This window comes from Kutzneria viridogrisea DSM 43870, from assembly GCF_000525635.1.
In the GTDB taxonomy this organism is placed as follows: Bacteria; Actinomycetota; Actinomycetes; order Mycobacteriales; family Pseudonocardiaceae; genus Kutzneria; species Kutzneria viridogrisea.
This window is the reverse complement of record NZ_CP007155.1, coordinates 9,613,016-9,695,000: the sequence shown is the minus strand read 5'-3', so window position 1 is coordinate 9,695,000 and position 81,985 is coordinate 9,613,016. Positions and strand designations below refer to the sequence as shown.

The window sequence follows — 81,985 nt, the reverse complement described above, 5'->3', positions numbered from 1 at the left end:
GATAGTCCCGTACGCGAAAACATGCTGTCTTCCTTGTAGTGATCCCAAGTAGCAGCGAGCTCGTGGAATTTGCTGTGAATCTGGCGGGACCACCCGCTAAGCCTAAATACTCCCTGGTGACCGATAGCGGACTAGTACCGTGAGGGAAAGATGAAAAGTACCCCGGGAGGGGAGTGAAATAGTACCTGAAACCGTGTGCTTACAATCCGTCAGAGCCTCCGTTGCAGGGGTGATGGCGTGCCTTTTGAAGAATGAGCCTGCGAGTTAGCGGTACGTGGCGAGGTTAACCTGTGTGGGGTAGCCGTAGCGAAAGCGAGTCCGAATAGGGCGATATAGTCGCGTGCTCTAGACCCGAAGCGGGGTGATCTAGCCATGGCCAGGGTGAAGCGCGGGTAAGACCGCGTGGAGGCCCGAACCCACCAGGGTTGAAAACCTGGGGGATGAGCTGTGGTTAGGGGTGAAAGGCCAATCAAACTCCGTGATAGCTGGTTCTCCCCGAAATGCATTTAGGTGCAGCGTCGCATGTTTCTTGGTGGGGGTAGAGCACTGGATGGCCTAGGGGGCCTACAAGCTTACTGAAGTCAACCAAACTCCGAATACCATCAAGTGAGAGTGCGGCAGTGAGACTGCGGGCGATAAGGTTCGTAGTCGAGAGGGAAACAGCCCAGAACACCAGCTAAGGCCCCAAAGTGTGTGCTAAGTGGGAAAGGATGTGGGGTCGCCCAGACAACCAGGAGGTTGGCTTAGAAGCAGCCACCCTTTAAAGAGTGCGTAATAGCTCACTGGTCAAGTGGTCCTGCGCCGACAATGTAGCGGGGCTCAAGCACACCGCCGAAGCTGTGTCATTCACACATCGATCGGCTTCACCTTCGGGTGGGGTCCAGTCGTGTGGATGGGTAGGGGAGCGTCGTGTGGGCGATGAAGCGGCAGGGGAACCTAGCCGTGGAGGCCACGCGAGTGAGAATGCAGGCATGAGTAGCGAAAGACGAGTGAGAAACTCGTCCGCCGGATGACCAAGGGTTCCTGGGCCAGGCTAATCCGCCCAGGGTAAGTCGGGACCTAAGGCGAGGCCGACAGGCGTAGTCGATGGACAACGGGTTGATATTCCCGTACCCGTGTAAACGCGTCCATGGTGAGGCCGGTGATGCTAACCGCCCGAGAGCTACCAAGTCTTCGGATGAGGTAGTGATTGCGCGGGATCCGATCCGGTAGTAGTCAAGCGATGGGGTGACGCAGGAGGGTAGCTCCGCCAGTCAGTGGTAATACTGGTGTAAGCGTGTAGGCTATCGGGATAGGCAAATCCGTCCTGATGTTAGGCTGAGACGTGATGCGTAGCCGATTGAGGCGAAGTAGAGTGATCCCATGCTGCCGAGAAAAGCCTCTAGCGAGTGTTTATGCGGCCCGTACCCCAAACCGACACAGGTGGTCAGGTAGAGAATACCGAGGCGTTCGGGTGAACTGTGGTTAAGGAACTCGGCAAAATGCCCCCGTAACTTCGGGAGAAGGGGGGCCGTGTGGCTTGAAGCCCCGTGCGGGCTAGGGCTGTGCGGCCGCAGAGAGCAGCGAGAAGCGACTGTTTACTAAAAACACAGGTCCATGCGAAGTCGCAAGACGATGTATATGGACTGACGCCTGCCCGGTGCTGGAACGTTAAGGGGACCGGTTAGCCTTTCGGGGCGAAGCTGAGAACTTAAGCGCCAGTAAACGGCGGTGGTAACTATAACCATCCTAAGGTAGCGAAATTCCTTGTCGGGTAAGTTCCGACCTGCACGAATGGCGTAACGACTTCTCGACTGTCTCAACCACAGGCCCGGTGAAATTGCATTACGAGTAAAGATGCTCGTTACGCGCGGCAGGACGGAAAGACCCCGGGACCTTTACTATAGCTTGGTATTGGTGCTCGGTTCGGCTTGTGTAGGATAGGTGGGAGACTGTGAAGCGGTCACGCCAGTGGCTGTGGAGTCATCGTTGAAATACCACTCTGGTCGTTCTGGGTGTCTAACCTCGGACCATGATCTGGTTCAGGGACAGTGCCTGGTGGGTAGTTTAACTGGGGCGGTTGCCTCCCAAAGGGTAACGGAGGCGCTCAAAGGTTCCCTCAGCCTGGTTGGCAATCAGGTGTTGAGTGCAAGTGCACAAGGGGGCTTGACTGTGAGACTGACAGGTCGAGCAGGGACGAAAGTCGGAACTAGTGATCCGGCGCTGGCTGGTGGAAGCGGCGTCGCTCAACGGATAAAAGGTACCCCGGGGATAACAGGCTGATCTTGCCCAAGAGTCCATATCGACGGCATGGTTTGGCACCTCGATGTCGGCTCGTCGCATCCTGGGGCTGGAGTAGGTCCCAAGGGTTGGGCTGTTCGCCCATTAAAGCGGTACGCGAGCTGGGTTTAGAACGTCGTGAGACAGTTCGGTCCCTATCCGCCGTGCGCGTAGGAGATTTGAGGAAGGCTGTCCCTAGTACGAGAGGACCGGGATGGACGGACCTCTGGTGTGCCAGTTGTTCCGCCAGGAGCATGGCTGGTTGGCTACGTTCGGAAGAGATAACCGCTGAAAGCATCTAAGCGGGAAGCTTGTTCCAAGATGAGATCTCCCTCTCCTTGTGAGTTAAGGCCCCCAAGAGACGATTGGGTTGATAGGCCAGAGATGGAAGCACCGTGAGGTGTGGAGTTGACTGGTACTAATAGGCCGAGGACTTGACTACGAAGGTGCTACGCATCCACTGTGTGGTTCTGAAAGAACCAACCGGCATCACCCTGATCGGCCTTTGGCTGTGGTGGGTGGGTGTGGTGGTAATTTCATAGTGTTTCGGTGGTGTTGGCGGAGGGGAAACGCCCGGTCCCATTCCGAACCCGGAAGCTAAGCCCTCCTGCGCCGATGGTACTGCACTCGTGAGGGTGTGGGAGAGTAGGACGCTGCCGAACATTTTTTGCTGGTGGGTGGTTGAGTTGAGCCTGAGGGTTCCTTGACCACCCACCAGCCTTTTTTTGTTCTAGAGGAACTGACCCCAGAACGGGACCTCGGCCGCCTCGTAGCGCTCCGGGCCGTTGGCGAACTCCCGCTGGATGTAGTCAGCCAAGGTCTCGCCGTACACGATGATGTCGCTCTGCACGACCGACAACACCGGCAAGCCCCAGGAACCGGCGATGCCCGGCAGGTAGCGGTGGCCGAACACGGGGATCAGCGTGGGAACGCCCGCCAGGTGCTGCTGAGCAACAGCCACCGCGTCCGACAGCTCCCGTGGGCGCTCGCCCCACTCCCCCAACCACAAGCCGTTCTTCTCCACGTCGAACAGCAGGCCCTCGACCGGCCAGGCCAGCTGGTCCAGCAAGGTCTGCTCAGCGCCGTCCCGCCAATCAGGCCACCGTCGGCCCACCGGCAGTCCCGCGGACAGGAACACCCGGTGGTCATCGGCGAAGGTCAACCCGAAGTGCTCCTCGACCCGGTTGAACTCGGCCTCGGTGAGCCCGGGCTCAACCCGGTCGCGGAGCAGGGTCTGCAACTTCTCGGCTTCCGGCAAGGTCAGTGGTGCACGCACCCCACCGAGCCTAGGCCCCGAAGTTGTGGTTGCAACGGAAGAGGTTGGCGGAGTCGTACTCGGCTTTCAGCGAGGTGAGTCGCGCGAAGTCCGCCGACTCGTACGCCGAACGCACCACCTCAGCGCTCTTGGCACCGAACAGGAAGTTCAGCGACCGGCCGATGCTCCACGGTGCGAGCGAGCTCACATCTGCTGTTCCTCCCACCGCGACGAGCCGCACGAGGTACTCCGCCGAGCGGTGACCAACCGCGTTGCCGACCGCAGGCTGCTTGGCCAGGGCGCCGCCCAGGTGGTTCAGCTGGATCACGGAGCTGGCGGGCAGGTTGAGCACCGCCGCCAGGGCCTCGTCCGAGAGGTCGCCCATCAGCGCGTTGTCCCCGGCGTACGAGTGCGGGTGCGCGGGGTCGTTGCAGATCGTGTGCGACTCGGTGTACGGCATCTCGCGCAGGTTGTCGATCAGCCGGGGACCGATCTCGCGCAGCGGCGCCACAACCCACTCCCCCGACGCCGCGTCACCGGTGTACGCCACGCGGATGTGGGCGACCCGGCGACCGCGCAACGGCTCGGGCACCATCGGCAGGTCCGGGAACGGGATCACCGCGACCGAACTGCTCCACTCCTCCGGCAAGCCCCGCGACCAGTCGCGCCAACTGCGCAGCACGTCGGGGATCAGCTCGGTGCCGAAGTACAGGCCGCCACCGTAGAGCCGACTCACCGGGAACAGATCCACGGTCATGGCAGTCACGACACCGAAGTTGTGGCCGCCGCCGCGCAGTGCCCAGAACAGATCCGGCTCGCTGCCCGGGGACACGTGGCGCAACTGCCCGTCAGCAGTGACGATCTCGATGCCGCGCACGTGGTCCGCGGCGTAGCCGAAGCTCCTGGCGAGGATGCCCAAGCCACCGGCCAGCGTGTACGACACGGCGCCGACGTCAGGTGAGCTGCCGTTCAGCGGGGCGAGGCCGTGCCGCGCCGACTCCTCGATGACCCGTCCCCAGCGCACGCCCGCGGTGAACCGGACCGTGCGGGCCACCGGGTCGACCTCGACCTCGGACATGCGCCTGGTGTTGATCAGCACCCCACCCTCGGTCACGGTCGAGAGTCCGTGGCCGGTGGCCTGCACGGCGATCGGCAGGTCCTGGGCCCGCGCGAACCGCACGGCGGCCTGCACCTCGGCGGCCCCGGTCACGCTGAAGATCGCTGAGGGGCGGTGCTGGTCGGCGGTCTGGAAGCCCGCGCGCTCCACGTCGTAGTCGGTGTCGCCGGGCCGGTGCACGAGGTCAGTTCGGAACATGGTGGGCACACTAGGAGCCATTTAGGACACATCTTGTCCTCAAGCACTGGCATCCTGGGACCTGTGACGACGACCATGCCCGAGCGGATGCTGCGGCTGCTCTCCCTGCTACAGGGACGACGCGAGTGGTCGGGCACCGAGCTCGCCGAGCGGCTGGGGGTCACCGGCCGCACGATCCGCCGCGACGTCGAACGGCTGCGCGCGCTCGGCTACCCCGTCGACGGCACCACCGGGACAGCCGGTGGCTACCGGCTCGCCTCCGGCCGCGACCTGCCCCCGCTGCTGCTCGACGACGACGAGGCCGTCGCGGTCGCCGTCGGACTGCTCAGTGCCGCGGGCACCAGTCTCACCGGAATCGAGGAAAGCTCGGTTCGTGCTTTGGCCAAGCTGCAACAGGTTCTGCCCACTCGGCTGCGCAGCCAGGTCGCCGCGGTGACCGACACCGTGATGCCCATCGTGCACCGCGACGGGCCGCAGATCGACCCGACGATGCTCGCCGTGCTCGCGGCTTCCAGCCGTGACAAGGAAGTCCTGGCGTTTGAGTACGAGAACCGAGACGGCACAACAACTTCGCGCCGCGTTGAGCCGCACGGCCTCGTCACCATCCACCGCCGCTGGTACCTCGTCGCCTACGACCCCGCCCGCACCGGGTGGCGGACCTTCCGCGTTGACCGCATGGTCGACCCCCGCCCGACCCGGCACCGGTTCGCACCCCGCGAGCTGCCCGCTGCCGACGCAGCCGCGTACGTGGCGAGCACGATCGCGCAGGCGCCCTACCGGTACACCGCGACACTGCTGGTGCGGTGCAGCGCGCAGGACTTCGCCCGGCGGATGACCGCCCCCATGACCGGCACCACCGAGGCCGCCGGCGAGGACGCGTGCCGTGTCCACCTGCGTGCCGACTCCCTCGACCTCGTCGCCCAGCAGGTGGCCGCCATCGCCGCGCTCGGCCTCGACCTCACCCTGGACGCCCACGAGGAGGTCCGCGCCCGCCTGCGCGCGGTGGGTCGGCGGCTCGCCGTGTCATGAAAGTGGCGTTCAAGACGTCCAGCGTCTCGAACGGCACTTTCATGACACCCAGCGCCGTGAGTCCACATGGTGGGCGTCGGAACACCGTCCCACCTGCTGGTGTTGACTTCGGACGTGAGCACTGCGAAGCGTCGTGTCCGGGTGCGGGCCCCTGAACTGGCCGGTCGAGGCTGGCTGAACACCGGCGGCAGGTCCATCTCGCTGGCGGACCTGCGCGGGCGGATCACACTGCTGGACTTCTGGACCTTCTGCTGCATCAACTGCCTGCACGTGCTGGACGAACTGCGCCCGCTGGAGGAGGAGTTCGCGGACGTCCTGGTGACGATCGGGGTGCACTCGCCGAAGTTCGTGCACGAGGCGGACCCGGACGCGCTGGCGGCGGCTGTGGAGCGCTACGAGGTGCACCACCCGGTGCTGGACGACCCGGAGCTGAGGACCTGGCAGCAGTACGCGGTGAAGGCCTGGCCGACGCTGGTGCTGGTGGACCCGGAGGGCTACGTGGTGCACACGGCGGCGGGCGAGGGCCACGCCGAGGCGCTGCGCAGGGTGATCACGGAGCTGGTGGCCGAGCACGAGGCGAAGGGCACGCTGCACCGCGGGGACGGGCCGTACGTGCCGCCCCAGCCGAGGGCCACGGAGTTGAGGTTCCCGGCGAAGGTGGCGGTGACCAGGGCGAACACGCTGCTGGTGACCGACTCGGCGCACCACGGCGTGGTCGAACTGGCGGAGGACGGCGAGACGGTGCTGCGCCGCATCGGCAGCGGCGAGCGGGGCAGGGCGGACGGCGCGGCGGGGGCGGCCAGCTTCTCGGAGCCGGCGGGCATCGCGGTGCTGCCCGAGGAGGTGGCCGAGCAGGTGGGCTACGACGTGGTGGTCGCGGACACGGTCAACCACCTGCTGCGCGGCATCGACCTGCGCACGGGTGAGGTGCGCACGGTGGCGGGCACCGGCGAGCAGTGGCGCAACGGGGACACGGACGGCCCCGCCGACAAGATCGATCTGACCAGCCCCTGGGACGTGGCCTGGTGGCAGCCCGCGGGCGGGGTCGTGGTCGCGATGGCGGGCAACCACACGATCGGCCTGTTCGACCCGGTGACCAGCACGGTGACGCGCTTCGCGGGCACCACGGTGGAGGGGCTCAAGGACGGCCCGGCGCAGGAGGCGTTCTTCGCGCAGACCTCGGGGCTGGCCGCCGACGGGGATCGGCTGTGGCTGGCGGACTCGGAGACCTCGGCCCTGCGCTGGATCGAGCCCGCCGGTGACGGCTTCGAGGTGCACACGGCGGTCGGCAAGGGCCTGTTCGACTTCGGCCACCGCGACGGGGCCGCGGACCAGGCGCTGTTGCAGCACCCGCTGGGCGTAGCGGTCCTGCCGGACGGCAGCGTGGCGGTCTGCGACACGTACAACTCGGCGGTGCGCCGCTACCAGCCGGGAACCGGTGAGGTGTCCACGCTGGCGACCGGGGTCGCGGAGCCCTCGGGCGCGGCGGTGATCGACGGGGAACTGGTCGTGGTGGCCTCGGCGGCACACCGGCTGGAGCGCCCGGTACCGCCCGGCATCGCGGCGCAGCTCGTGGCGGGCGAGGCGCACCAGGTGCGCAGGCCGCCCTCGGAGCTGGCTGCTGGCGAGGTGGAGTTGGTGGTCGTGTTCCAGCCCCCGCCAGGCCAGAAGCTGGACGAGCGCTACGGCCCGTCCACCCGGCTGGAGATCACCTCCTCGCCGCCGGAACTGCTGGTGGCGGGCGCCGGTGTGGACACGGCGCTGTCCCGGCGGATCGTGCTCGCGGACGGCATCGCCGAGGGCGTGCTGCACGTGGTGGCGCAGGCCGCGAGCTGTGATGACGGGCCGGGGGTCGAGCACCCGGTGTGCCGCCTGACCAGGCAGGACTGGGGCGTACCGGTGCGCGTGCGGCCCGAGGGGCCGAGCAGGCTCGCGCTGGTGATGGGCGGGGTGGACGAGCACGGCGCGGGCGCGGACCAGGACGTACCAGGAGCGAAGTAAACTCACCAGTGTGGCCGAGGCAAAGCTCCAGATCCAGATGCTGCACGACCGGGTTTTGGTGCGGATTTCGCCGGAGGACGGTGAGCGCCGCAGCAGCGGTGGCATCGTGATCCCGGCTACCGCGCAGGTCGCCAAGCGGCTGGCCTGGGGTGACGTGCTCGGCGTCGGCGGGCACGTCCGCACCGTCAAGGTCGGGGACCGGGTGCTGTTCAACCCCGAGGACCAGCTCGAGGTCGAGGTCCAGGCCCAGACCTACATCGTGATGCGCGAGCGGGACATCCACGCCGTGGCGACCGAGGAGACCGAGCACGGCACCGGTCTGTACCTGTGAACGAGCGCTAGGGAGAGCGAGCAGTGCCCACCGACCACGATCCGCAGGAGACCGAGGTCGAGCGGACCACCCGCATACCCGTCTTCACCGAGCAGCAGACGGCCAGTTTCGCGCCGGTGTCCGGGGACCTGCTCGCGCCCGGTCCCGAACCGGAACCCGAGCCGTCCCAGGACAGGCGCAGGCTCACCCTGCGCAGGGGCCTGATCGTCGCGGGCGCCGCGGCTGGTGTGCTCGTCGTGCTGTACGGCATGGACATCCTGCTCTCCCAGGGCGCGGTCCCGCGCGGCACGACCGTGGCCGGGGTGGACATCGGCGGGCTCAGCCGGGCCGACGCCGAGCAGAAGCTGCGCCTTGCCGTGGAGCCGAGGACCACCCAGCCGATCAAGGTCAGGGCCGGTGAGGTCGAGGGCACCCTGGACGCCAGGCAGGCCGGGCTGGTGCCGGACTGGTCGGGCACCCTGGACCAGGCGGGCAGCCAGCCGCTGAACCCCTTCGCCCGGCTCACCTCGTTCTTCGCCCGCCGCGAGGTGCCGTTCGTGAGCACCTCGGACAGCGGCAAGCTGGCCGCGCAGCTGGACACCTTGCGGCCCAAGGTGGACCGCGACCCGGTGGAGGGCGGCATCCGCTTCGAGGGCACCAGCCCGGTGGCCGTTGACCCCAAGCCGGGGCAGAAGCTGGACGCCGAGGGCGCCGCGCGTTCCGTTGTGGACAACTGGGTCCTGGGCACCGCGGTGCCGCTGCCAGTGGCGACCACCCCGGTGAAGGTCAGCGCGGAGGCCGTGCGCGAGGCCATCGAGAAGATCGCGAAGCCCGCGGTCTCCGGCCCCGTCGCGGTCAAGGGCGAGGGCAAGGACGCCACGCTGTCGCCAGCGGCCATCGCGGGCGCGCTCGGCTTCACCGCCACCGACAGTGGTGCGCTGGCGCCGAAGCTGGACCAGGGCAAGGTGGTCGAGGCGCTCAAGCCGCAGCTTGCCTCCACCGAGAAGCCGGGCAACGACGCCGAGTTCGTGTTCGACTCGGGCAAGCCGGCGGTCAAGCCGTCCACCGAGGGGCGTGGGGTGGACTGGGACAAGAGCCTGGCCGGGCTCGCGGACTTGGTGCAGCGCAAGGACAACCGGGTGCTCACCGCGCAGTACGCCAAGCAGCCCGCCAAGATCACCACGGAGCAGGCCGAGCAGCTGGGCGTCAAGGAGGTCGTCGGCGAGTTCACCACCGGCGGCTTCGCCGCGGACTCGGGGACGAACATCCGCGTGGTCGCCGAGAAGGTCAACGGCGCGGTCGTGAAGCCCGGCGAGGTGTTCAGCCTCAACGGGTACACCGGCCCGCGCGGCGCACCGCAGGGTTACGTGCAGGCGGGCGTGATCGAGAACGGCGCCCCGGCGCGGGAGATCGGCGGCGGCATCTCGCAGTTCGCCACCACGCTCTACAACGCCTCGTACTTCGCCGGACTGGCCGACGCCGGGCACCAGGAGCACAGCTACTTCATCAGCCGCTACCCGGCGGCGCGTGAGGCCACGGTGTTCCAGAACCCCGACGGCAGCAGCGTCATCGACCTGAGGTTCAAGAACGACTCGCCGAACGGCATCGCCATCCAGACCATCTGGACCCCCTCCCAGATCACCGTGAAGCTGTGGGGCACCAAGCGGTACCAGGTGGAGTCGGTGCCCGGTGAGCGGACGAACCCCGTGGAGCCGCAGCCAAGGCAGGGCCCGGCGACCAACTGCGTGCCCTCGGCGGGCGGTCCCGGCTTCACCGTCACGGACACCCGCGTGATCAAGGACCTGAACGGCCGCGAGGTGGCCAGGCAGACCCGCAAGAAGGCGTACGACCCTGCTCCGAAGATCACCTGCGGCGGCCAGTAGCCGGGGGCCATGCTCCGCGCCTGACCCACCAACGAGTTCGGCCCCCTCACGTGCGGTGAGGGGGCCGAACTCGTTGGTGCGGTGGATCAGAACGAGGACTCGTCCACGTCCATCAGCGAGTTGTCGATGGTCTCCGCGATCTTGCGACGCGAGGACAGCTCGGGCAGCACGGTCTTGGCGAAGAACGAGGCCACCGCGACCTTGCCCTCGTAGAACGAGCGGTCCTTGGCCGACGGGGTGCCCGCCAGCGCGGCCAGCGCCACCTCGGCCTGGCGCAGCAGCAGCCAGCCGACCAGCACGTCACCGGCGGCCAGCAGCAGCCGCACGGTGTTCTGGCCGACCTTGTAGATGTTGCGCACGTCCTCCTGGGAGGAGGTCAGGTGGCCGATCATCGCGCCGAGGATGCCCTGCAGGTCCTGCAACGCCTGGCCCAGCGCGGCCCGCTCCTCCTTGAGCCTGCCGTTGCCGCCCTCGTTGTCCAGGAACTTCTGGATCTCACCGTTGATGAAGCCCAGGGCCTGGCCCTTGTCACGGATGATCTTGCGGAAGAAGAAGTCCAGCGACTGGATCGCCGTGGTGCCCTCGTACAGGCTGTCGATCTTGGAGTCGCGGATGTACTGCTCGATCGGGTAGTCCTGGAGGAAGCCGGAGCCGCCCAGGGTCTGCAGGGACTGCGCGAGCTGCTCGTAGGCCCGCTCCGAGCCGACGCCCTTGACGATCGGCAGCAGCAGGTCGTTGATCCGCTCGGCCAGCTTGACGTCCCCGTCGCCCGCCTTGATCTGGTCCTGGAAGGTCGCCGTGTACAGGTACACCGCGCGCAGGCCCTCGGCGTACGCCTTCTGCAGCATCAGGCTGCGGCGCACGTCCGGGTGGTGGGTGATGGTGACCCTCGGCGCCGTCTTGTCGGTCATCTGGGTCAGGTCGGCGCTCTGCACGCGCTCCTTGGCGTAGTCCAGCGCGTTGAGGTAGCCGGTGGACAGGGTGGCGATCGCCTTGGTGCCGACCATCATCCGGGCGTACTCGATGACCTGGAACATCTGTGCGATGCCGTCGTGCACCTCGCCGAGCAGCCAGCCCTTGGCGGGCACGCCGTGCTGGCCGAAGGTCAGCTCGCAGGTCGTGGAGACCTTCAGGCCCATCTTGTGCTCGACGTTGGTGACGAAGGCGCCGTTGCGCTCACCGCGGGCACCGGTCTCGCCGTCGAAGTGGAACTTCGGCACCAGGAACAGGCTCAGGCCCTTGGTGCCCGCCTTGGCCTCGATACCGGGGCCCTCGGGCCGCGCCAGCACCAGGTGCATGATGTTCTCGGTCATGTCCTGGTCGCCCGAGGTGATGAAGCGCTTCACCCCGTCCAGGTGCCAGCTGCCGTCCTCCTGGAGCACGGCCTTGGTGCGGCCCGCGCCCACGTCGGAACCCGCGTCGGGTTCGGTCAGCACCATGGTGGCGCCCCAGGCCTGATCGATCATGATCTGGGCCCAGCGCTTCTGCTCCTCGGTGCCGTTCTTGTCCACGATCATGGCGAAGCTCGGGCCGGCCATGTACATGAACAGCGCCGGGTTGGCGCCCAGGATCAGCTCGGAGGCGGCCCACTGCACCGAGGGCGGGATGCCGAAGCCGCCCAGCTCGTCGGGCAGCCCGAGCCGGTACCACTCGCCGTCCCACAGCGCCTTGTACGACTTCTTGAACGACTCGGGCAGCGTGGCCGAGTGCGTCTTCGGGTCGAACACGGGCGGGTTGCGGTCGGCGTCGGCGAAGGACTCCGCCAGCGGCCCGGTGGCCAGGGTGTTCAGCTCGCTGAGCACGCCACGAGCGGTGTCCTCGTCGGCCTGCTCGAACGGTGCCGTGCCGAGCCTGTTCTGGACGTTGAAGACCTCGAAGAGGTTGAACTCCAGGTCGCGGACGTTGCTCTTGTAGTGGCCCATGCTTCCTTGCTCCCCTACTAGCCGGTAACAACAGGATATTACCTGTCAGTAACCCCGGCAAGGGGTGTCGCCCTCTCGTGCAACCACATTGGTGCAGCTCACAGTCACGGTCAGCGATCAGGAGCGCACGCGAGCAGGCCCATCCGGAAGGCCACGGCCACCGCGTGCGCCCTGTCCCGTGCGCTGAGCTTGCGCAGGATGCCCTTGATGTGGGTGCGCACGGTCTCCACCGAGACGAACAGCTCCCTGGCGATGGCGCGGTTCTCCAGTCCCTCCGAGATCAGTTGCAGCACCTCGTACTCGCGGCGGGTCAGTTGCCCGTGGTGGCCGGTGGTGTGCGGGGCGAGCCCGCCGTCCACCGTCATCGACATCAGCGGGGCGATCGCCGGATCCAGGTAGCGCCGGGCGATCGGTGCCTGGTGGATGGCCTGCACGACCTGCGCGGGCTCCGCGTGCCGGGGCACCAGGCCGCGGGCGCCCCTGCGGAACATGCGGTTGGCGAACTCGGCGGTGCGGTGCGCGTCACGCAGCAGGACGACGACCACCAACTCGTGGTCGCTGTCGGTGAGCATGCGGGTGAAGTGTCCGAGCGGATCGAGTGCGGAGTCGATCAATAACACGTCGGGTCGATGCTGCTCCTGGAGCATGGCCGCAGCGCGGTGGTTGCGGGTCGAGCCTGCCCAGTGCAGGCCGGGGGTGCGTGCCACGAGTGCGGACAGACCCTCGCGGAACAGCGGAACCGGGTCCAGCAGAGCGACCCCGACGGTGGCCTGACGGGTTCTGAGTACACCCGGCGCCATGCGCTGGCGGGCGATGGGGCTGGCAGTCATCCGATCTCCGATCTTCCCCTGGCTGGGTATAGGTGACTCCTCCACACGGCCCTGCTGACGGCATCGGTCCCCCGAACAGGTCTTTTCTCCCCCAACTGGGGTAGTGACCCGCCGGGCGAGCCCGATTTGTTCACTCACCTGAATATCAGTCACGAATGTGACTCAATCCCCTCGCAAGGGTTCCTTCACCCGCAACACGCACGTAGGACCGACGTCACACACACCTCACGGGTGCCTGGTCCACCGCCGCCGGACCGGGTGCCCACTCGGACGTCGGAACAGAATCGAGGCGATTCGGCGTGCAGCAGACAACGGGCTTGCCGGCGCGGCGGAAGATCAACAGAGCGACCCTGTACTTCTTCGGTGCCCTGGGCGGCATCCTGTTCGGCTACGACCTGGGCGTCATCTCCGGCGTGCTGCTGCTGATCAAGCCCCTGTGGCACCTGGACTCCTTCGCCCAGGGCGTGGTCGGCGGCTGCCTCGCCGCGGGCGCGATCCTCGGTGCGGTCTTCGCCACCCGGCTCACCGACCGGCTGGGCCGCCGCAAGGCGATCATGGCGGCCGCCGTGGTGTTCGCACTCGGCACGCTGGGCTGCACCTTCGCCCCCGACGTGACCGTGCTGGTCGTCTCGCGGTTCGTGGTCGGCGTGGCGGTCGGCGCCTCCTCGGCCTCGGTGCCCACCTACCTCGCCGAGCTGTCCCCTGGCCGGGCGCGCGGCGCGCTGTCCTCGCTGAACCAGCTCATGATCGTCAGCGGCATCCTGATCGCCTACATCGTCGACTACGCCCTCAACGACTCCGGCAACTGGCGCGGCATGTTCGCCGCCGCGCTGATCCCGGCCGTGCTCCTGCTGGTCGGCATGGCGTTCATGCCCGAGACCCCGCGCTGGCTGCTCAAGGCGGGCCGCGAGGAGGAGGCCCGCGCGGTGCTGACGGCCACCCAGCCCGCCGAGGACGTGGAGCGCGAGCTGGCGGAGATCCGCGAGGTCATCTCGCTCAGCGGCACCGAACGGGGCAAGCTGCGCGACCTGGGCTCCAAGCTGGTCCGCCCGGCGCTGGTCGTGGCGATGATCCTGGCCATCGGCCAGCAGTTCTCCGGGGTCAACGCGATCAACCTGTACGCCCCGACCATGTTCACCAACCTCGGTTTCGGCACCTCGGCCGCGCTGCTGGCCGCCGTGGTGCTCGGCCTGGTCAAGGTGCTGTTCACCGCGGGTGAGGTGCTCGTGGTGGACCGTTGGGGCCGCCGGCCGCTGCTGCTGGTCGGCAGCCTGATGATGGCGGCCACGCTGTTCCTGCTCGGGCTGGCCGTGCTGACCATCCACGACACCAGCCTGGCCGGTATCACCGCCCTGGTGCTGCTGATCGTCTACCTGGCCGGGTACGAGCTGGGCTGGGGCGCCGTGGTGTGGGTGATGATCGCCGAGGTGTTCCCGCTGCGGGTGCGCGGCATCGGCACCGGGACCGCCAGCGTGGTGCTGTGGGCGGCCACCTTCGCCATCACCTTCATCTTCCCCGTGATGAACACCGGCATCGGGCTCGCCTACTCGGCCTGGATCTTCGCGGGCATCGGCATCCTGCTGTTCCTGCTGGTGCGCAAGTTCGTGCCGGAGACCAAGGGCCGCACCCTGGAGCAGATCGAACTGGAACTGCGCGAGCGCGTGCGGGCCTGAACTTGTCGTACCTCGTCGGTAGCGTCGGCGACGTGGCTACCCGACTGGACAGCGTGGTGATCGACGCGGCTGATCCGCCCGCACTGGCGCGGTGGTGGGCGGACGCGCTCGACGTGGAGATCACCCATCGGCACGAGCACGGGGTGGGGCTGGGACTGGACGGCCTCCACCTCGTGTTCGTGCCCGTAGCCGAGCCGAAGCGCGGTCACAACCGCCTGCACCTCGACTTGGCCAGCTCCTCCGTGGAGCACCAACGGGCGACCGTCCGGCGGCTGTGCTCGGCAGGGGCGGTGCCCTGCGACATCGGGCAGGGCGAGGTGCCCTGGGTGGTGCTCGCCGACCCCGAGGGCAACGAGTTCTGCGTGCTCGACCCGCGCCCCGAGTACGCGGACACCGGCCCGCTCGCCGCCGTGGTCGTCGAGGCCGTGAACCCGCTGTCGCTGGCCACGTTCTGGGGTGTGGCCAGTTCCTGGCCGCTGGTGCGCGGCGACGAGGACTTCGCCTCCCTGCGCCACAGCAGCGGCACCGGCCCCTGGCTGGAGTTCATCCGGGGCAGGGCCAAGACCGGCAGGAACCGCGTGCACCTCGAGCTGCGCACGACCGGTGACGAGGACAGCCTGTGGGGAGAAGTCCGCTACCTGCACCGATTCGGCGCCGAACGCATCGACATCGGGCAGGGGGAGGTGCGGTGCGCCGTGCTCGCGGACCCGGAGGGCAACGAGCTGTGCGTCTCCACTCCTGGGTGATCAGCCGTCCGAACGGGCGATTAGGGCCTTAGGACTCTGCGGACTGGCCCATTCGGTGCGTACCGTGCTGGACGCGCGATCATTCGCGTACTTGTGGAGCGCTCGTCCTGCGGAAGCCCCCCGACGCAGGGCGAGCCCCACACCAGTCTTGCGATATCGGACATGCACCGCCACCGCTCATGCATGATGAACACGAACCGTCCCCGTACGGGGGGATCGTCTGAATCGGCTGAGGAGACGGTGTGCGGATCAGACGTGCCACGGCGGCGACGCTGGTTGGGTTGCTGCTGTTGGCCTTGGTGTCCGCCTCGGCCGCCACCCTGACCTTGCAGAACCCCGCGGCGGTCGCGAGCCCGACCGAGGCCGGTCAGGTCAGCACGATCCCTGGCTGGCGGATCGCCTCCACCGCGAGCGCCGCGCAGGGCGGTGAGCTGATCTCCTCGCCCGGCTACGACGACCGCCGCTGGACCTCCGTGCCCGCCCGGTCCACCGTGCTCGGTGGGCTGATCTCCGCGGGCAAGTACCCGGATCTGGGCTACTCCACGAACCTCGCGGACAAGGTCGACAAGCAGGACTTCACCGTGCCGTGGTGGTACCGCGAGGAGTTCACCGCGGACAAGACCCCCGGCACGCGCACCACACTGCGGCTGACCAGCGGCGTGATCCCCAGCGCCGAGGTGTGGGTCAACGGCACGCGCGTCGCAGGTCAGGACACCGTCGCGGGCGCCTATCCCGCACACGACTTCGACGTGACCGACCTGCTGCGCGCGGGTACCAACGCCGTTGCCATCAAGGTGTTCCCGGCCGATCCCGACAAGCAGCTGGTGATCAGCTTCCTGGACTGGAGCAAGCCCGCGCCTGACAACGACATGGGCGTGTGGCGGGACGTGCGGCTCGTGCGGACCGGCTCCGTGGCGCTGAGCGGGGCGCGGGTCCTGACCGATCTCGCCGTGCCCGCACTGGATTCCGCCGACCTGACCGTGAAGGCCGAGGTCAGCAACCTCACCGGGGCCCCGGTCGACACCGAGGTCAGCGGCAGCGTCGGGCCGATGACCTTCAGCAAGCAGGTGCGGCTCAAGGCACACGAGACCGCCACGGTCGCCTTCGACCCACTGCACCTCGCGGATCCCAAGGTCTGGTGGCCGTACCAGATGGGCGACCAACCGCTGTACCACCTCGACCTGACCGCGAAGGTCGGCGGCGCCTCCTCCGACCGCGCGAGCACCGACTTCGGCATCCGCGAGGTGCAGTCCTCCCTGAACTCCGCGGGGTTCCGGCAGTTCACCGTCAACGGCAAGCCGTTCCTCGTGCGCGGCGCGGGCTGGGCCTCCGACCTGTTCCTGCGCTACGACCCGCAGCGGCTGACCGACCAGCTCTCCCACGCCAAGGACCTCGGGCTGAACACGATCCGGTTGGAGGGCAAGGGGGAGAACGACGAACTCTTCCAGTTCGCGGACCGCGCCGGGCTGATGGTGCTCAGCGGCTGGGAGTGCTGCACCCACTGGCAGAACAACGACGCGGACAAGTGGAGCCCGCAGGACCACACCGTGGCCAGGGCCTCCGCCGAGACCGAGGGCATGCGGCTGCGCAACCACCCCAGCATGCTCGGCTTCTACATCGGCAGCGACCAGTCGCCGCCACCGGTGATCGAGAAGGAGTACCTCGACGGGCTCGCCAAGTCCGACTGGCAACTGCCGGTGATGCCCTCCATCAGCAGCTATGGCGGCGAGCTGACCGGCCCCTCCGGGCACAAGGGCCTCGGGCCGTACTGGTGGGTGCCGCCGAACTACTGGTACGGCGACCAGAAGGGCGGTGCGTTCGGCTTCGAGGGCGAGAACGGTCCCGGGCCTGCGATCCCCGACCTGGAGAGCCTGAAGAAGATGCTCTCGCCCGCCGAACTCGACAGCCTGTGGCAGAACCCCGACGCCGTACAGTTCCACCTGTCCAGCTCAGAACACTTCGACCGGCTCGGCCCCTACCTCGACGCGCTCGGCGCCCGGTACGGCAAGCCCACCGGGCTCGAGGACTTCGTGCTCAAGTCGCAGTTGGCCAACTACGAGGCCAACCGCGCCCAGTTCGAGGCGTACGGGCGCAACCAGTCCAAGGCGGTCAACCCCTCCGGCGGTGTCATCTACTGGATGCTCAACAACGCCTGGCCCACCCTGTACTGGCACCTGTTCGACTACGAGATGGCGCCGTCCGGCTCGTACTTCGGGGCCAAGACCGCCCTGAAGCAGTTGCACGTGCAGTACTCCTACGACGACCGGTCCATCGCCCTGGTCAACAAGGGCCTCGACGAGGCCCCGAACCTGACCGTGCAGGCCACCGTGTTCGCCCTCGACGGCACCGTGCTGTCCGACCAGAACCTCACCGACCTGCGCGCCCGTGCCGACGGCACCACGAAGATCGGCGCCGTGCCCACCCCCGAGGGGCTGTCCACCACCTACTTCGTGCGGCTGCTGCTACACGACGCCGACGGCAACCCCGTTGACCGCAACGTGTACTGGCTGTCCACCAAGCCCGACACCTACGACACCGCCGACTCGAAACGGTGGTGGGACAGCCCGCAGACCGGCTACGCCGACCTCACCGGCCTCCAGCAACTCGGTCCCGCCCAGGTCGGTGCCACCGCCGCCAGCACCGTGCAGGACGGCACCGTGCACACCACCACGACCCTCACCAACTCCGGCGGCACCGTCGCGTTCTTCCTGCGCGCCACCGTCACCCGCGGCGAGGGTGGCCCCGAGATCGCCCCCAGCACCTGGTCCGACGACTACGTCACCCTCTGGCCCGGCGAGTCGATCACCCTTACCGCCGACTACCGCCAGGCCCAACTCGGCGCCACCACCCCCACCGTGCGGCTCACCGGCGTCAATCTGCCCGCCCAGTACGTCCCCGCCCCGATCAAGTGAGCCGCTCAGCCCGTGGAACCAATCCTCGACCTCGACTCCTGCGCCCGCGAGATCGAATCCCGGCGCGCCGAGTGGGTCCGCGCCGGACTCACCGTCGGCCCGTTGACCTGGCGCGATGCCGCCGAACCCTGGCCTTGGCCCCTCCACACCGACCGCGCCGCCGTTGGTGATCCCGACTCCGTTGGCGTCATGCTCGATTACGAGGATGGTCCTGCCGGATCCATCGTGCTGTTCCGCGGCGGGTGGGCCGACGTCGACCTCCTCGATCTGACCGCGAACGAGGTCATCACCTCAGCGCCGGAGGTCCCCACTCCGGCTGCCTTCGCCGCCGTCCTCAACGCAGCCACCCACCACCTGCTGCGCCCCCTCTCAGGGGCCTGGGGCCCAGGACAACGGCGAGGGACTGAGTGACCGCTGGTGCCCCTGTGACCTGCCGCAATGGCACGCTAATGGCATGTGATCTTGTGAGGTCGGTCCTTGCCAGCGGTTGTGCTGGGGGCGTCCGTGTGCATACGGCGGGTGCGTACCGACCCGGAGACCGGGGAACGCCGGAGCAGCTGTAGGACGACCAGCGCGCGCTTGCCGCGCTCACCTGAGGCCAGCACAGCGATCATGCCAGCGACAAGTGTGAGCAGGGCAGGCGGCCCAAATCGAAGCAGGAGCGTGATCATCGCGATTGACGCGGGCACACTGACAAGGACAGAGTCGGGCGCGAGCATGCGCGTTCTCCCTCAGGCAAGGAACACGCGCGCGTGGCGCGGCGCGCCCTCCCCACCGGTAGCAGGAACGCCTGCGCCTCCACGGCTAGCTGGCACCTCGGTCCCAGCCACCGAACAGAAACAGACGATCTCGGGCAGAGCCAGTGTTGCAGGACCGCTCACACCCGGACAGGTCCATTCGATGGCTAGGTGGCCGTTGGCGCGGAGCGTCGACGGGCTCCGATCGCCGTGCCCCGCTCCGGCAGCTCGGCCACCCCTGCGATCGTTGCGGCCTGCTGCTGCTGCCCAGTCGGCTCTTGGGCTCCGCGCTGCTCCTTGTAGTACGTGGCGCAGGGTGGGCGGCGCAGGCCGGGACGAGCACCAAGGACCTGATGGCGCGGATGGGCCATGACGACATGCGGGCGGCCCTGATCTACCAGCGGGCGACGAGCGAGGCCGACCGGCAGATCGCGGACCGGCTGAGCGGGCTGATCGACAGGCACCGGTCAGGGGGAGAGGACGAGGACGGGGCCGCTGGAGCCCTGGTCCCCGCTGGCCAATGGCACGACGCGTGCTACCCCACCCCACTACGGGGGTCTCGGGGGCGGAGCCCCCGGCCGGGGGTCTGGGGGTCGTCCCCCAGAACAACAGCGAGGGCGTCATGTCTGCGCTCTCCGCAGACATGACGCCCTCACGCTCGAGCGGGTGACGAGAATCGAACTCGCGCCTAAAGCTTGGGAAGCTTTCGTTCTACCATTGAACTACACCCGCAGAACCGAGATCAGCATACACAACGGCGCCGTGACCGCCAGTACCCGGGGGGACGTTAGGCTGTGTCCTGTGTTGCTGAGTGACCGTGACCTGCGCAAGGAGCTCGAGGGCGGACGCCTCGTGCTGGAGCCCTACGACTCCGCGATGGTCCAGCCGTCGAGTATCGACGTCCGACTGGACCGGTACTTCCGCGTCTTCAACAACATCAAGTACACGCACATCGATCCACAGCTGCAGCAGGACGACCTGACCTCGCTGGTGGAGCCGGACGGGGAGGAGCCGTTCGTGCTGCACCCCGGGGAGTTCGTGCTGGGGTCGACCTACGAGCGGGTGAGCCTGCCGGACGACCTGGCCGGGCGCCTGGAGGGCAAGTCCTCGCTGGGCAGGTTGGGCCTGCTCACGCACTCGACGGCGGGCTTCATCGACCCGGGCTTCACCGGGCACATCACGCTGGAGCTGTCGAACGTCTCGAACCTGCCGATCAAGCTCTGGCCGGGCATGAAGATCGGGCAGCTGTGCCTGTTCCGGCTGGAGAGCCCGGCGGAGTACCCGTACGGCTCGGCGCGGGCGGGGTCGCGCTACCAGGGGCAGCGCGGGCCGACCCCGTCCAGGGCGTACCTGAACTTCCACCGGGTGAACACCCAGCGCTGACTCACTGCTCGAACGCGGTCCCGTAGCGGGCGAGTACGCGGGCGCGGATCTCGGGGTCGGTGCGCGGCACGGGTTCGAGGAAGATCTCGTCCAGCTGGGGGAACTCGGCGCGTAGTTCGCTGGCGATCCGCACGCAGGCGAATTCGAGGTCGGCGGCGCCCAGCGCGTCGTCGAAGTCGAGCCGGGCGCACAGCAGCACCTTGCCGGTGCCGGTGAGCATGGTGAGCAGGTCGACCAGCACCTCGACCTCGGGCGCCTGGACGAGCCGCTGCCGGACGGCGCGGACCAGTGCGACGTCGGCCTGGCGACCGATGAGCAGCCCGCGGTTGGTGTGCCCGAGCACGTAGGCGCAGCAGGCGAGCAGCACGCCGATGGCCAGCGAGGCGGCGCCGTCCCACACGCGGGAGCCGGTGAGCTCGTGCAGTCCGAGCCCGGCGAAGGCGAGCAGCAGGCCGATCAGTGCGGCGCTGTCCTCCAGCAGCACGGTCTTGGCGGTCGGGTCGTCGACCTCGCGCAGGTAGTGCCGGATCGAGGTGTTGGCCTCGGCGGCTTCGGTGCGGATCTGCTTGATGGCCCGCAGCCAGGACACGAGTTCGAGCACGAAGCCCGCCGCGAGCACGATGTAGGCGACGGTGGTGTTGCCCTGGTCGGCGTCCTCGTCGACCAGGGCGTGGAAGCCCTCGACGAAGGCGAACAGCGCCCCCGAGGTGAAGATCGACACCGCGGCGAGCAGGGACCAGAAGAACCGCTCCTTGCCGTAGCCGAAGGGGTGTCGGCGGTCGGCGGGCCGCTCGGACCGGCGCAGGGCGGCGAGCAGCAGCCCCTCGGTGATCGTGTCGGCCACCGAGTGCCCCGCCTCGGCGAGCATCGCGGCCGACCCGCTCAGCACTCCGGCGACCGCCTTCATCAGTGCGATGCCCAGGTTGATGCCGAGCGCGACCAGAACGGTCAACCTGCTTTCGCCACCGGCCTGTTCCACTGAAGTCACTGGTCAACCGTAGTGGCGGGCGCCTTTCACGGCCGAGTGAAGATCTGCGGCTCAACGTGGGACAGCGACGGCCGTTCGAGTGAGCCGCCGCAGCGCGCTGAGGGCCACGCCGGCGCACACGGCGGCCAGCGGCAGCTCGCACAGTGCCGCCTCGACGAGCGCCAGCGAGAAGTCCGGCCCCGGTGCGGCGGTGCACAGGTCGAACCAGGCGTCGAAGACCATCAGGGTGGCGGTGGCCGTGGCGGGCAGCACCACGCGGATGTCTCGCTGGTGTGCGAGCCAGGCGGTGCCGGCCAGGCCGACCGCGATCAGCGCGTCCAGGCCGGTCCAGGCCAGGGACCAGTGCTCGGCCTGCGCGACCGGTGGCAGCGTCACGCCCAGCAGCACCGTCCACGGCACGAGCACCCCGGCCGCCGCCGCCAAAACGAAGACCTGCCAGCCGATGCCCCCGATTCGCATACGACGATCGTGGCCTCGACTGGCAGGTCCTCACATTGGGGAAGACCCCCCAACCCGCCTCAGGGTCACCCCTGGGACGCGGGCTCGGGTTCCGACTTGGGCTCACCGCGCTTGACCGCGGCCAGCAGCAGCTGCGCCACGTCGACCACCTCGACGTGCTCGCCGGCCGCCTGCTCGCTCTTGCGGGCGGTCAGGCCGTCGCTGAGCATCACCCGGCAGAACGGGCAGCCCGTGGCGATCTTGGTCGGTGCGGTGCCCAGCGCCTCGTCCACGCGCTCGACGTTGATCCGCTTGCCGATCCGCTCCTCCATCCACATGCGCGCGCCACCGGCACCGCAGCACATCGAGCGGTCGGCGTGCCTGGGCATCTCGCGCAGCGCGGCCCCGGTCGCGCCGACCAGTTCGCGCGGCGCGTCGTAGACCTTGTTGTGGCGGCCCAGGTAGCACGGGTCGTGGTAGGTGACGTCCTCGGCGATCGGCGCCACCGGCACCAGCCTGCGCTCGCGCACCAGCTTGTTCAGCAGCTGGGTGTGGTGCACGACCTCGTACTGGCCGCCGATCTGCGGGTACTCGTTGGCCAGCGTGTTGAAGCAGTGCGCGCAGGTGACGACGATCTTGCGCTTGCCGGGCTCGCGGCCCTCGAACACCGAGTTGATCACCTCGACGTTCTGCTGTGCGAGCATCTGGAACAGGAACTCGTTGCCAGCGCGGCGGGCCGGGTCACCGGTGCAGGTCTCCTCGGGGCCCAGCACGGTGAACTTCACGTCCGCGTTGTAGAGCAGCTCCGCGACGGCCTGCGTGGTCTTCTTCGCGCGGTCCTCGAAGGCGCCCGCGCAGCCGACCCAGAACAGGTACTCCACGTCCTCGGCCAGTTCGCCGTCGAACACCGGCACCTCGAAGGGCAGGCCCTCGGTCCAGGCCAACCGGTCCTTGGCGTTCTGGCCCCAGGGGTTGCCCTTGTTCTCCAGGTTCTTGAACATCCCGCCCAGCTCGGTCGGGAAGTTCGACTCGATCAGCACCTGGTAGCGGCGCATGTCCACGATGTGGTCCACGTGCTCGATGTCCACCGGGCACTGCTCCACGCAGGCCCCGCAGGTGGTGCAGGACCACAGCACGTCCGGGTCGATCACGCCGAGCTCGTCGGGGCCGCCGATCAGCGGGCGGCCGGACTCGGCCAGCGCCAGCACGTCGATCTTGGCGAGGCGGGCCTCGGCGTCGTCACCGGTGATGCCGACCTCGTCACCGGCCATGTCCTTGCTGCCACCGGCGAGCAGGTACGGGGCCTTGGCGTACGCGTGGTCGCGCAGCGAGGTGATCAGCAGCTTCGGGGACAGCGGCTTGCCGGTGTTCCACGCGGGGCACTGGGACTGGCAGCGGCCGCACTCGGTGCAGGTGCTGAAGTCCAGCCAGCCCTTCCAGCTGAAGTCCTCGACCTTGCCCGCGCCGAACACGTCCTTGTCCGGGTCGGCGTTCTCGAAGTCCAGCGGCTGGCCACCGCTCATCATCGGCTTGGCCGCGCCGAGTGCGACCCCGCCGTCGTCGCGGCGCTTGAAGTAGATGTTGAAGAAGGCGCTGAACCGGTGCCAGGCCACGCCCATGGTCAGGTTCCTGGAGACCACGGCCAGCCAGATCATTCCGGAGAGCAGCTTGATGACGGCCATCACCGACACCAGGTCGGGGTTGTCCGGCAGCAGGTGGCCGATCGGGTTGGTCACGAAGTTCGCCCACAGCGGCTGCTCCTCAAGGCCGCTGGCGACCTTGAAGGACTTCACCCCGAGGATGCCGATGCCCTCGATGATGACCACGGCCTCGACGAAGTACGCCTGCCAGAAGTTCGAACCGGCGAACCGGGACATCCGGTCGGCGCGCCGCGGGTGGTTGACCTGGCGGATGATCGCCAGCGCCACACCGCCGACCACGGTGCCGACGCCGAGGATCTCCACGAGCAGGTTCCAGACCGCCCAGTCCCCGATGATCGGCCAGTGGAAGGCGGGCACGAAGACCTCGCCGTAGGCCTCGAACAGCACGGCGGAGCCGATCAGGAACCCCCACATCACCAGCCAGTGCCACGGCGCGACGGTGCGCACCTTGGCCATGCGGGTGTGCGCGGCGAACTCCTTGATCAGGGTGCGCATGCGCGGCACGAAGGGCCCGTTGCGGGTCGCGTCGGGTTGTCCGATGCGGATCGTCCGCACCATGCGCAGCACGGCGGCGATGAACATCCCCCACGCGACTACGCTGACGCCAACACCGATCACGCCGAGCGTGATCTGCAGAGCACCCATGCTCCTCGCCCTCCTGGTCGGCTAGCCGTGCCGGGAGCCTAAACCAGGTTACCCGTCAGTAACCACTCGGCGTGGCTCGCGTCGCACCTTCCTGGGGAGCATGATCCGTGAGCCTCGGTGCCGCTCGGTGACAGAGGTCACCCTTACCCGGGAACACGCAGGCCCTCCTCCACGTTGGACGAGCAGGAAGCTTGAGCGGGTTGGACTCAACTCCGGTTTGACGACCGGATAGGCTACGACCGAGACTTGAGCCGCCGCTGCTCAACCGGCAGCGAAAAGGACAGTTCAGGGAGGAAAGTTCCATGGCGCGTGCGGTCGGCATCGACTTGGGGACGACCAACTCCGTCGTCGCCGTTCTTGAGGGCGGTGAGCCGACGGTCATCGCCAACTCCGAGGGTTCTCGCACCACCCCGTCCATCGTGGCGTTCGCGAAGAACGGTGAGGTCCTGGTGGGGCAGCCCGCCAAGAACCAGGCCGTGACCAACGTGGACCGCACGATCCGGTCGGTCAAGCGGCACATCGGTACCTCGTGGACCACCGAGCTCGACGGCAAGTCCTACACCGCGCAGGAGATCTCCGCGCGCGTGCTGATGAAGCTCAAGCGCGACGCCGAGGCCTACCTCGGCGAGGAGATCACCGACGCCGTGATCACCGTGCCCGCGTACTTCGAGGACGCCCAGCGGCAGGCCACCAAGGAGGCCGGCCAGATCGCGGGCCTCAACGTGCTGCGCATCGTCAACGAGCCCACCTCGGCGGCGCTGGCCTACGGCCTGGACAAGGGCGAGAAGGAGCAGACCATCCTGGTCTTCGACCTGGGTGGCGGCACCTTCGACGTGTCCCTGCTGGAGCTGGGCGACGGTGTGGTCGAGGTCCGCGCGACCTCCGGTGACAACCACCTCGGTGGTGACGACTGGGACCAGCGGATCGTCGACTGGCTGGTCGAGAAGTTCAAGTCCTCCAACGGGATCGACTTGACCAAGGACAAGATGGCGCTGCAGCGCATCCGCGAGGCGGCGGAGAAGGCCAAGATCGAGCTGTCCTCCTCCTCCACGGCGACCATCAACCTGCCCTACATCACCGTGGACGCGGACAAGAACCCGCTGTTCCTGGACGAGACCCTGTCCCGGGCCGAGTTCCAGCGCATCACCTCCGACCTGCTGGACCGCTGCCGCGCCCCGTTCACCAACGTGATCAAGGACGCCGGCATCCAGATCGCCAACATCGACCACGTGGTGCTGGTCGGCGGTTCCACCCGCATGCCCGCGGTGTCCGAGCTGGTCAAGGAGCTGACCGGCGGCCGCGAGCCGAACAAGGGCGTGAACCCCGACGAGGTCGTCGCGGTCGGCGCCGCCCTGCAGGCCGGTGTGCTCAAGGGTGAGGTCAAGGACGTCCTGCTGCTCGACGTCACCCCGCTGTCCCTGGGCATCGAGACCAAGGGCGGCATCATGACCAAGCTGATCGAGCGCAACACCACGATCCCGACCAAGCGCTCGGAGATCTTCACCACGGCCGACGACAACCAGCCGTCCGTGCAGATCCAGGTGTTCCAGGGTGAGCGCGAGATCGCCTCCCAGAACAAGAAGCTGGGCATGTTCGAGCTGACCGGTCTGCCGCCCGCCCCGCGGGGCGTGCCGCAGATCGAGGTCACCTTCGACATCGACGCCAACGGCATCGTGCACGTCCAGGCCAAGGACCTGGGCACCGGCAAGGAGCAGTCGATGACCATCACGGGCGGCTCGGCGCTGCCCAAGGACGACATCGACCGCATGATCAAGGACGCCGAGGAGCACGCCGAGGAGGACAAGCGCCGCCGCGAGGAGGCCGAGGTCCGCAACCAGGCCGAGACGCTCGTCTACAGCACCGAGAAGTTCATCAAGGACAACGACGAGAAGCTGCCCGCGGACACCAAGGAGAAGGTGACCGCCGCCATCGCGGAGGCCAAGGAGGCCCTGAAGGGCACCGACATCCCGGCCATCAAGTCCGCCGTGGAGAAGCTGGCCACCGAGTCGCAGGCGCTGGGCTCCGCGCTCTACGCCAACGCGCCGGGTGCCGAGGGCGAGGCCGCCGGTGCCGCCGCGGGTGCCGCCGGCGCTGCCGGTGCCGCTGGCGCCAAGGCCGACGACGTGGTTGACGCCGAGATCGTGGACGAGGACCCGAAGAAGTGACCGACCAGCCGGAGCAGAACGAGGAGCGGGTCGTGGTGCGCGACCGTCGCCGCATCGACCCGGACACCGGCCAGGTGCGTGAGCCCGAGCCCGAGGAGACCGCCTCGGGCGAGGGCGAGCCCGCGGGCAGGCACGCCGTTGACGAGCAGGTCGCGGACCCGGCCGCCGAGCTGAAGGCCCAGCTCGACGAGCGGACCGCCGACCTGCAGCGGTTGCAGGCCGAGTACGCCAACTACCGCAAGCGCGTGGAGCGCGACCGTGAACTGGTCGCGGCCACCGCGAAGGCCCAGGTCACCACCGAGCTGCTCGGTGTGCTGGACGACGTGGAGCGGGCCGCCGCGCACGGCGACCTGACCGGCGCGTTCAAGGCCGTCAGCGACAAGCTGGTGACCGTGCTGACCGCTGTCGGCCTGGCGCCGTTCGGCAGCGAGGGCGAGGAGTTCGACCCCTCGGTGCACGAGGCCGTGCAGCACAGCACCTCCCCGGAGGTGAGCGGCCCGACCGTGACGGCCGTGCTGCGCAGGGGCTACCGGCTCGGCGAGCGGGTGCTGCGACCTGCACTGGTCGCGGTGACCGATCACGAACCAGCGGGCGAGTCGTCCGCGGCTGCAGAGTAAGTCGAGCGAGGGGAGGGGCGCCCGGTGAGTGCGCGGGACTGGATCGACAAGGATTTCTACGCCGACCTGGGCGTCTCCTCCGAGGCCTCGGCCGAGGAGATCAAGAAGTCGTACCGGAAGCTGGCCAGGGAGTTGCACCCCGACGCCAACCCCGGTGACACCAAGGCCGAGGCCCGGTTCAAGTCGGTCTCGCAGGCCTACGGGGTGCTGTCGGACCCGGAGAAGCGCAAGCAGTACGACGAGGCGCGCAGCCTGTTCGCCTCGGGTGGTTTCCGGCCCGGGGGCGGCGGTGGCTTCCCCGGGGGTTTCGGCGGTGGCTCCGCGGGCGGCTTCGACTTCGGCGACCTGTTCGGCGGGGCACAGCAAGGCGGGGCAGGCGGCATCGGTGACATCCTCGGCGGCCTGTTCGGCCGCAGGGGCGGCGCGGCGTCGGCGGCCAGCCGGGCGCGGCGCGGTGACGACGTCGAGACCGATGTGCGCATCGACTTCGTGGAGGCCGTGCGCGGTGCCACCGTGCCGCTGCGGCTGTCCAGCCCCGCGGCCTGCGCCACCTGTGGCGGCAACGGGGCCAAGCCGGGCACCACGCCCAAGGTCTGCACCACCTGCAAGGGATCCGGGCTGGTCAGCCGCAGCCAGGGCGCCTTCGCGTTCAGCGAGCCCTGCGGGGACTGCCGGGGCACCGGCCGCATCGTCGAGGACCCGTGCCCGGACTGCGGCGGGCAGGGCGTGAGCACCAAGACGCGCACGCTCACCGTGCGCATCCCGGTCGGCGTGGACGACGGCCAGCGGATCAGGTTGGCCGGGCAGGGCGAGCCGGGCCGCAACGGTGGCCCCAGCGGCGACCTGTTCGTGCGGGTGCACGTCACCCCGCACCCGGTGTTCGGGCGCACGCGCAACGACCTGACCGTGACCGTTCCGGTGACCTTCCCGGAACTCGCGCTGGGCACCACACTGAGCGTGCCGACCCTGGACGGGTCGGTGAACGTCAAGGTGCAGCCGGGGACCGCCAGCGGACGGATCCTGCGGGTGCGCGGCAAGGGCATCGTGCGCAAGGAGGGCGCCTCGGGTGACCTGCTGGTGACCCTGCAGGTCGCGGTGCCCTCGCGGCTGGACGGCAAGGCGGAGGAGGCGTTGCGCGCCTACGCCGAGGCCACCCAGGACCACGACCCGAGGGCTGAGCTGAACGAACTGCTCGGAAAGGGTGAGACAGGATGAGCCTCCCGTTCCCCCCTGGTGCCGACGAGGACACACCGGTGTTCGTGATCTCCGTGGCGGCCCAGCTGTCCGGACTGCACGCGCAGACCCTGCGCAGCTACGACCGGCTCGGGCTGGTCTCGCCGGGCCGGGCCACCGGCGGTGGGCGCCGCTACTCAGCGCGGGACATCACGCTGCTGCGCGAGGTGCAGCGGCTGTCCCAGGAGGAGGGCGTCAACCTCGCGGGTATCAAGCGGATCATCGACCTGGAGAACCAGGTGGACGCGCTGAAGTCACGCCTGACCGAGCTGATGGAGGAGTTGGCCGCGGCCCACGCCGCCGCCGAGCACGCCGCCGCGGCGGTGCACGCCTCGTACCGTCGCGACCTGGTGCCGATCCGCCAGCAGACGGCCCTGGTCGTGTGGAAGCCGAAGGACAAGTAGCCCACCCCCGGCGAGTCCCGCTCTGGTGTACGTGAGTCCCGCGTTCCAACCGGCACACATCGCCCGGAACGCGGGATTCGGCGTTCTACGGGCGGGACTCGGTTGCGTGTGGGCGGGACTCGCGGGTCAGTCCAGGGTGAACGGGTCGTAGCGGATGTGGTCCAGCGGGGTGCCCGCGACCAGCATCCGGGACACCGTGGAACGGATCATCGAGGGTGAGCCGCACACCAGCACGTCCCGGTCCGACCAGGAGCCGTAGCGGGTGACCACGTCGGCCAGGGTGCCGTGCTCCACGCCCTGCAGACCGGGCTCGGACTCCACCACCGGCACGACCGTCAGCCAGGGGTTGCCCATGGCGATGCGCTGGAGGTTCTCCAGGTCGTACAGGTCCTCCCTGGTCCGCCCGCCGACGAACAGGTGCACGCGCGGGTTCTCGCCCCACTGCGCGAGGTGGTCCAGGATGGCGCGCATCGGGGCGACCCCGGTGCCGCCCGCGACCATGAGCACGTCCCTGCCGGACTCGCGGTCCACGCCGAGCCGCCCCATCGGGGCGCCGATCCGCCAGGTGTCGCCGACCTGCGTGTGGCTCACGATGGCCCGGCTGACCCAGCCGCTCTGCACGGCGCGGACGTGGAACTCCATCGAGCCGTCCTCACGCGGCGCGTTGGCGGGACTGAGGTAGCGCCACAGCCTGCCGCGCTGCGGGGTCTCCACGCTGACGTACTGGCCGGGCTGGTAGGGCACCGGGTAGTCGGGCTGCACGCGCACCATGGCGAGTTCCCAGCTCAGCCGCTTGTGCTCCAGCACGGTGGCCGACCAGTAGGCGGGGCCCTCGTCGGCGGCGGCGGCCTCCTGCATGGACCGGGCCATGATCGTGTACGCCTCGGCCCAGGCCCGCTCGACCTGCGTGGTCCACGCCTTGCCCGCGAACTTCTTGACGGAGGCGAGCAGGGCGGTGCCGACGGCCTCGTAGTGCCCGGCCACGACGCCGAACTTGCGGTGGTCACGGCCGAGTTGGCGCAGGAAGGGGATCAGGTCGTCTGGTCTGTCCACCATCTGGACCACGTGCACGAGTGCGCGCAGCAGCCTGCTGCGCTGCACCTCCATGTTCACCGGGAACATCTCGCGGGTGGTCGGTGCGAGGCTGAACAGCATCCCGTAGAAGAACTTGGCGACGTCGTCCGCGCAGGGCTCGACCACCGCGAAGCTTTCGCGAATCATCCGCACCATCGCGGTGACACCTGGTGGCGGTTCGCGGTGAGGTGTTGTCGAGGGCACAGGGTTCAGTACGGCGTTGGCTGTCATGGTCCGGGCGCAGTCTCCACGTAGTCAGGGGCGCCAGGCAAGGCACCCCGTGGTCAAGCATCCGTCCCCCGACAGGGTGGACCCTAACTCGACTTCTCCTGGTTGCGGGACTTGATGCCACGTTCGGGTGTACCACCATGACTAACTGTTGACAGCCCCTCACGCCATTGAGCGAACTCGTGATCAGGGGTGTGCAGAGCGCGCTCGACATGACACGGTTTGTGCCGTGACCCCCGAGCCCCTTCACCCGACTGGCACAGCCGGTCCTGACCTTCTGAGCATGGAACTGTCCGATCCGATTCCCCCGTCAGTGACCGGACTCACACCCGTTCCCGAGGACCCGCTCGGCGCGGACGAGTCCTACCGGGACCTGCCCGGCTCGCACGGCGAGCACCTGTTGCAACGCGCCTTCGGCACCCAGGACCGGGCCAAGCGCTTCTACGCCGACCAGGTGCTCGACCACCTCAACGAGGAGATGCGCGCCTTCATCGGGCGCATGGAAATGGCCTTCGTGGGCACCGCGGACGGCAAGGGCGACTGCGACGTCTCCCTGCGCGCGGGGTCGGCGGGCTTCGTGCAGGTGCTCGGCGAGCGCGAGCTGGCGTACCCGGAGTACCGGGGCAACGGCGTGATGGCCAGCCTGGGCAACATCAGCGAGAACCCGCACGTCGCGATGCTGCTGGTGGACTTCGTCTCGGACCTGATCGGGCTGCACGTCAACGGCAGCGCCCGCATCGTGGAGGACGCCGAACTGCGGGTCCAGCACCCCGGCCTGCCCGTCGCCGCCGAGCGCGGGCGCACCCCCGAGCGCTGGGTCGTGCTGCACGTGGACGAGGCCTACATCCACTGCCGCAAGCACATCCCGCGCATGGTGCCGGTGGACCGGACCCGCGACTGGGGCACCGACGAGGCGCGGCCCAAGGGCGGCGACTACTTCCGCGCCAAGGGGGTGAACGGGCAGCGCAGGCACGCCTGGGCCGCCCACTAGACAGCACCCACACCTCGGGCCACTACCGTTCTTCGTGCTCAAGGCACAGGAGGACCCCGTGGGTGACGAGGACGCAGCTGATCGCAGGGAAGCCGCCCAGGCGGTGGAACGCGAGCTGTCGGTGCTGTTCGGCCGTGCGCGCAGCATCTCGCTGCAACTCGCGGCGGAGGTGCACCCCGGGCTGGACTCCGCCTCGTACGCCCTGCTGCTGCACCTGTTCGACGCGGGCCCGGTCCGTGCCGCGGAGATCGTGGAGCGGACCGGGCTGGACAAGTCCACGGTGAGCAGGCAGATCGCCCGCCTTGAGGAGCTCGGGCTGCTGGAGCGCGCGGTGGACCTGGCCGACGGCCGGGCCCGGATCGTGCAGCTGACCGGCACCGGGCACGACCGGCTGGAGGCCATCCGCCAGGACCGCAGGCAGCGGCTGCGGGAGAAGTTCGCCGACTGGTCCACCGAGGACGTGCGGACCTTCTCCAGCCTGCTGAGCAGGTTGAACGAGGCACTCTGATGGAGCCGTCGGTGCAGAGCTCGCTGGAGCTGATCCGCAACCTGATGCGCCTGAGCCAGGTGCAGCACGCGATCAAGACCCGGTTCTGGGACGACGAGTTCGGCCTGCACCCCGCGGCGGGCGGGCTGCTGGCCGACATCGTGGCCCGCGAGGAGTGCCGGGTGTCCGACCTGGCCGAGCACCGGGTCGTGGACACCTCGGTGGTGAGCAGGCAGATCGCCCAGTTGCAGGCGGCGGGCCTGGTCAGCAGGCGGCCCTCGCCCAGTGACGGCCGGGTGGCGCTGATCAGCGCCACCGAGCGCGGGGTCGAGGTGCTGCGGGGCTGGCGCACCAGGCAGGCCGACCTGATCAAGCAGGCGCTGGTGGACTGGGACGAGGACAGCGTGGGCGAGGCGAACCGGGTGCTGGCGGCGCTGACCGCCGCGCTGCGGGCCCACCTGGGTGACTGAGCGGATCACTCGGACGGCGGCTGGCGCTCCGGCTTGTCGACAAACCTGTGGATTGTCACCTGGGGATTGTGGACAACTGGGGATGAGGTGTGGACAACCCTGGTTCGCATGTGGGTGACACGCCGGGTGACCTGTGGATGCCGCCCGTGGGAGCGTGTGCCACGGTGGAGGTGAGCGGGGTCACGGCCCCGGGTGGCACCTTGAGTGGAACAGACTCAACTTTTCTGACGTTGATCCTGGTGTCCACGAGTTTGGCGAGGTGAGGGATGGACGCTTTCAACCCGACTACCAAGACCCAGCAGGCCGTGACGGCGGCTGCCCAGGCGGCGGTGACCGCGGGCAACCCGGACGTGACCCCGGTGCACCTGCTCGGCGCGCTGCTGGCGCAGCAGGACGGGCTGACCGCGCCGCTGCTGGCGGCGGTCGGGGCCGATCCGGCGCAGGTCCGCGCGGAGCTGGACAAGCTCGCCGGCGCGCTGCCCAGCGCCACCGGTGCCAGCGTGTCCACGCCGCAGCTGTCCCGCGACGCCCTGATGGCGATCACCAGCGCGCAGCGGCTGGCCACCGAGATGGGCGACGAGTACGTCTCCACCGAGCACGTGCTGCACGGGCTGGCCGCCACCGAGAGCCGGGTGGCCGACCTGCTGCGCAGGCACGGTGCCACCGCGGACGCGCTGCGCGAGGCGTTCGTGAAGGTGCGCGGATCGGCGCGGATCACCAGCCCCGACCCGGAGGGCACCTTCCAGGCCCTGGAGAAGTACGGGGTCGACCTGACCGAGCGCGCCCGCGACGGCGAGCTGGACCCGGTGATCGGCCGCGACTCGGAGATCCGCCGGGTGATCCAGGTGCTGTCCCGGCGCACCAAGAACAACCCCGTGCTGATCGGTGAGCCCGGCGTGGGCAAGACCGCGATCGTGGAGGGCCTCGCCCAGCGCATCGTGGCCGGTGACGTGCCCGAGTCCCTGCGCGGCAAGCGCGTGGTGGCGCTGGACCTGGGCTCCATGGTGGCCGGGGCCAAGTACCGCGGCGAGTTCGAGGAGCGGCTCAAGGCCGTGCTGAAGGAGATCACCTCCTCGGCGGGCCAGGTCATCACCTTCATCGACGAGCTGCACACCATCGTGGGCGCCGGTGCCACCGGCGAGGGCGCGATGGACGCCGGCAACATGATCAAGCCGATGCTGGCCCGCGGCGAGCTGCGCATGGTCGGGGCCACCACGCTGGACGAGTACCGCCAGCACATCGAGAAGGACCCCGCACTGGAGCGGCGCTTCCAGCAGGTGCTGGTGGGCGAGCCCAGCGTGGAGGACACCATCGCGATCCTGCGCGGGCTCAAGGAGCGCTACGAGGTGCACCACGGTGTGCGGATCACCGACACCGCGCTGGTCGCCGCCGCGACCCTGTCCGACCGGTACATCACCGCGCGCTTCCTGCCGGACAAGGCCATCGACCTGGTGGACGAGGCCGCGTCCCGGCTGCGCATGGAGATCGACTCGCGGCCGGTGGAGATCGACGAGGTGGAGCGCGCCGTGCGCCGCCTGGAGATCGAGGAGATGGCGCTGGGCAAGGAGTCCGACGCCGCCTCGCTGGACCGGCTGGCCGCGCTGCGCGCCGAGCTGGCCGAACGGCGTGAGCAGCTGTCCGCGCTGACCGCCCGCTGGCAGAACGAGAAGGGCTCCATCGAGAAGGTCCGCGAGCTCAAGGAGCAGCTGGAGCAGCTGCGCGGCGAGTCGGAGCGGGCCGAGCGCGACGGTGACCTGGGCCGGGCCGCCGAGCTGCGGTACGGCCGGATCCCGACGCTGGAGAAGGACCTGGACGCGGCGACCAAGGCCACCGCGAACGCGGAGGCCGAGGTCATGCTCAAGGAGGAGGTCGGACCGGACGACGTGGCCGACGTGGTCAGCGCCTGGACCGGCATCCCGGCGGGCCGGCTGCTGGAGGGCGAGACCGCCAAGCTGCTGCGCATGGAGGACGAGCTGCGGCGCAGGGTGGTCGGCCAGGCCGAGGCGATCAAGGTCGTGTCCGACGCGGTGCGGCGGACCAGGGCCGGGGTGGCCGACCCGGACCGCCCGACCGGCTCCTTCCTGTTCCTCGGGCCGACCGGTGTGGGCAAGACCGAGCTGGCCAAGGCGTTGGCGGAGTTCCTGTTCGACGACGAGCGGGCGATGATCCGCATCGACATGAGCGAGTACGCCGAGAAGCACTCGGTGGCCCGGCTCGTGGGCGCCCCGCCCGGCTACGTGGGCTACGACCAGGGCGGGCAGCTCACCGAGGCGGTGCGGCGCAGGCCGTACGCCGTGGTGCTGCTCGACGAGGTGGAGAAGGCGCACCCGGACGTGTTCGACGTGCTGTTGCAGGTGCTGGACGACGGTCGGCTGACCGACGGGCAGGGCCGCACGGTGGACTTCCGCAGCACGATCCTGGTGCTGACCTCCAACCTCGGCTCGCAGGTGATCGCCGACCCGGCCCTGACCGAGGAGCAGCGCAACGACGCGGTCATGACCGTGGTGCAGCGACACTTCAAGCCGGAGTTCCTCAACCGGCTGGACGACGTGGTGGTCTTCCACGCGCTGGCCACCGAGGAGCTGACCACGATCGTGGACATCCAGCTGGCGCGGTTGCAGCAGCGGCTGGCCCAGCGCAGGCTGACCCTGACGGTCCGGGAGGCCGCCCGCGAGTGGCTCGCGCTCAACGGCTTCGACCCGGTGTACGGGGCGCGTCCGCTGCGCAGGCTGGTCCAGTCGGCCATCGGCGACCAGCTGGCCAAGGAGCTGCTGGCCGGGGAGATCCGTGACGGGGACACCGTTGTGGTGGATCTGCTCGCCGACCGGTCCGGTCTGGTGGTCGGGCGGGCCGTCTGAGGCCGGCGTTACCTCTACGCAGGGTGACAAATATCGCGGCGCCTACCCCCGGTCGGGGGTAGGCGACACCGCCGCACCGTGAACTGACCCACTGGTGATCTTCGTTCTGGCCGTGATGGCCGCTACCCTGCGAGGTGTGGGCATACCTACGTGGGTCTGGTTCACCGCGTTCGTCGTCGCAGCAGTCGCAGGGATGGCGCTGCTGGCGACAGATCGCGCCCAACGGACTGCCCGCAACCGGGAGCGCCGCCGCTGGGCGGGCCTGCGCGGCTGGCAGTTCGCCGAGACCGACCACGTGCTGCCAACACGCTGGCACCACGGGGCCATCGCCTACTACGGCACCGGCACCGCCCGTGACGTGGTGGCCGGGTCCACCTTCACCGCGGACGGCCGTCGCCAGGTGTACGTGCTGGACCTGGAGACCGGCGGCAAGGTCAACTCGGTGCTGGTGGGCATCCGCTGCCGCCGCAGCCACCCGGTGGTCGTGGAGCTGTGGCTGCCGAGCGTGCCGTTCCAGCGCGAGCAGATGCCCGACCTGCTGGGCCCGGTCGGCCAGCGCTACGCCTTCGTGTCCGACCTGACCGCCGCCCGCATGCTGATCACCCCCGACCTGGTCGAGGCCGCCGAGGAGATCGGCGGGGACGTGACCGTGGTGTGGCTGGAGGAGGACTGGGTCCTCGCGGCGGCCCCGCCCGGTGCGAGCCCGGCCCGGCTGGAACGGCTGCTGCGCGACGTCGGCGAGCTGGCCGACGTGGTGGACCCGTTCGAGGCCGAGGCCGAGACGGAGCAGCAGGAGGAGAGCGAGGGCGGCGAGGTGTACCGGCCGTCTTTCGGTGGCCGCAACCCGTCCTGACTCCGCTACGGTTCCCGGCATGGCTACCGCGCTCGTCACCGGATCGACCGCAGGGATCGGCGCCGCCTTCGTGCGCCGCTTCGCCGCCGACGGGGACCGCCTGGTGCTCGTGGCCCGCACCGCCTCCCGGCTCAAGGAGCAGGCCGCCGAACTCGGTGCCCGCTACGGCTGCGAGGTCGAGGTGCTGCCCGCCGACCTGTCCAGCGAGCAGGGGCGCGCGCTGGTCGAGGACCGGCTGCGGGACACCGCGCTGCCGATCGACGTGCTGGTCAACAACGCGGGTTTCGGCACCTCGGGTGAGTTCTGGACCTCCCCGGTCGAGGACCTCCAGGGCCAGCTGGACGTCAACGTCACCAGCGTGATGCGGCTGACGCACGCCGCCCTGTCCACCATGGTGCCCCGGCGCAGCGGCGTGATCATCAACGTGTCCAGCGTCGCCGGGTTCATGCCCGGCCGCGGCTCCACCTACTCGGCGAGCAAGGCCTACGTCACCTCCTTCTCCGAGGGGCTGTCCGTGGCGCTGGCCGACAGCGGGGTCCGCGTGCTCGCACTGTGCCCCGGCTTCGTGCGCACCGAGTTCCACGAGCGCGCTGGCATCGACATGTCCAGTTCGCCCGAGCGGCTCTGGCTGGACGCCGACCGGGTCGTCGCCGACTGCCTGGTCGACCTGGGCCGCGGCAAGACCCTGTCCATCCCCGGGGTGCAGTACAAGACGATCGTGGGCGCCAGCCGCCTGCTGCCACGCGGGCTGTTGCGCAAACTCGCCGGACGGCTCGGCGCGGGCCGCGGTCGCACCTGAGCCGGGCCCGATGTGATTAGCTCACGACCCGTGCGACTGGAATCCCCCGCGAAGTCCGAACTGGCCCGACTGATCTCCGAGTTGGCCGTTGTACACGGTCGCGTCGTGCTCTCCTCCGGAGCCGAGGCCGACTACTACATCGATCTGCGCAGGGCGACCCTGCACCACGCGGCGGCCCCGCTGATCGGCAGGCTGCTGCGGCAGCTGACCGCCGACTGGGACTACGTGGCCGCGGGTGGTCTCACCCTCGGCGCCGACCCGGTGGCCTGCGCGATGATGCACGCCGCCGCGGCCGAGAACGAGGTGCTCGACGCGTTCGTGGTGCGCAAGGCCACCAAGGCGCACGGCATGCAGCGCAGGATCGAGGGCATCGAGGTGGCCGGGCAGCGCGTGCTGGCCGTGGAGGACACCTCGACCACCGGCGGCAGCGTGCTGACCGCCGTCGAGGCGCTGCGCGAGGCCGGCGCCCAGGTCATCGGCGTGGCCACCGTGGTGGACCGGGACACCGGTGCGCGCGAGGCCATCGAGGCCGCCGGTCTGCCGTACCGCTCTCTGCTCGGTCTCGCCGACCTCGGTCTGTAGGAGCGCAGATCCCCTTGCTCGTCCTGGTCCTCGTCATCCTGCTGCTGGCACTGGTCAGCGCCGCCGTCGCCACCCACTACCGGTTCGCCGCCCAGCGCGGTGCGGCCGAGCTGTCCTGGCAGCAGTTGGATGCCGAGTTGCAGCACAGACACCAGCTGATCGGCGAGCTGATCGCGGCGGCCAGGGCGAGCGGGGCGGATGAGGACGCGCTGACCGGGATCGTGCAGGCGCGCTCGCAGGCGATGGCCTCCAGCGGGGCCGGGGTGCTGCCGCAGGCCGAGGCCGAGCGCTCGCTCAACCGCGTGCTGGCCGCGTTCGGCCCGCGCAATGCTGACATCGAGGCCAGCGACCGCCGGGTCGAGCACCTCGTGCTGACCTACAACGAGCAGGTGCAGTCCTACAACGAGCGGGTGCAGACCTTCCCGAGCAGCCTGGTCGCGAAGGTCGGCAAGTTCGAACCGGCGGCCGAGTACCCGGTGCGGGCGTGAGCACCTGGGCCCGCACGCCGGGATCCGTTGTGCTGGAAGGGTTTCACCCCGTCAAGCACGCGTTGCGCTTCGGGGCCGAGGTCGAGCAGGTCGTGACCACCGACCTGGCGGACCTGCTCGACCTGGCCACCTCGCACGCGCCGGACCTGTACGACCGGCTTGCCGTCGGAGCTACGCAGGTGGACCGCGCGCGGTTCACCGAGTTGGTCGGCCGCCCGCACCCCACCGGCACCGCGGGCCTGGCGCGGCGCCCGCACTGGGACCCGGCCACCGTGCTGGGCGCCGACCGGACCTCGCCCGCCGTGCTGCTCGACCACCCGCGAAACCTGGGCAACCTCGGCGCCGTCGTGCGCGTGGCCGCGGGCCTGGGTGCCGCCGCCGTGCTGTCCACCGGCGAGGTGGATCCCTGGCACCCCACGGTGTTGCGGGGCAGCGCGGGCCTGCACTTCGCGCTGCCGGTGGGCCGGTTGGCGGAGGCCGAGTCCCCGGCGGGAACGGTGATCGCCTTCGACGCGGACGGGGAGGACCTGCGCGGGGCACGGATCCCGGACAACGCGGTGCTGGCCTTCGGTTCCGAGCGGCACGGCCTGTCCGAGCGGGTGCGGGCCCGCGCCGACCGGGTGCTGTCCCTGCCGATGCGCGCCCAGGTCTCCAGCTACAACCTGACCACCTCGGTCGCCATGGCGCTCTACCACTGGACCCTCACGGCCTGAGCCGGGGCAACACGCCGGGTGCACCCATCCCGGTGACTTCGCCACGGCCTGACGTGTGCGGTTGTCACGATGGAGGGGTGAACGCACCCGCGTTGTGGGCAGCCAGGGCCGGGATGGCCGAGAGCGCCGTGCGGACCAGGCACCTGCGCAGACTCTGGGCGCTGCCCGGCACCCGGCTCGCGGTCACCGACTGGCCCGCATCGTTGGGCAGGCGGCTGCAACTGGTCTGGCACTACTGGTGGCAGGCCCACCTGCTGGACTGCCTGGTGGACGCGCAGCTGCGGTCCCCGGACTACGACCGGGTCCGTGAGATCAAGCGGCTGATCGGCACTATCCGGCTGCGCAACGGCCTGCGCTGGACCAACCGGTACTACGACGACTGCGCCTGGCTCGCGTTGGCGTTGTGGCGTGCCGGTGAGGAACTCGGCGTGCACCGCACCGAGGCCGTGGACGTGCTGGCCGCGCGGCTGCGCTCGGGCTGGACCGATCACGGCGGCGGCGGGATCTGGTGGCGCACCAAGGACGATCTCAAGGGCGTGCCGAGCAGCGGACCGGCCGCGATCCTGTTCACCAGGCTGGCCGCGGGCGGCGGGGACCGGGCGGACCTGCAACGCGCTCTGTCCACTGTGGACTGGATCGAGGAGTGGCTCGTCGACCCGGACACCGGGCTGGTGCTCGACGGCATGCGGGTCAACCCGGACGGTGAGGTGCGCGAGGTCGTCGACTGGGTCTTCACCTACAACCAGGGCACCTTCATCGGGGCCTGCGCCGAGTTGGCGGCCCTCACCGGCTCGCGGGTGTGGGCGCAGGTCGCGCGGCGCACCGTGCTGGCCGTGTGCGAGCACATGACCGGCAAGCGCGGGGTGCTGCCCGGCAGTGGCGGCGGGGACGGCGGGCTGTTCCCCGGCATCGGCGCGCGCTACCTGGCCAGGGCCGCGGTGCTGTTGGAGGACAAGGACGCCGCGCAGGTGGTGTACCTGTCCGCGGAGGCGGCGTGGCGCAACCGCGTGAGCGCCCCGGGCGGGCCGCTGTTCTGCTCGGAGTGGACCGAGCACGCCGTGGTGGGCCAGGAGCGGGACCTGTCGGTGCAGCTGTCGGCGTGGATGCTGTTCGAGGCCGCGGCCATGCTGGAGCGCGAGGGAGTGCACCCCCACTCGTCAAGCTAAATGAAAACCGTTATCATTACTGTATGATTCCGGTGACGGTGCTGTCCGGCTGGCTCGGCAGCGGCAAGACGACCCTGCTCAACCACGTGCTCGCCAACCGCGCCGGGCGGCGGGTCGCGGTGATCGTGAACGACATGAGCGAGATCAACGTGGACGCCGCGCTGGTGCTCGGCCGCACCCCGGAACGGCTGGTCGAGCTGACCAACGGCTGCATCTGCTGCACCCTGCGCGCCGACCTGCTCGACAGCATCGCCGAACTGGCCGAGGGTGGGCGGTTCGACAGCATCCTGGTCGAGTCCACCGGCATCTCCGAGCCGATGCCCGTGGCGGCCACGTTCTCCTGGGAGTTCGCCGACGGCCGCGGCCTGTCCGAGGTGGCCGCGCTGGACACGATGGTCACCGTGGTCGACGCCAGCACCTTTCTGTCCACTGTGGATGATCCGGAAACCTTGGCGGACAAGGGCATCGGCGTGGACGAGACCGATGAGCGCGGGATCTCCGACCTGCTGGTGGACCAGGTCGAGTTCGCCGACGTGCTGGTGCTGAACAAGACCGACCTGGTCGGCGCCGAGCAGGTGCACAAGGTGGAGTCCGTGCTGCGCCAGCTCAACCCGACGGCCCGCCTGGTCCGCAGCAGCTTCGGCCAAGTGCCGCTGGAGGAGGTGCTGGACACCGGCAGGTACGACCCCGAGGCCGCGGCACAGGCCCCTGGCTGGGCGCGTGAGCTGGCGGGCACGCACACGCCCGAGACCGAGGAGTACGGGATCCGCAGCGTCGTGTACCGCGCGCGGCGGCCGTTCCACCCGCGCAGGCTCGCCGAGGCACTGGCCCGTGACTGGCCAGGTCTGTTGCGCAGCAAGGGCTTCTGCTGGCTGGCGAGCCGCCCCGAACTGGCCGGGCTGTGGTCCCAGGCCGGGCCGAACCTGCGGCTGGAGCCCGTCGCCCGGTGGGCGGAGTTCGAGGGCCCGCGCGGCCAGGAGATCGCGTTCATCGGTGTCGGCCTGGACCCGATGGAGCCCTACCTGCGGCTGGACAACGCCCTGCTCAACGACGTGGAACTGGCCGCGGGCCCCGACTCGTGGCTAGACCTGCCCGACCCCCTGCCGACCTGGCCGCCCCTGCACACCCACTGAGCCTGCAACACACCGTACGGGAACGTCCGACACGCGCTACGCGAAGCGCCGACACGCGCTGCACCCCGCGTGTCGGCGCTTCTGGTACCGCGTGTTCGCGCTTCCGGTACGCCGTGTTGCGGGTTCAGGGACAGCCGCAGGACTGCCGGTGCATGAGCTTGGCGGGCAGCCGCATGGTCTGCGGCTCGCGGTCCGGGTCCTTGATCCGCTCCAGCAGGAGCCGCACCGCGGTCCGCCCGATGTCGGCGATCGGCTGCGCCATGGTGGTCAGCGGCGGGTCGACCAGATCGGCCCACTCGACCTCGTCGTAGGCGACCACGGCCAGGTCGCGGCCGATCTTCAGCCCGCGCCTGCGCGCCGCGTGCAGCACGCCGACCAGCATGTTGTTGTTCGCGGCGACCACGGCGGTCGGCGGTGAGGGCAGGTCGAGCAGGTGCTCGAGCGCGACGGCGCCGAGCTCGGTGGTCGACTCCCCGGAGGCCACCAGCTCGGCGTCCCAGGGCAGTCCGGCGCGCCCCAGGCCGAGCCGGTACCCCAGCGCGCGCTCGGACGAGGTGGTCAGGCCGCTGGCCCCGCTGACCAGGCCGATCCTGCGGTGCCCCAGTTCGCCCAGGTGCTGCACCAGCGCCGAGGTCGCCTGCACGTTCTCCGGGCCGACCTGGTCGATGGGCTGGTTGCCGGGCAGGCGGTCCACCAGCACGGTGGGGATGTTGAGCCGCCGCAGCTCGGGCAGCACGGTGGCCGCCGCACCGGGCGAGGGGGTCAGCAGCAGGCCGTCCACGCGGCGGGCGCGCAGCATGCGGACCGAGTACTCCTCGGTGTCCGCCTCGTCGTGGGTGTCCACCAGCAGCAGCGTGTAGCCAGCGGCGGAGGCCTCACTTTCGATGGCCTGCATCAGCTCGGCGAAATACGGGTTGGCCACCAGGGAGATCGCCACGCCCAGCGAGCGGGTGCCGCCGGTCACCAGCGAGCGGGCGATCGCGTCCCCGGTGTAGCCGGTCTTCGCGACGGCGTCGAGCACCCGCTCCTTGGTGCTCGCCGCGACGGCTCTGGTGCCGTTGACCACGTGAGACACCGTCGTGATCGACACGCCCGCGAGTTGCGCGACGTCCTTCATGGTGACCATGGCAGCATCCCCAGCGATACTTCTTGATCGAGTCAGTTGCAAGCGTTTGCGCAAACGCTTGCCGGGGACCTTACCCGGATTTACGGTCCCCGCAACCAGCAACGCCGCTGATCAGGAGGCAAACGATGGGACGACGAGGTCCTCTCGGTCGCCGGGTGGGGGTCTGCCTCGCCGTGGCGGTCGTCGGGGCGGTGGGCCTCACGGGCTGCACCGAGCAACGCTACTGGGGCGGCGCCTCGGTCGCGGGCAACGGGGCCAAGGCCAGGATCGGCCTGGTCACCAAGACCGACACCAACCCGTACTTCGTCGCGCTCCGCGAGTCCGCCAGAGCCGAGGCCGCCGCGCTCGGCGCCGAGTTCTCCGCGCTGGCCGGCCGGTTCGACGGGGACAACGACGGCCAGGTCACCGCGATCGAGAACCTGGTGCAGCGCGGGGTGAACACCATCCTGATCACGCCGAACAGCGCGACCGGTGTGCTCGGCGCGATCAAACAGGCCAGGGACAAGGGCATCATGGTGATCGCGCTGGACAGCGAGACCGACCCGGCCAGTGCGGTGGACGCCACCTTCGCCACCGACAACACCGCGGCGGGCCGTCAGGAGGGCGCCTACGTCAAGGCCGCGCTCGCGGGCAAGGCGCCGCAACTGATCATGCTGGACGGCACGGCAGGGTCCACTGTGGACACGCAGCGGCACACTGGTTTCCTCCAGGGAATCGGGCTGACCAACGACTCCCCGGCCGTGCTGGGCCACCAGTCGGTCAACGGGGACCAGAACCTCGCCCAGCAGGGCATGGAGAACCTGTTGCAGCGTGCGGGAAACGTGAACGCGGTCTACACGCTCAACGAGCCGACCGCGCGCGGGGCCTTCGCGGCGTTGCAGGCCAGGGGCCTGACCGCGCAGGCGGTGATCGGGTCCATCGACGGTGGCTGCCAGGGCGTGCAGGACGTCAAGGACGGCAAGTACGCCGCCACCGTCATGCAGTTCCCGGCGAAGATGGCCAAGCTCGCCGTGGACGCCGCCGCCGAGTACGCCAAGAGCGGCACCAAACCGAAGGGCTTCCAGGACACCGGCTCGATGGTGATCACCGACCGGCCGGTGCAGGGCGTGCGGTCCCAGGACACCGCGTGGGGCCTGCAGAACTGTTGGGGGAAGTGAGATGACTCTGAACCTGCGTGCCCCCGCCGTCGGGCCGACCATCGCGCTGGTGGTCGCCGTGGTGGTCTTCTCGGTGACCACCAGCACCTTCCTCGAACTGGACAACCTGTCCCTGGTGGTCGAGCAGTCCCTCGTGGTCGGCACGATGGCGCTGGGCCAGACGCTGATCATCCTCACCGCGGGCATCGACCTGGCCAACGCCGCGAACACCGTGCTGGCCACCCTGCTGATGGCCAAGCTGGTGGTCGGCGGCGCCCCGTCCTGGCTCGCGCTGCTGGCCGGGCTCGCGGTCGCCGCGTTCATCGGCGGGGTCACCGGCGGGCTGGTGACCCGGGTCAAGCTGCCCCCGTTCATCGTCACGCTCGGCCTGCTGACGATCCTCACCGCCGTCAGCCGGATCTACACCGGGCAGAGCGTGCCGGTGACAGACCCGCTGCTGTCCTGGCTGGGCACCCGCCGCTACCTGTTCGGCGGCATCGAGGTCACCTACGGCATGACCGTGGCCGTGATCATGTACGTGGTGCTCTGGTACGCGCTGACCCGCACCTCCTGGGGCAAGCACGTCTACGCCGTGGGCAACGAACCCGAGGCCGCCCGCCTGTCCGGCATCAACGTGCGGCGCACCGTGCTCAGCGTGTACCTGATCGCCGGGCTGATCTACGGGATCGCCGCCTGGCAGGCGCTGGGCCGGGTGCCCAACGCGGACCCGAACGCCTACCAGACCGGCAACCTGGACTCGATCACCGCCGTGGTGCTGGGCGGCACCAGCCTGTTCGGCGGCCGGGGCAGCGTGCTCGGCACACTGGTCGGCGCGCTGATCGTCACCGTGCTCCGCTCCGGGTTGACCCAGGCGGGCATCGACGACCTGTACCAGAACGTGGCGACCGGCGTGCTGGTGATCGCCGCCGTGGCGCTGGACCGGTTCTCCCGGGGGAGGCAGCGGTGAACGAGCCGATTCTGCAGGCACGTGGCCTGGTCAAGCGGTACGGCAAGGTCACCGCGATCGACGGTGCCGACTTCGACCTACTGCCCGGCGAGGTGCTCGCCGTGGTCGGTGACAACGGTGCGGGCAAGTCCAGCCTGATCAAGGCTTTGTCCGGCGCGGTGGTCCCGGACGAGGGCGAGATCCGGGTGGACGGCCAGCCCGTGCACTTCCGCGGGCCGCTGGACGCGCGGCGGGCCGGGATCGAGACCGTCTACCAGGACCTGGCGCTGGCTCCCGCGCAGGACATCGCCTCGAACCTGTTCCTGGGCAGGGAGAAGCGGCTGCCGGGGTGGCGCGGGTCCGTGCTGCGGGCGCTGGACGCGAAGGCGATGCGCGCGCAGGCCCAGCAGGTGCTGGACGAGCTGGGCATCAACATCAAGTCGATCCTGCAGCCGGTGGAGACCCTGTCCGGCGGTCAGCGCCAGGCCGTGGCCGTGGCCAGGGCCGCCGCGTTCGGCACCAAGGTCGTGATCATGGATGAGCCGACGGCCGCGCTCGGTGTCGCCGAGTCGGCCAAGGTGCTCGAACTGATCGCGAAGATCCGTGATCGAGGCCTGCCGGTGGTGCTGATCAGCCACAACATGCCGCACGTGTTCGAGATCGCCGACCGGGTGCACGTGCACCGGCTCGGCCGTCGCGCCGCCGTGGTGAAACCCGCTGACAGCACCATGAACGAGGTGGTCGGCCTGCTCACCGGAGCCCTGCGCATGGGCGAGGACGGGGTTGTCGAGGAGGTCCGGCACGCCGTGACCACCGGGCTCGGCGAGCACCGGAAGTCCGCCGAGTGAGCAGGATCCTGCTCGCCGGACTGTCCACTGTGGACGTCGTGCAGCGCGTTGTCGAGCTGCCCGTGCCCGGTCGCAAGGTGCAGTCCAACTCCGTCGCGTTGGTCGCCGGTGGTCCGGCGGCCAACGCGGCGGTGGCCGTGGCCGCACTCGGCGGGCAGGCGGCGCTGGCCACCGTGCTGGGCGCGCACCCGTTGGCACTGCTCGCTTTGCGAGACCTGGAGCAGCACGGGGTCAGCGTGATCGACCTGATGCCGGACCGCGTCGAGCCGCCGACCGTCAGTGCGGTCGTGGTCCGCGAGGACGACGGCGAGCGGACTGTTGTGTCGCGCAACGCCGTCGGCACAACAATTACCGTGCCGACCGACTTGCCTGCGGCCGACGCCGTACTCGTGGACGGCCACCACCCCGTGCTGGCCCTGCGTGCGGCCAACACGGCGGTACCGGTGGTATTGGACGCGGGCAGCTACAAGCCGGTGCACGACGAACTCCTGCCGCTGGTCGACGTGTGCGCGTGCTCGGCGACCTATCCCTTGTCCGCCAAGGACTTGCACGGCCGGGGTGTGCCGGTGGTGATCCGCACGCACGGCGCGGGCCCGGTCACGTGGTCGTGCGACGGGGTCTCGGGCGAGGTGTGGCCCGAGCCGGTGGCGGCGAAGGACACGTCGGGGGCCGGTGATGTGTGGCACGGCGCGCTGACCTGGGCGATCGGCCGACTGGGGCGGGTTCCCGGGGCAGCGGAACTGCCCGCGTTGATCGGACTTGCCAATCGGGTCGCGGCCGTCAAGGTGCGGCACGAGGGGCCCAGGGCCTGGGTGGACGAGGTACGAGGGGAACAGTGGTGAGCTTCGAGGAGTTGGTGGCCAGGGCGTCCGCGCTGGCGGTCGACGGGGAACGGCACCTGCTCGGGATCTGCGGTGCGCCGGGCGCTGGCAAGTCGACCCTGGCCGCGAATTTGGTGGAAGCCTTGGCAGGCAAGGCGGTTCTGGTCGGCATGGATGGCTTTCACTTGGCGCAGAAGCAGTTGGAGCGCCTGGGACGCGCCGAGCGCAAGGGGGCACCTGACACGTTCGACGTCGCCGGGTACGTGGACCTGTTGCGGCGCCTGCGGTCCCATGGGCCGGACACGGTGTACGCCCCGGAGTTCCGACGTGAGATCGAGGAACCGATCGCCTGCGCCGTGCCGGTCGACCCCGCCGTGCCGCTGGTCGTGACGGAGGGCAACTACCTGCTGCTGGCCGACCACCCGTGGTGCGAGGTGCGCCGGGTGCTGGACGAGGTGTGGTTCCTCAGGCCGGAGGAGGCGCTGCGGGTGGACCGGCTCATCGCCCGGCACCGCTCGTTCGGGCGGACCCCCGAGCAGGCCCGTGCCCGCGCGCTCGGCTCCGACCAGGCCAACGCCGAGCTGATCGCCGCCACCGCCCACCGCGCCGACCTGGTGATCCCCGCCTAGTAGTACCGAACAAATCCCCCGCCACTCCCTGGGGGGCGACCCCGAGTCCAGTCTACCGCCCACCCCCGACACCTGATCTTGCCGAAGATCCACATGTGGACAACTCGCCGCCTGTGTACAACTCGGATCAGCGCTGGTCGTAGTGGGTGCGGGCGGAGTCGATGGCGGCCATGTTGGCCTCCGCCCACTCCCGCACGACATTCAGCGGGGCGACCAGGGAGCGGCCCAGTTCGGTGAGCGAGTAGTGCACCGCCGGCGGCACGCTGGGCTCGACGCGGCGGGCGACCAGCCCGTCCCGCTCCAGGCCGTGCAGGGTCTGCGCGAGCATCTTCTGCGAGATGCCGCGGGCGGCCCGGCGGAGCTCGGCGAAGCGCAGCTCGCCCGCGGACTCGGCGAGCAGCTTGACGATCATCGACACCCACTTGGTGCCGATCCGGTCCAGCAGCCTGCGCGTCGGGCAGGCCGGGTCGAGCAGGTCACCCCTGGTCACCTGGAACTCACCTCCGCACGGCGAAGTGCCTCCTTGGCAGGCCCTTCGCTGGTTTCTACCGTGGACCGGGTTACCAATGGTGACCAGCAAAGGAGTGGGCGTGGAACACCGCCAGGTCCAGGTGAACGGCACAGAACTGCACGTGGTCCTCGCCGGGGACGGCCCACCCGTGGTGCTGCTGCACGGTTGGCCGCACACGTGGTTCCTGTGGCGCGAGGTCATCGCGGGGCTGGCCCCGGCGCACCGGGTGATCGCGCCGGACCTGCGCGGGGTCGGCGGCAGCGCGCGAGCGGCCGGTGGGTACGACCTGCACACCCTGTCCGGAGACGTGATCGGGCTGCTCGACGTGCTCGGCGAGGAGCAGGCCGCGGTCGTGGGCATCGACGCGGGCGCCCCGGTGGCGTGGATGTCCGCGATGCGGCACGGCGCGCGGGTGAGCAGACTGGTGGTCATGGAGGCGCTGATCGGCGAGCTGCCAGGGGCGGAGGAGTTCGGGCGCCCGTGGTGGTTCGGGTTCCACGGCGTGCCGGGCTTGGCCGAGACCGTGCTGGAGGGCCGCGAACAGCCCTACCTGGACTGGTTCCTGCGCGGGATCGGGGATCGCGCGCGGCACGAGTTCGTGGCCGCGTACACCGGGCGGGAGGCGCTGCGCTGCGGGTTCGAGTACTACCGCGCGATGCCGCGCAACGCGGAGCAGGTGGCCGCCGCGGCTCGGCGGCGGTTGACCACGCCGACCCTGGCCATCGCGGGCGGAGCGGTGGGCACCGCCCTGCACGGCCAACTGCTGCCGATCGCCGACGACCTCCGCTGCGTGGTCGTGCCCGACTGCGGCCACCTCATCCCGGAGGAGCAGCCCGAGGCCCTGCTCGGGCACCTGCTGCCGTTCCTCAGCACAGACGAGGAAGGATGCCAGACGTGATCACCGAACTGCTCCGCTCCGCGCGGACCATCGCCGTCGTCGGACTGTCCACCCAGCCCTGGAAGGCCGCGCACTCGGTGCCCGCGGCGATGCAGGCTGCCGGGTTCCGGATCATCCCGGTGCACCCCAGCGCCGAGCAGATCCTGGGCGAGAAGGCGTACCGCAGCCTGCTGGACGTGCCGGACAAGATCGACATCGTGGACGTGTTCCGGCCCGAACAGGAAGCGCCGGAGATCGCCGAGCAGGCGGTGCGGGTCGGGGCGGGCGCGGTGTGGCTGCAACTCGGGCTGCGCAGCGAGCGCGCGCGGGAGATCGCCGAGGCCGGTGGCCTGGCCTACGTGGAGGACCACTGCATCGCGGTGGAGCGCGCGAGCAGGCGCATCACTCTCACCTGACTCTCATCGCGGGCGGACACGGTGGTCCGCATGGTGTCGACAACGAAGTGCTGTGCGGTGGCGGCGGGCGTGCTGCTCGCGGGCACCCTGCTGCCGGGATCCGCGCTGGCAGAGACAGATCAGGTGGTGCTGCCCATCGCGGGCGGCACGGCGACGATCAAGCCGTCCTCGCTGGAGGTCACGGCCCGCACCGCTGACGGCGGGCAGCTCGTGCTGTCCGCGCCCGCGGTCGCTGAGCTGGGCCCTGTGCGGAAAACAGGGCGGGCCAGCTGGAGCTACCCTGAGCGCGGCTGGCAGGTCACGGCGTCCACAGTGGACGGACGCTTGCTGGTGAGCGTGCGGTCCGCGAAGGACGGGCGGATCACCTGGCCGGTGAGCGGGACCGACCCGGCGGCCACCTCGCTGCAGATCCCCAACGGCGAGGGCCTGTCCGTGCCCGTGGACGACCCGTGGTGGGCGAGGATGCTGGGCGGCGAGGACGCGCAGGTGCAGAACACGCGCATGCCGTTCTGGGGCTACACGGTCGGCGGGCGCGGGATCAGCTACATCGCGGCCAGCGGCAACGACACGGACCTGGTGGCCAAGTCCAGCAACGGCAGGCTGCACACCGAGACCCGGCACCAGTTCGGGCAGGGCAGCGCCGAGCACACGATCAGCTTCGCGCTGACCGACGCCTCGCCGGTGGCCTCCGCCAAGGACTACCGGCGTTGGCTGATCACCCACGGCGGGCTGCCCACCCTGCACGACAAGGCAGCGGCCAACCCGGACGTGCGCAGGCTCTACGGCGCCTTCCACGCCTACACCTGGGACAAGGCGAACACCCCGCAGTACGTGCGGAAACTGCGCGAGCTGGGCATCGGGCGCATGTGGCTGGGTGAGGACTCGACCAGGTACAGCGAACAAACCGTTGCCGCGGCGAAGAACGCCGGTTACCTGATAGGGCCGTACGTGTCCTTCGACAACGCGCAGGACCCGGCCACCGCGGACAACGAGGGCTCCAAGTGGCCGGACGAGCTGTACCCCAAGGGCTGTGTGATCGACGCGGACGGCAAGCCGCACACCGGGTTCGGCGGCCGGGGCTGCTACCTCAGCTCGGAGGCGCTGGCCAGGGCCGAGCCGAGCAGGCACTACCTCGCGAACAGGCTGCGCGAGGCCACCGCGAACGGCTCCAACAGCGTGTTCCTGGACGTGGACGCGACCAGCGAACTGTTCACCGACCACAGCCCCGACCACCCGATGACCAAGGAGAAGGACCAGGCCAACCGTCTCGCGCGCATGAAGCAGGCGGCGAACCAGGCCGTGGTGGGCTCCGAGGACGGTGCCGCGTGGGCGAACTCGGCGATCACCTTCGCGCACGGCTCGGCGACACCGATCCCGAGCACCTGGTGGAAGTTCGAGCGGGACAAGCGGAACTGGGGCGCCTGGGCCCCGCAGAACTCGCCCGCGTCCTTCTTCAAGCCGGTGGAACTGCCCGCGGACCTGGCCAAGTTCATGTTCGACCCGAAGTGCCGGGTGCCCCTGTACGACACGGTGCTGCACGGCTCGGTGATCAGCCTGGACCGCTGGGAGATCTCCTACCCGAAGCTGCCGGACCAGCAGAAGGTCCGCGCCGGGCTCGCGATGCTCTACAACACCCCGTTGAACTACGTGCTCAACGGCGCCGAGACCGAGCAACAGGACAAGGACATGGCCCGGTTGCAGGCCTTCTTCCAGCCGCTGCACGAGGCCGCCGCCGAACAGCCGATGACCGAGTTCCGCTGGCTCAGCGCCGACCACAGCGTGCAGCAGACCAGGTTCGGCGACGTGCTGACGGTGACGGTGGACTTCGCCCGCAACCACGTGCAGGCGAACCTGCGCGGCGAGGTCAGTGCCCTGGACCTGTGACCAGCGAGGTCTCCTCCACCGGCTTCTTCTTGTCCTGCCGGTAGCGGACCACACCGACCGCGGTGGTCACCACCACGATCGTCACGGCCACCACCAGCAGCCCGGTCTTCAGCCACGGAACCTGGTCGAACAGGGCGGTGCCGAAGTAACCGGCGAGCACGAACACGGCCACCCAGGTCGCTGTGCTCAGCACGGAGGCGAACAGGAACTTGGTCGGGCTCATCTTGGCGGCGCCGGCGATGGTCGGCACCACGGTCCGTACCCAGGGGATCATCCTGGCCACGGTCACCGCCCAGAAGCCCCAGCCGTCCAGCAGTTTCTGCGCCCGGTCGAGGTTGTGCTGGTTGAGCACCTTGCCGTCCCGGCGCGCGACGAACTTGCTGCCGGTCTTGCGCGCGAAGTAGTACCCGGCCTGCCCGCCCGCGATGCCGGAGAGCACGGCCAGCCCGCAGAACAGCCAGGCCTGGCCGACCTGGTGCTGCTGGGCGAACACCACGCCCGCGGTGAACAACAGGGAATCACCCGGGAACAGCAGGCCGATCAGGAACCCGCACTCCACGAAGATGCAGACGAGGACGAGCACCGTCAGCACCGCTGGGCCGACGGACTCCCATGACCCGATGGCCATCACCTGCGACTGCAACACCGCCACACCATAAACGCACCGAGCGGCGGTTGTCCCGCCCTTGGGGGCGGGACAACCGCCGCTCGGCCCGAACTCAGGACTCCGGGTGTGCCAACTCCACGTCGTGCACGGCCTCTTCGCCCGCCCGCACGCGCAGTGCCCCGGCCACCGGCGGGTAGCCGCTGGCGATCACCGTGTAGTCGCCCTCGGCAAGGTCGCCGAAGCTGTACTCCCCGGACTCGCCGGTGGTCGCCGCGGCCACCACCTGGCCCTCCGCGTCGAGCAGGGTCACCCGGGCATCGGCCACCGGCCGGTCACCCGCGGTGCGCGCCACCCCGTGCAGAGTGGCCCCGCCGACCAGCTCCACGTCCCGCGTGGTCAGGCCGGTGTCGCCGACGGTGAGCGGGATCGCGGTCGGCCGGTGGTTGGCCGCGCTGACCACCAGCGTGTACTCGCCCGCAACCAGGTCGCCGAACCGGTAGCCGCCCGCCGGGTCGGTGCCCCGTGAGCCGACCACCTCGCCGCGCACGTCGGCCAGGGTGACCGTGGCCCCGGCCACCGGGCCGCCGCCCAGCACGGTGACGACACCGGCCAGGCCGCTGGTGCCGGTCAGCACCACGTCGAAGTCCACCGGGGCCCCGTTGACCACCACCGTGGAGGCCTGCGGCTGGTGCGAGCCCGCCGAGGCGATCAGCACGTACGTGCCGTTGGCCGGTGCGGTGACCCCGTAGCCGCCGTCGTGCCCGGTGACCGCCCTGCCGACCTGCTTGCCGCCCAGGTCGATCACGGTCAGCGCGGCGGAGGGCACCGGGCTGCCGTCGGGCCGCCGCACGAACCCGCGCAGTGGCGTGCCGTCCTGGGCCGTGCTGTCCAGCGCGCCCTCCGCGTGCAACTCGGGCTCGTTCAGCGCGTGCCGACCGACCTCGGCGGTGGGCTCGGCGTCCACGATGGCCAGCGGTTCCGGAGCGGTGGCCGCCATGGCCTCCTCGGCGGCCTTGGCCTGCAGACCGGACTGCATGCGCAGCGGGACCTCGCGGGTGACCAGCGTCAGCACGAAGGCCACCGCGGCCACGATCGCCGCACCGATGAACACGATGTGCATCGCGTTGGTGAAGCCCTCCTGGAAGGGCTGCGCCAGGGTCGGGTTGAGCTTCTGGATGAAGGAGGAGTCCTGCAGGGCTCCGCCCGCGTCCCCGCTGGCCCCGCCCTTGAGCATGGCGAACACCGGGGCGTTGTTCGGGTCCTTGACCACACTCGGGTCGTGGATCGCGGCCTGGAACGCCTGGGTGGGCACGACGCTGGTGAACGCGTCCTTGATCTTCTCGCCCACGTTGCTGAACAGCATGGACAGGAAGACCGCCGTGCCCAGGGTGCCGCCCATGGAACGGAAGAACGTGGCCGAGGCGGTGGCCACCCCCATGTCGCGCGGGGGCACGGCGTTCTGCGTGGCCAGGGTCAGCGTCTGCATGCACAGGCCGAGCCCGATGCCGAACACCGCCATGTAGATGTCGGCCTCCCACAGCGGGCTGTCGTACTCCAGCTGAAGGAACAGCAGGGAACCCGCGGCGATCAGCATCGTGCCGACGATCGGGAACAGCTTGTACCGGCCGGTCCGCGAGGTGATCAGGCCGGAACCCATCGAGGAGAGCATCATGGCCAGCACGAAGGGCAGCATCAGCAGGCCGGACTGGGTGGGCGTGTTGCCCTTCACGATCTGCAGGTACTGGGGGATCATCGCGATCCCGCCGAACATCGCCATGCCGACCACCAGGCCGGTCAGTGAGGTCAGGCTGAACACCGAGCTGCGGAACAGCCGCAGCGGGATGAGCGCGTCGTCCTTGGCGAAGTGCTCGGCGACCACGAAGGCGATCAGGCCGATCGCGCCGACCACGTAGCACAGCCAGGCCTTGTCGGAGGTCCAGCCCCACTCGCGGCCCTGCTCGGCCACGATCAGCAGCGGCACGATGCCGATGGTGATCGTCATGGCGCCCAGCCAGTCGATGCGGGCCTTGCGCGCGGTGTGCGGGATGTTCAGCACGGCCGCGACGACCAGGAAGGCGAGCACGCCGATCGGCACGTTCACCAGGAAGACCCAGCGCCAGCCGTCGATGCCCAGGATGCTGGACTGGCCGGCCAGCGCGCCGCCGATGACCGGGCCGAGCACGCTGGAGGTGCCGAACACGGCCAGGAACATGCCCTGGTACTTGGCGCGCTCACGCGGCGGCACGATGTCACCGATGATCGCCAGCGCCAGGGACATCAGGCCGCCGGCGCCCAGGCCCTGGAAGGCACGGAACGCGGCCAGCTCGTACATGGAGCTGGCGAAGGTGCAGGCCAGCGAGCCGACAACGAAGATCGAGATCGCGGCCAGGTAGAACGGCTTGCGACCGTAGATGTCCGACAGCTTGCCGTACAGCGGGGTCGCGATGGTGGAGGTGATCAGGTAGGCGGTGGTCGCCCACGCCTGCTGGTCCAGGCCGTGCAGCTGGTCGGCGATGGTCCGGATCGCGGTGGAGACGATCGTCTGGTCCAGCGCGGCGAGGAACATGCCCAGCATCAGGCCGGAGAGAATGGTCAGGATCTGTCGGTGCGACAGGGTTCCGGGGACGTGCTCCGCCTTCGTGGTGGGCGCCGCCTCCCGGACGGCCGTGCGTGTCATCGTGTTGCCTCTCGCTGCTCGGCGATCGCAGTTGCCAACTGCGGTTGGTACTTCTCGATGTCGGAGTTGAACTCGTCGAGCAGTTCGACGAGCAGCTTCCGACGTGGGGTGGGCCAGTTCGCGAGCAGCACGTCGATGTGCCGGGTGCGTTCGGTCCGTGCGGCCTGGAAGGTCCGCACCCCCTCCTCGGTGGCGACCAGGAGCGTGGCCCGGCCGTCCAGGGGATCCGCCTGACGGGTGACCAGTCCTGCGCGGACCAGCCCGGCGATCTGCCTGCTGATGGTGGAGGGATCGGAGTGGACGGCCTCGGCGAGCGTGCCCGCCCGCTGCGGTCCGTCGATCACCAGCCGTGCCAGGAGCACGTAGCTGGCCTTCTCCACACCGTTGGTGTTGTGGGAGAAGTGGGCGTGGGCTCGTTCGAGCAGCCGGAGGAACCTCACGAGCTGTTGACCGAGCTGGTCGGCGTTGTCCAGCCGTTCGGCTTGCACGGTGTCCACCCGCCACCTCCTCGCTCGAATCGATGGTTGCGTCAACCAATCAGTTGGATAGTACAAGCATCTGCTTGGAGAGGGTAAGGGGCAAGTCGAACCGCTGTGAGTTGAACCACTCGACCGGGTGGTTACGGTGAGTCCATGACCGGCAACGAGGCACTGGTTCAGGTTCTCCGGAACGCCCTGGGCAAGGACGGTGTGCGCACCGATCCGGATGTCACGGCCAGTTACAGCCGCGACATGATGCCGCTGGCCCCGGTCGGCCGGCCGCTGGCCGTGGTGTTCCCCGCCGACACCGAGCAGGTGCGGGCCGTGGTGCGCGCCTGCGCCGCCGCCGGGGTGCCGATCGTGCCGCGCGGTGCGGGCAGCGGGCTGTCCGGTGCCGCCAACGCCATCGACGGCTGCGTCGTGCTGGTCACCACGCGGATGAACGAGATCCTGGAGATCGACCCGGACAACCGGCTCGCCGTGGTCGAGCCCGGGGTGGTCAACCTGGACCTGCGCGGGGCCGTGGAGAAGCACGGGCTGTTCTATCCGCCCGACCCGTCCAGCTACGACTGGTGCACCATCGGCGGCAACCTGTCCACCAACGCCGGTGGCCTGTGCTGCGTCAAGTACGGGGTCACCACCGACTCGGTGCTGGGGCTGGAGGTCGTGCTCGCCGACGGCTCACTGCTCAAGACCGGCCGCCGCACCGTGAAGGGCGTCGCGGGCTACGACCTGACCAAGCTGTTCGTCGGCAGCGAGGGCACCCTCGGCGTGATCACCAAGGCCGTGCTCGCGCTGCGCCCGCTGCCGCAGGCGCCCGCCACCCTGGTCGCCGCGTTCGGCAACACCGCCGACGCGGGCACGGCCGTCACCAGGATCGTGCGCGAGGGCGTCGTGCCCTCGCTGATGGAGATCATGGACTCGGTGTCGATCAAGGCCGTGGAGCAGCACCTGCGCACCGAGGTCGGCCCGCCCGGCTGCGAGGCCCTGCTGCTGTGCCAGTCCGACAGCGGTGGCGAGGCCGCGCGCCGCGAACTGGAGGCGATCGAGCAGGCGTGCAAGGCCTCCGGCGCCGACATGACCTACGTGACCGAGGACCTCGCCGAGGGGCAGATGCTGCTCACCGCGCGCCGCGCCGTGCTGACCGCGCTGGAGGTCTACGGCGCCTGGCTGACCGACGACGTGTGCGTGCCGCGCACCGCGATCACCGACCTGATCGCGGGCTGCGCCGAGATCGGGGCGCGCCGCCAGGTGAAGATCGCCGTCTGCGGGCACGCCGGGGACGGCAACATGCACCCGACCCTGGTGTACGACCCCAACTCCGCCGAGGAGTTCGAGCGCGCCAGGATCGCCTTCGACGAGATCCTGGAACTGGGCCTGTCACTGGGCGGCACCGTCACGGGGGAACACGGGGTCGGCAAGATCAAGCGCGAGTGGCTGGCCAGGGAGATCGGCCCGGTCGGCCTGGCCGTGCACCGCTCGATCAAGGCGGCGCTGGACCCCGGCAACCTGTTCAACCCGGGCTCGATGTTCGGCGTGGCGTGAATCTCCTACTGACATCCCCCACCGCTCCCTGGGGGGCGACCCCGTCTCAAGCCTACCCGCCCCAGCGCCCGGTTGATCTTGCTGGAGATCGGGATGTGCACAACTCGCCGCCTGTGCACAACTCGCCGCCGCCGCGCGCGAGCGGGCGTGTTGTGCCAGGTCAGCGGGTGTCAAGCCCCAGGTAGGACGAGCACCCGGCCGCGGGTCGCGCGCTCCACGGCCTGGTGGGCGGCGACGATCTCGCCCAGGGGGTGCGCGGCGGCCACCCGGAAGCCCAGCGCACCCTCGCGCAGCGCCTGGGCCAGGTCCCGCACGGCCTGCCGCTCGGCATCGACGGGGAAGTCGTCGCTGCCGAGCAGGCGGATCGTGGCATTGACGAACAGCAGCGGCCAGAACGGCACGGTCGGTTCGGGACTGGTCGAGGCGTACGCGGCGATGACCCCACCGTTGGCGAGCAACTCGGCGCTCAACGCGATGTTGGCGTCGAAGGCCACCTCGACGATCCGGTCCACCGGGCCGAGTGCGCGCAGCTCGCCCTCGTAACCATCCACAGTGGTCACAACGACCTCGTCGATTCCCTTGGTGCGCAGCATGTCGGCGTCGGAAGCTGATCGAACGGTGGCGATGACCCGCGCGCCGCCCCACAGCGCGAGCTGTGCGGCGGTGAGCCCGACGGTGCCCGCGGCGCCCGTCACGAGCACCGACCTGCCGCTCACCGGTCCGTCCGCGAACACGGCGCGATGCGCCGTCATGCCGGGGATACCGAGGCACGCCCCCTGCTCGAACGAGACCTCATCAGGCAGGGGGATCGCCAACTTCTCAGGCAGCACAACGTATTCCGCCGCCGTGCCGAACGCGCGGTAGCTCTGCGCGTGGTAGCACCACACCCGCTCGCCGACCCGCGAGGCGGCCACGCCCTCGCCAACGACGTCGATCACGCCCGCCCCGTCGCTGTGCGGGATCACCAGCGGGTGGGACATGCCGAAACCCAGCCAGTCGGCGCGCTTCTTGACGTCGCCCACGTTGATGCCCGACGCGGCCACCCGGATCCGCACCTCGCCGGGCCCCGGCTCGGGGGTGGGCAGTTCGCCGAGCACCAGCACCTCGTCCGCAGCACCGGCCTTCTCGTACCACGCAGCTCGCATGTGTCCACAGTAGGCAGTCGCGCCGCTCAGCCGGTGCGACGCGCTGCCGCCCTGATCGCACTATCTTCGGGTACGGCCAGTGCCGCCCTGCGCCGCTCGGTGATCCACACATTCACGGTGCGGCCGGTCAGCCCGTGCACCGGCTACACCGGCAGCCGGAAACCGGCTTGGCGCAACACCTTCAGCGCGTACTCAGCCATGTCGGGACGCTCCTCGCGCGGGGGGAACACCAGTTTGTAGACCACCGCGCCGACGATCATGTTCAGCACCACCTCCGGATCGGAGTCGGCGGGCAGCAGTCCCTCGCGCACGGCTCGCGCCACCATGCGCAGGCCACCGCGCCGCCGGGGTTCGCCCGAACTCGCCCAGAACGCCCGCATCAGCTCGGGGTGGGTGAACGAGGACCCGATCAGCTGGGCCAGCATCGGGGCCAACCCGTTGTCCGCGGCCTCGGCCATCGTGCCGCCCAGCCGCCCGACCAGCTCCGGCCATGGCAGCGTGTCGTACTCCTCCTCGCTCAGATCGGGAGCGTTGCGCGCGAACTCGATGGCGTGCGCGAGCAGTTCCTCCTTCGAGGACCAGCGCCGGTACACGGTCAGCCGCGCCACGCCTGCGCGCTTGGCGACCTGCTCGATGCTGGTCCCCTCGACACCGCGCTCGGCGAACAGTTCGAGCGCGGCGCGCAGGATCGCGGCGTCGGCATCGGGGTCCCTGGGCCGCCCCGCGCGGGGGGCCGAGGTCAACTCCGCATCAGCATGTTGTCCAGCCACGCGTCCAGCCTCGCTGCTGACCGGTGCTCCCGCCAAGCCAGGTGGGCGTCCGGCCGCACCAGCAGCGTGTCGGGCTGGTCCCCGTGCAGCACGACCAGGTCCGCGCCGAGCCGGTCCACCCGCGGGGTCGGGCGGCCCTTGCCGACCACCAGCGCCCAACGCCCGGCCAGCTCGGCGTGCAGCGAGGTCAGCGAGCCGTCCGCCCTGGCGCAGCACATGCTGGGCACCCGGTCGCCGAGCCGGGGCCCCGCGCCGAACCGGGTCCTCGGCGCCAGCGGGCCGCCCCGGTAGGTCAGGTCCAGCTGGGACGCCTGCCGAACGATCCGGTTCTGCACGGCGGGCAGATTCATCAGCGGCAGCACGGCGTGATCGCGCAGCAGCCTGCGCACCGGGTCGGTGGCGAGCAGCAGTTCGGTGGCCGCGGTCGTGGTGGACAGCACGCCCTCGGCCACCGGCCTGCGCTCCGCCTGGTAGGTGTCCAGCAGGGACTCGCCCGCCAGCCCGCGCTGCACCAGGGACAGCTTCCAGCCCAGGTTCTCCGCGTCGCCCATGCCCGTGTTCATGCCCTGGCCGCCGAACGGGCTGTGGATGTGCGCCGCGTCCCCGGCCAGCAGCACCCGGCCTCGCCGGTACGTGCTGGCGAGCCTGCGCTGGATGCGGAACGTGGAGGTCCACTCGGCCCGGTCCAGCCGCACCCCGGTCAGCCCGGTGCGCACCGGCAGCACCCGCTGCAACTCGGCGAGCACGTCGGTGACCTCCTCGCTGCCCGGCAGGTCGGCCATCAGCCGCCACAGGTGCTCGCCGGGCAGCGCGAAGGCCGCGAACACGCCGTCCCGGTGCAGCCAGGTGGTCGCGCCGTCGTGCGCATGGCCCAGGTCGACGCGCACATCGGCGAGCAGGAACCGCTCGATCACCGGTACACCGGGGAACTCGATCCCGGCCAGCTTGCGCACCCTGCTGTGCGCCCCGTCGCAGCCGACCAGCCAGTCGGCCTGAACGGCCTCCGCCCCGTTCACGGTCACCCGCACCTGTTCGGCGTCCTGTTCGGCGTCGGTCACGGCGAGGCCCCACTCCACCTTGCCGCCCAGCTCGGACAGCCTGCGCCGCAGCGCGGCCTCGATCTCCGCCTGCGAGATGATCACGCCGCGGCCGCCCGCCGCGCCGACCCGCATCTCGCTGATCTGGCGCCCGCCGAGGTGCACCCGCACCCGGGCGACCGGCAGCCCGCGCTCCAGCAGGTCGCCCAGGGCGCCGAGCCGGGTGAGGATCTCCACCCCGCGTGCTTGCAGGCCCAGGGCCCGAGAGGTGCGTGCGGGCTCCGGGGCCGCGTCCAGCACGCGGACCTCGACCCCGCGCTGGAGCAGTGCGCAGGCCAGGACCAGGCCGGTGGGTCCTGCCCCCGCGACGAGTACCGCCATGACGTCCCCCTATTTGTAAACAGTAGTGTTCTGTATACAAATTGGAGCACGAAAAACCGCCCCTGTCGAGACAGTCCAGGGGCGGTCCTCCGGCGCGCTGCTCAGCGCACGGGGTCGATCCTCTGCGTGGTCTCCAGCGCGGAGGCCTCGCGCTCCTTGCGCTCACGGCGGGCCTTCATCACCTCGAACACGATCGGGATGACCGACAGCACCGGGATGGCGACCAGGAAGACTTCCAGGTTGTCGTGCACGAACTGGATCTGGCCCAGGAAGTAGCCCGCGGTGGGCACGATGACCGCCCACAGCACGCCGCCGATGAAGGAGTACGTGAAGAACTTCTTCTGGTCCATCTTGCCGACACCGGCGATGGCGGTGATGAAGGTGCGCACGATCGGCACGAACCGGGCCAGGATGATCGCCCGCGCCCCGTACTTGTCGAAGAACTCGTGCGTGCGCTCCACGTGCTGGCGCTTGAAGATCTTGGAGTCCGGCTTGTCGAACAGCTTGGGACCGATGGCCCTGCCGATCCAGTAGCCGGTGACGTTGCCGACCACGGCGCAGACCGAGAGGATCAGGCAGGCCAGCCACAGCGGCATGTCGATCACCCCGCGCGCGATCAGCAGACCGCCGGTGAACAGCAGCGTGTCACCGGGGATCAGGAAGCCGATCAGGATGCCGCAGTCGGCGAAGATCAGCAGCGCGAGCCCGAGGAACACGTACGGGCCCAGGCCGGACAGGATCGTGTCGGCGTTGAGCCAACCCGGCAGCGCGACAGTGGTCGTGGTGGCGGCAAGCGCGGTCGTCACGATTCATCACGGTACAGGGGTTTCCTGAGTGCCCCCGACGGGCGTCGAACCGTCCGATGTTGCCTGGTGACGGTGTGTGACGCAAGCCGAAAGCGCTGCGTGGTCAGAGCATCGTGATGACCGCGGCCACGGCCCCGGCGGCGAGCCCCAGCACCACCGCCAGCAACAGGATCAGCCAGGTGCTCAGCCGTGTGCGCGGGGCCTGCTTCGGCGGCTGCACCTGGGCGGGCTCGGGTTCGGCGACCGGCTCGGGCACCGGTTCGTTCGCCTCGCTGCCGGACAGCAGGCCGTAGCCCTGACCGAGCAGGTTGTGCACCGGGGAGAACCGCTCCGTCTCGATGTGGTGGGTCTTCTCGATCCGGATGGTGGCCAGCTCGCCGGTCGTCGGCCCCTCGGAGATGGCCCGCAGCATCATCTCCTCGGTGAGTCCGGTGCTGCTGTCGCGCGCGGGCTGCTGCACGGCAGCGGCTTGACCCGCAGCCTTCTCGTCGGCGGCCGTCCCCGCCGCTGTTCCGGGAACGGACTTGCCAGCGGCTTGGTCGGTGACGGCCTCGGTCGGGGAGGCTGCCGGTTCAGCGGCGGCGCTCTCGGCGGCCGGCTGGCCCGTGGCTGCGGAGCTGGTGGTCACCCCCTGACCTGTGCCGACCCCGTTCGCGGCTTGCTTGCCAGCGGCCGGTCCGACTGCGGCCTGCTCCCCGGCAGCGGCCTTCGCGGCGCCTGCTTCCGCAGCTGCCTGGTCCGCGGCCTTGCCAGGGCTGGCCTCAGGGGTGGCCTGCTTGCCGGTGGCCTCGTGTGCGGCCTGCTCCTCGGCTGCCTGGTTCGCGCTCTTCTCGGTGGCGGCCTTGTCCGCGGCCTGCCCGCCAGCGGTCTTCCCGGCAGCGGCCTTGTTCGCGGCCTGTCCGCCAGCGGTCTTCCCGATGGCAGCCTCATCCGTGGCCTGCCCGCCAGCGGCCTGCGCGTCGACTGCCTGCGCGTCGGTCTTCCCGGCGGCCGTCGCCGAGCTGGCCTGCTCGGCTGCGGAGTCGGCGGGTGCCTGCCCTTGGGCGGCGGCCACCACCGGTGCGGGTGCGGGCTCGGCCTGAGGCGGCTGTGACTGCAGCACCTTCGGCAGCGGCGGCATGGTCACCGCGGCGCTGACCGCCTGTGCACGCAGGGCCTCGGCCAGCAGCCGCTCCGGATCCTCGGACTTGCTCACCCGGTCGACGCTAGCCGATCCCGGTCCGCCACGAGCAGCGGCTTCACCTCCCCCGTCCGAGTTCGCCCACGAACGCGAGCGCGCGCTGGAACAGCAGCTCGGCCGACTCCTCGTGGTACTCCTCCGGCAGCGTCGGATCGGTGAACAGGTGACCGTTCACCGGGTAGGAGAAGTACTCGTAGCCCGCGCCCGAGGCACGCACGTCGGCGGCCATCGCGTCCACCCACTCCTGGCGGCGCCACGGGTCGCCCTCGCCGTAGTGCACCTGCACGGGCACCGAGGCGGGCCAACTGGGCAGTCGCATCATCGCCAGCGGCAGCGAGGAGTGCAGCATCAGCGCGCCCAGTGCACCAGGTCTGGTCGCGGCGAGGTGGGCTGCCGAGGCGCCGCCGTTGGAGAAGCCCGCGTAGACCAGGTCCTCGGGTAAATCCGCGACCGACTCCTCGGTGCGTCTGAGCAGGCCCTCCACACCCAGCTGCTCGAACTTGCGCTCGGCGAGCCGGTAGTCCTCGAAGACCGCGCCCTCGTAGAGGTCCGGGGTGTGCACGGTGTGCCCGGCCGTGCGGAAGCGGTCGGCCGCCGCCAGCACGCCGGGGCGGAGTCCGAGGATCGAGTGGAACAGCACGATGTCAGCCATGGACCCTGTCTAACAGGGACCACCGACAAGTCCGTGAGCTCAGCAGGCGCGCAGCACGCCGAGCAGCCGGGCGACCTCGGTGGCGACCGCGTCACGGCCCGGAGCCAGGTACTTGCGGGTGTCCACGACGGACGGGTTCTCGCTCAGGTAGGCGCGCACCGCCGCGGTGAACGCCTTGTTCAGGTGCGTGGCAATGTTGATCTTCGTCATGCCCGCGTCCACGGCCTTGGTGAGGTCCTCGTCGGGCACCCCGGAGGAGCCGTGCAGCACCAGCGGCACGCTGACCCGCGCGCGCAGCCTGCCGATCAGCTCGAAGTCCAGGGCGGCGTCCCGGGTCAGCATCGCGTGCGAACTGCCCACGGCCACGGCCAGCGCGTCCACCCCGGTCGCGGCGACGAACTCCTGCGCCTGGTCCGGATCCGTCCGCGCGCCGGGCGCGTGCACCCCGTCCTTGCCGCCGACCTCACCGAGCTCGGCCTCCACGTGCACCCCCGCGTCGTGGCAGCGGAGCACGACCTCCCTGGTGGCACGCACGTTCTCGGCGTAGTCCAGTTTGGACGCGTCGAACATGACGCTGGTGAAACCGAGCCGCACCGCCTCGCCCACCAGTTCGGGGCTCTCCGCGTGGTCCAGGTGCACGGCCACCTGCGCCGAGGATTCCCTTGCCACGGCAAGGGTTGCCAGCCCGATCGGCGCCAGCCCGCCGTGGTAGCGCACGGCGTTCTCGCTGATTTGCAGCACCACGGGGGCGCCCGCGCGCTCGGCGCCCGCGACCAGCGCCTCGGCGTGCTCCAGCTGGATCACGTTGAACGCGCCAACCCCGCGGCCCGCCGCAGCCGCCGCGTCCACGATCTGCCCGGTCGGTGTCAGTGCCACCCGGTGTCCTCCTTCTCGCCCGCGCGGTACACGTCCCGCACCTTGAATTCCTCGTCCAGCACGACAAAGTCGGCGCGCAGGCCGGGCCGGATCGCGCCGACCCGGTCGGCCAGCCCGATCAGCTCCGCGGGCCGGGTCGCGGTGGCCGCCACGGCCTCCGGCACCGACATCCCGCAGGACAGCACGAAGTTGGCGAACGCCCGGTCCATGGTCAGCGTGCTGCCAGCCAGCGAACCGCCCGCCAGGGTCGGCACCCCGTCCTGCACGGTGACCTCCAACCCGCCCAGGTCGTACACCCCGTCGCCCATGCCCGCGGCGGCCATCGCGTCGGTGATCAGCACCGTGCGCCCGGTGCCCGCGTGGTGCGCCGCCAGGCGAACGGCGGTCGGGTGCAGGTGCACCAGGTCGCAGATCAGCTCCACGGTGACCCGCTCGTCCTCGAGCAGCGCGCCGACCGGTCCCGGCTCGCGGTGGTGCAGCGGGCGCATGCCGTTGAACAGGTGGGTGGCCACGCTCGCCCCGGCCTCCACCGCGGGCACGACCTGGGCCACGGCCGCGTCGGTGTGCCCGATCGCCACGATGACCCCGTTGTCCACCAACAACCTCGTGGCCTCGACGGCGTGCTCCAGCTCGGGGGCGATGGTCACCATGCGGATCGTGCCGCGACCGGCGTCCAGCAGGGTGCGCACCGAGTCCAGGTCGGGGGCGCGCAGCACGCGGGGGTCGTGCGCCCCGCAGCGGGCCGCCGACAGGAACGGGCCCTCCAGGTGGATGCCCGCGACCGCCCCGTCCTGCACCAGCTCGGCCAGACCGGCGATCTGCCTGGCCAGTTCGGGGATCGGCCGGGACACCAGGCTGGCGATGGTGCTGGTGGTGCCGTGCCTGCGGTGCGCTGCGATGGCCTGTGCCGGGTCCTGCCCGGTGAAGGCCCGACCGCCACCGCCGTGGCAGTGCACGTCCACGAACCCGGGCACCAGCCAGGCCCCGGCCAGGTCCACGGCGGGCCCGTCGGGAGCGGGGCCGCTGCCGACCGAGTTGATCAGGTCTCCCTCGACGGCGACCCAGCCGTCCTCGACGACCCCCTGCGGGGCCACCAGCCTCGCTCCGGTCAGCATCAGCCTGGTCATCACGCCCCCACTGCGTCGATCGCCATCAGCGCGGCCCCGAGGCAGCCCGCGCCGTCGCCCAGCGCGGCCAGCCGCAGTTCCGGCATCCTCTGGAACACGATGAGCTCTTCCAGGCGCTTGCGCAGCGGGACCAGCAGCAGGTCACCGGCCAGCGCGAGCCCGCCGCCGAGCACCACCGCCTGCGGGCCGAGCAGGGTCGCGGCCACCAGGATGCCCCTGGCCAGCGCGTCCACCGCCTCGTCCCAGACCACCACCGCGTCCGGGTCACCCGCGCGCACCGCCTCGGCCACCGCGGCGGCCCGGTCCACCTGTTTGCCCGTGCGCGCCGAGTAGCGCCGCGCGATGGCCGCCGAGGAGGCCCGGGTCTCCACGCAGCCCCGCTGGCCGCAGCCGCACGGGTCGCCGTGGCCCACGTCCACGTGGCCGAGCTCCCCGCTGTAGCCGCCGCCGCTGTGCAGCCGTCCGCCCAGCACCAGTGCCGCGGCGATGCCCGTGCCGATCGGCATGATCACCGCGTCGGTCAGCCCCCGCGCGGCACCCAGCCGGTGCTCGGCCAGGCCACCGGCCCGCACGTCGTGGCCGAAGCTGACCGGCACGCCGGTGCGCTCGCCGAGCAGCATGCGGAACGGGAAGTCCCGCCAGCCGAGGTTGGCCGAGAACACGCCGAGACCGCGGTCGTCGTCGACCACGCCGGGCACCACGACACCCACCGCCTCGACCGGGTGGTCACTGGCCGCGCGCAGCTCCTCGACCAGTTCCACCACCGCGTCCACCACGGCGTGTGCGGTGGCCGGACCGTCCGAGGCGCGCGGGGTGCCACGCCTGCGCTGGGTCACGAAGGACGCCTCGGTGGGCGTGCCGGCCACCAGGGCCGCTTTCATGTCTGTGCCGCCGACGTCGACGGCCACCACGTACCTAGTGCGAGCCACGAGCTGTGATCCTGCGGCACGGCCTCGGCATTGGTCTACACCTGACCGTCGTCGAGGATGACCGAACGGCTCAGGTGGCGGGGTTGGTCGGGGTCCAGGCCCCGGCGTACCGCGATGGCCACGGCCACCCGCTGCACGGTGATCAGGTCCGCCATCGGGTCCAGGTCGCTGGTGCGGAACAGCCCTCCGGTGGCGGCCACCTGCTCGGCAAGGCCCTGCGGTGCGGTGCCGAACATCCAGGCCACCCGCCCCGGCCCGGTGATGCTGATCGGGCCGTGCCGGTACTCCATCGCCGGGTACGACTCGGTCCAGGCGCCCGCGGCCTCGCGCATCTTCAGGCCCGCCTCCTGGGCGAGCCCGCAGGTCCAGCCGCGGCCCAGGAAGCTGTACTGCTCGGCGCCGACCAGCTCGGCGGGCAGCGGCTCGACCACGGCGCGCTCGGCGTCGCGCACCGCGGGGCCCAGGTCCTCGCCGAGGCTGGCGCGCAGCAGGGCGAGCGTGGTGGTGGCGAACCGGGTCTGCACCACGGAGCGCTCGTCGGCGAAGTCCAGCACGACCAGCTGGTCCGCGCGCCGCACCACGGGGGTGTCCGGGTCGCCGATGACCGCGACGGTGGGGATCCGCCCGCGCACCTGGTCGAGCAGGTCCAGCACCTCGGTGGTGGTGCCCGACCTGGTGATCGCCACGACACGGTCGTAGGCCCTGCCGAGCGGGAACTCGGAGGCCGCGAACGCGTCGGTCTCGCCCTGACCTGCTGATTCGCGTAACGCCGCGTAGGACTGGGCGACGAACCAGGACGTGCCGCAGCCGACCACCGCAACGCGCTCGCCGCGCGCTGGCAGACTGTCCGGGTTGAGCGAGGCCGCTCGACGCCAGCAGTCCGGCTGGGTGGTGATCTCGGTTTCGACGAAGAACTGTTCTGGCACCAAGACCTCCGAGGGCGAGCGCTGCCGAATGCTCATTACTGCGTCCAACCGAGCATAATAGTGCACTATTGAGCACTGGGAGGTCGAGCATGAACCGGTACGAGCGGCTCAACATGCTGCTGGAGCTGCTTGCCGAACGCGGCAGGGTGGATGTCGACGACATCGCCGAGGAGCTCACGGTCTCGGCCGCCACGATCCGCCGCGACCTGGACCACCTGGCCGAACAGCAGCTGCTCACCAGGACCCGGGGCGGGGCCGTGGCGCACGCGGTGTCCTACGACCTGCCGCTGCGCTACAAGTCGGTGCGGCACGCCGACGACAAGCTGCGCATCGGGCGCGCGGCGGCCTCGCTGGTCACCAGGAACACCGTGGTCGGCTTCAACGGGGGCACGACCACCACCGAGGTGGCCCGCGCGCTGGCCACCCGGCCCGACCTGCACACCAGCGACGGGGACACGGCCGTCACGGTGGTCACCAACGCGCTCAACATCGCCAACGAGCTGGCCGTCCGGCCGCAGATCAAGCTGGTGGTGACCGGCGGGGTGGCCCGCCCGCAGTCCTACGAGCTGGTCGGCCCGCTGGCCAGGCTGATCCCCGACGAGCTGACCCTGGACGTGACCTTCCTCGGCGTGAACGCGCTGGACCCGCAGACCGGGGCGAGCGCGCACAACGAGGGCGAGGCCAACATCAACCGGCTGCTCGCCGCGCGCGCCGCGAAGGTGGTCGTGGTGGCCGACTCCTCCAAGCTGGGCGCGAGCGCCTTCGCCAGGATCTGCCCGATCGAGGAGATCAACGTGCTGGTCACCGACGCCGAGGCGGACGAGACCGTGGTGCGCGCGTTCGAGGAGCGGGGCATCGAGGTGCTGCGCGTCTGAGCCGCGCCGGAGCGGGACTCGGGTGCGGCACAGCGGGACTCGCGGTCCAGGGAGCGGGACTCGGGCGCGCCTGGCCGGGACTCGCGGGCTGGTGGCCGGGACTCGCGTGTGCCAGGGCGGGACTCGCGGGGGTCAGGTGCCGGCCATGAGTTTCTGGAGGGCGTCGAGGGCGCGGCTGGCGGTGGATTTGACGGTGCCCTTGGAGATGCCGGTGGCCTCGGCGATCTCGGCTTCGGACAGGTCGCCGTAGTAGCGCAGGACCAGGACCTCGCGTTGGCGGGGTGGGAGCTTGGCCAGGGCGTTGACCACGGCCTGGTGTTCGGCGGTGAGCATGGCCAGGGACTCGGCGGAGCGGGCGTTGGCGGTGTGCGGTGGGGTGTAGTCGCGGGCGGTCTTGCGGCGGCGCAGGACCGAGCGGCTGCCGTTGACCACGGCGGTGCGTAGGTAGCCGACCGCGGCGGCGGCGTCGCGCAGGGTGGACCAGTTGCGGTGCAGTCCGGTGAAGGCTTCCTGGACCACGTCCTCGGCGGTGGCGGGCTCGTCGACCAGCAGGATCGCCAACCGCACCAGTCGCATCCGGTGCGTGCGGTACAGGTCCTCCAGTGTCAGCGCCGGGGCCGGTGCTGGCTCGGGACCGTCCACCGCACGCAGGTGACTGAGGGTTCGCTCCACACTGCTCGCCTGCACGTCCACGGCGGTGAGAATACCTAACGGGTAAAGTAAGTTGCTTGTCGAACCCCAACTTCTTCTGGAGGTCGACTTGCCCAGGTACGCGGTGGAGTACACCTACGTCGAGGACGTCCCGAAGCGGCACGCCGTGCGTCCGCGGCACCGTGACTACCTGGCCGGTCTGGCCGCCGAGGGCGTGCTGCTCCTCGCGGGTCCGTGGGCGGCCGACGACGGGGCGCTGCTGGCCTTCGAGGCCGCCGACGAGGCGGCCCTGCGCGGCTACCTGGACGCGGACCCGTACAAGGCCGCCGAGGTGATCTCCGAAACCCGGATCACGGAGTGGAACCCGCTGTTGGGTGCCTGGGTGTCCTGAAGCCTGTGGCACCCCATCCCCGGCGGCAGGGAGTGGCCGGGGATGGGGTGTACAAGAACAAGAGGGGCCGGTGTGCTCTGGGACACGCCGCTGCGGAAAAAAACTTCTACTTCTTGCCCTCGAACCCCGCCTGGCCGCCGGGACCGACCGGTCGGGAGGCCTCGGCCCCGCGTGCCGCGATGTCGTCCAGTGCCGCCTGGTCGGCCGCCTTCGCATTGGCCGAGGCCACCGGCAGTGACAGCTGGTTGAGCACCCCGCGCAACGCCTTGAGCCCGACGATCCAGCCGGGCACGTGGATCGCGTGCGCTCGCCTGCTGACGCCCAGCACCACGGCCCTGCCCACGTCGGAGACCGGGTACTTGCGGCCGAGCAGCCCGGGCAGCTTCGAGCGCAGCTTGCCGAACACCGGGTGCGCGTCGGCGCTGTTGACCATGTCCGTGGCGATCCACGAGAAGTAGGCGGTGCCCACGTCGACGCCCAGGTGCCGGACCTCGGCGCGCAGGCTGTCCGCGAACGCCTCGCAGCCCGCCTTGCTCGCCGAGTACGCGGCCATGCCCGGCATGTGCATGACGGCGGCCAGCGAGGACACCACCAGGCAGTAGCCCCGGCTGCGGATCAGGTGCGGCAGGGCGGTGCGCACGGTGCGCCACACGCCGAGCAGGTTGACCTCGATGGTCCGCTCGAAGGCCGCCGGGTCCAGTGAGCGCACGAACCCGGTCGGCGCGACACCCGCGTTGGCGATCAGCACGTCGATGCCGCCGAACCGGTCGACCACCCCGTCAACGGCCAGTTGCAGCGCGTCCCAGTCGGTGATGTCGGCCTCCCACGCGGCGGCGTCGGGACCGCAGGCCTTGGCGGTCTGCTCCAGCTGCTCGCGCTCCAGCCCGACCAGTGCGACCTTGGCGCCCAGCGCGGCCATGCGCTGGGCGACCTCGGCCCCGATGCCCCGGGCCGCGCCGGTGATCAGCACGACCTTCCCGGCCAGCGTGTAGTTCCTGCCCACCAGCGCCTCCTCAGGTTGAAGCCTGTGTGAGCACCGTAGCGGAACTTACCGCCAGTAAGCTACTGGCGAGTTTAGTTTTGTTGGCTAGTTGCCCGCCTTCGTCAGCAGCGTGAGTTCGTCCTCGCTGAGCGACAGCTCGGCCACGGGCAGCAGGTCGGCCAGCTGCTCGATGGTCCGCGCGCTGGCGATCGGCGCCGCCACGGTGGGCTGGGCCGCCAGCCAGGCCAGCGCCACCGCCGCCTGCGTGGTGTCGTGCGCCGCCGCGATCTGGTCCAGCGCGTCCAGCACTGCCAGCCCGCTCTCGGTCAGGTAGGCCTTGGCGCCCTCCGCGCGCGGGCTGTCCACCTCGGCGGCACCCGGCCGGTACTTGCCGGTCAGGAAGCCCTTGGCCAGCGAGAAGTACGGCATCGCGGACAGCCCCTCGCGGGCGACCAGCTGGGCCAGCTCGCCCTCGTAGTGCTCGCGCTCCACCAGGTTGTAGTGCGGCTGCACGGCCACGTAGCGGGCCAGCCCCTCCCGGTCGGAGATCGCCAGCGCCTCGGCCAGCCGGGGCGCGGTGTAGTTGGACGCCGCGATGTAGCGCACCTTGCCGGCCCGCACCAGGGTGTCGAACGCGCGCAGCGTCTCCTCCAGCGGGGTGTTCGGGTCGTCGCGGTGCGCGTAGTACAGGTCGATGTGGTCCGTGCCCAGCCGCTTGAGCGAGGCCTCGGCCGCCGCCGCGATGGTGCTCGAGGACAGCCCGGTGAACTCGGGGTGCATGCCGACCTTGGTGGCCACCACGACCTGGTCCCGGTTGCCGCGGGCGGCGATCCACTGGCCCAGCACCGTCTCCGACTCACCACCGGAGTTGCCGGGTGCCCAGGCCGAGTAGAAGTCCGCGGTGTCGATGAAGTTGCCGCCCGCCGCCGCGTAGGCGTCCAGCACGCGGAAGGAGGTCTCCTGGTCGGCGGTCCAGCCGAACACGTTGCCGCCCAGGTTGAGCGGGAAGACGTCGAGGTCTGAGGTACCGATCTTCGCCATAAGTCGAACATAGCTCGGTACCCGGCGGACTACTGTTGGTGCCTCCACTGGTCGAGGGGGGCACGTGGTGGACACGGACGTCGTTGTGGTCGGGGCGGGACCGGTGCGCCTGCTGCTGGCCTGTGAGCTCCGTCTCGGCGGGGCCGAGGTGACGGTGCTGGAGCAGTTGCCGGAGCCGACCGGGCAGTCCAAGGCGCTGGCCGTCAACCTGCGGTCCATCCAGCTGCTCGACCGGCGCGGGCTGCTCGACCGCTACCTGGCCGCGCGCGACGAACTGGGCTTCGCGGGCTTCCTGGACGACAAGGGCCACTTCGCCGCGGTGTTCGGCCTGGACCTGGCCGGGCTGTCCGAGCAGTTGCCCGGCATGCTCGGGCTGCCGCAGGCGCACACCGAGCGGCTGCTCGCCGAGCGCGCGGGCGAGCTGGGCGTGCGGGTCGAGCGCGGGTGGCGGCTCACCGGCCTCGCGCAGGACGCCGACGGGGTCACCGCGCAGGCCGGGGACCGGTGTCTGCGCGCCCGCTACCTGGTCGGCTGCGACGGCGGGCGCAGCACGGTGCGCAAGACCGCGGGCTTCGCGTTCCCCGGCACGGACGCCGCGATGACGGCCCTGGTCGCCGAGGCCACGCTGGCCGATCCGGACGACGCGCCGCTGGGCTGGCACCGCACCCCGCGCGGCTGGGTCGTGATCTTCCCGCTGCCCGCCACGCCCAGGGTGCGGCTCTACACCTTCCGCTACGACCAGCCCGATCCGGGCCGGTCGCCGGTCACCCTGGACGAGGTGCACGCCACGGTCGCCGAGGTGCTGGGCCGTGCGGTGCCGTTGACCGCGCCGACCTGGCTGTCCCGGTTCACCGACACCGCGCGGCAGGCCGCCGACTACCGGATGGGCCGGGTGCTGCTGGCCGGGGACGCGGCGCACGTGCACTCCCCGTTCGGCGGGCAGGGCCTCAACCTGGGCATCGTGGACGCGGTCAACCTCGGCTGGAAGCTGGCGGCCGTGGTGCGGGGCAGCGCCCCGGAGTCCCTGCTGGACAGCTACCACGCGGAGCGGCACCCGGTGGCCGCCGCGGTGCTGGACAACACCAGGGCACAGGTCCAGTTGATGCACAGCAGCCCCCGCAACGACGCGGTCCGCTCGCTGCTGACCGAGCTCGTCGCGCTGCCCGCGGTGAACCGCCTGCTCGCCGAGCGGATCAGCGCGGTGGACGTGCGCTACGACCTGGGCGGCTCGCACCCGCTGGTCGGCGAGTTCGCGTCCGACCTGGAGATCGTCACCGAACACGGCACCACGCGGCTCGCCGAGCTGATGCGCACGGGCCGCCCGCTGCTGCTCGACCTCGGCGGCGGGTGGACCGCCGAGGGCTGGCTCGACCGGGTCGACCTCGTGGTCGGCCGCTGCCGCGCGGACCTGTCCGGGCTGCTGGTGCGCCCGGACGGGCACGTCGCCTGGGCCGCCGACGGGCACTCCGGCGAAGCGGAGCTGCACTCCGCGTTGACCCGTTGGTTTGGTGAGCCAGTTTGGGCCGTACGGGCGGCGAATTCTGCCTGAACGCACACCCGGATGGGGGAGGTGAATTCGGAGCGTAGGCGGCTCCACTTTCGATCACAGGCAGTCAACTGTGAATGACCCGATTGATACCTGAACGAGCCCTGACATTCGGAAATCGGTAGTTACCGTGTGAGAGGGAGAGCCTGCCAGGGGTGACAGGCTGAGGGTGCGGTGCCGGATCAATCGGTCTTTCTTCGCAGTGGGAGAGCGAGGAAACGGGGGGAGAGGGGTGTTGTGGAAGGTGCTGCACGTGCGGCCCGGTACCGGGACGTCTTCGGGAACGGCGAGTTCCGCTCGCTGTGGTTCGCCGAGCTGATTTCGACCGCTGGCGACCAGGTGGCGCGAGTCGCGCTGTCCTACCTGGTCTACCAGGGCACGGAGTCGGCGGCACTGGCCGCGCTCACCTTCGCCCTGACCATGTTGCCCGCGCTGTTCGGCCCGCTGCTCGCGGGCCTGGCCGATCGGTATCCGCGCCGTCAGGTCATGATTGTGGCCGATGTGCTGCGTGCCGTTCTGGTCGGCTTCATGGCCATCCCCAACCTTCCGCTCTACCTGATGTTTCCCCTTGTTTTCGTCGTCACTTTGGTCACTTCGCCGTCGAATGCGGCGCGCGGAGCACTTCTCGCCGACGTTCTTTCGGGCGATGAGTTGACCGTCGGACAGGGCCTGCGGGGCATGGTCGACCAGGTCGGGCAGGTCGGCGGCTACGCACTCGGCGGTTTCCTGATCGCGGCCTTCTCGGCCAACGGGGCGCTGCTGGGAGACGCGGCGAGCTTTGTGCTCTCCGCATTGTTGATCATCTTCGGGGTGCGCAGGCGCCCGGCCGCGAACGCGGGCGGGGAGCACATCTCGCTGTGGGAGTCGACCCGGCGCGGGGCCGTGCTGGTCTGGTCGGACCGGCAGCTGCGCACGCTGGTCGCGCTGATCTGGATGATCGGCCTGCCGGTCGCGGCCGAGGGACTCGCGGTGCCCTACGTGGCGCAGACCGCGCATCAGGACCCGGTGGCCTCGGGCTGGTTGCTCGCCGCGAACCCGCTGGGTGCCGTGCTGGGCGCGTTCCTGATCACCAAGCTGGCGCCCGCGCTGCGGCTGCGCCTGATGGGGCCGCTGGCCGCGGCCTCCGGACTGCCGCTGCTGGTCTGCGTGCTGCAACCACCGGTGGCGGTGTCCTGCCTGATGTTCGGGCTGTCCGGGGCGGCTGCCGCCTACATGGTGGTGGCACCGCCCGCGTTCATCCAGCGCACCCCGGTCACGGGGCGTGGCCAGGCGATCGGTCTGATGTCCTCGGGGGCCATCGCGGCCCAGGGCATCGCGGTCGCACTGGCGGGGGTCGTCGCCGAGGCAACGGGTTCGGCGGGTGCACTGGGCATTACCGGCGTCGCCACCCTCGTGGTGGGCGCCGCGCTGGCGCTGGCCTGGAAACGGGCCAGCGGTGGGGCGGTGCTCAGTGACGCCTAAGCGGGCCGGTGCTCACCGGCCCGCCGCACGGCGCGAGCGGTCTTCCGCTACGCCGGGGTCCACGACCTCGTCACCATTGGGCGCAACCCCCTCCCGGTCGCTCGCACGGGCTTGTTCGTGGCCAGTCTGCACGCACCACGGTCACAGCGCCAGGGGCCTGATCAGCCCTGATGCGCTTTCGTGGCCTAATCCTACAGAGGGGGTCTCTGATGTTGCGTGAGTTTCTTGCCGTTCGACGCTGGGAAATGTGGACAGTTCCCCGACAGGCGCTGGTGCACATGCTGCTGGTGGAAGCAGTGGCACTCGCGGTGGTGGTCTGGTCCGCGGCGGGTGCCTCCGTCAGCTCCTCGGACCTGCTGGTGCTCTCCCTGCTGATCGTGTGCGCCGTGGTGCACAACGAGATCGCCAGGGGCATCGAGCGGGCTCGCCGCGACATCGAGAACAACGCGCACGTCGACCTCTCCTCGGTGTGGCTGTTCGCCGGGGTGCTGCTGCTGCCGACCGTGCTGACCGCCGTGCTGATCACCATCACCTACGTGCACTACTGGTGGCGCAACCCGCGCATCCCCGTGCACCGCAGGATGTTCGGCATCGCGGTGCTCGTGCTGTCCGCCAGGGCCGCCGAGCTGGTGCTCACCCTGTGCGTCGGCGGGCCCGGCAGCCTCGCGGGCGGTCTGCCGCTGCCGATGGTGGTGGCCGTCGTGGTGCTCGCGCTGCTGGTCTACACCGCCGTGGACGTCGCGCTCATCGCGATCCGCGTCGCCCTGTGCCGCAACCCCGGCGTGACGGTGCGCAAGGTGTTCGGCGACCCCGCCAACCACATGCTGGAGATCGCCACCCTGTGCCACGGCGCGCTGCTGGCCTTCGCGCTGGGCTACCACCCCGCGCTGGTGGTGCTCGCCCTGCCGCAGGTGCTCGTCCTGCACCGGGCCGTGCTGCTCAAGCAGGTGGAGGAGAAGGCCCGCACCGACGCCAAGACCGGGGTCTTCAACAGCGAGGGCTGGCACCGCAAGGCCCACCACGAGCGGGACCGCGCGCTGCGCGCCAAGGACGGCTTCGGCCTGCTGATGATCGACCTGGACCACTTCAAGCGGGTCAACGACACCTACGGGCACGTCGCGGGGGACGCCGTGCTCAAGGCCGTGGCCACCGCGATCAGCAGCGAGGTCCGCGAGTACGACTCGGTCGGCCGCTTCGGCGGTGAGGAGTTCGTGGTGCTGCTGCCCGGCATGTCCGAGCACGACGGCATCGGCGTGGCCGAGCGCATCCGCGAGGCGGTGACCAGGCTGGCGGTGGACGCCCCGGTCAACGGGTCGACCACCACGATCACCAACCTGTCCGCCTCGATCGGCGTGTCGACGTACCCCAGCGCGGGCGAGGACCTGGAACCACTGCTGCTGGCCGCCGACGCCGCCCTGTACGAGGCCAAGAACACCGGCCGCAACCGCGTGGTCAGCTGGGCCAGCCTGGTCAAACCGAGGCTGGCCCTGGCGGCCTGAGGGCTCAGCCGCTGACGATCCGCTTGGCGCCGAAGTAGTCGTTGCCGGACCGCTCGATCGGCACGACCTTCACCACCTCGCCGACGTCGGGGGCGTGCACCACCTTGCCATCGCCGATGTACATCGAGACGTGGTGGATGTTGCTCGCGGTGCCGTAGAACACCAGGTCACCGGGGCGCAGGTCGGCGCGGGCCACAGGGGCGCCCTCGTTGTACTGCGTGGTGGTGATCCGGGTGATGCTGACCCCTGCCTGCCGGTACGCCCACTGCACCAGCCCGGAGCAGTCGAAGCCGGACGGGGTGGTGCCGCCGTACACGTAGGGCACACCGACCTCGCCCAGCGCGGCGCGCACGGCGTTGCCCGCGGTGCCCGCCGGTACCTGGAGCGAGCCGACCGAGTCGCCGCGGTCGGACCTGAGCACGGTCTTCTGCGTGGGGCTGAGCCTGCTGTAGGCGGCCTGGGCCTCCCGCTGCGCCTTCTCGGCATCGGCCTTGCGCTGGCCCAGCTCGTCGGACAGCTGCTGGGCCTTGGCCGCCGCCTCGTCGGCGCGCCTGCGGGCATCGGCCGCGCGGTGATCGGCCTCGCCCGCCTTGTCCAGCGCGGCGCCGAGCTTGTCCATGGCCTCGCGGTTGCGGGTGCTGAGCTGTTCCAACAGCCAGGACCGGTCCAGGAAGTCGCTGGGCGACTGGCCGGTGAGCAGGGCCGACATGCTGTTGAGCTGCGCGCCCTGGGCGGTGGCCGAGATGAATCCGTCCACCTGCTCGCGGAACTTGCCCTGCTCGGCCTGCGCGGCGGACAGCGCCTGCTTGGCCCGGTCCAGCTCCGCACCGGCCTGGCCGACCTCGGCCCGTTTGGCCTTGAGGTCCTCCTGGGCCACGTTGAACTTCTCGCTGACCTCCTCCTGCGCACGGCTGGCCGCCTGCAACTGGGCAAGGGCGTCCGCGGGGGGATCGGCCACAGCGGAGGTGGGGGTCAGGCCGACAACGGCGGCCGCCACACCCACCCCGCACAACACGCGCTTGAACGAGTTCACGATCGGTACTACGCGGGGCGAGGCCGTTCGGTTGAGATCAGTCTGTGATCTCCGCCCCACGCGGGCGGCGGTGGTTGCCCTCGACGACCACGGTGTGCGCACCGCGCCGCTGCGACGTGCGGTTACCAAATGTCCAGTCTGCCCCTGACCCCCGGTTCACCGCTGCTCGTAGGATGCACTCGACACGCCGCCGTGCCTGCCTGTCGCCGCGCGTCCCGAGATCGTCGGCAGGGCCCACAACCCCCGAGGAGTGACGAACGATGCCCATCGCGACCCCCGAGGTCTACGCCGAGATGCTGGACCGGGCGAAGGCGAACGAGTTCGCCTACCCCGCCATCAACGTGACCTCGTCGGAGACGCTGAACGCGGCACTGCGCGGTTTTGCCGAGGCCGAGAGCGACGGCATCGTGCAGGTCTCCACCGGAGGCGCCGAGTTCCTCTCCGGCACCAAGGTCAAGGACATGGTCACCGGTGCCGCCTCGCTGGCCGAGTTCGCGCACGTGGTCGCCGCCAAGTACCCGGTGAACATCGCGCTGCACACCGACCACTGCCCCAAGGACAAGCTGGACGGCTTCGTCCGCCCGCTGCTGGCGATCAGCCAGGAGCGCGTCGCCCGCGGTGAGAACCCGCTGTTCCAGTCGCACATGTGGGACGGCTCCGCGGTGCCGCTGGACGAGAACCTGACCATCGCCGCCGAACTGCTCGACCAGGCCGCCAAGGCCAACATCATCCTCGAGGTGGAGATCGGCGTCGTCGGCGGCGAGGAGGACGGCGTCGCCAACGAGATCAACGACAAGCTGTACACCAGCACCGACGACTTCCTGAAGACCCTGGCCTCGCTGGGCGCCGGTGAGAAGGGCCGCTACCTGCTGGCCGCGACCTTCGGCAACGTGCACGGGGTCTACAAGCCGGGCAACGTCAAGCTGCGCCCGGAGGTGCTCAAGGCGGGCCAGGACGTGGTGGCCGAGAAGTTGGGCAAGCCCGGCAGCAAGCCCTTCGACCTGGTGTTCCACGGCGGCTCCGGCTCGCTGCTCGAGGAGATCCACGAGTCGCTGTCCTACGGCGTGGTGAAGATGAACATCGACACCGACACCCAGTACGCCTTCACCCGGCCCATCGTCAGCCACATGTTCACCAACTACGACGGTGTGCTGAAGATCGACGGCGAGGTCGGCAACAAGAAGGTCTACGACCCGCGCAGCTACCTCAAGGCCGCCGAGCAGGGCATGGCCGCCCGCATCACCCAGGCCTGCGAGCACCTGAAGTCGGCTGGTCGCATGATCGCCGGCTGAGCTGGTCCGCACCACGTCGAGCGCGTCCGGCAACTGCTGGGCGCGCTCGACGCCTGTGGCGGGATCGCGTCAGCAGTGCGCGCACCAGCCCGGCGACCAGCACCGCGCCGACCACCACGCTGTACGAGGCGGCCATGCCCAGCAGCGGCTGGTCCTGGAACGCGCTGCCGCCGAGGAACCCGATCAGCGCGGCCTGGGTGCCCCACAGCGCGACCCCGAGCAGCTCCGGGGGCAGGTACCAGCGCGGCGCGAAGCCCAGCGCCCCAGCCGTGGCCATCGTGGCGAACCGCCCGGCCGGCACGTAGCGCGCGAACACGATGAGCAGCCGCCCACGCCTGCCGAGCTGCTGCTGCGCCCAGGACTGCGCGCGGCGACCGCGCTCGGTGCGCTGGATGCGGGCCAGCACGCGCGGACCGGAGCGGCGGCCCAGCACGTAGCTGATCGTGTCACCGGCGAAGGCGCCCGCGGCGGCCGTGATCACCAGCAGGGCCAGCCGAACCGGGTCCGGGGCGATCAGCACGCCGACGATCACCACCGTGGTCTCGCTCGGCATGAACGGCAGCAGGGCGTCCAGGGTGGCGACCGCGAACACCACCAGCCACAGCCACGGCGAGCTGACCAGCTCGTGCAGCAGTCCGACGAGGTCAAACACGGGCCAGCTCACTGACCGAGGTCCACGCGGCGCGGGCGAGCTCGCGCCGGTTGTCCGCGCGCACCACGGGGTGCGCCGTCACGCGGACGGCCAGGTCGCGGGCGTGCGCCACCCTGGCCAGCGAGCTCAGCAGCGAGTCCGAGCCCAGGTAGGCGGCGACCGTGCTCGGTTGCCCCGCCTGCGTGTAGCGGACGCTCACCGGGCGGACCAGGGCCCCGGCGTCCAGCGCGGCCTGGAACGCGGCGGTGTGGAACCGGCCGGTCCGCCGACCGCACCAGGTGGTCCCCTCCGGGAACACCAGCACCGAACGGCCCGAGCGCAGCACGGCCGCCAGCTCCGCGACCGTGCCGGGCAGGGCGCGCAGGTTGCCCCGGTCGATGAACACGGCGCCGCCGCGACGCGCCATGCCGCCGATCACCGGCCAGGCGGCGACCTCCCGCTTCGCCAGCGGCACGAGCGGTTCCACGGCGTTGAGCGCGATCAGGTCCAGCCAGGACACGTGGTTGGCCACCACCAGCGTGCCCGGTGCCGCGCTGAGCAGCTTCGTGTTGGCGTGCAAGCGGATCCCGAGCGCGTTGAGCACTCGTGACGCCCTGTCCTGGCCGGGGGCCGCCAGCGCGCCGAGCATGCGCACCACCCGGCCCGCCGCGGCCGAGGAGGGCAGCGCGGGACGCTGGTCGGTGACACACCCCGTGTCGCACGGGGAAACGGGCAGCCACTGGTTCATCGGTCCGCCCCCAGGAAGTGGTCGAGGTAGCGCGGGTTGATCCGCTCCAGGTCGAGCAGCACGAACAGGTCGGCGGTACCGAACTCGGGATCGTGCGCGGGTGGGCCGCACACCCAGGCGCCCAGCCGCAGGTAGCCGCGCAGCAGCGGGGGCGCGAGCGCGGCACTGGTACGTCCTGTGTGGACAGTGGGCGGGGTCCACGGGGTGTGCGGGCGGACCCGCATTCCCTGGGGGCTCAGGTGTTTGGCCTCGGCGAGGGCCCAGGTCGCGGTGGCCGCCTCGGGTCCGTGCCGCAGCGGGACCGATGCGCAGCCCGCGAGGTGGCGGTGTCCGGACAGCAGCACGTACCTGGCCAGTGCGGCCCACAACAGGTTGATCACGGCCCCGGTGCGGTGGTCCGGGTGCACGCAGGAGCGGCCAGCCTCGACCAGGTCAGGCCGAATCCCGTGCAGTGCGCTGAGGTCGAACTCCGAGTCCGAGTACAGCCGCGCCGTCCGGCCGGGGCGCAGCAACCGGTACGTGCCCACCACCGTGCCGGTTGTGGTGGCCTGCACCACCAGGTGGTCGCAGAACTCGTCGAACGGGTCGAGGTCCAGTCCGGGCACGGGGGTGCCCAGCCGCACGCCGAGCTCGGCGGTGAACACCTCGTAGCGCAGGCGCTGTGCCTGCCGAACGGTCTCCGCGTCGTCAGCGACCCGGACCGTGTAGCGCTCGACCTCCTGGATCGGCGCGCTGCCAGCGAATTTTCCCATGTGTCCATCGTGGACAATCGGGAAATGCTTGGTAATGCGGAATCTTACCCAATCGTTCGGGGGGTTATCCCCCCACTGCGAACCCGCCGCGCGAACGGAGAGAGCGCAAAAGGCACATCGCAGAGCCTTCCCAGGTCTGGGGGCCTGGGAAGGCTCTGCTTCAGGCGGCGACCGGCACCGGGCGAGCTGGGTGTGCCCGGTGTCTGCCGACCGCCCACTCCACCGCGAACCAGCCGAGGGCCGTGGCGACCAGTACGGCAGGCCAGGAGCCGAGGGCGGCCGGTGGAGCCTGTGCGACCGCGCCCTGCCCCCACAGCGCGGCGTACCCGAACGCGGTGACCAGCACCGCACCCCCGACCGGGACGAGCACCGCGGGCAGCAGCAGCGCCAGGTCGACCGCCACCCCGACGGCGATCACCCAGAACGGCACCACGCACGGCGGGAAGTCCAGCGCCGTCATCAGCCCCAGCACCAGCACCCGGTAGCCCACGTACGCCCCGGCGATCAGCGTGGCCACCCACCTGCCCAGCAGGAACCGCTTGGCCACCGCCAGGACCAGTGCCGCCGAGAGCAGGCACCACACCGGGTACAGCCACTCGGGCAGTCCCAGTGAGAAGTGCTCCACGGCGGCCCGGTCCACCGGGTGGCCGATCTGGCTCGCCGCGAACTCCAGCAGCTCCGGCTCGGCGTAGGGCCTCCCCTGATCCCACGCCGCCAACGACAGGACCCCGAACTCCTGTTGCTCGTTGGGGAACCACAGGTTCTCCATGAAGAAGAACGCCAGCGCGCCGAGCCCGACCGGCCGCACCCACGAGGCCCCCGTTCCCCGCGGGTAGTGCAGCACCCAGCCACGGATGACCCCGATCATCGTGACGGTCGTGCCGCAGTAGAGCAGCACGTGGGTGATGCTCCACGCCGTGAGGTCCAGCCCGTTCACGGTGTGGTTGACCAGGTCGAGCGGGATGGTCACCAGGAAGGAGCCCAGCCCGATCTGCGTGAACCGCAACGAGGTCCGGTCGGCCCCGTACCCGGTGTAGGTGTGGAACAGCACCAGGGCGACCCCGATGACCGTGCCGACGGTGTTGATGTCGTGCGGCGGCGCCAGGGTGTCCCGGATCCACTTGAAGTGCCAGGCCACGTCCCACCCCGCGCCCAGCGCCTTGAAGGCCAGCGCGGTCAGCCAGCCCAGGTACAGCACCGTGAGCACCGGTGCGGGCGTGACCCGCCCCGGCTCCCCTCGCGTCCACAGTGGACGTACCTGGTGCTCCAGGAAGTTCCTCGCTGCCCCCGCCATGCGCTTATCCTGGTGGCTGGGCAGGGCGGTCCGGTATGGGGAATTTCCCCTATGTGGGGTGGGGACAACCCCCCAATTCCACGTTCACCCGCTGTGATCGGCCGTGCTCAGCCGCTCGGAGTCACCCTGAGGCGTCCGCAGCGGGTAACGGTGCAGGAACCAGGTCGCGGCCAGCCACAGCACCAGTAGCGAGCCCGCCGCGACCGGCGCCGACCAGTCCGCCCTTGGCGGCGCGCTGAGCAGCACCGACTGCACCGCCAGCAGGGCGTAGGAGGCGACCGTGACCAGTACGGCGCCGACCATCGGCCGCAGCCACTGGGAGATCGGCAGCAGGAACACGGCGTCCACGGCCAGCCCGGCGGCGATCAGGAAGAACGGCACGGCCGATGGCGGGAAGTGCGTGGCGGACAGCACGAGCCAGAGCAGGGCGCGGAAGCCCACGTAGAGCCCGGCCATCGCGGTGGCGGTCCACCGCCTGCCGATCAGCTGGCGGCCGATCGCGAGGATCACCACGCAGGCGCCGATGCCCCACGCCGGGTAGACCCAGTCCGGCATCGGCAGCGAGAAGCCCGCCAGTGCTTCCCGGCCCACCGGGCGGCCGATCTGGTTCGCGGCGAACTCCAGCAGCTCCCGGTCGGCATACGGGTGGCCGGGGTCGCGGTCCCAGGAGGCCAGCTCCAGGATGCCGTACTCCTGCTGCTCGTTGGGGAACCAGAAGTCCTCGAACACCAGGGTGAGCAGCACCAGCCAGCCCGCGGTGAACCAGCGGCCCCGGCCCGCGCCCCGGTACCAGCCCATCGCCACCCCGATCAGCATCGCCGCGGTGCCGATGAACAGCAGCGAGTGCGAGGGGCTCCAGGTGGTGATGTCCAGACCGTTGACGTTGTGGTTGACCACGTCGATCGGGATCGCCACCAGGAAGATCCCGGTGCCCCACTGCATCCAGCGCAGCGTGCGGCGGTCGGCCCCGTAGCCGGTGTAGGTGTGGAACAGCACCAGTGCCACCGCGATGCCGGTGCCCACGGTGTTCAGGTCGTGCGGCGGGGCCAGGTCGTCGCGCAGGGTCTCGAAGTGCCAGGAGATGTCCCAGGAGCCGCCGAGCAGTTTCAGCACCAGCGCCACGAACCACCAGGCGTACATGATCGAGAACAGTTCGGCGGGCGTCTCGCGGCCCGCCGTGCCCCTGGTCCAGTACAGACCCCACAGCTCGCGCACGCGCGCCACCGACCAAGAACCGTTCTTCGTGCTCACCGCCCGAGGATGCCAGACGGGTTTCACCCGATCGAGGGGTGACGCTCGTTGCCCACGGGGTGGCGGGGTGGGCAAGGTCACCGGTCTGGTCCGCACGTCCCGAAGGGAGGTAGCACGTGAACAAGCGAGTCGTCGCCGGTGTGGTCGTGACCGCACTGGTCCTGGTCGCCGGTGGTGTCCTGGTGCGGATGCTGCTCACCTGAGCCGTCAGGCACGATTGCCGGTATGAGCTTGAACGAGAACCTGCTCGGCCCCGGTCCCACCCTGCTGCCCGACCGGCCTCAGTTGCAGGAGGCCGCCGAGGGCGGCACCAATCCCGGTGACCTGGTGCGCATCGCCCCCGACTTCAGCGAGGCCTGGGCGCTGCTCGCCGAGCGGGCGCTGAACTCCGGTGACCCGATCGCCGCGTACGCCTACGCGCGCACCGGCTACCACCGCGGGCTCGACCAGCTGCGCAGGTCGGGCTGGAAGGGCTTCGGGCCCGTGCCGTGGAAGCACCGCGCCAACCAGGGCTTCCTGCGGGCGCTGGCCGCGCTGGCCAAGGCGGCGGGCGAGATCGGGGAGACCGAGGAGTACGAGCGCTGCCGCGGGTTCCTCGCGGAGAGCGACCCCGAGGCGCCCGTGGCCACCGGCCTGGCCTGACCTTGGCGAACCGGGTTTTTGCCGAGCTGCGGCGCAGGCTGAGGCGGTTGCAGCGCACGGCACTGCCCATCGGGCAGGCGGGGGTGGCCGCGGGCGGCGCGTGGCTGATCGCCACGGAGCTCGTCGGCCACCCCCACCCCTTCTTCGCGCCCTCCGCGGCGGTGACCTGCCTGGGCGTTGCCATGGGCCAGCGGTTGCGCCGGGTGGTCGAACTGGTCGTCGGGGTCAGCGTGGGCGTGGGCATCGGCGACCTGCTGATCTCCCGGATCGGCTCGGGCACCTGGCAGATCGTGCTGGTCGTGGTGCTGGCGATGGCCGCCGCGGTGCTGCTCGACGGCGGGGCGGTGATCGCCCTGCAGTCCGGGACCTCGGCCGTGCTGGTGGCCACGCTGCTGCCGCCGAGCACGACGGGCGGTTACGACCGCATGGTGGACGCGCTCATCGGCGGGGCCACCGGCCTGGCGGCGATGGCCCTGCTCCCGGCGAACCCGTTGACCCTGGCCCACCGGCACGCCGACACCGTGCTGCGCGAGCTGGGGGCGGTGCTGCGCGCGATCGGCGATGCCGTCACGGCCCGGGACGCCGTGGCCGCCGCCGCGGCGCTGACCAGGGCGCGGGCCAGTCAGCGCGCGCTGGACGAGTTCAAGGCGGCACTGGTGACCGGCACGGAGGTCGCCACGATCGCACCGATCCGCTGGCGCCGCCGCGGCGAGCTGGACCGGTACAAGCTGGCGCTGGGCGCCGTGGACCTGGCGATCCGCAACACGCGGGTGCTCGCGCGCCGGGCGATGTCGGTGCTGCGCGACGAGGAGGACGTGCCGCAGGGCCTGCCGCTGGTGCTCAACGGACTCGCGGACTGCGCGGATGCCCTGCGCAGGGAGTTGGCCAGGCAGGTGGACCCGGTGCTGACCCGCGCGCTGCTGCGCGACCTGGCCGCACGCACCGACGAGCTGCTGGCCGGGGCCGGGTTCTCGGTCCGCGTGGTGGTGGCCCAGCTGCGCTCGATCATCGTGGACCTGCTGGTGGCCAGCGGGGTGAGCCGGGCGGACGCGATCGGCGCCCTGCCCGCCCTGCCCGAGGCCGAGGGCGCGTAGTGCGGTGGCCGTGCCCGCTGGTCGGGCGCGGCCACCGCACTCAGCCCGCTGGGCGGTTCAGCACACCGAGCAGCGCCATGTGCAGCGCCCGGTGGTCGCGCGGGTCGTGCACCACGCACGAGGCCCCGCGCAGCCGGTACCACTCGTCCGCCTCCTCGTAGCGCACGTACACCGAGACGAGTCCGTCCTCGCCGGCCTCGGTGCGCAGTTCGAGGTCGCCGGT

74 protein-coding genes, 1 tRNA gene and 2 rRNA genes (2 of these 77 cut by a window edge) are annotated in these 81,985 nt (G+C 70.2%); 43 read left to right on the top strand and 34 right to left on the bottom strand.

Annotated elements, in window-relative coordinates:
• Both KALB_RS42675 and rrf read left to right on the top strand, forming a co-directional pair.
• Positions 1-2,701, top strand: a 23S ribosomal RNA gene (locus tag KALB_RS42675) (it extends 411 nt beyond the left edge of the window).
• Positions 2,702-2,804: 103 nt separating this feature from the next.
• A 5S ribosomal RNA gene (gene rrf, locus KALB_RS42670) occupies positions 2,805-2,921 on the top strand.
• 68 nt (positions 2,922-2,989) lie between these two features.
• Here rrf and KALB_RS42665 read toward each other — a convergent pair.
• Both KALB_RS42665 and KALB_RS42660 read right to left on the bottom strand, forming a co-directional pair.
• Positions 2,990-3,535 carry a hypothetical protein gene (locus tag KALB_RS42665; RefSeq protein WP_035970701.1) on the bottom strand — a complete coding sequence of 182 codons (546 nt, stop codon included), beginning with the start codon at positions 3,533-3,535 and terminating at the stop codon, positions 2,990-2,992.
• A 10-nt stretch (positions 3,536-3,545) separates the two neighbouring features.
• Entirely contained in the window at positions 3,546-4,829 is a 1,284-nt protein-coding gene (locus KALB_RS42660) for an FAD-binding oxidoreductase (protein WP_148309874.1), read from the bottom strand.
• A 63-nt stretch (positions 4,830-4,892) separates the two neighbouring features.
• On the opposite strand from KALB_RS42660, the gene KALB_RS42655 reads away from it, so the two are divergent.
• From KALB_RS42655 to KALB_RS42640, 4 genes are all read left to right on the top strand, one after another.
• Positions 4,893-5,858 (top strand): helix-turn-helix transcriptional regulator, encoded by a 966-nt coding sequence (locus KALB_RS42655; RefSeq protein ID WP_025361806.1) that lies wholly within the window; start codon positions 4,893-4,895, stop codon positions 5,856-5,858.
• 66 nt (positions 5,859-5,924) lie between these two features.
• Positions 5,925-7,859, top strand: coding sequence for an NHL domain-containing thioredoxin family protein (locus tag KALB_RS42650; protein WP_042221430.1), 1,935 nt, complete (start codon positions 5,925-5,927; stop codon positions 7,857-7,859).
• A 10-nt stretch (positions 7,860-7,869) separates the two neighbouring features.
• Complete coding sequence (locus KALB_RS42645) at positions 7,870-8,190, top strand: GroES family chaperonin (RefSeq protein WP_025361804.1); 321 nt, start codon at positions 7,870-7,872, stop codon at positions 8,188-8,190.
• 23 nt (positions 8,191-8,213) lie between these two features.
• On the top strand, positions 8,214-10,052 hold the full coding sequence (locus KALB_RS42640) for a VanW family protein (protein ID WP_025361803.1): 1,839 nt from the start codon (positions 8,214-8,216) through the stop codon (positions 10,050-10,052).
• 86 nt (positions 10,053-10,138) lie between these two features.
• Here the strand turns inward: KALB_RS42640 and KALB_RS42635 are convergent, their stop codons facing one another.
• Together KALB_RS42635 and KALB_RS42630 are read right to left on the bottom strand one after the other, a co-directional pair.
• Positions 10,139-11,974 (bottom strand): acyl-CoA dehydrogenase, encoded by a 1,836-nt coding sequence (locus KALB_RS42635; RefSeq protein WP_025361802.1) that lies wholly within the window; start codon positions 11,972-11,974, stop codon positions 10,139-10,141.
• 110 nt (positions 11,975-12,084) lie between these two features.
• A complete protein-coding gene (locus KALB_RS42630) occupies positions 12,085-12,804 on the bottom strand; it encodes a LuxR C-terminal-related transcriptional regulator (RefSeq protein WP_236650138.1) in 720 nt (239 codons plus the stop codon).
• 317 nt (positions 12,805-13,121) lie between these two features.
• Here KALB_RS42630 and KALB_RS42625 point away from each other — a divergent pair, with 317 nt between their 5' ends.
• The 4 genes from KALB_RS42625 to KALB_RS44730 all read left to right on the top strand — a co-directional run bounded on the left by KALB_RS42625 (position 13,122) and on the right by KALB_RS44730 (position 18,546).
• The gene (locus tag KALB_RS42625) at positions 13,122-14,477 is read left to right on the top strand and encodes a sugar porter family MFS transporter (protein ID WP_030111147.1); all 1,356 of its coding nucleotides are present in this window, start codon (positions 13,122-13,124) and stop codon (positions 14,475-14,477) included.
• A 32-nt stretch (positions 14,478-14,509) separates the two neighbouring features.
• A complete protein-coding gene (locus KALB_RS42620) occupies positions 14,510-15,223 on the top strand; it encodes a VOC family protein (protein WP_025361800.1) in 714 nt (237 codons plus the stop codon).
• A 242-nt stretch (positions 15,224-15,465) separates the two neighbouring features.
• Positions 15,466-18,135: a glycoside hydrolase family 2 protein gene (locus KALB_RS42615; protein ID WP_025361799.1), complete on the top strand. Its 2,670-nt coding sequence runs from the start codon at positions 15,466-15,468 to the stop codon at positions 18,133-18,135.
• Between the two features lie 12 nt (positions 18,136-18,147).
• Complete coding sequence (locus KALB_RS44730; RefSeq protein ID WP_025361798.1) at positions 18,148-18,546, top strand: hypothetical protein; 399 nt, start codon at positions 18,148-18,150, stop codon at positions 18,544-18,546.
• A 987-nt stretch (positions 18,547-19,533) separates the two neighbouring features.
• Here the strand turns inward: KALB_RS44730 and KALB_RS42600 are convergent.
• Positions 19,534-19,604, bottom strand: a tRNA-Gly gene (locus KALB_RS42600).
• Positions 19,605-19,673: 69 nt separating this feature from the next.
• Between KALB_RS42600 and dcd the strand changes: the two genes are divergently transcribed.
• Positions 19,674-20,255, top strand: coding sequence for a dCTP deaminase (gene dcd / locus KALB_RS42595; RefSeq protein ID WP_025361796.1), 582 nt, complete (start codon positions 19,674-19,676; stop codon positions 20,253-20,255).
• A 1-nt stretch (position 20,256) separates the two neighbouring features.
• On the opposite strand, the gene KALB_RS42590 is transcribed toward dcd, so the two are convergent.
• The 3 genes from KALB_RS42590 to KALB_RS42580 all read right to left on the bottom strand — a co-directional run bounded on the left by KALB_RS42590 (position 20,257) and on the right by KALB_RS42580 (position 23,987).
• Positions 20,257-21,243: a cation diffusion facilitator family transporter gene (locus tag KALB_RS42590; protein WP_025361795.1), complete on the bottom strand. Its 987-nt coding sequence runs from the start codon at positions 21,241-21,243 to the stop codon at positions 20,257-20,259.
• Positions 21,244-21,294: 51 nt separating this feature from the next.
• Positions 21,295-21,702 carry a hypothetical protein gene (locus KALB_RS42585; protein ID WP_025361794.1) on the bottom strand — a complete coding sequence of 136 codons (408 nt, stop codon included), beginning with the start codon at positions 21,700-21,702 and terminating at the stop codon, positions 21,295-21,297.
• Between the two features lie 65 nt (positions 21,703-21,767).
• Entirely contained in the window at positions 21,768-23,987 is a 2,220-nt protein-coding gene (locus tag KALB_RS42580) for a (Fe-S)-binding protein (protein WP_025361793.1), read from the bottom strand.
• A 302-nt stretch (positions 23,988-24,289) separates the two neighbouring features.
• Here KALB_RS42580 and dnaK point away from each other — a divergent pair, with 302 nt between their 5' ends.
• From dnaK to KALB_RS42560, 4 genes are read left to right on the top strand one after another with little or no spacing between them, the layout of a single operon-like run.
• Entirely contained in the window at positions 24,290-26,152 is a 1,863-nt protein-coding gene (gene dnaK / locus KALB_RS42575; RefSeq protein ID WP_025361792.1) for a molecular chaperone DnaK, read from the top strand.
• Positions 26,149-26,769 carry a nucleotide exchange factor GrpE gene (gene grpE, locus KALB_RS42570; RefSeq protein ID WP_030108434.1) on the top strand — a complete coding sequence of 207 codons (621 nt, stop codon included), beginning with the start codon at positions 26,149-26,151 and terminating at the stop codon, positions 26,767-26,769. Before dnaK ends, grpE begins: the two co-directional genes overlap by 4 nt.
• A 24-nt stretch (positions 26,770-26,793) precedes the next feature.
• Positions 26,794-27,984, top strand: a complete 1,191-nt coding sequence (dnaJ, locus tag KALB_RS42565; RefSeq protein WP_042221425.1) for a molecular chaperone DnaJ — start codon at positions 26,794-26,796, stop codon at positions 27,982-27,984.
• A complete protein-coding gene (locus KALB_RS42560) occupies positions 27,981-28,406 on the top strand; it encodes a heat shock protein transcriptional repressor HspR (protein WP_025361791.1) in 426 nt (141 codons plus the stop codon). The genes dnaJ and KALB_RS42560 overlap by 4 nt, the downstream gene beginning before the upstream one ends.
• Before the next feature lie 126 nt (positions 28,407-28,532).
• Here the strand turns inward: KALB_RS42560 and KALB_RS42555 are convergent, their stop codons facing one another.
• Positions 28,533-29,636, bottom strand: a complete 1,104-nt coding sequence (locus KALB_RS42555) for an FAD-binding oxidoreductase (protein ID WP_025361790.1) — start codon at positions 29,634-29,636, stop codon at positions 28,533-28,535.
• A 385-nt stretch (positions 29,637-30,021) separates the two neighbouring features.
• On the opposite strand from KALB_RS42555, the gene KALB_RS42550 reads away from it, so the two are divergent.
• From KALB_RS42550 to KALB_RS42500, 11 genes are all read left to right on the top strand, one after another.
• Positions 30,022-30,699, top strand: a complete 678-nt coding sequence (locus KALB_RS42550) for a pyridoxamine 5'-phosphate oxidase family protein (protein ID WP_236650137.1) — start codon at positions 30,022-30,024, stop codon at positions 30,697-30,699.
• A 34-nt stretch (positions 30,700-30,733) separates the two neighbouring features.
• Positions 30,734-31,207, top strand: a complete 474-nt coding sequence (locus tag KALB_RS42545; protein WP_035968119.1) for a MarR family winged helix-turn-helix transcriptional regulator — start codon at positions 30,734-30,736, stop codon at positions 31,205-31,207.
• Between the two features lie 11 nt (positions 31,208-31,218).
• Positions 31,219-31,656 (top strand): MarR family winged helix-turn-helix transcriptional regulator, encoded by a 438-nt coding sequence (locus KALB_RS42540; protein WP_158510908.1) that lies wholly within the window; start codon positions 31,219-31,221, stop codon positions 31,654-31,656.
• A 266-nt stretch (positions 31,657-31,922) separates the two neighbouring features.
• Complete coding sequence (gene clpB, locus KALB_RS42535; protein ID WP_025361787.1) at positions 31,923-34,514, top strand: ATP-dependent chaperone ClpB; 2,592 nt, start codon at positions 31,923-31,925, stop codon at positions 34,512-34,514.
• A 136-nt stretch (positions 34,515-34,650) separates the two neighbouring features.
• Positions 34,651-35,367, top strand: coding sequence for a type III secretion system chaperone family protein (locus KALB_RS42530; protein WP_025361786.1), 717 nt, complete (start codon positions 34,651-34,653; stop codon positions 35,365-35,367).
• A gap of 19 nt (positions 35,368-35,386) precedes the next feature.
• Positions 35,387-36,166, top strand: a complete 780-nt coding sequence (locus KALB_RS42525) for an SDR family NAD(P)-dependent oxidoreductase (protein ID WP_025361785.1) — start codon at positions 35,387-35,389, stop codon at positions 36,164-36,166.
• A 30-nt stretch (positions 36,167-36,196) separates the two neighbouring features.
• Positions 36,197-36,748 (top strand): orotate phosphoribosyltransferase, encoded by a 552-nt coding sequence (gene pyrE, locus KALB_RS42520; protein ID WP_030111374.1) that lies wholly within the window; start codon positions 36,197-36,199, stop codon positions 36,746-36,748.
• Positions 36,749-36,762: 14 nt separating this feature from the next.
• On the top strand, positions 36,763-37,236 hold the full coding sequence (locus KALB_RS42515) for a LemA family protein (protein ID WP_025361783.1): 474 nt from the start codon (positions 36,763-36,765) through the stop codon (positions 37,234-37,236).
• Positions 37,233-37,949: a TrmH family RNA methyltransferase gene (locus KALB_RS42510; RefSeq protein WP_025361782.1), complete on the top strand. Its 717-nt coding sequence runs from the start codon at positions 37,233-37,235 to the stop codon at positions 37,947-37,949. Before KALB_RS42515 ends, KALB_RS42510 begins: the two co-directional genes overlap by 4 nt.
• Positions 37,950-38,026: 77 nt before the next feature.
• Positions 38,027-39,115: a glycoside hydrolase family 76 protein gene (locus KALB_RS42505; RefSeq protein WP_030111373.1), complete on the top strand. Its 1,089-nt coding sequence runs from the start codon at positions 38,027-38,029 to the stop codon at positions 39,113-39,115.
• Between the two features lie 23 nt (positions 39,116-39,138).
• On the top strand, positions 39,139-40,248 hold the full coding sequence (locus tag KALB_RS42500) for a GTP-binding protein (RefSeq protein ID WP_025361780.1): 1,110 nt from the start codon (positions 39,139-39,141) through the stop codon (positions 40,246-40,248).
• Positions 40,249-40,372: 124 nt separating this feature from the next.
• Here KALB_RS42500 and KALB_RS42495 read toward each other — a convergent pair whose 3' ends face one another.
• On the bottom strand, positions 40,373-41,374 hold the full coding sequence (locus tag KALB_RS42495) for a LacI family DNA-binding transcriptional regulator (protein ID WP_025361779.1): 1,002 nt from the start codon (positions 41,372-41,374) through the stop codon (positions 40,373-40,375).
• Between the two features lie 125 nt (positions 41,375-41,499).
• On the opposite strand from KALB_RS42495, the gene KALB_RS42490 reads away from it, so the two are divergent.
• The 5 genes from KALB_RS42490 to KALB_RS42470 are packed head-to-tail and all read left to right on the top strand — an operon-like array spanning position 41,500 to position 45,754.
• Entirely contained in the window at positions 41,500-42,531 is a 1,032-nt protein-coding gene (locus tag KALB_RS42490; RefSeq protein ID WP_042221420.1) for a substrate-binding domain-containing protein, read from the top strand.
• A 1-nt stretch (position 42,532) separates the two neighbouring features.
• Entirely contained in the window at positions 42,533-43,477 is a 945-nt protein-coding gene (locus tag KALB_RS42485; RefSeq protein WP_025361777.1) for an ABC transporter permease, read from the top strand.
• Positions 43,474-44,304, top strand: a complete 831-nt coding sequence (locus KALB_RS42480; protein ID WP_025361776.1) for an ATP-binding cassette domain-containing protein — start codon at positions 43,474-43,476, stop codon at positions 44,302-44,304. The genes KALB_RS42485 and KALB_RS42480 overlap by 4 nt, the downstream gene beginning before the upstream one ends.
• A 5-nt stretch (positions 44,305-44,309) precedes the next feature.
• Positions 44,310-45,146 carry a PfkB family carbohydrate kinase gene (locus tag KALB_RS42475; protein WP_025361775.1) on the top strand — a complete coding sequence of 279 codons (837 nt, stop codon included), beginning with the start codon at positions 44,310-44,312 and terminating at the stop codon, positions 45,144-45,146.
• Positions 45,140-45,754 (top strand): nucleoside/nucleotide kinase family protein, encoded by a 615-nt coding sequence (locus KALB_RS42470; protein WP_025361774.1) that lies wholly within the window; start codon positions 45,140-45,142, stop codon positions 45,752-45,754. The genes KALB_RS42475 and KALB_RS42470 overlap by 7 nt, the downstream gene beginning before the upstream one ends.
• 127 nt (positions 45,755-45,881) lie before the next feature.
• Here KALB_RS42470 and KALB_RS47360 read toward each other — a convergent pair whose 3' ends face one another.
• The gene (locus KALB_RS47360; RefSeq protein ID WP_025361773.1) at positions 45,882-46,244 is read right to left on the bottom strand and encodes a winged helix-turn-helix transcriptional regulator; all 363 of its coding nucleotides are present in this window, start codon (positions 46,242-46,244) and stop codon (positions 45,882-45,884) included.
• A gap of 100 nt (positions 46,245-46,344) precedes the next feature.
• Between KALB_RS47360 and KALB_RS42460 the strand changes: the two genes are divergently transcribed.
• Genes KALB_RS42460 through KALB_RS42450 form a run of 3 tightly spaced genes read left to right on the top strand, consistent with a single transcriptional unit; the run spans position 46,345 to position 49,442 of the window.
• Entirely contained in the window at positions 46,345-47,163 is an 819-nt protein-coding gene (locus tag KALB_RS42460) for an alpha/beta fold hydrolase (protein ID WP_025361772.1), read from the top strand.
• Entirely contained in the window at positions 47,151-47,558 is a 408-nt protein-coding gene (locus tag KALB_RS42455; RefSeq protein WP_025361771.1) for a CoA-binding protein, read from the top strand. Before KALB_RS42460 ends, KALB_RS42455 begins: the two co-directional genes overlap by 13 nt.
• A 30-nt stretch (positions 47,559-47,588) precedes the next feature.
• A complete protein-coding gene (locus KALB_RS42450; protein WP_081789771.1) occupies positions 47,589-49,442 on the top strand; it encodes a glycoside hydrolase in 1,854 nt (617 codons plus the stop codon).
• Here KALB_RS42450 and KALB_RS42445 read toward each other — a convergent pair.
• The 3 genes from KALB_RS42445 to KALB_RS42435 form a co-directional block, all read right to left on the bottom strand.
• On the bottom strand, positions 49,423-50,088 hold the full coding sequence (locus tag KALB_RS42445; protein WP_236650135.1) for a DedA family protein: 666 nt from the start codon (positions 50,086-50,088) through the stop codon (positions 49,423-49,425). The two genes, KALB_RS42450 and KALB_RS42445, sit on opposite strands and share 20 nt — an antisense overlap.
• Before the next feature lie 73 nt (positions 50,089-50,161).
• Positions 50,162-52,726 carry an MFS transporter gene (locus KALB_RS42440; protein ID WP_025361768.1) on the bottom strand — a complete coding sequence of 855 codons (2,565 nt, stop codon included), beginning with the start codon at positions 52,724-52,726 and terminating at the stop codon, positions 50,162-50,164.
• Positions 52,723-53,223, bottom strand: a complete 501-nt coding sequence (locus KALB_RS42435; protein ID WP_025361767.1) for a MarR family winged helix-turn-helix transcriptional regulator — start codon at positions 53,221-53,223, stop codon at positions 52,723-52,725. Before KALB_RS42435 ends, KALB_RS42440 begins: the two co-directional genes overlap by 4 nt.
• 135 nt (positions 53,224-53,358) lie before the next feature.
• Between KALB_RS42435 and KALB_RS42430 the strand changes: the two genes are divergently transcribed.
• A complete protein-coding gene (locus KALB_RS42430) occupies positions 53,359-54,750 on the top strand; it encodes an FAD-binding oxidoreductase (RefSeq protein WP_025361766.1) in 1,392 nt (463 codons plus the stop codon).
• Positions 54,751-54,920: 170 nt separating this feature from the next.
• On the opposite strand, the gene KALB_RS42425 is transcribed toward KALB_RS42430, so the two are convergent.
• The 10 genes from KALB_RS42425 to KALB_RS42380 all read right to left on the bottom strand — a co-directional run bounded on the left by KALB_RS42425 (position 54,921) and on the right by KALB_RS42380 (position 64,579).
• Positions 54,921-55,895, bottom strand: coding sequence for an NADPH:quinone reductase (locus KALB_RS42425; protein WP_025361765.1), 975 nt, complete (start codon positions 55,893-55,895; stop codon positions 54,921-54,923).
• Between the two features lie 143 nt (positions 55,896-56,038).
• Complete coding sequence (locus tag KALB_RS42420) at positions 56,039-56,665, bottom strand: TetR/AcrR family transcriptional regulator (protein ID WP_158510907.1); 627 nt, start codon at positions 56,663-56,665, stop codon at positions 56,039-56,041.
• Positions 56,635-58,083, bottom strand: coding sequence for an FAD-dependent monooxygenase (locus tag KALB_RS42415; protein ID WP_025361763.1), 1,449 nt, complete (start codon positions 58,081-58,083; stop codon positions 56,635-56,637). Before KALB_RS42415 ends, KALB_RS42420 begins: the two co-directional genes overlap by 31 nt.
• A gap of 101 nt (positions 58,084-58,184) precedes the next feature.
• On the bottom strand, positions 58,185-58,889 hold the full coding sequence (locus KALB_RS42410; protein ID WP_025361762.1) for a DedA family protein: 705 nt from the start codon (positions 58,887-58,889) through the stop codon (positions 58,185-58,187).
• 103 nt (positions 58,890-58,992) lie between these two features.
• Entirely contained in the window at positions 58,993-60,084 is a 1,092-nt protein-coding gene (locus KALB_RS44725; RefSeq protein WP_025361761.1) for a hypothetical protein, read from the bottom strand.
• Between the two features lie 43 nt (positions 60,085-60,127).
• On the bottom strand, positions 60,128-60,721 hold the full coding sequence (locus tag KALB_RS42400; protein WP_025361760.1) for a dienelactone hydrolase family protein: 594 nt from the start codon (positions 60,719-60,721) through the stop codon (positions 60,128-60,130).
• A gap of 39 nt (positions 60,722-60,760) precedes the next feature.
• Positions 60,761-61,597, bottom strand: coding sequence for a class II fructose-bisphosphate aldolase (locus tag KALB_RS42395; protein WP_025361759.1), 837 nt, complete (start codon positions 61,595-61,597; stop codon positions 60,761-60,763).
• Entirely contained in the window at positions 61,588-62,724 is a 1,137-nt protein-coding gene (gene nagA, locus KALB_RS42390) for an N-acetylglucosamine-6-phosphate deacetylase (RefSeq protein WP_025361758.1), read from the bottom strand. The genes KALB_RS42395 and nagA overlap by 10 nt, the downstream gene beginning before the upstream one ends.
• Positions 62,724-63,605, bottom strand: coding sequence for an ROK family protein (locus tag KALB_RS42385; protein WP_042223188.1), 882 nt, complete (start codon positions 63,603-63,605; stop codon positions 62,724-62,726). The genes nagA and KALB_RS42385 overlap by 1 nt, the downstream gene beginning before the upstream one ends.
• An 83-nt stretch (positions 63,606-63,688) precedes the next feature.
• Positions 63,689-64,579, bottom strand: coding sequence for an SIS domain-containing protein (locus KALB_RS42380; protein WP_236650134.1), 891 nt, complete (start codon positions 64,577-64,579; stop codon positions 63,689-63,691).
• Between the two features lie 89 nt (positions 64,580-64,668).
• Between KALB_RS42380 and KALB_RS42375 the strand changes: the two genes are divergently transcribed.
• Positions 64,669-65,454: a DeoR/GlpR family DNA-binding transcription regulator gene (locus KALB_RS42375; RefSeq protein WP_025361755.1), complete on the top strand. Its 786-nt coding sequence runs from the start codon at positions 64,669-64,671 to the stop codon at positions 65,452-65,454.
• Between the two features lie 132 nt (positions 65,455-65,586).
• Here the strand turns inward: KALB_RS42375 and KALB_RS42370 are convergent, their stop codons facing one another.
• Positions 65,587-66,147: a SigE family RNA polymerase sigma factor gene (locus KALB_RS42370; protein ID WP_025361754.1), complete on the bottom strand. Its 561-nt coding sequence runs from the start codon at positions 66,145-66,147 to the stop codon at positions 65,587-65,589.
• A 67-nt stretch (positions 66,148-66,214) separates the two neighbouring features.
• On the opposite strand from KALB_RS42370, the gene KALB_RS42365 reads away from it, so the two are divergent.
• Entirely contained in the window at positions 66,215-66,496 is a 282-nt protein-coding gene (locus tag KALB_RS42365) for a YciI family protein (RefSeq protein ID WP_025361753.1), read from the top strand.
• Positions 66,497-66,602: 106 nt separating this feature from the next.
• Here KALB_RS42365 and KALB_RS42360 read toward each other — a convergent pair whose 3' ends face one another.
• The gene (locus KALB_RS42360; RefSeq protein WP_025361752.1) at positions 66,603-67,499 is read right to left on the bottom strand and encodes an SDR family oxidoreductase; all 897 of its coding nucleotides are present in this window, start codon (positions 67,497-67,499) and stop codon (positions 66,603-66,605) included.
• Between the two features lie 84 nt (positions 67,500-67,583).
• Complete coding sequence (locus tag KALB_RS42355; RefSeq protein ID WP_025361751.1) at positions 67,584-68,519, bottom strand: aldo/keto reductase; 936 nt, start codon at positions 68,517-68,519, stop codon at positions 67,584-67,586.
• Between the two features lie 64 nt (positions 68,520-68,583).
• Between KALB_RS42355 and KALB_RS42350 the strand changes: the two genes are divergently transcribed.
• The 3 genes from KALB_RS42350 to KALB_RS42340 all read left to right on the top strand — a co-directional run bounded on the left by KALB_RS42350 (position 68,584) and on the right by KALB_RS42340 (position 73,025).
• Positions 68,584-70,068, top strand: coding sequence for an FAD-dependent monooxygenase (locus KALB_RS42350; RefSeq protein WP_042221412.1), 1,485 nt, complete (start codon positions 68,584-68,586; stop codon positions 70,066-70,068).
• Between the two features lie 234 nt (positions 70,069-70,302).
• Positions 70,303-71,526 (top strand): MFS transporter, encoded by a 1,224-nt coding sequence (locus tag KALB_RS42345; protein ID WP_025361749.1) that lies wholly within the window; start codon positions 70,303-70,305, stop codon positions 71,524-71,526.
• 278 nt (positions 71,527-71,804) lie between these two features.
• Positions 71,805-73,025: a GGDEF domain-containing protein gene (locus KALB_RS42340; RefSeq protein WP_025361748.1), complete on the top strand. Its 1,221-nt coding sequence runs from the start codon at positions 71,805-71,807 to the stop codon at positions 73,023-73,025.
• A 4-nt stretch (positions 73,026-73,029) separates the two neighbouring features.
• Here KALB_RS42340 and KALB_RS42335 read toward each other — a convergent pair whose 3' ends face one another.
• Positions 73,030-74,058, bottom strand: coding sequence for a C40 family peptidase (locus KALB_RS42335; RefSeq protein ID WP_051912928.1), 1,029 nt, complete (start codon positions 74,056-74,058; stop codon positions 73,030-73,032).
• 260 nt (positions 74,059-74,318) lie between these two features.
• On the opposite strand from KALB_RS42335, the gene fbaA reads away from it, so the two are divergent.
• Positions 74,319-75,350, top strand: a complete 1,032-nt coding sequence (fbaA, locus tag KALB_RS42330; protein WP_025361746.1) for a class II fructose-bisphosphate aldolase — start codon at positions 74,319-74,321, stop codon at positions 75,348-75,350.
• Here fbaA and KALB_RS42325 read toward each other — a convergent pair.
• The 5 genes from KALB_RS42325 to KALB_RS42305 form a co-directional block, all read right to left on the bottom strand.
• The gene (locus KALB_RS42325; protein WP_025361745.1) at positions 75,298-76,002 is read right to left on the bottom strand and encodes a DedA family protein; all 705 of its coding nucleotides are present in this window, start codon (positions 76,000-76,002) and stop codon (positions 75,298-75,300) included. The genes fbaA and KALB_RS42325 overlap by 53 nt on opposite strands.
• The gene (locus KALB_RS42320) at positions 75,995-76,729 is read right to left on the bottom strand and encodes a lysophospholipid acyltransferase family protein (protein ID WP_025361744.1); all 735 of its coding nucleotides are present in this window, start codon (positions 76,727-76,729) and stop codon (positions 75,995-75,997) included. The genes KALB_RS42325 and KALB_RS42320 overlap by 8 nt, the downstream gene beginning before the upstream one ends.
• Positions 76,726-77,481, bottom strand: coding sequence for a GNAT family N-acetyltransferase (locus tag KALB_RS42315; protein WP_025361743.1), 756 nt, complete (start codon positions 77,479-77,481; stop codon positions 76,726-76,728). Before KALB_RS42315 ends, KALB_RS42320 begins: the two co-directional genes overlap by 4 nt.
• A 160-nt stretch (positions 77,482-77,641) precedes the next feature.
• Entirely contained in the window at positions 77,642-78,775 is a 1,134-nt protein-coding gene (locus tag KALB_RS42310) for a hypothetical protein (protein WP_042221410.1), read from the bottom strand.
• A gap of 84 nt (positions 78,776-78,859) precedes the next feature.
• Entirely contained in the window at positions 78,860-80,026 is a 1,167-nt protein-coding gene (locus KALB_RS42305; RefSeq protein WP_051912930.1) for a hypothetical protein, read from the bottom strand.
• A 225-nt stretch (positions 80,027-80,251) separates the two neighbouring features.
• Here KALB_RS42305 and KALB_RS42300 point away from each other — a divergent pair, with 225 nt between their 5' ends.
• Positions 80,252-80,668, top strand: coding sequence for a DUF3151 domain-containing protein (locus KALB_RS42300; protein WP_025361740.1), 417 nt, complete (start codon positions 80,252-80,254; stop codon positions 80,666-80,668).
• A 47-nt stretch (positions 80,669-80,715) separates the two neighbouring features.
• On the top strand, positions 80,716-81,762 hold the full coding sequence (locus tag KALB_RS42295) for an FUSC family protein (RefSeq protein WP_236650133.1): 1,047 nt from the start codon (positions 80,716-80,718) through the stop codon (positions 81,760-81,762).
• Positions 81,763-81,802: 40 nt separating this feature from the next.
• Here the strand turns inward: KALB_RS42295 and KALB_RS42290 are convergent, their stop codons facing one another.
• Positions 81,803-81,985: the 3' portion of a hypothetical protein gene (locus tag KALB_RS42290; RefSeq protein WP_025361738.1), read on the bottom strand. Its footprint extends 69 nt past the window's final position; the window shows 183 of its 252 coding nt (coding positions 70-252); the start codon falls outside the window, past its right edge; its stop codon occupies positions 81,803-81,805.

What these genes read in the sequence shown, in the direction of transcription:
- dnaK (WP_025361792.1), top strand. Translation starts at nt 24,290, where the DNA reads ATGGCGCGTGCGGTCGGCATCGACTTGGGGACGACCAACTCCGTCGTC.
- KALB_RS42495 (WP_025361779.1), bottom strand. Translation starts at nt 41,374, where the DNA reads ATGGTCACCATGAAGGACGTCGCGCAACTCGCGGGCGTGTCGATCACG.
- KALB_RS42485 (WP_025361777.1), top strand. Translation starts at nt 42,533, where the DNA reads ATGACTCTGAACCTGCGTGCCCCCGCCGTCGGGCCGACCATCGCGCTG.
- KALB_RS42415 (WP_025361763.1), bottom strand. Translation starts at nt 58,083, where the DNA reads ATGGCGGTACTCGTCGCGGGGGCAGGACCCACCGGCCTGGTCCTGGCC.
- KALB_RS42440 (WP_025361768.1), bottom strand. Translation starts at nt 52,726, where the DNA reads ATGACACGCACGGCCGTCCGGGAGGCGGCGCCCACCACGAAGGCGGAG.
- KALB_RS42375 (WP_025361755.1), top strand. Translation starts at nt 64,669, where the DNA reads ATGAACCGGTACGAGCGGCTCAACATGCTGCTGGAGCTGCTTGCCGAA.
- KALB_RS42340 (WP_025361748.1), top strand. Translation starts at nt 71,805, where the DNA reads ATGCTGCTGGTGGAAGCAGTGGCACTCGCGGTGGTGGTCTGGTCCGCG.
- KALB_RS42320 (WP_025361744.1), bottom strand. Translation starts at nt 76,729, where the DNA reads ATGAACCAGTGGCTGCCCGTTTCCCCGTGCGACACGGGGTGTGTCACC.
- KALB_RS42560 (WP_025361791.1), top strand. Translation starts at nt 27,981, where the DNA reads ATGAGCCTCCCGTTCCCCCCTGGTGCCGACGAGGACACACCGGTGTTC.
- KALB_RS42450 (WP_081789771.1), top strand. Translation starts at nt 47,589, where the DNA reads ATGGTGTCGACAACGAAGTGCTGTGCGGTGGCGGCGGGCGTGCTGCTC.
- KALB_RS42455 (WP_025361771.1), top strand. Translation starts at nt 47,151, where the DNA reads ATGCCAGACGTGATCACCGAACTGCTCCGCTCCGCGCGGACCATCGCC.
- clpB (WP_025361787.1), top strand. Translation starts at nt 31,923, where the DNA reads ATGGACGCTTTCAACCCGACTACCAAGACCCAGCAGGCCGTGACGGCG.
- nagA (WP_025361758.1), bottom strand. Translation starts at nt 62,724, where the DNA reads ATGACCAGGCTGATGCTGACCGGAGCGAGGCTGGTGGCCCCGCAGGGG.
- fbaA (WP_025361746.1), top strand. Translation starts at nt 74,319, where the DNA reads ATGCCCATCGCGACCCCCGAGGTCTACGCCGAGATGCTGGACCGGGCG.
- KALB_RS42555 (WP_025361790.1), bottom strand. Translation starts at nt 29,636, where the DNA reads ATGGTGCGGATGATTCGCGAAAGCTTCGCGGTGGTCGAGCCCTGCGCG.
- KALB_RS42385 (WP_042223188.1), bottom strand. Translation starts at nt 63,605, where the DNA reads ATGAAAGCGGCCCTGGTGGCCGGCACGCCCACCGAGGCGTCCTTCGTG.
- KALB_RS42650 (WP_042221430.1), top strand. Translation starts at nt 5,925, where the DNA reads ATGGTGGGCGTCGGAACACCGTCCCACCTGCTGGTGTTGACTTCGGAC.
- KALB_RS42300 (WP_025361740.1), top strand. Translation starts at nt 80,252, where the DNA reads ATGAGCTTGAACGAGAACCTGCTCGGCCCCGGTCCCACCCTGCTGCCC.
- KALB_RS42310 (WP_042221410.1), bottom strand. Translation starts at nt 78,775, where the DNA reads ATGGCGGGGGCAGCGAGGAACTTCCTGGAGCACCAGGTACGTCCACTG.
- KALB_RS42525 (WP_025361785.1), top strand. Translation starts at nt 35,387, where the DNA reads ATGGCTACCGCGCTCGTCACCGGATCGACCGCAGGGATCGGCGCCGCC.
- KALB_RS42660 (WP_148309874.1), bottom strand. Translation starts at nt 4,829, where the DNA reads ATGTTCCGAACTGACCTCGTGCACCGGCCCGGCGACACCGACTACGAC.
- KALB_RS42490 (WP_042221420.1), top strand. Translation starts at nt 41,500, where the DNA reads ATGGGACGACGAGGTCCTCTCGGTCGCCGGGTGGGGGTCTGCCTCGCC.
- KALB_RS42430 (WP_025361766.1), top strand. Translation starts at nt 53,359, where the DNA reads ATGACCGGCAACGAGGCACTGGTTCAGGTTCTCCGGAACGCCCTGGGC.
- KALB_RS42585 (WP_025361794.1), bottom strand. Translation starts at nt 21,702, where the DNA reads ATGCGAATCGGGGGCATCGGCTGGCAGGTCTTCGTTTTGGCGGCGGCG.
- KALB_RS42355 (WP_025361751.1), bottom strand. Translation starts at nt 68,519, where the DNA reads ATGGCGAAGATCGGTACCTCAGACCTCGACGTCTTCCCGCTCAACCTG.
- KALB_RS42400 (WP_025361760.1), bottom strand. Translation starts at nt 60,721, where the DNA reads ATGGCTGACATCGTGCTGTTCCACTCGATCCTCGGACTCCGCCCCGGC.
- KALB_RS42580 (WP_025361793.1), bottom strand. Translation starts at nt 23,987, where the DNA reads ATGGGTGCTCTGCAGATCACGCTCGGCGTGATCGGTGTTGGCGTCAGC.
- KALB_RS42630 (WP_236650138.1), bottom strand. Translation starts at nt 12,804, where the DNA reads ATGACTGCCAGCCCCATCGCCCGCCAGCGCATGGCGCCGGGTGTACTC.
- KALB_RS42315 (WP_025361743.1), bottom strand. Translation starts at nt 77,481, where the DNA reads ATGGGAAAATTCGCTGGCAGCGCGCCGATCCAGGAGGTCGAGCGCTAC.
- KALB_RS42635 (WP_025361802.1), bottom strand. Translation starts at nt 11,974, where the DNA reads ATGGGCCACTACAAGAGCAACGTCCGCGACCTGGAGTTCAACCTCTTC.
- KALB_RS42425 (WP_025361765.1), bottom strand. Translation starts at nt 55,895, where the DNA reads ATGCGAGCTGCGTGGTACGAGAAGGCCGGTGCTGCGGACGAGGTGCTG.
- KALB_RS42500 (WP_025361780.1), top strand. Translation starts at nt 39,139, where the DNA reads ATGATTCCGGTGACGGTGCTGTCCGGCTGGCTCGGCAGCGGCAAGACG.